General features: G+C 70.7%; 106 protein-coding genes and 1 pseudogene (2 of these 107 cut by a window edge). 60 read left to right on the top strand and 47 right to left on the bottom strand.

The window, feature by feature from the left end; translation table 11 throughout:
• Window positions 1-553 carry the 5' portion of an aldo/keto reductase gene (locus tag RCR19_RS36915; protein ID WP_331269095.1) on the bottom strand. Its footprint begins 530 nt before the window's first position, so only the first 553 of its 1083 coding nucleotides appear in the window; its start codon is at window positions 551-553; its stop codon lies beyond the left edge, outside the window.
• Window positions 554-802: 249 nt separating this feature from the next.
• Between RCR19_RS36915 and RCR19_RS36910 the strand changes: the two genes are divergently transcribed.
• Window positions 803-1327: a hypothetical protein gene (locus RCR19_RS36910; protein ID WP_331269094.1), complete on the top strand. Its 525-nt coding sequence runs from the start codon at window positions 803-805 to the stop codon at window positions 1325-1327.
• 276 nt (window positions 1328-1603) lie between these two features.
• Here RCR19_RS36910 and RCR19_RS36905 read toward each other — a convergent pair whose 3' ends face one another.
• Both RCR19_RS36905 and RCR19_RS36900 read right to left on the bottom strand, forming a co-directional pair.
• Window positions 1604-2014 (bottom strand): hypothetical protein, encoded by a 411-nt coding sequence (locus tag RCR19_RS36905; RefSeq protein WP_331269093.1) that lies wholly within the window; start codon window positions 2012-2014, stop codon window positions 1604-1606.
• Window positions 2015-2257: 243 nt separating this feature from the next.
• Entirely contained in the window at window positions 2258-2770 is a 513-nt protein-coding gene (locus RCR19_RS36900; protein ID WP_331269092.1) for a DUF2231 domain-containing protein, read from the bottom strand.
• A 405-nt stretch (window positions 2771-3175) separates the two neighbouring features.
• Here RCR19_RS36900 and RCR19_RS36895 point away from each other — a divergent pair, with 405 nt between their 5' ends.
• Window positions 3176-5422, top strand: a complete 2247-nt coding sequence (locus RCR19_RS36895) for an FUSC family protein (RefSeq protein WP_331269091.1) — start codon at window positions 3176-3178, stop codon at window positions 5420-5422.
• A gap of 198 nt (window positions 5423-5620) precedes the next feature.
• A complete protein-coding gene (locus RCR19_RS36890) occupies window positions 5621-6058 on the top strand; it encodes a squamosa promoter-binding protein 15 (RefSeq protein WP_331269090.1) in 438 nt (145 codons plus the stop codon).
• Window positions 6059-6191: 133 nt separating this feature from the next.
• Here RCR19_RS36890 and RCR19_RS36885 read toward each other — a convergent pair whose 3' ends face one another.
• Complete coding sequence (locus RCR19_RS36885) at window positions 6192-6776, bottom strand: hypothetical protein (protein WP_331269089.1); 585 nt, start codon at window positions 6774-6776, stop codon at window positions 6192-6194.
• A gap of 206 nt (window positions 6777-6982) precedes the next feature.
• Between RCR19_RS36885 and RCR19_RS36880 the strand changes: the two genes are divergently transcribed.
• Both RCR19_RS36880 and RCR19_RS36875 read left to right on the top strand, forming a co-directional pair.
• Window positions 6983-8185, top strand: a complete 1203-nt coding sequence (locus RCR19_RS36880) for a histidine kinase (RefSeq protein ID WP_331269088.1) — start codon at window positions 6983-6985, stop codon at window positions 8183-8185.
• Complete coding sequence (locus tag RCR19_RS36875) at window positions 8182-8841, top strand: response regulator transcription factor (RefSeq protein ID WP_220295804.1); 660 nt, start codon at window positions 8182-8184, stop codon at window positions 8839-8841. Before RCR19_RS36880 ends, RCR19_RS36875 begins: the two co-directional genes overlap by 4 nt.
• 24 nt (window positions 8842-8865) lie before the next feature.
• On the opposite strand, the gene RCR19_RS36870 is transcribed toward RCR19_RS36875, so the two are convergent.
• Complete coding sequence (locus RCR19_RS36870) at window positions 8866-9378, bottom strand: hypothetical protein (RefSeq protein WP_331269087.1); 513 nt, start codon at window positions 9376-9378, stop codon at window positions 8866-8868.
• A gap of 211 nt (window positions 9379-9589) precedes the next feature.
• Between RCR19_RS36870 and RCR19_RS36865 the strand changes: the two genes are divergently transcribed.
• Both RCR19_RS36865 and mgrA read left to right on the top strand, forming a co-directional pair.
• Complete coding sequence (locus tag RCR19_RS36865) at window positions 9590-10204, top strand: TOPRIM nucleotidyl transferase/hydrolase domain-containing protein (RefSeq protein WP_331269086.1); 615 nt, start codon at window positions 9590-9592, stop codon at window positions 10202-10204.
• A gap of 218 nt (window positions 10205-10422) precedes the next feature.
• Window positions 10423-11466, top strand: a complete 1044-nt coding sequence (gene mgrA, locus RCR19_RS36860) for an L-glyceraldehyde 3-phosphate reductase (protein ID WP_331269085.1) — start codon at window positions 10423-10425, stop codon at window positions 11464-11466.
• 75 nt (window positions 11467-11541) lie between these two features.
• On the opposite strand, the gene RCR19_RS36855 is transcribed toward mgrA, so the two are convergent.
• From RCR19_RS36855 to RCR19_RS36845, 3 genes are all read right to left on the bottom strand, one after another.
• Complete coding sequence (locus tag RCR19_RS36855; RefSeq protein ID WP_331269084.1) at window positions 11542-12375, bottom strand: maleylpyruvate isomerase family mycothiol-dependent enzyme; 834 nt, start codon at window positions 12373-12375, stop codon at window positions 11542-11544.
• Window positions 12376-12549: 174 nt separating this feature from the next.
• Window positions 12550-14319 carry a SpoIIE family protein phosphatase gene (locus RCR19_RS36850; RefSeq protein ID WP_331269083.1) on the bottom strand — a complete coding sequence of 590 codons (1770 nt, stop codon included), beginning with the start codon at window positions 14317-14319 and terminating at the stop codon, window positions 12550-12552.
• A gap of 359 nt (window positions 14320-14678) precedes the next feature.
• Entirely contained in the window at window positions 14679-14936 is a 258-nt protein-coding gene (locus tag RCR19_RS36845; protein ID WP_331269082.1) for a hypothetical protein, read from the bottom strand.
• 338 nt (window positions 14937-15274) lie between these two features.
• Here RCR19_RS36845 and RCR19_RS36840 point away from each other — a divergent pair, with 338 nt between their 5' ends.
• A complete protein-coding gene (locus tag RCR19_RS36840; RefSeq protein ID WP_331269081.1) occupies window positions 15275-16144 on the top strand; it encodes an AraC family transcriptional regulator in 870 nt (289 codons plus the stop codon).
• A gap of 30 nt (window positions 16145-16174) precedes the next feature.
• Here the strand turns inward: RCR19_RS36840 and RCR19_RS36835 are convergent, their stop codons facing one another.
• Genes RCR19_RS36835 through RCR19_RS36815 form a run of 5 tightly spaced genes read right to left on the bottom strand, consistent with a single transcriptional unit; the run spans window position 16175 to window position 22536 of the window.
• Entirely contained in the window at window positions 16175-17365 is a 1191-nt protein-coding gene (locus RCR19_RS36835) for a thiolase family protein (RefSeq protein ID WP_331269080.1), read from the bottom strand.
• A 17-nt stretch (window positions 17366-17382) separates the two neighbouring features.
• Window positions 17383-18012, bottom strand: a complete 630-nt coding sequence (locus RCR19_RS36830) for a CoA transferase subunit B (protein WP_331269079.1) — start codon at window positions 18010-18012, stop codon at window positions 17383-17385.
• 43 nt (window positions 18013-18055) lie between these two features.
• On the bottom strand, window positions 18056-18814 hold the full coding sequence (locus RCR19_RS36825; protein WP_331269078.1) for a CoA transferase subunit A: 759 nt from the start codon (window positions 18812-18814) through the stop codon (window positions 18056-18058).
• A 9-nt stretch (window positions 18815-18823) separates the two neighbouring features.
• Window positions 18824-20587, bottom strand: a complete 1764-nt coding sequence (locus tag RCR19_RS36820; RefSeq protein ID WP_331269077.1) for an FAD-dependent monooxygenase — start codon at window positions 20585-20587, stop codon at window positions 18824-18826.
• Window positions 20588-20604: 17 nt separating this feature from the next.
• Window positions 20605-22536 (bottom strand): maleylacetate reductase and hydroxyquinol 1,2-dioxygenase domain-containing protein, encoded by a 1932-nt coding sequence (locus RCR19_RS36815; protein ID WP_331269076.1) that lies wholly within the window; start codon window positions 22534-22536, stop codon window positions 20605-20607.
• A gap of 920 nt (window positions 22537-23456) precedes the next feature.
• Here RCR19_RS36815 and RCR19_RS36810 point away from each other — a divergent pair.
• Genes RCR19_RS36810 through RCR19_RS36800 form a run of 3 tightly spaced genes read left to right on the top strand, consistent with a single transcriptional unit; the run spans window position 23457 to window position 26340 of the window.
• Window positions 23457-24548: a Dyp-type peroxidase gene (locus RCR19_RS36810; RefSeq protein ID WP_331269075.1), complete on the top strand. Its 1092-nt coding sequence runs from the start codon at window positions 23457-23459 to the stop codon at window positions 24546-24548.
• Window positions 24549-24553: 5 nt separating this feature from the next.
• On the top strand, window positions 24554-25393 hold the full coding sequence (locus RCR19_RS36805) for a family 1 encapsulin nanocompartment shell protein (RefSeq protein WP_331269074.1): 840 nt from the start codon (window positions 24554-24556) through the stop codon (window positions 25391-25393).
• A complete protein-coding gene (locus tag RCR19_RS36800) occupies window positions 25390-26340 on the top strand; it encodes an NAD(P)-binding domain-containing protein (protein ID WP_331269073.1) in 951 nt (316 codons plus the stop codon). Before RCR19_RS36805 ends, RCR19_RS36800 begins: the two co-directional genes overlap by 4 nt.
• 39 nt (window positions 26341-26379) lie before the next feature.
• Here RCR19_RS36800 and RCR19_RS36795 read toward each other — a convergent pair whose 3' ends face one another.
• On the bottom strand, window positions 26380-27093 hold the full coding sequence (locus tag RCR19_RS36795) for a YoaK family protein (protein ID WP_331269072.1): 714 nt from the start codon (window positions 27091-27093) through the stop codon (window positions 26380-26382).
• 211 nt (window positions 27094-27304) lie between these two features.
• On the opposite strand from RCR19_RS36795, the gene RCR19_RS36790 reads away from it, so the two are divergent.
• Window positions 27305-27718 (top strand): ATP-binding protein, encoded by a 414-nt coding sequence (locus RCR19_RS36790; protein ID WP_331269659.1) that lies wholly within the window; start codon window positions 27305-27307, stop codon window positions 27716-27718.
• Window positions 27719-27811: 93 nt separating this feature from the next.
• Here RCR19_RS36790 and RCR19_RS36785 read toward each other — a convergent pair whose 3' ends face one another.
• On the bottom strand, window positions 27812-28747 hold the full coding sequence (locus RCR19_RS36785) for a DJ-1/PfpI family protein (RefSeq protein WP_331269071.1): 936 nt from the start codon (window positions 28745-28747) through the stop codon (window positions 27812-27814).
• The gene (locus RCR19_RS36780; RefSeq protein ID WP_331269070.1) at window positions 28744-29289 is read right to left on the bottom strand and encodes an isochorismatase family protein; all 546 of its coding nucleotides are present in this window, start codon (window positions 29287-29289) and stop codon (window positions 28744-28746) included. The genes RCR19_RS36785 and RCR19_RS36780 overlap by 4 nt, the downstream gene beginning before the upstream one ends.
• 272 nt (window positions 29290-29561) lie before the next feature.
• On the opposite strand from RCR19_RS36780, the gene RCR19_RS36775 reads away from it, so the two are divergent.
• Complete coding sequence (locus RCR19_RS36775; RefSeq protein ID WP_331269069.1) at window positions 29562-30464, top strand: serine hydrolase; 903 nt, start codon at window positions 29562-29564, stop codon at window positions 30462-30464.
• 125 nt (window positions 30465-30589) lie between these two features.
• Here the strand turns inward: RCR19_RS36775 and RCR19_RS36770 are convergent, their stop codons facing one another.
• The 4 genes from RCR19_RS36770 to RCR19_RS36755 form a co-directional block, all read right to left on the bottom strand.
• Window positions 30590-31684 carry an alpha/beta hydrolase gene (locus RCR19_RS36770; protein ID WP_331269068.1) on the bottom strand — a complete coding sequence of 365 codons (1095 nt, stop codon included), beginning with the start codon at window positions 31682-31684 and terminating at the stop codon, window positions 30590-30592.
• An 834-nt stretch (window positions 31685-32518) separates the two neighbouring features.
• Window positions 32519-33163 (bottom strand): hypothetical protein, encoded by a 645-nt coding sequence (locus tag RCR19_RS36765; protein ID WP_331269658.1) that lies wholly within the window; start codon window positions 33161-33163, stop codon window positions 32519-32521.
• Window positions 33164-33287: 124 nt separating this feature from the next.
• Window positions 33288-34439, bottom strand: a complete 1152-nt coding sequence (locus tag RCR19_RS36760) for a glutathione-independent formaldehyde dehydrogenase (protein ID WP_059126332.1) — start codon at window positions 34437-34439, stop codon at window positions 33288-33290.
• Between the two features lie 236 nt (window positions 34440-34675).
• Complete coding sequence (locus tag RCR19_RS36755) at window positions 34676-35116, bottom strand: Lrp/AsnC family transcriptional regulator (protein ID WP_331269067.1); 441 nt, start codon at window positions 35114-35116, stop codon at window positions 34676-34678.
• Between the two features lie 364 nt (window positions 35117-35480).
• Here RCR19_RS36755 and RCR19_RS36750 point away from each other — a divergent pair, with 364 nt between their 5' ends.
• The 6 genes from RCR19_RS36750 (at window position 35481) to sbnA (ending at window position 46741) form a co-directional block, all read left to right on the top strand.
• Window positions 35481-36287: a thioesterase family protein gene (locus RCR19_RS36750; RefSeq protein ID WP_331269066.1), complete on the top strand. Its 807-nt coding sequence runs from the start codon at window positions 35481-35483 to the stop codon at window positions 36285-36287.
• A gap of 1353 nt (window positions 36288-37640) precedes the next feature.
• Window positions 37641-40277 carry a Pls/PosA family non-ribosomal peptide synthetase gene (locus tag RCR19_RS36745; RefSeq protein WP_331269065.1) on the top strand — a complete coding sequence of 879 codons (2637 nt, stop codon included), beginning with the start codon at window positions 37641-37643 and terminating at the stop codon, window positions 40275-40277.
• A gap of 13 nt (window positions 40278-40290) precedes the next feature.
• Complete coding sequence (locus RCR19_RS36740; protein WP_331269064.1) at window positions 40291-43560, top strand: amino acid adenylation domain-containing protein; 3270 nt, start codon at window positions 40291-40293, stop codon at window positions 43558-43560.
• A 43-nt stretch (window positions 43561-43603) separates the two neighbouring features.
• Window positions 43604-44611, top strand: coding sequence for a TauD/TfdA family dioxygenase (locus RCR19_RS36735; protein WP_331269063.1), 1008 nt, complete (start codon window positions 43604-43606; stop codon window positions 44609-44611).
• Entirely contained in the window at window positions 44608-45687 is a 1080-nt protein-coding gene (gene sbnB / locus RCR19_RS36730) for a 2,3-diaminopropionate biosynthesis protein SbnB (protein ID WP_331269062.1), read from the top strand. The genes RCR19_RS36735 and sbnB overlap by 4 nt, the downstream gene beginning before the upstream one ends.
• A 28-nt stretch (window positions 45688-45715) precedes the next feature.
• Window positions 45716-46741: a 2,3-diaminopropionate biosynthesis protein SbnA gene (gene sbnA, locus RCR19_RS36725; protein ID WP_331269061.1), complete on the top strand. Its 1026-nt coding sequence runs from the start codon at window positions 45716-45718 to the stop codon at window positions 46739-46741.
• 76 nt (window positions 46742-46817) lie between these two features.
• On the opposite strand, the gene RCR19_RS36720 is transcribed toward sbnA, so the two are convergent.
• Window positions 46818-47618, bottom strand: a complete 801-nt coding sequence (locus RCR19_RS36720) for a DUF429 domain-containing protein (protein ID WP_331269060.1) — start codon at window positions 47616-47618, stop codon at window positions 46818-46820.
• A gap of 207 nt (window positions 47619-47825) precedes the next feature.
• Here RCR19_RS36720 and RCR19_RS36715 point away from each other — a divergent pair, with 207 nt between their 5' ends.
• Together RCR19_RS36715 and RCR19_RS36710 are read left to right on the top strand one after the other, a co-directional pair.
• Window positions 47826-48662, top strand: coding sequence for a DUF1206 domain-containing protein (locus RCR19_RS36715; protein WP_331269059.1), 837 nt, complete (start codon window positions 47826-47828; stop codon window positions 48660-48662).
• A gap of 295 nt (window positions 48663-48957) precedes the next feature.
• A complete protein-coding gene (locus RCR19_RS36710) occupies window positions 48958-49749 on the top strand; it encodes a LuxR C-terminal-related transcriptional regulator (protein ID WP_331269657.1) in 792 nt (263 codons plus the stop codon).
• Here the strand turns inward: RCR19_RS36710 and RCR19_RS36705 are convergent.
• Together RCR19_RS36705 and RCR19_RS36700 are read right to left on the bottom strand one after the other, a co-directional pair.
• The gene (locus tag RCR19_RS36705; RefSeq protein ID WP_331269058.1) at window positions 49746-50609 is read right to left on the bottom strand and encodes a class I SAM-dependent methyltransferase; all 864 of its coding nucleotides are present in this window, start codon (window positions 50607-50609) and stop codon (window positions 49746-49748) included. The genes RCR19_RS36710 and RCR19_RS36705 overlap by 4 nt on opposite strands.
• A gap of 32 nt (window positions 50610-50641) precedes the next feature.
• Window positions 50642-52708: a SpoIIE family protein phosphatase gene (locus RCR19_RS36700; RefSeq protein ID WP_331269057.1), complete on the bottom strand. Its 2067-nt coding sequence runs from the start codon at window positions 52706-52708 to the stop codon at window positions 50642-50644.
• A gap of 416 nt (window positions 52709-53124) precedes the next feature.
• Between RCR19_RS36700 and RCR19_RS36695 the strand changes: the two genes are divergently transcribed.
• From RCR19_RS36695 to RCR19_RS36675, 5 genes are all read left to right on the top strand, one after another.
• Complete coding sequence (locus tag RCR19_RS36695; protein ID WP_331269056.1) at window positions 53125-54141, top strand: MauE/DoxX family redox-associated membrane protein; 1017 nt, start codon at window positions 53125-53127, stop codon at window positions 54139-54141.
• A gap of 610 nt (window positions 54142-54751) precedes the next feature.
• On the top strand, window positions 54752-55975 hold the full coding sequence (locus tag RCR19_RS36690) for a PP2C family protein-serine/threonine phosphatase (protein ID WP_331269055.1): 1224 nt from the start codon (window positions 54752-54754) through the stop codon (window positions 55973-55975).
• A 241-nt stretch (window positions 55976-56216) separates the two neighbouring features.
• Entirely contained in the window at window positions 56217-56867 is a 651-nt protein-coding gene (locus RCR19_RS36685) for a phosphoribosyltransferase family protein (RefSeq protein WP_331269054.1), read from the top strand.
• Window positions 56868-56950: 83 nt separating this feature from the next.
• The gene (locus RCR19_RS36680; RefSeq protein WP_331269656.1) at window positions 56951-57625 is read left to right on the top strand and encodes an alpha/beta family hydrolase; all 675 of its coding nucleotides are present in this window, start codon (window positions 56951-56953) and stop codon (window positions 57623-57625) included.
• A 559-nt stretch (window positions 57626-58184) separates the two neighbouring features.
• A complete protein-coding gene (locus RCR19_RS36675) occupies window positions 58185-58649 on the top strand; it encodes an SPW repeat protein (protein WP_331269053.1) in 465 nt (154 codons plus the stop codon).
• A gap of 108 nt (window positions 58650-58757) precedes the next feature.
• Here RCR19_RS36675 and RCR19_RS36670 read toward each other — a convergent pair whose 3' ends face one another.
• A complete protein-coding gene (locus RCR19_RS36670) occupies window positions 58758-59822 on the bottom strand; it encodes a galactosyldiacylglycerol synthase (protein ID WP_331269655.1) in 1065 nt (354 codons plus the stop codon).
• 297 nt (window positions 59823-60119) lie between these two features.
• Between RCR19_RS36670 and RCR19_RS36665 the strand changes: the two genes are divergently transcribed.
• The 4 genes from RCR19_RS36665 to RCR19_RS36650 all read left to right on the top strand — a co-directional run bounded on the left by RCR19_RS36665 (window position 60120) and on the right by RCR19_RS36650 (window position 63184).
• Window positions 60120-60956: an SDR family NAD(P)-dependent oxidoreductase gene (locus RCR19_RS36665; RefSeq protein ID WP_331269052.1), complete on the top strand. Its 837-nt coding sequence runs from the start codon at window positions 60120-60122 to the stop codon at window positions 60954-60956.
• A 6-nt stretch (window positions 60957-60962) separates the two neighbouring features.
• Window positions 60963-61889, top strand: coding sequence for a DMT family transporter (locus tag RCR19_RS36660; RefSeq protein WP_331269051.1), 927 nt, complete (start codon window positions 60963-60965; stop codon window positions 61887-61889).
• Between the two features lie 45 nt (window positions 61890-61934).
• Window positions 61935-62681, top strand: a complete 747-nt coding sequence (locus RCR19_RS36655) for a polysaccharide deacetylase family protein (RefSeq protein ID WP_331269050.1) — start codon at window positions 61935-61937, stop codon at window positions 62679-62681.
• A gap of 314 nt (window positions 62682-62995) precedes the next feature.
• Entirely contained in the window at window positions 62996-63184 is a 189-nt protein-coding gene (locus RCR19_RS36650) for a hypothetical protein (protein WP_331269049.1), read from the top strand.
• Between the two features lie 72 nt (window positions 63185-63256).
• Here the strand turns inward: RCR19_RS36650 and RCR19_RS36645 are convergent, their stop codons facing one another.
• Window positions 63257-63838: a TetR/AcrR family transcriptional regulator gene (locus RCR19_RS36645; protein WP_331269048.1), complete on the bottom strand. Its 582-nt coding sequence runs from the start codon at window positions 63836-63838 to the stop codon at window positions 63257-63259.
• 271 nt (window positions 63839-64109) lie between these two features.
• Between RCR19_RS36645 and RCR19_RS36640 the strand changes: the two genes are divergently transcribed.
• The 6 genes from RCR19_RS36640 to zwf all read left to right on the top strand — a co-directional run bounded on the left by RCR19_RS36640 (window position 64110) and on the right by zwf (window position 72581).
• Window positions 64110-64664, top strand: coding sequence for a 2Fe-2S iron-sulfur cluster-binding protein (locus tag RCR19_RS36640; RefSeq protein WP_331269047.1), 555 nt, complete (start codon window positions 64110-64112; stop codon window positions 64662-64664).
• Entirely contained in the window at window positions 64661-65653 is a 993-nt protein-coding gene (locus RCR19_RS36635) for a xanthine dehydrogenase family protein subunit M (protein WP_331269046.1), read from the top strand. The genes RCR19_RS36640 and RCR19_RS36635 overlap by 4 nt, the downstream gene beginning before the upstream one ends.
• A complete protein-coding gene (locus RCR19_RS36630; protein WP_331269045.1) occupies window positions 65650-67788 on the top strand; it encodes a xanthine dehydrogenase family protein molybdopterin-binding subunit in 2139 nt (712 codons plus the stop codon). The genes RCR19_RS36635 and RCR19_RS36630 overlap by 4 nt, the downstream gene beginning before the upstream one ends.
• Window positions 67781-68923, top strand: coding sequence for an XdhC/CoxI family protein (locus RCR19_RS36625; RefSeq protein ID WP_331269044.1), 1143 nt, complete (start codon window positions 67781-67783; stop codon window positions 68921-68923). Before RCR19_RS36630 ends, RCR19_RS36625 begins: the two co-directional genes overlap by 8 nt.
• A gap of 311 nt (window positions 68924-69234) precedes the next feature.
• Window positions 69235-71058 carry a glycoside hydrolase family 15 protein gene (locus tag RCR19_RS36620; RefSeq protein WP_331269043.1) on the top strand — a complete coding sequence of 608 codons (1824 nt, stop codon included), beginning with the start codon at window positions 69235-69237 and terminating at the stop codon, window positions 71056-71058.
• Window positions 71059-71204: 146 nt separating this feature from the next.
• Window positions 71205-72581, top strand: coding sequence for a glucose-6-phosphate dehydrogenase (zwf, locus tag RCR19_RS36615; protein WP_331269042.1), 1377 nt, complete (start codon window positions 71205-71207; stop codon window positions 72579-72581).
• A 91-nt stretch (window positions 72582-72672) separates the two neighbouring features.
• Here zwf and RCR19_RS36610 read toward each other — a convergent pair whose 3' ends face one another.
• Entirely contained in the window at window positions 72673-72981 is a 309-nt protein-coding gene (locus RCR19_RS36610; protein ID WP_331269041.1) for a hypothetical protein, read from the bottom strand.
• Window positions 72982-73250: 269 nt separating this feature from the next.
• On the opposite strand from RCR19_RS36610, the gene RCR19_RS36605 reads away from it, so the two are divergent.
• The 3 genes from RCR19_RS36605 (at window position 73251) to RCR19_RS36595 (ending at window position 77244) form a co-directional block, all read left to right on the top strand.
• The gene (locus RCR19_RS36605; protein ID WP_331269040.1) at window positions 73251-73469 is read left to right on the top strand and encodes a hypothetical protein; all 219 of its coding nucleotides are present in this window, start codon (window positions 73251-73253) and stop codon (window positions 73467-73469) included.
• 39 nt (window positions 73470-73508) lie between these two features.
• A complete protein-coding gene (locus RCR19_RS36600; protein ID WP_331269039.1) occupies window positions 73509-75812 on the top strand; it encodes an FUSC family protein in 2304 nt (767 codons plus the stop codon).
• 562 nt (window positions 75813-76374) lie between these two features.
• Entirely contained in the window at window positions 76375-77244 is an 870-nt protein-coding gene (locus tag RCR19_RS36595; RefSeq protein WP_331269038.1) for a DMT family transporter, read from the top strand.
• 153 nt (window positions 77245-77397) lie between these two features.
• Here RCR19_RS36595 and RCR19_RS36590 read toward each other — a convergent pair whose 3' ends face one another.
• Complete coding sequence (locus RCR19_RS36590) at window positions 77398-79470, bottom strand: SpoIIE family protein phosphatase (protein WP_331269037.1); 2073 nt, start codon at window positions 79468-79470, stop codon at window positions 77398-77400.
• Between the two features lie 395 nt (window positions 79471-79865).
• On the opposite strand from RCR19_RS36590, the gene RCR19_RS36585 reads away from it, so the two are divergent.
• The 3 genes from RCR19_RS36585 (at window position 79866) to RCR19_RS36575 (ending at window position 82679) form a co-directional block, all read left to right on the top strand.
• On the top strand, window positions 79866-80828 hold the full coding sequence (locus RCR19_RS36585) for an NAD-dependent epimerase/dehydratase family protein (RefSeq protein ID WP_331269036.1): 963 nt from the start codon (window positions 79866-79868) through the stop codon (window positions 80826-80828).
• Between the two features lie 110 nt (window positions 80829-80938).
• On the top strand, window positions 80939-81796 hold the full coding sequence (locus RCR19_RS36580; RefSeq protein WP_331269035.1) for a fructosamine kinase family protein: 858 nt from the start codon (window positions 80939-80941) through the stop codon (window positions 81794-81796).
• Between the two features lie 88 nt (window positions 81797-81884).
• Window positions 81885-82679, top strand: a complete 795-nt coding sequence (locus tag RCR19_RS36575) for an N-formylglutamate amidohydrolase (protein ID WP_331269034.1) — start codon at window positions 81885-81887, stop codon at window positions 82677-82679.
• A gap of 53 nt (window positions 82680-82732) precedes the next feature.
• Here the strand turns inward: RCR19_RS36575 and RCR19_RS36570 are convergent, their stop codons facing one another.
• Together RCR19_RS36570 and RCR19_RS36565 are read right to left on the bottom strand one after the other, a co-directional pair.
• Window positions 82733-83218, bottom strand: coding sequence for a DUF2000 domain-containing protein (locus RCR19_RS36570; RefSeq protein WP_331269033.1), 486 nt, complete (start codon window positions 83216-83218; stop codon window positions 82733-82735).
• A 178-nt stretch (window positions 83219-83396) separates the two neighbouring features.
• Window positions 83397-83882: an Lrp/AsnC family transcriptional regulator gene (locus tag RCR19_RS36565; protein WP_059126328.1), complete on the bottom strand. Its 486-nt coding sequence runs from the start codon at window positions 83880-83882 to the stop codon at window positions 83397-83399.
• A gap of 317 nt (window positions 83883-84199) precedes the next feature.
• Between RCR19_RS36565 and RCR19_RS36560 the strand changes: the two genes are divergently transcribed.
• Window positions 84200-84406 (top strand): hypothetical protein, encoded by a 207-nt coding sequence (locus tag RCR19_RS36560; protein WP_059126222.1) that lies wholly within the window; start codon window positions 84200-84202, stop codon window positions 84404-84406.
• 78 nt (window positions 84407-84484) lie between these two features.
• Here RCR19_RS36560 and RCR19_RS36555 read toward each other — a convergent pair whose 3' ends face one another.
• The 3 genes from RCR19_RS36555 to RCR19_RS36545 form a co-directional block, all read right to left on the bottom strand.
• Window positions 84485-84739 (bottom strand): DUF5133 domain-containing protein, encoded by a 255-nt coding sequence (locus RCR19_RS36555; protein ID WP_331269032.1) that lies wholly within the window; start codon window positions 84737-84739, stop codon window positions 84485-84487.
• Between the two features lie 129 nt (window positions 84740-84868).
• Window positions 84869-85309 carry an Lrp/AsnC family transcriptional regulator gene (locus RCR19_RS36550; RefSeq protein ID WP_331269031.1) on the bottom strand — a complete coding sequence of 147 codons (441 nt, stop codon included), beginning with the start codon at window positions 85307-85309 and terminating at the stop codon, window positions 84869-84871.
• Between the two features lie 43 nt (window positions 85310-85352).
• Window positions 85353-86702, bottom strand: a complete 1350-nt coding sequence (locus RCR19_RS36545) for a transaminase (RefSeq protein ID WP_331269030.1) — start codon at window positions 86700-86702, stop codon at window positions 85353-85355.
• A gap of 354 nt (window positions 86703-87056) precedes the next feature.
• Between RCR19_RS36545 and RCR19_RS36540 the strand changes: the two genes are divergently transcribed.
• Window positions 87057-88289, top strand: a complete 1233-nt coding sequence (locus RCR19_RS36540; RefSeq protein ID WP_331269029.1) for a hypothetical protein — start codon at window positions 87057-87059, stop codon at window positions 88287-88289.
• Between the two features lie 481 nt (window positions 88290-88770).
• On the top strand, window positions 88771-89109 hold the full coding sequence (locus tag RCR19_RS36535; protein WP_331269654.1) for an STAS domain-containing protein: 339 nt from the start codon (window positions 88771-88773) through the stop codon (window positions 89107-89109).
• A 250-nt stretch (window positions 89110-89359) separates the two neighbouring features.
• On the opposite strand, the gene RCR19_RS36530 is transcribed toward RCR19_RS36535, so the two are convergent.
• Window positions 89360-89836: a MarR family transcriptional regulator gene (locus tag RCR19_RS36530; protein ID WP_331269028.1), complete on the bottom strand. Its 477-nt coding sequence runs from the start codon at window positions 89834-89836 to the stop codon at window positions 89360-89362.
• Window positions 89837-89990: 154 nt separating this feature from the next.
• On the opposite strand from RCR19_RS36530, the gene RCR19_RS36525 reads away from it, so the two are divergent.
• From RCR19_RS36525 to RCR19_RS36500, 6 genes are all read left to right on the top strand, one after another.
• Complete coding sequence (locus RCR19_RS36525; RefSeq protein WP_331269027.1) at window positions 89991-91154, top strand: PP2C family protein-serine/threonine phosphatase; 1164 nt, start codon at window positions 89991-89993, stop codon at window positions 91152-91154.
• 216 nt (window positions 91155-91370) lie between these two features.
• On the top strand, window positions 91371-92267 hold the full coding sequence (locus RCR19_RS36520) for an STAS domain-containing protein (protein WP_331269026.1): 897 nt from the start codon (window positions 91371-91373) through the stop codon (window positions 92265-92267).
• On the top strand, window positions 92264-92683 hold the full coding sequence (locus RCR19_RS36515; RefSeq protein WP_331269025.1) for an STAS domain-containing protein: 420 nt from the start codon (window positions 92264-92266) through the stop codon (window positions 92681-92683). The genes RCR19_RS36520 and RCR19_RS36515 overlap by 4 nt, the downstream gene beginning before the upstream one ends.
• Entirely contained in the window at window positions 92680-93126 is a 447-nt protein-coding gene (locus RCR19_RS36510) for an anti-sigma regulatory factor (protein WP_331269024.1), read from the top strand. Before RCR19_RS36515 ends, RCR19_RS36510 begins: the two co-directional genes overlap by 4 nt.
• Window positions 93123-94202 (top strand): ATP-binding SpoIIE family protein phosphatase, encoded by a 1080-nt coding sequence (locus tag RCR19_RS36505; RefSeq protein WP_331269023.1) that lies wholly within the window; start codon window positions 93123-93125, stop codon window positions 94200-94202. Before RCR19_RS36510 ends, RCR19_RS36505 begins: the two co-directional genes overlap by 4 nt.
• Window positions 94199-95935: a SpoIIE family protein phosphatase gene (locus tag RCR19_RS36500; protein ID WP_331269022.1), complete on the top strand. Its 1737-nt coding sequence runs from the start codon at window positions 94199-94201 to the stop codon at window positions 95933-95935. The genes RCR19_RS36505 and RCR19_RS36500 overlap by 4 nt, the downstream gene beginning before the upstream one ends.
• A gap of 55 nt (window positions 95936-95990) precedes the next feature.
• On the opposite strand, the gene RCR19_RS36495 is transcribed toward RCR19_RS36500, so the two are convergent.
• The gene (locus RCR19_RS36495; RefSeq protein WP_331269021.1) at window positions 95991-96467 is read right to left on the bottom strand and encodes a MarR family transcriptional regulator; all 477 of its coding nucleotides are present in this window, start codon (window positions 96465-96467) and stop codon (window positions 95991-95993) included.
• A gap of 298 nt (window positions 96468-96765) precedes the next feature.
• Between RCR19_RS36495 and RCR19_RS36490 the strand changes: the two genes are divergently transcribed.
• Window positions 96766-97200: an ATP-binding protein gene (locus tag RCR19_RS36490; protein WP_331269020.1), complete on the top strand. Its 435-nt coding sequence runs from the start codon at window positions 96766-96768 to the stop codon at window positions 97198-97200.
• A gap of 99 nt (window positions 97201-97299) precedes the next feature.
• Here the strand turns inward: RCR19_RS36490 and RCR19_RS36485 are convergent, their stop codons facing one another.
• The 3 genes from RCR19_RS36485 to RCR19_RS36475 form a co-directional block, all read right to left on the bottom strand.
• Window positions 97300-97752, bottom strand: a complete 453-nt coding sequence (locus tag RCR19_RS36485) for an ATP-binding protein (protein ID WP_331269019.1) — start codon at window positions 97750-97752, stop codon at window positions 97300-97302.
• 276 nt (window positions 97753-98028) lie between these two features.
• Window positions 98029-98394, bottom strand: coding sequence for a PRC-barrel domain containing protein (locus RCR19_RS36480; RefSeq protein ID WP_331269018.1), 366 nt, complete (start codon window positions 98392-98394; stop codon window positions 98029-98031).
• Between the two features lie 166 nt (window positions 98395-98560).
• Window positions 98561-99034 (bottom strand): hypothetical protein, encoded by a 474-nt coding sequence (locus RCR19_RS36475; RefSeq protein ID WP_331269017.1) that lies wholly within the window; start codon window positions 99032-99034, stop codon window positions 98561-98563.
• A 356-nt stretch (window positions 99035-99390) separates the two neighbouring features.
• Here RCR19_RS36475 and RCR19_RS36470 point away from each other — a divergent pair, with 356 nt between their 5' ends.
• Window positions 99391-99621, top strand: coding sequence for a DUF397 domain-containing protein (locus tag RCR19_RS36470; RefSeq protein WP_079050168.1), 231 nt, complete (start codon window positions 99391-99393; stop codon window positions 99619-99621).
• A 95-nt stretch (window positions 99622-99716) separates the two neighbouring features.
• Window positions 99717-100637, top strand: coding sequence for a helix-turn-helix transcriptional regulator (locus RCR19_RS36465; protein ID WP_331269016.1), 921 nt, complete (start codon window positions 99717-99719; stop codon window positions 100635-100637).
• A gap of 30 nt (window positions 100638-100667) precedes the next feature.
• Here RCR19_RS36465 and RCR19_RS36460 read toward each other — a convergent pair whose 3' ends face one another.
• On the bottom strand, window positions 100668-101486 hold the full coding sequence (locus RCR19_RS36460; RefSeq protein WP_331269015.1) for an SAM-dependent methyltransferase: 819 nt from the start codon (window positions 101484-101486) through the stop codon (window positions 100668-100670).
• Between the two features lie 200 nt (window positions 101487-101686).
• Window positions 101687-102490 carry a helix-turn-helix transcriptional regulator gene (locus tag RCR19_RS36455; RefSeq protein ID WP_331269014.1) on the bottom strand — a complete coding sequence of 268 codons (804 nt, stop codon included), beginning with the start codon at window positions 102488-102490 and terminating at the stop codon, window positions 101687-101689.
• A gap of 119 nt (window positions 102491-102609) precedes the next feature.
• Between RCR19_RS36455 and RCR19_RS36450 the strand changes: the two genes are divergently transcribed.
• From RCR19_RS36450 to RCR19_RS36440, 3 genes and pseudogenes are all read left to right on the top strand, one after another.
• Window positions 102610-103032 carry a hypothetical protein gene (locus RCR19_RS36450; protein ID WP_331269013.1) on the top strand — a complete coding sequence of 141 codons (423 nt, stop codon included), beginning with the start codon at window positions 102610-102612 and terminating at the stop codon, window positions 103030-103032.
• Between the two features lie 8 nt (window positions 103033-103040).
• Window positions 103041-104045 (top strand): annotated as a pseudogene (locus RCR19_RS36445) (NAD(P)-dependent alcohol dehydrogenase); the annotation flags it as partial.
• Between the two features lie 183 nt (window positions 104046-104228).
• Window positions 104229-104693 carry a peroxiredoxin gene (locus RCR19_RS36440; RefSeq protein WP_331269653.1) on the top strand — a complete coding sequence of 155 codons (465 nt, stop codon included), beginning with the start codon at window positions 104229-104231 and terminating at the stop codon, window positions 104691-104693.
• A 221-nt stretch (window positions 104694-104914) separates the two neighbouring features.
• Here the strand turns inward: RCR19_RS36440 and RCR19_RS36435 are convergent, their stop codons facing one another.
• From RCR19_RS36435 to RCR19_RS36410, 6 genes are all read right to left on the bottom strand, one after another.
• A complete protein-coding gene (locus RCR19_RS36435; protein ID WP_220295739.1) occupies window positions 104915-105427 on the bottom strand; it encodes a YceI family protein in 513 nt (170 codons plus the stop codon).
• 216 nt (window positions 105428-105643) lie between these two features.
• Entirely contained in the window at window positions 105644-106294 is a 651-nt protein-coding gene (locus RCR19_RS36430; RefSeq protein ID WP_331269012.1) for a DUF4360 domain-containing protein, read from the bottom strand.
• A 322-nt stretch (window positions 106295-106616) separates the two neighbouring features.
• The gene (locus RCR19_RS36425; protein WP_331269011.1) at window positions 106617-107291 is read right to left on the bottom strand and encodes a hypothetical protein; all 675 of its coding nucleotides are present in this window, start codon (window positions 107289-107291) and stop codon (window positions 106617-106619) included.
• 143 nt (window positions 107292-107434) lie between these two features.
• Complete coding sequence (locus RCR19_RS36420; protein ID WP_331269010.1) at window positions 107435-109321, bottom strand: hypothetical protein; 1887 nt, start codon at window positions 109319-109321, stop codon at window positions 107435-107437.
• Between the two features lie 76 nt (window positions 109322-109397).
• Window positions 109398-109616 carry a hypothetical protein gene (locus RCR19_RS36415; RefSeq protein ID WP_059126201.1) on the bottom strand — a complete coding sequence of 73 codons (219 nt, stop codon included), beginning with the start codon at window positions 109614-109616 and terminating at the stop codon, window positions 109398-109400.
• Window positions 109617-109821: 205 nt separating this feature from the next.
• Window positions 109822-110034 (bottom strand): hypothetical protein, encoded by a 213-nt coding sequence (locus RCR19_RS36410; protein ID WP_331269652.1) that lies wholly within the window; start codon window positions 110032-110034, stop codon window positions 109822-109824.
• Between the two features lie 234 nt (window positions 110035-110268).
• On the opposite strand from RCR19_RS36410, the gene RCR19_RS36405 reads away from it, so the two are divergent.
• Complete coding sequence (locus RCR19_RS36405; protein ID WP_331269009.1) at window positions 110269-110661, top strand: helix-turn-helix transcriptional regulator; 393 nt, start codon at window positions 110269-110271, stop codon at window positions 110659-110661.
• Between the two features lie 151 nt (window positions 110662-110812).
• On the top strand, window positions 110813-111073 hold the full coding sequence (locus RCR19_RS36400; protein WP_331269008.1) for a hypothetical protein: 261 nt from the start codon (window positions 110813-110815) through the stop codon (window positions 111071-111073).
• 268 nt (window positions 111074-111341) lie between these two features.
• On the opposite strand, the gene RCR19_RS36395 is transcribed toward RCR19_RS36400, so the two are convergent.
• Window positions 111342-111872: a hypothetical protein gene (locus RCR19_RS36395; RefSeq protein WP_331269007.1), complete on the bottom strand. Its 531-nt coding sequence runs from the start codon at window positions 111870-111872 to the stop codon at window positions 111342-111344.
• Window positions 111873-112116: 244 nt separating this feature from the next.
• On the opposite strand from RCR19_RS36395, the gene RCR19_RS36390 reads away from it, so the two are divergent.
• Window positions 112117-112617 (top strand): hypothetical protein, encoded by a 501-nt coding sequence (locus RCR19_RS36390; protein WP_331269006.1) that lies wholly within the window; start codon window positions 112117-112119, stop codon window positions 112615-112617.
• A 126-nt stretch (window positions 112618-112743) separates the two neighbouring features.
• Here RCR19_RS36390 and RCR19_RS36385 read toward each other — a convergent pair whose 3' ends face one another.
• On the bottom strand, window positions 112744-113573 hold the 3' portion of the coding sequence (locus RCR19_RS36385) for a LysR family transcriptional regulator (RefSeq protein WP_331269005.1). The gene runs 103 nt beyond the window's last position; the window shows 830 of its 933 coding nt (coding positions 104-933); its start codon lies off the right edge, out of view — the gene reads right to left on this strand; the stop codon is at window positions 112744-112746.

Raw genomic sequence — 113573 nt, 5'->3', positions numbered from 1 at the left:
CGACCAGCGGGGTCCAGCCCTTCAGCAGCGAGGTGGTGTGGGCCTGAGCCGTCACCCACGCAGGCGTGTTGGAGAAGCCGACGTAACGGATCTTGCCCGCCCGCACCAGATCGTCGAGGGTCCGCATGGTCTCCTCGATCGGGGTGTGCCGGTCCCACTGGTGCAACCAGTACAGGTCGAGGTAGTCCGTCCGCAGCCGGCGCAGGGTCTCGTCGAGCTGCGCGATGATCGACGATCGGCCCGCGCCGCCCCCGTTGGGATCTCCGGGGAAGAGATTGGCGAAGAACTTCGACGCCAGCACCACATGCTCACGCCGCCCGGGGCGCGCGGCGAAGAAGTCACCGAGGATCTTCTCGGAGTGGCCGTTGGTGTACAGGTTGGCTGTGTCGACGAAGTTCCCGCCGAGGTCCAGGTACGTGGCGAGGATCTTCTCCGACTCCTCGACGCTGCACCCGGCGCCGCCGGGGTCCTCGCCGAAGGTCATCGCACCGAGGGCGAACGGGCTGACCCGCAGCCCCGACCGGCCGAACGTGACGTAGTGATCGAGCGGCATGAACAACTCCCGTGCGTGCGCGCGTGGTTACGGCCCACGAAGCGGGCCCCTGAACGATCCCTCCCGGAGTCCCGGAAGCGATCACTGTCATGAAATCGCGCACCGACGGGTCCGTAGTAGACCGATTCGCCCGAAGTCTTGCCTGATTCTGCCTCTGGCGGACGCGCGTAGAACTCGGGCACCATCTGCGTGCACCACCTGCACAGCCGCCCCACAGGAGACACGGCCCACTCGCAGGAAGGTCCTCATATGAAGTTCCGCTCCGCCCTCACGGCCCTCGCGCTCACCGTCGCCTCCGGGCTCGCCGTCCTCGGCGGCGCCGGGGACGCGCTCGCCGCCCAGGACAGCGCCCAGGCCGCCGCCGTCACCAAGATCTCCCACGCCACCGCCACCTCGATGTTCCGCGAGGTCGGCATCACCTGGTCGTCCTCCGGCAACTGCTCCGACCGCAACAACGCGACCTGTACCTCCTTCACCCAGCTCAACCTCGCCACCGCTCAGGGCGCCCAGACCCTCAAGCGTGCCTCCGGATGCGCACTCAACATCACCGGCGGCACCGAGACCGGCCACGCCAGCGGCACCTACTCGCACTGGAACGGCTACAAGCTCGACTACGGCAAGAACACCTGTGTCACCAACTACATCAAGGGCAACTTCGCCTACATCGGCCTGCGCGGTGACGGGGCGCCCCAGTACCAGTCGGGCTCCGGCAACATCTACGCCGACGAGGGCAACCACTGGGACGTCCTGTACTACAACTGCGGAGGCTGCTGACCGGCTGGGGTTCCGGCGACGATCTGATGCCGGTGCACGAAGCGTGCGGGTTCCGGAGGCAGTCCGCCCAAAGGCAACCGCATCGCACGGCTCGCCGCAGCGTGTGCCGGTGATGGACCGGCGTGAAGGCGAGCGATTCCGTCCGATCCTCGCGACCCGTCTCTCCGGTGGTGCCGCCCACCGGAGAGACGGCACGACGTGCAAGGGGACACATACGACGAAGGACGACCTGGGCGGGGCATTCGCAGGGGTGTCCGATGTACGAGCGGCCCGGCGTCAGGTTCTGCGGCGCAGACTCCGCATGAAGAGCGGAATCGACAACAGGAGCAGGGCTCCTTCAACGGCGAGGCTGACCAGCCCGAGAGGCTCCGTCCAGTTGCCGACGTCATCGCTGTAGTCGGGCAGTCCGGGGCCTCTGGAGAGGACGTAGCCCAGCAGCGGACCGACGGCGACCATGGCGGCCAGCAACCATCCAAGTCTGACGAGGCCGACGATGAGCAACACGGCGGCGACCACGGCCGCGATCTCCAGGACGTGATAGGCGACGCCGATGTAGTGCGGGTCCCTCGTCGCCGTGATGCCGCCTTGGTCGACCACATGGATGGCGGCCACCGCGAGGCACAGCAGAACTCCCGCCCACCTGGCCACCCAAGTGGATCCCGGCACGGTCGCGGCGTGGTGTGACATGAGGGAGACCTTCTCCTTACCAGGATCGCATGCCTGCCGCGCCACGATCCCGTCTGCCCGGACGGCCTCCGAACGCGCGGCGCGCCCCGTATGTCCGCGCCTCCAGCCTCGACGGACGGCTGCTCACCGTCGCCTCCGACGGTGCAGACGGTGATAACGAAGAGGTACCGCCGTAGGCGTGTACACCTGCGGACCGCGGTGTCCCGGCTCCGGGCCACAACGGGAACCCGGTCAGGGCCCGATTCAGGAGGCGCTCTTCGACCCCGTCGACGCCTGCGAGTAGGCGTCATGCCAGGCGGCCTTCGCTCCGGAATCGCCGATCCGGTAGACGTCCACAACCGCCCCCAGCGCAACGGCCAGCGAAAGCACCCCCACGACGATCCGCACAGGCAGCGCGGCCCGACCTGCGGCGCCGCCCTGGCGAGGCTCCGCCGCAGCGCGTCCGGCCGTCCACCACACCACCACGGCCAGCACGAACACGCCCAAGGCCCACGGCAGCAGCCCGTCACCCAACTCCGTGTGCCGGCGCACCAGGGCATTGTTGTCGACGTGCCGTTCCAGCCACTCGCCTGCTTGCGTGGTCAGCGGCACGCTGATCAACGCGGCAAGGGCCAGCACGGGCAGCAGCGAACCCAGCCGCCGGGCGGCACGTGGCCACAGCGCTGCCGTCACCAAGGCCAGTGCGGTGAGAGGGATCAGCACGACGACCACGTGGACCAGCAGGACGTGGGCGGGCAGACCGTTGATCAGAGACATCCAAGGACTCCTGTCGAGGTGCAGGGCCCGAGCCTGGCACAGGCACTTCTCAGTTGCCTCTGAACGGATCAAGGCATCAAAAGTGCAGCTCACACGATGTGACGGAAGCGCACAGACCAAGCCGGGTTCACCACACCGCAGGGACGAGGCATCGCTTTGTCCCCGCGAGGCAACGCAAAGACGGCGGGCCCTCCGACCCGATCCTCCAGCCAGTACCGGTTCGCGGAAGTCGGCCGCCAGTACACCCTGGACCACCCGTGGACACGCCACGCTCGGCCACGCATCGGGGAGGCCGCGACCGCCGTCGTTGCACGAACCCAAAGGGCGTCCGAAGCCGGACCGATTGCCACCTCGTGCGATGCTGGACGGGAGATCACGACGGGACGCGGGAGAGAGCACAACGGAGTGAGGGTGTCAGGTCGGTCGGTGCGGGCGGAGTTGTGGGATCGCATCGCGGCATCGGACCCAGGTCTGCTGCGCCTGACGGCCGGACTCAGAACGGTGTGCGCGATCGCCCTCACGCTGGCCGTCCTCGCGGTGCTGGGTACGGACGTGTCCCATCTCGTGGCAGGCGCGATCGCGGCGATGGTCGCGACCTTCGCCATCCGGGAGAAGGAGCGGCCGGAACAGGCCGTCACCCTCGCCCTGGGCCTGCCGGTCGCGCTGGCCTCCGTCTCGCTCGGTGCGCTCCTGAGGTCGCATGTGGTGGCGGGCGACATCTTCTTCGTCGCCCTCATCTTCAGTGCCGTCTATGGACGGCGCTTCGGCGATCGAGGTACGGCGCTGGGCCTGATCGGCTTCCAGGTCTACTTCCTCTCCCTGTTCGTGGGCGCGACGGTCTCCGCACTCCCGGGGCTGTGCGGCACGATCCTCCTCGCCTTCGGCAGCAGCGCCCTGGTGCGGTTCGCACTCGTGCCGGAGACACCGGCGGGCATCCTGGACCGGCTGCGCCGTGCCTTCCGGGCCCGCTTCGCCCAACTGCTCTCGGCCCAGGTGGCATTGCTCGACGCCGGCCCCGACGACCGGGAGAAGGCCCTGGAGGAGGCTCGCGACAGGACCGCGGCCCTGCACGAGACCGCGATGATGATCCAGGGGTGGCTGGAGCAGGGGACCTCCGACGAAGCGGTGGCCCGGCTGGTGCAGCGACGCATCGCCGACGCCGAGATCACCGCCGAACGGCTGGGGCTTCTGCTGCTCACCGCGCGCAGTACCGAGCGCGCCGACACGCTGACCCTGCACCTGCCCGGCGCGCCCCTGCCCTCGGGCGGCCCGCTCGCCGAGCACGACGGGACGACCGCCACGCTGCGCCGCGACCTCGAGGCACTGCGCCTGCTGCTCCTGCAGCCGATCTCCGAGGCCAGAGGTACCGGGCTGGCGCAGGTGCGCAACCGGCTCCTCGGCTACCGGGAGGAGGACAACCTGCCGCCCGGGCCGACCGCGGTCCAGGACGTCTTCCGTGGGATCGGCGAGGCCTCGCGCGCGGTGCTCGGACTGCGGATGGCCCTCGAAGGTCCTCAGGACGAGACGGACGACACCCCTGCGACCACCCGCTCGCGGGAGGAACTGCACGCGGAGGACGCCGCCATCAGCGGCAGCGAGGAGGCACAGGAAGAGGAGGCGGAACGCACCGGCCTGAAGCGCCCCACCACGCGCGCGGCCGTACAGGTCGCCGTCGGGTCGTCGCTCGCGATCGTCGGCGGTGAGTTCATCTCCAGCCAGCGCTGGTACTGGGCGGTGCTGACCTGCTGGATCGTGTTCATCAACACCGCGTCCACCGGCGAGATCCTCGTCAAGGGGTACCGCCGGCTCCTGGGGACGGTCTTCGGCGTGGTGGCCGGTATCGTCCTCGCGGGGCTGGTCGGGCATCACACATGGACGGCGTTCGCGCTGGTGCTCGTGTTCATCTTCGCGATGTTCTACACGGCCCCGCTGTCGTTCACGCTGATGTCCTTCTTCGTCACCGCGATGCTGGGCCTGCTCTACACCCTGCTGCACACGTACAGCACCACCGTGCTCGTCATGCGCATCGAGGAGACGGCGCTGGGCGCGGCCTGCGGAATCGTCGCGGCGGCGCTGGTCCTGCCGGTGCACACCGACCGCCGTACGGACGAACTCCTCGCCACCGTCCTGACACGACTCGACGACGTCACGGACGCCGCGGTCGACCAGCTCAGCGGCGGCCCGGCGGTCGACCTCCTCGACAAGGCACGCGACCTGGACCAGGCACTGGCGGACCTGCGTGCCTCGACACAGCCGCTGACCCATCCGATCACGCCTCTGCGGGCGCGCCGGGACACCGCCCGCTACATCGTCGCGATGCTGGAGACCTGCGCGTACCACGCCCGCTCCCTGGCGGCGACCGCCGAGCTGCTGCCCGAGCACCCCTCGATCGCGGCGGATCCCCGGCTGCGCGTCGCAGGTCGGCGCATCGTGGCCAACATCGCGGCGATCGCCGCACACGTCGAGGACGAGCACAGCACCGTACGCATCGAGACCGGCCCCAGCATCACGTCCATGCTGAAACCGGGGACCCTGGGCGCCCCGCGCTACGACCGCGTCACCGACCGGGTGCTGCGGCACCTGCAGCGCCTGGACGAGGCGGTGGCAGGTCTGGCACGTCCGCTCAAGGTCCCGGTGGACAAGCCGGACTGACGTCCGAGCGACCGCCCTCCGCCGGAGCGGGGGACGGCCGCGGCGGGATCGCTCACCGACATCGCCCGTCGCCCGCTTCTTGATGCCGGGCTCGGCCGGCACGGCACCGAGCCGGTCCGAGCCCGGCCGGTGTCGGGGCTCGGGATGTACGCTGCCGATCACCGGCCGGGGTGGGGCCGGGGGGATGGGGGAATCCACATGAGCTGGGTGGCCAACGTCATGATTTCGGCTGACGCCTCCGACGCGGAGAACGTCGAAGCGCTGAGTCACTGGCTGCGTGAGGAGGCGCCCCGACGTGAACAGCCAGGTGTTTCCGGCGTCGGTTTTCTCACCCACACCACCGACGGGGAATCCCGTTGGGGCGGTTGGAAGTGGCCCGAGTGCAGCGTGTGGGCAGGTGCCCTGAACCACGCCGATCTGGACGCCCTCCGACAGCGTGTCGCCGAGTGCCCGTGGCAGGAGCCCAACGCCGTGCAACTGTTCGTCATGGACCAGGAGGAGTCGTTCTTCCGCCTGTGGATGATCCGGGACGGCGAACTGAAGCAGTTCGCACCTCTGGAGCCCTCTGAGGAGGACGCCGGTTTCTATCGGAGCTGGCGCGATTGGTCGGCCGACGGGTCAGGAGCCGACACCTGACGGAGCCCGACCTGGACGAGCGAGTCCGATATCGGGTCCGGCTCGCGAGTTCGCTGGTCAGGTCCGTCAGGTGGTCGTGCTTCTGGTGCAGACGCCGTGCCCCCAGAACGGGCGCTGACTTCCACGGCGGAGGTCAGCGCTTTTCGCGTCGGGTGCGGACGCTCAGGGCGATGACGGAGACAAGGAACCAGAAGGCACCGAAGGCCGAGTATCCGGCGACCGTGGACAGACTGCTCGTCGCCGAGGCGGACGTGGCGGCGACGGTCGCACCGGCGAGTACGGACTGTCCACCGCTGATGACCATGGGCCACTGGGCGCCGACGGTGCGCCGGCGTCGAATCGCCACGACGAGCTGGATGGCTCCGGAGAGCAGGGCCCAGAGGCCGAACACGAGCAGGGCCGTCCCGATGGTGGAGAAGACGGCGATGACCATTCCGGCGGTGGCGGCGACGCCGAGACCCATGTTGACGGTACTGACGCGGTTCGTGGAGCCGGCGCCGGCCAGGCGACGCTCGAGGAGCGTGGCGACGGCGTCCCACAGGGGGTAGACGATGAGCAGCACGGCCGCGATCACCGAGGGACTGTCCGTCGATACGAGCGAGGCGGAGGTCGTGAGGACGAGCGCCACCCAGATCAGGGAGAAGGCGACCCGGATCAGATAGAGCGATCGCAGCCCGGAGGGCGTCGTCGTGGCCGCGGTCGACGTTGTCGAAGTCATGGTGGTCTGAGTCATCGGGTGTCCCGTTGTGATCGTGACGGTGTGAGACGGTCGCCTCGATGACGAGTCTCAGCGGCTTCGGGAGGAGCCGCGTACTTCGAACGAAGTAGTTCTGCCGTCCACCTCGATGGAATGACTTCCGCCGCCTCCGTCGACCGAGGCGGCTCCGCCGTCTACATCGTTCGAAGTACACGGTCGCCGCACACGTGAACGAGAATCGGTTCATGGTCGAGGCGCAGAACAGTCAGGACGGGCTCGCGGCACCGCTGTGGGTCCGCCGCCCCGAGGTGCTGCACCGAGTCGCCTATGCGGCGGCCGCGCTGGTGTTCACCGGTCAGATCGTGGCAGCCGTACTCAGAGGCTCGGACTGGCCGACGGCCCTCTCCGTGCTCCTCGCCGGCGGCGGTGTCACCCTCTCGTGGTGGAAGCCGTGGGCAGGACTGGTCGTGACGAGCGCGGCGTCCTTCGCCGTCACAGCGGTGGGCCACGACCCCCTGTCGGTGTGGATGATGGCGGTACTCGTGCTGTTCTCGGTCACCCTCAGGGGAAAGCAGCCCCTGGCCGGAACCGGCATCGTGGCGGCGTTCTTCCTGGGGGCGTTCATGACGCTCGGAGGATTCCGCGGCGGCGCGGTCGTGGGAGCCGCCGCCCTCTTCTCAGCCGTGGCGGGAGGCGCGACGGGGACCGCGCTCCGCATCCATCGAGAGCACTGGTGGACCCTCGAGGAACGAGCCGAGAGCGCAATCGCCACCCGCGAGATCGAAGCCACCCGACGAGTGACCGAAGAAAGACTCCGCATCGCCCGAGACCTCCACGACGTCATCGGCCACCAGGTCGCGATGCTGAGCCTGCACCTCGGTGCGGCGGAGATAGGGCTGCCCGAAGACGCCGAGTCCGCCCGGCAGGCCCTCGTCTCGGCCAGATCCAGCGCCCGCACCGTCGTCGTCGAGACGCAACGCATCCTCGCGCTCCTGCGCCTCGGGGACGACGCGTACGACGACGAGGCACTGCGGCCGACCCCGGCGCTCAGCGGTCTGGAAGGACTCATCGCCTCTTTCGAGAGCATCGGCCTCGACATCCGGCCCTCCATCGCCATCCCCGACGGTTTCGTGGAACCCAGCGTCGGCGTGACGGTCTACCGGGTCGTTCAGGAGGCACTCACCAATGCCTACCGGCATGGAGAGGGGACGGCAACGGTGGATGTGGGCGAGAGCGACGGCAGGATCTGCGTCACGGTGGAGAACCGCGTCGGTCGCACCCCCGGCGGCTCCGGGTCGGGCAGCGGACTCGGACTCGTGGGGATGCGCGAACGCGTCGAGTCCTCCAGCGGGCGGCTGACGATCGACAATCACGACGGGCGATTCCGGGTGCACGCGGAGTTCAGCCCCCTGGGAGCCGTCGTCCGATGACGCGCATTCTGATCGTCGACGACCAGGACGACATCAGGGCCGGGATCCGGGCCATGCTTCGGCTCGACCCGGGTCTTGTTGTCGCGGGTGATCTCTCCGATGGACTCCAGGTCGTCCCCTTCCTCCGGGACCACCCCGTCGACCTGGTGCTGATGGACATCCGGATGCCTGGCATCGACGGTGTCGAAGCCACCCGCCGGATCCGCGAAGAGCATCCGCCCGAAAAGACGCGGGTGATCGTGCTGACCACGTTCGACCAGGACGACATCGTCCTCGCAGCCCTGCGCGCGGGCGCCAACGGTTTTCTGAGCAAGACCGTGAGCCCCGCTGAACTCGTCGCCGGAATCGCCGAGGTCGTCGGCGGTGGCGGTGCTCTGTCGGCCGCCGCGACGGCCGCACTGATCGGTCACATGACCCACAGTCCGCCCCCGGTGATCGACCGGGAACTGCTGCGCCGCTTCGACGCTCTCACCCCCAGGGAGCGGGACGTGGTCGTTCTTGTCGCAAGCGGTCTCGGCAACGACGAGATCGCGGCCCGGCTGTCCGTGTCGCCGTTCACCGTGAAGACACATGCGGTGCGGGCCATGACCAAGGTGGGTGCACGTGATCGAGCGCAACTCGTCTCGTTCACCTTCCGGGCCGGCCTTTATCCCTGAGCCCGCCGAGCAGAGGTCATCGGTCTAGGCACCCCGAAGCCCGAGATCGGTACCGCTGCGGAGGTCAGGGAACCCCTGGGCGATCAGGGCCGCGGGCTCGAGGCACGCATGCCGAGCAGCCGCATCGGTCGGGGCGTCGGCACAGCCCAGCCGCTCGTATCCGGCCACGGCGGTGCGAAGCTTCTTCGCGACGGAACGCAGAGTCGCGAAACCCTCGCGCCGGTCGATCTGCTCCAGGGCGAACGACGCATCCGCCCCCGTGGCTTGTGCCGCGGCACCGCAGCGGGCCGTGAACATCGCGGGTGACGACGTTGAGCAGGGTGATCCCGTGCCCGAGCCGAACCGTGTCTCATCGGCGGAGAGACGGTCCTCGACGACCGTCCTGACGTGTTCCGCGACTGCCGCCCGGGACGACTCGGTGGCCGCCGCCCGGCCCGCGGACGCGACGGGTGACGCCGCCCGGTGCGCACCGGTCCCGGCGGGGGTGTCGCTGCAACCCGCCAGCAGCGCCACAGCCGTCATTCCGGTGCCTGCCATCCACATCAGCCGCCGCTTCACCTGGTTCCGCCCCCAACCGCGCTCGTGTCGGGCGTGATCGTAGCCCGGACCTGTCCGGGTCCGGTCGGTGGGCCGGAGTGATCGGCACCCCGGCGACAGCGGGGCCGGTCGGTCCTTCTCTCTCACCGGCGATCGACGCGCGTGCGGAAATTCCCGGCCGTAGAGGCCGGATATGACGGAGACTCCTCTCATGGCTGACATGGGGGCGTTCCGGGAAGCGATCACGGCGTGGGCGGCCGGTGGTCCCGGCGACCGGGCACGCGATCTGGCCGCCCGGCTGCCCGTCCGGACGGCCGTGCTGCTCGAAGGGCCGAGCGATGTCGCTGCGGTCGACGCGCTGGCCGCGAGCCGCGGCCGGAACCTCGCCGCCGAAGGAGTCTGCGTCGTATCGATGGGCGGTGCCATGAACGTCGGGCGCTATGCCCGTCTGCTCGGGCCACCCGGTCTCGGCCTCCGCCTCACAGGACTGTGCGACGCGGCGGAGCGGTCCTACTACGCCCGCGGCTTGCAGCGGGCCGACGCGGCAGAGGAGTTCTTCGTCTGTGCCGCGGATCTGGAGGACGAGCTCATCCGCGCGCTGGGCGTGGCCCGGGTGAAGGAACTCGTCCGGGAGGAGGGCGACTTGCGTGCGCTGCAGACCTTCCTGCACCAGCCCGCGCAGAAGGACCGCAGCTCACAACAGCAGTTGCGGCGCTTCCTCGGCACGAAGAAGGGACGCAAGATCCGCTACGGCCATGTGCTCGTCGCGGCGCTCGACTCCGACCGCATACCGGCCCCGCTCGACGGCCTGCTCACCAGTCTCTGATCGGTCACTCTCCGCCCGGGAGCCGGGACCGTCCCGTCGGGGACGGCCCCCGTACGGTTGACCGGGCAGGGTCGGCTTCCACCATGCCCATCATTCAGAAGCGACACCGCTGAATCCGATGAAAAGGAGCTATTGGACTTCAGGATCACGCCCGGGCAGTGTGGGAACCTCCCCCTTTTTCGGGGCACCCTGTCCCTGCACCACCCGGAGATCACCCGATGAACCACGTCGCGGACCCCGAGCGCTACAACGGCACCATGCGCTACCGGCGCACCGGGCGCTCAGGACTCGACCTTCCCCTCCTGTCCCTGGGTTACTGGCACAACTTCGGAGACGACCGGCCGTTCGAGTCCCAGCGAGAGATCGCTCTGCGGGCCTTCGACCTCGGTATCACCCACCACGACCTGGCCAACAACTACGGTCCGCCGTACGGCTCCGCCGAGATCAACTTCGGGCGCCTGATGAAGCAGGACCTCGCGCCGTACCGGGACGAGATGGTGATCTCCACCAAGGCCGGCTGGGACATGTGGCCGGGCCCCTACGGTCAGGGCGGGGGCTCCCGCAAGTACGTCCTCGCCTCGCTGGACCAGTCCCTGAGCCGTATGGGCCTGGACTACGTGGACATCTTCTACTCCCACCGGCTCGACGCCACCACGCCGCTCGAGGAAACGATGGGCGCGCTGGACACCGCCGTCCGCCAGGGCAAGGCCCTCTATGTCGGTATCTCCTCCTATGACGCCGAGCGCACCCGTGAGGCGGTCGCCATCCTGCGCGACCTCGGCACCCCACTGCTGATCCACCAGCCGTCGTACAACATGTTCAACCGCTGGATCGAGACCGAGGGCCTGCTGGACACGGCGGAGCAGGAGGGCTTCGGCGTCATCGGTTTCACCGCGCTCGCGCAGGGGCTGCTGACCGGCCGCTACCTCGACGGGATCCCGACCGACTCGCGGGCCGCGCAGGACAAGTCCTTCGACACCTCCTGGCTGTCCGAGGACGTACTGCACCGGCTGCGGGCCCTGAACGACATCGCCGCCCGCCGCGGCCAGTCGCTGGCGCAGATGGCTCTCGCGTGGGCCCTGCGGGACGAACGCGTCACGTCCCTCGTCATCGGCGCCTCCCGAGTCGAGCAGCTGGAGCAGAACGTCGCCGCGCTGGAGAACCTCCACTTCGGCGCCGAGGAACTGGCCGAGATCGACAAGTACGCCACGGACGCGGGCGTCGACCTGTGGCAGAGCGCCCGCCTCGGCAGCCTCTCCTGATCGTCGGCCCGGACAGGCACCCCCGCGCTCACCCGCGGGGGCGGGGCGTGCCGGGGTCCGGGCGTCGGATGCGGGTCAGGGCGCGACGAACAGGGTCGGGAAGCGGGGCGCCAGCCACGGCTTGCGCCCCCAGGCAAGTACCCGGCCGCGACTCATGGCCAGCCACGGGTTGCACCGCCCCAAGGCGATGAGCAGGAACGTGACGGGCTCGGTGAGCAGTGTGCAGTCCGAGCGGGCCGGCCGCTGCGGTGTCACGTCGACGGTGCCACCGCTGAAGGTGACGCCGAATTCGGTCCCGCCCCACAGGCGGAGCGTGTACCGGGCGGTCAGGCCGGCGACGGCCGAGGCGTCGGCGACACGTGGCATGGCCGCGAGCAGGAACGGCAGGCACAGCTCGACCCGGGCCTGATCGATCATGTGCGGCCGGCCCACCGCCCGGGCGAGGTCGTAGCCGTGGCCGAGCATGTGCGTCAGCAGGTAGGAGGCCAGTACGGAGCGGTCCATGGGGCCGAGCGGTGTGACGAGTGCCCCGTCCGCGGACCCGTCCGGCCCGGCCTGCGCCGCCGCGTCGAGGAACGCCTCCGCCTGCTGCACGATCATCGCCGCCAGGGGCCTCGCGCCACGCTCCCCGAACGCCGCGAGCGCTCGCGCGTTGGCCTCGGCCAGACTCTGGGGCGTGCCGTCCCCATAGGGGCGTTCGCGCCCTGCGGCGAGATCGGCCATCAGCTCGTTGGCCTGCGCCAGATGGGCGGCGGCCTCTCCCACGGTCCACTGCGAGTTCGGCACGGGTCCGTTCGTGTCGGCCACCTCGGTCAGCAGGGTCGCGATGTCTGCGGCGGTTTCGCGTATCGCCCGCCCCAAGCCCGCGGGCAGACTGCCCTCGGTGTCCACTCGCGTCCCCGCATCCATGGCGTTGCACTCCCTCGTCGTACCGGCCGCGCTCGTCGTGCGCGTAGCTGCGCCACCCAATCAGCCACGGCAGCCTGCGGCAAGAGCCGGAGCAGCGCTGCTCAAGACCCTTACGAAGTGGTCCGTTGCGTGTGCGTGCCGGCAGTGACGATCCACCGCTTGCTGCGGTGGGCGTCAGGGATGCGCGGGGGTGTCCCGGCGCCGCCGCTCCCCGGTGTCCGCAAGGCGGGGAAGAGGCCGGGTGCGGGCAAGGAGCAGGGTGGCGTCGTCGGACGGTGGGTCGCTGCGCACGGTGGCGACGGCTTTCGCCGACAGTTCGTGGAGCGCCGCCGGAGGATGGGCCAGGGCGGCGGCGAGACGGTGTATGCCGGACTCGATGTCCTCGGACCGGGACTCCACCAGTCCATCGGTGTAGAGGGCGATCAGGGTGCCGTCCGGGATCTTCATGCGGGCCGACTCGTACAGTCCCACCCCCAGCCCGATGGGGACGCCTGCGGGGACCTCGGGGACCGTCGCCCGTCCGGCGGGGTCGACGACGACGGGTGGGGGGTGGCCCGCGCGCGTCACGTCGAGGAGCCGTTCGATCGGGTCGTAGACGACGTACAGACACGTCGCGGCCAGACTGGGAACGGCGAGATCCGCGTGGTCCGCCTTCTCCTGCGCCAGACGGACCACCGTGCGGTCGAGCCGGCTCAGCAGCACCGCAGGCGGCAGATCCATGTCGGCCAGTGTGTGCAGTGCGATCCTGAGCCTGCCCATCGCGGCCGCCGCCGCGATGCCGTGCCCGACGACATCGCCCACGACGAGTGCCACCCGGTCCCGGGGCAGCGGAATCACGTCGTACCAGTCGCCTCCCACCCCGTGTTCCATGTCGGCGGGCAGATAGCAGTAGTCCACATCGAGGGCCGGCCCGCCGGACACATGAGAAGGGAGTAGATCGCGCTGCAGCGCCAGGGCCGCCGCCCGCTCGCGGGTGTAGCGATTGGCGTTGTCGAGGCTCAGGGCGGCGCGGTCCACGAGCTCCTCGGCGAGGAGCAGGTCGTCCCTCTCGAACGGGTCCGGGTTGTCGGTCCGTACGAAGACCGCGATACCGAGCACACGGCCGCGCGCCTGGATCGCCACCATCATCACGGAGTGCATACCTGTCTCATGGATGACGCGCGAGCGCTGGGGATCGCTCACCAGCCAGGAGTGCAGGGACGGGTTCAGCACCGGCTCCAGATAGGACTCCCCGCTGGTGAGGACCTGTGTGAACGGTGAGGCCGAGGGGACGTAGACCGGCTGCCCGAGCTCCCACAACGACTCCGGGATCCCCTCGTGGATCGAGGCCACCCCCGCCCGCCGGAAGACGGGGATGCGTCCCGCATCCATCCCGAGCCGCGCCAGGGGCTCCTCACCCAGCGGTACGGCCTCCGCGAGGTCCACGGTGGTGTAGTCGGCCAGGCGCGGGACGACGAAGTCGGCCAGTTCCTGCCCTGTGCGCATGACGTCCAGCGTGGTGCCGATCCGGGTGCCGGCCTCATTGAGCAGCATGAGCCGCTTGCTCACGAGCCGCCGGTAGGCGGCGGCACGGCCGTCGCTGGCCGCGGCCAGCCATCTGGTCGCGCCGTCCCGCGTGGAGAGCCTGGAGATCCGCAACTGCACGTCCAGGTGATGACCGCCCCTGTGGCGCAGCCGCACGGTGCCCGACCAGCCTCCCGGTGCGGCGGCTCCCCGCAGGACGGCCGTGACGAACGGGCCGGCGTCGGCCGCGGCGAGCAGGTCGGCCAAGGGCCGTCCCAGCACCTCGCGGGCGGTGTAGCCCAGCAGGGTGTGGGCGGCCTGCGTCCAGCCGGCGACCGTGCCGTCCGCATCGATGACCGCCGTCACCGCGCCGTCCGATTCCACGCCCTCACCGCTCGCAAGGGGATCGCGGTCGGCAGCGGCTTCGTCAGCGCTGCCCATGGCCTTCCCCCGGTGACGGGCAGGACCGTCGCCCCGCCGGCGCCCGAAGCGGGGAAGCGGCGGGCCGGAGGCGGCCGCGGACACACGGCGGCACGAGGACAACCGGGCCACGGGCCCCGATGAAGTGGCTCAGCGTGTCGTTGTGGGCCATGCAGTCATTTTCTCTCCGTACCGCGGTCGGTGGGTGACTACCGGACCCTCCCTCGCCGGGTGATCGGCCCACGCACGGACCGGGCCCGTACGGTCCGCCCGGGTGCCGTGCCGCCCGGCGTCCGGCGTCCGGCGTCCGGCGTCCGGCGTCCGGCGGGTGCAACGACCGCGGTAGCCCCCGGCGCGATGTCGCCGGGGGCCGCCCCGTCTCATCCGGCCGCGGGTCCGCGCAGCTCCGGCGGCTCGTTGTCCAGGGCGAGATCGGTGTCGGCGTCGAATCCGACCGCGGAGTGCCCGACCGTGGGGTGGGCTATGTCGGTGCCGAGATCGAAGGCGGCGTCGTCCACCGCGTGCGCCAGCTCCTCGTCCTCCCTCCGCCGGACGGCGTCGCGGTGGTGTTCACTCATCCGCTCGACAAGGCCGCGGATCCCGTCGTGGGCTTCCTCGTGGGCATCAGCTTCACTCATGGCGGTCATCGTCGGTGCAGGCAACGGTCCGGGACAACCGATCTTCGGGGAACAAACCGCCAACTCCCCGTCCAGGCAGGAGCGGGTGCCGTCACGCACCGTCTCGCGTGCGGTGCGGTCGTGCCGCCGGCAGCGGGCCGTAGGTGTCGGCCGCCGCGTCCGTCAGGGCGTGCCGCCGTTCCGGCCCCGGGAGCGGGCCCTGTGGACCGCCCTCGCCCATGGCCCGGACCGCGTTCCCGCAGCGGAGCGCTCCTGCACCCTGCCCTTCCGTTTCCCCGCGCGTTCACAAAGCACGTCGTTTATTGTTCAATCAGTGGGGGCCAGTAGGAGGTCGCACCATGACAGAGCTCGGACTGAGCGACACGGTGGGGATTCTGGGGCAGCCCGGCGTGCGCACGCGACGCAGCAGCGCCGGGCTCGGATGGGAGCGGCTGTATCTCTCGACCCAGGAGGAGCAGCCCTACCACGCCGAATTCGATCCGGCACCCACGCATCTGCTGATCCTTCATCTCAGCGGGCCGGTCACCGTGCGGCGGGGGCACGGCACGGGAACACGTACGCGGAAGATCCCCGCCGGAGGGCTGTTCCTGCAGCCGGCCGGCCGGACCCTGTCCGTCGAGCTCGGCGGACGGCTCGACACGGTCCACGCCTACCTCACGGACGAGGCGCTGCGCGAAGCCAATGAGGGACGGGCCGTCGAGCTGTCGGAGGAACTCGGGACCTCGGATCCGCTCGCCGAGCAGCTCGTCCTCGCGCTGGAGGGCACTGCGCGACGCTGGGAGCCGTCGGCGCGGACCTACACCGACCAGCTGACGGAGATGCTCGCCGCCCAGCTCGTACGACGGCACGGCACCCGCCCCGTCGAACCGCGGCCGCTGCGGTCCGGGCTGTCCGGCAAGCAGCTCGCCACCGTGCGCGAGCTGATGGAGGAGCGCCTCGCCGAACCGCTGCCGATCGCCGATCTCGCCGCCGCGGTCTCCTTGAGCAGCAGCCAGTTCACCCGGCAGTTCCGGGCGAGCACGGGGACCTCACCGCACCAGTACCTGCTGTCACTGCGGCTGGAGCAGGCGTGCCGGCTGCTGCGCGCCGGAACCATGGCCATCGGAGAGGTGGCCGTCGAATCCGGTTTCTCCCACCAGGAGCATCTGACACGGGTGATGCGCGCACGGCTCGGCACCACTCCGGCGGCTCTGCGCCGCTCGGGCTGAGACCGCGGCGCCCGGTCACGCACCCGCACCTCAGCGTTCCAGCACCAGTGCCAGCGCCTGTCCCACTCCGATGCACAGCGCGGCCAGCCCCCTGCCGCTGCCCGCCGCGGCGAGCTGGTGGGCGACCGCCCCGGTGATCCGGGCACCCGAGGCGCCCAGCGGATGACCGATGGCGATGGCCCCGCCGCGCGGATTGACGACCGAGGGGTCGATTTCCGGCAGCGCGGCCAGGCAGCCCAGCACCTGGGCGGCATAGGCCTCGTTGAGCTCGATCGTACGGAGGTCGTCGGGTGCCACCTCCGCCTTGGCCAGCACCTTGCGGATGGCGTCCACCGGCCCGAGTCCGAAGTACCGCGGGTCGATGCCCGTGACCGCGGCCGCCCGTACCCGTGCGAGGGGCTCCCTGCCGATCGCGGCTAGTCCGTCCTCGTCGGCGAGCAGGAGGGCCGCCGCCCCGTCGTTCAGCGGGGAGGCGTTGCCCGCGGTGATGGTCCCGTCCGCGAGGAACGCCGGCTTCAGTGCGGCGAGGGCCTGCAGGGAGGTGGTGTCGCGGATGTTCTCGTCGCGCGGCAGCGTGACGCCTCGGGGAGGAACCACCTCGCCGTCGTACAGCCCCTCGCTCCAGGCGCGTGCGGCGTTGCGATGGCTGGCGAGCGCGAACGCGTCCTGGGCCTCACGGGTGATGCCGTGCTTGGCACCGACGAGTTCCGCGCTCTCGCCGAGCGGGATCGTCCACTCCTGGGGCATCTCCGGGTTGACCAGCCGCCAGCCGAGGGTCGTGGAGTGCAGCCGCTGGTCCTTCGCGGGAAAGGCCCGCTCCGGCTTGGGCAGCACCCAGGGGGCGCGGCTCATGGACTCGACGCCACCCGCGACGGCGACGGAGGCGTCACCGAGAGCGATGGCGCGGGCCGCCTGGATGACGGCCTCCATCCCCGAACCGCAGAGCCGGTTGACCGCTGCCCCCGGCACGGTGACGGGGAGTCCCGCAAGCAGGACGGCCATCCGGGCCACATCGCGGTTCTCCTCTCCGGCTCCGTTGGCGTTTCCGAACAGCACGTCGTCGATGCGGGCCGGGTCCAGATCCGGGCTGCGGTCCAGAAGGGCCCGCAGCACGCCTGCCGCCAGGTCGTCCGGGCGGACGCCGGACAGGGCGCCGCCGTAGCGGCCGAACGGGGTCCGGACGGCGTCGACGATGTACACATCTCGCGGTCGCTCGATCATCGGGGGCTCCTTGCGGGTCAGCAGTTGAGGACGACGGGGGTGAGGGCGACCACCTGGGAGACCGTCACGCCGGGCGCGGTCTCGACCAGTTCCAGGCCCCACGGGGTGACGTCCAGAACGCACAGGTCGGTGATGATCCGGTCCACGCAGGCGCGTCCCGTCAGCGGCAGCGTGCACTCTTCGACGATCTTGGGGGTGCCGTCCTTGGCGGTGTGCTCCATCAGCACCACCACCCGGCGGGCGCCGTGGACGAGGTCCATGGCACCGCCCATGCCTTTGATCATCTTTCCGGGAACCGCCCAGTTGGCCAGATCCCCGCGCGCCGACACCTGCAGCGCACCCAGGACGGCGGTGTCGATGTGCCCGCCGCGGATCATGCCGAAGGAGAGCGAGGAGTCGAAGAAGGACGCCCCCGGCCGTACGGTGACGGTCTCCTTGCCCGCGTTGATGAGGTCGGCGTCGACCTCGTCGGGCGCCGGGTACGACCCGACGCCGAGCAGTCCGTTCTCGGAGTGCAGGACGACGTCGACGTCCGGTGGCAGATGGTCGGCCACCAGCGTGGGCAGCCCGATGCCGAGGTTGACGTAGTCTCCGTCGCGCAGCTCGCGCGCGGCCCGCGCCGCCATCTCGTGCCTGTTCCAGCTCACTGTGTGCACACCGCCTCGTACGAGCGCCGGGAGAGAAGCCGCTTCATCGCTCGCGCACCGTCCTCTTCTCGATCCCCTTGTCGGCGGCCTGTTCGGGGGTGAGCGCCACGACGCGCTGCACGAACACGCCCGGCACGTGCACCTCGTCGGGGTCGAGCACACCGGGCTCGACCAGCTCCTCCACCTCGGCCACCGTGATGCGGCCGGCCATCGCCGCGAGCGGGTTGAAGTTCCGGGCCGCGCGATGGAAGACCAGGTTGCCGTGCCGGTCCCCGCGGGCGGCCCTGACCAGGGCGTAGTCCGTGGTGATGGCGCGTTCCAGGACGTACTCGGTGTCGTCGAAGACCCGCACTTCCTTGGGCGGTGAGGCGAGGGCGACCGATCCGTCGGGGGCGTAGCGCCACGGCAGACCGCCCTCCTGGACCTGTGTGCCGACGCCTGCCGGGGTGAAGAAGGCCGGAATGCCGCAGCCTCCGGCGCGCAGCCGTTCCGCGAGGGTGCCCTGCGGAATCAGCTCCACCTCCAGTTCGCCTCCGAGGTACTGGCGCGCGAATTCCTTGTTGTCACCCACGTACGAGCCGGTGACCCGGGCGATCCGGCCCGCGGCCAGCAGGACGCCGAGGCCGCGGCCGTCCACTCCGCAGTTGTTCGACACCACCCGCAGATCGCTCACTCCGCTCGTGTACAGGGCGCCGATGAGGACCTCCGGCACGCCGCTCAGCCCGAAGCCTCCGACGGCGAAGGACCGGCCGTCCGCCACGTCCGCCAAGGCCTCCTCGGCCGTTGCCACTTGCTTGTCCATGACTGCTCCCTACCGCCCGAGCACCTGACGGAGGGCGCCCAGCAGTTCCGCCCGGGCCGATGCCGCGTTCCCGGGGGCACCGGTGCACCGCCATGCGACATGGCCGTCCGGTCGTACCAGCAGCACACCGTCCTCGGCGATCTCCGAGACACGACTCCATTCGCCGTACGCGTCACGGGAGTCGGGGTCTCCGATGCGCACGGACCGCAGTGGTACGCCGAGTTCGTCCCGGCAGGCGTCCGCAGCCGACTCCCACACCCCGCCCGAGAGCCCGGTGAGGACGGTGAAGACGCCCTTGCCGACGACATCGAGCGTGGAGATCCGTCCGCCTCCGGCGTCGACCAGCCAGGCGTGCGGGACCTTGGCGCCGGGCCTGGTCGTCGGACGGGCGACCAACTCCGGGTCCGCCGAGCGGCCTTCGTCCGGACCGTCGCCCGGGACGACCGCACCGGAGACATAGCGCTGGTTCATCTCGACGCCGTGCGCGTTGAATTCGTAGTTCTTCAGCTGGACCGCGTCCTCGAGGAGGCGTCGCTTCTTCGCACCGTCGGCGGTCGAGGCCCGCAGCGCCGCGAGGCCCTCGGCGATCGTCTCCTCGTCGCTTCCCGCTCCGACGCCGAGCACGTCGAAGACGGGTCCGAACTGGTCGCGGCTGAGGTTGGCCCGCTCCACGATCTGCCGTCCGACGGGGGCGCGTTCGGCGGTGTAGCTGTCGAGCAGCGCGGGCCCCGCCTCACCGCGGATCACCATGGCCAGCTTCCACGCGAGGTTGTAGGAGTCCTGGATCGAGGTGTTGGAGCCGAGACCGTTGGACGGCGGGTGCCGGTGCACGGCGTCACCCGCGCAGAACACCCGCCCCGTTCCGTAGGAGGCGGCGTAGCTGTGGTTGACGGTCCACAACGAGGTCGAGGTGATCTCCACCGGCAGATCGGGGTCACCGATGAGGTCGCGCACGATGCGCCGTGCCTCTTCCTCGTCCACCGCGGGCGGCGGCTGCTCGATGTCGTAGCCCCAGACCAGCAGCCACTCGTTCCACGGACGGACCATACGGACCAGGCCCATGCCGATGCCGCCCGTCTCCGCTCCCGGGCGCAGCACCCAGTAGAGGACGCTCGGACGGTGCGCGCAGTACCGCGTGAGATCGGCCTTGAAGACGATGTTCATGCTGCCGGCCTTGCCCATCCGCCCGTCGAAGGGCAGGCCGAGCTGCTCCGCCACCGTGCTGCGTCCTCCGTCCGCGCCGATGAGATAACGGGCGCGCACGGTGAACTCGTCGCCGCGGATCCGGTCGCGCAGCAGCGCGGTGACACCGTCCTCGTCCTGGGTGAAACTCAGGAACTCGGTGTCGAAGCGGATCTTCGCTCCGCGCTCGGCCGCCTTGCTCACCAGGATCGGCTCCAGGTAGGTCTGCGGCAGGTCGATCATCTCGCAGGGGCTCTTGGACGCGTACTCGGTCAGTGTGGCCGGGCCCGTGCCCCAGCTGCGGATCCGGCCGATCTCCTCACCGGCGAGGGCGGTGCACAGGACGGTGTCGCCCATGAGGTGGGACGGACTGCCGACCGCGCGGGCCTCGGGCTCGACGCCGAGATCGCGCAGCACCTCCATGGTGCGCTGGTTCGTGATGTGCGCTCGCGGGGTGTTGGCCAGCCAGCCGTACTTCGTCACCAGCAGGGTGCGTACGCCGTACGTGGCGAGAAGCAGAGCGGCCGAACCTCCGGCCGGGCCGCTGCCGACGACCAGGACGTCGGTGTCGTAGGTGTCTGTGCGGGTCATGTGTGGGCGCTCCTTGGTCAGCCGGCCGACGGGGCGATGCGGAAGGTGTACTCGAGGCGGCGCCATTCCCCGTCGACGGGGCGGCCGTCGGGGGTGGGGCCGGTGTGCGGCGTGAAGTCGACGACGAGCGCGTCCTTGACGCCGAACACGGTGTCGCTGTCGAGGTAGGCGCCGCCCGCCACGAACAGCTGGGTGACGAGCCGCCGGTGACCCGGGGCGTCGATCATGAAATGGAGGTGGGGCGCCCTGAAGGGGTGGCGGCCGACCGCGGCCAGCATCTGCCCGACCGGTCCGTCGTCGGGGATCGGGTAGGCGGCCGGCAGAAGCGACCAGAAGGTCATCCGGCCCTCGGCGTCGGTGCGCAGCCGGGCGCGCAGCACCGGCCCGTCCAGATCGGGGAGCTGGACGTCGTAGAAGCCGTCCTCATTGGACTGCCAGACGTCCACGACGGCGTCCTTGAGCGGCTCGCCGGCCGTGTCCAGCACCCGTACGTCCACCCACAACGGCGTACCTGGCAGGCCACCTGAGATGTCGCTGCCGTGCTCGGTCTCGGGCGGGCCTTCGACGTAGAAGGGCCCGAGCACCGCGGACGGGGTGGTGGTGGGCGTACGGGAGTTGGTGAGCAGATCCACGGCGCTGGAGATCCCGAGCGTGTCCGACAGCAGCACGAACTCCTGGCGGGTCGGGCCGGAGATCTGCCCGGTGCGGGTGAGGAAGTCGATCGCGTACTGCCACTCGGCGTCGGTGAGGTCGTTGTCCGTCACGAAGGCGTGCAGACGCCGGACGAGGTCGGCGAGGAGGCCGCGAACGCGTGGATCCGGGGCCTGTGCGAAGGAGCCCACGACCTGCTCGGTGAGGCGGGCCACCTGGGCCGTGACGGTGTCGGTCGCCGTGCTCGGTCGGCGCCCGGACCAGGCGTCGGACAGCAGCGCGGCCACGCCCTCGGCGGTCACCTCGCGCGGGTTCGGGTAGGGGGTCGCGGCGGCCAGCTCGGCCGCCTTCGCCAAGTCCGATTCCGGCATGCCCAGATCACGCAGTGAGGTGGGACCGCCCAGGGAGGCGATCAGGTCATGGACTCCGGAGGGCGCGTCCGCCGTGCCGAGGGCCTCGGCGATACGGCGCATGGCGTCGGGTGCGGCGGCCGCGTTGTAGGCCATGGCGTGCGGGAGGACGACGGTGTGTGTCTCGGCGTGCGGCAGGTCGAAGCTGCCACCGAGGGTGTGGCACAGCTTGTGGTGCAGGCCCATGCCGACGGTGGCGAGACAGGTGCCGGCGAGCCAGGCCGCGTGCAGCAGATCGGCGCGCGCCCCGGGGTCGGTGGGGTCGTCGGCCAGCCGGGGCAACGCCCGGGCGATACGGGAGATCGCCTCGAGGGCCTGCCGGTCGGTGACCGGGTTGGCGTCGGCCGAGTACAGCGCCTCCACGGCGTGCGCCATGGCGTTCACGCCGCTGGTCACGGACATGCCGACCGGGAGGGTGGAGGTGAAGGCGATGTCGTAGACGACGGTCTCGGGCAGGATCGCCGCGGAGGACTGTGTGACCTTGCGCCCGTCGCGGGTCTCGCCGAGCACGGGGGTCACCTCGGACCCGGCGTACGTGGTCGGCAGGATCACCTGCGGCAGATCCGTGCGCAGGGCAAGCGCCTTCGACAGGCCCGTCGTCGAGCCGCCGCCGACGGCCACCAGACAGTCGGCGGCCGCCTCCCGCAGCACGGCGAGCGCCTGCTCGGTCACTTCCACGGGTGTGTGCATCACCGCGCCGTCGAAGTCCGCCACGACCAGATCACCGAGTGCTTCACGGACCCGGGCGGAGGCCCCCGTCGGGGACGAGCCGGACAGCAGCAGCACCCGGCTACCGCCGAGCCGCTCCACTTCCTCCCGAAGCCGGCCGACGGTACCGGTACCGAAGACCACCCGTGAGGGACGGGATGTATAGACGAACGTCCGCATTGAGTTCCGCCTCCGCATGTCGGTGTTCACGCACCGTGTGCTTGGCCATCGAGTCTGCGAGTTACGCTCATGTGAACGCCTGCACGATCCGACCGTTGTCGCTGCACAAAACGCGCGGCGCGGCCCGGGACGGGGAGAGAGTGCGCCTGTCGTACGGAAGTCGCGTGCCGGGCGGCTCGGGGTGCCGCGGGCTTCCCGGTCGACGGGATTGACAGGTCCGGCACACATTTCGGCGCAGTACGAACATCTGATGGTCCGTCTGGTGGTATTGCCGCCACAACACGGCATGGCCCTCGGGGATCACGCTCGAGGTGCGCGTATCTCTTGACCGGACAGCCCCTCCTCCGACCTTGCGGGAGATCTCCGATGAGACGTCTGCTCATGGCCGTGACCGTTGTCGGTGCGGCCGGCGTGCTGACCGTCGCCCTTCCGGCGAGGGCCAAGGCCGCTGCCGCCCCGTACCCCTACGCACATGCCTGCACAAAGCCAACTGCGCATGCGGCGAACATGGCTGACGGTACGTCAAGTCAACTGACCACCATTGCCGCAGGGCGAACGGCACCGGCGGCGGCCTGACACCGGTGCTCGCCCCGGCCGGTCCGCCCGCACAGCCTCCGCCCGCGGCCGGGGCCCGCGCGGCGAACGCGCTCGCGACGGCGGACGGCGCCACGTGCGAGACACGGGGCTGCGGGTCTCGGGCGGGCGGCCCCGGTGCCTGCAGCGACGACGCCCCCATCGACCCGGTCGCATCGATGACCGGTGGCAGACCCGTTGGGGCAGCCCTAGAGTGAAAAGACGTTTCCCGTCACCGCCGCACCGGTCGGCATCGTGAACGGCCGATGTGCGGCCCGCAGGGGCGAGGCGGCGGCTCGTGGACGTGTCCGGATGCCCCGCTCGTGACCTGGGAAGGGGTGTGGCCCGTGGCCGAAAGCTCCCCCGAGCCTGTGCCCCAGTCGGTGCTGTCCCCGTTGACGACTGCCGCGATCTTCCTGGTGATGACCATCGATCGAGGTGGCGAGGAGCCCACCCGCGGGCTGCTGTCCGATCTGAACGGACTGCAGCGGGCCGTAGGCTTCCGCGCCTCCTCCAGCGGAATGCTGAGCTGTGTCACGGGCATCGGCTCCGAAGCCTGGGACCGCCTCTTCGCCGGGCCGCGCCCCGCGGAGTTGCACCCCTTTCGCGAGTTGGCCGGACCGGTGCACCGCGCCGTATCGACACCCGGTGACCTCTTGTTCCACATCCGGGCGGCCCGGCTGGACCTGTGCTTCGCGCTGGCCTCCGAGATCATGGAGCGACTGCGCGGTGCCGTGACGGTCCGGGACGAGGTTCATGGGTTCAAGTACTTCGATGTGCGGGACCTGCTCGGCTTCGTCGACGGCACGGAGAACCCGGTGGGGCCGGTGGCGAGCGCGGCCGTGCTGATCGGCGACGAGGACCCGCCCTTCACCGGCGGAAGCTACGTCATCGTGCAGAAGTACCTTCACGATCTCCAGGCGTGGAACGCCCTTCCGGTGGAGGCGCAGGAGATGGTGATCGGACGCCGGAAGCTGTCCGACGTCGAACTGGACGACGAGACCAAGCCGGCCGACTCCCATGTCGCGCTCACCACGGTCGTCGATCCCGACGGCACCGAGCGCAAGATCCTGCGCGACAACATGCCGTTCGGCACCGTCGGCGAGGGCGAGTTCGGCACGTACTTCATCGGCTACGCCCGTACCCCCGACGTCACCGAGACGATGCTGGAGCGCATGTTCCTGGGCGCTCCGCCGGCGACGCACGACCGCATCCTGGACTTCTCCACCCCCGTCACCGGCTCCCTCTTCCACGTGCCCACCAGTGACTTCCTCGACGACCTTCCCGACCCGCCCGGCGCGGACGAGTCCGGGTCCGAGAGCGAGACCGAATCCGACACCGGCGCCGACTCCCCCTGCGTCCACACCGACACCGTGCTCCTCGGGCAGACACGAGCACCGGACGGCTCCCTGGGGATCGGCGACCTGAAGGGCAGGTGACGCCGATGAACAACCTTCACCGCGAACTGGCGCCCATCTCCGCCGTCGCCTGGGCGGACCTGGAGGAGGAGGCCCGGCGTACGTTCGAGCGGCATGTCGCGGCCCGCCGCATCGTCGATGTGCCCGAGCCCGGCGGACTCGACCTGTCCGGCGTCGGCACGGGTCATCTGCAGACCATCGACCCGCCGGCCACGGGGATCACCGCCCGCACCCGTCTCGTCCAGCCCCTGGTGGAGCTGCGTGTCCCCTTCGTCGTCGACCGCGGGCAGGTCGACGACGTCGCGCGGGGAGCCAAGGACGCCGACTGGCAGCCGGTCAAGGACGCCGCCAGGCAACTCGCCCACGCCGAGGACCGAGCGGTGTTCGAGGGCTATGCCGCGGCCGGCGTCACCGGTCTGCGGGAGAGTTCGTCGAACCAGCCCCTGACACTGCCCTACGAGGTGCGCGAGTACCCGAACGCGGTCAGCCAGGCCGTGACCGCTCTGCGTCTGGCGGGCGTGGGCGGACCGTACACGCTGGCGCTCAGCGCGGAGGCGTACACCGCGGTCAGCGAGACCTCCGACTACGGCTACCCGGTCATCAGGCACATGGCCCGCCTCCTGGACGGCGACATCGTCTGGGCACCCGCCATCGACGGCGCCTTTCTGCTGTCCACGCGGGGTGGCGACTTCGAACTCCACATCGGCCAGGACGTGTCCATCGGCTATCTGTCGCACGACGACGACAGCGTGCGGCTGTACTTCCAGGAGACGCTCACCTTCATGGTGTACACCAGCGAGGCGGTGGTGGCCCTCGAGGCACCCGCACCGGGGCCCGACGCCGTCGGAGGGCAGGTGCCCGCATGAAAGTCGGAGTCGTCGGGGTGGGCGCGGTAGGAGCGGCCACGGCACTGTCCCTGGTCGAACGGGGCGGAACCTGCCGCGAGATCGTGCTGATCGACCGCAACACGCCCCGGGCCGACGGTGTGGCGGCCGACATGCGCTACGCGACGCCGCTGTCCCCCACGGTCGACATACGCTCCGGACGCTACGAGGACCTGGCCCATGCCGCGGTCGTCGTGATCACGGCGGGGACGAACGAGAAGGCCGGCGGTGCCACCGACCGGTCCGACCCGGAGGGACGGCTGCGGCTGCTGGACTCCAATGCGAGGGTGTACGCCGACATCGTCCCGCGGGTGGTCGCGGTCGTACCGCAGGCGGTGCTCATGGTGGTCACCGACCCACCGGACCCACTGGCCGACCTCACCCGTGAACTCGCCGGTCACAATCGGGTGTTCTCGACCGGCACATTGATCGACAGCCTGCGCTTCCGCGTCCAGCTCGCCGACCGGCTGCACGTCCGGCCGCGTGATGTGCAGGCACTGGTCGTGGGTGAACACGGCACCTCGGAGGTGCTCCTGTGGTCGTCCGCCACGGTCGGCGGCATCCCCGTGACCCGGCTGCTCACCGAGGACGACGCATCCGTCGAGCATGTGCGCGGAGAGGTCGAGAACGACATCCGGTACGCCAACATCGCCATCATCGAAGGCACGGGCGCCAGCCAGTACGGCATCGGGGCCGTGTCCGCCCGGCTCGTCGAGTCGGTTCTGCGCGACGAACGGGCGGTGCTGCCGGTCGCCGCCCACTGTCCCCGCTACGGGGTCACCCTGTCCCTGTCCAGCGTGCTGGGCGCGGGCGGTGTCCAGCAGATGCACGAGCCCGCCATGACTCCCGAAGAGCATCAGGCCCTGACGCAGAGCGCCGAGGTGCTGCGTGATGCCTCGCGGCGGGCCATGGCCGTCGGCGGCGCCTGAGCCGCCCCGGCGCACATCGCCCTGGTCACCCCTCACCCCTCACTCCGGGGCGACCGTGCCGCGGCGGACCTTGACGAGGGGCCCGCACGCGAGGACGACGGCCACCGTGACCAGCACGGCGGGGAGCGCTCCCGCCCACGCGGGGGCCACCCGTCGCAACGCCATGGCACCTGCCGCCCCCACGATCAGACCGCCGAGCCGGGCGGGCACCCACCCGTCCGCCCGCCGCGAACGACCCACACCCCGCACGATGTAGGTAGCCAGTGTTCCGGTCAGATAGGTGGTCGGGGCCGCCGCGCGTCCGGCCGCCACCATGGCGGCGGCCTGCGCCCCCATCGCCAGCGCGGCGCCGAACTGCAGCACGTCACGGAGCATCGCGTCCGGGGCACCGTCGACGGCCGCCCAGGCGCCTGCGCCGACCCCGAGCAGAGCCGCCTCCGCGACCAGGCAGGACAGCACACGCGACGGCCAGTGCGTGGCCACGCCCTCACGGCCGCGGGTGACCCATGCGACCGCCGCGGCACCCACACCGAAGCCCGCCAGTGCCAGTAGCGCGGCGTTCACCCCTGTGGCGCGGCCCTGGCCGATCGCCATCCCGAGCAGCGCGAGATTGCTGGTCATCACACCGGCGAAGACATGGTCCAGCGCGGTGAACGAGATCGTCTCCACTGCCCCGGACGCGGCCACGAGCAGGACCACGGCGATCCGCATCACCCGGTCCGTGCTGCCAGTCGGTACCGCGTGGGTTTCCATCCCGGCTCCTCCCGACGGCGGTCACCAACAGTAACGAGGGGCCTCGGGGCTTCCGGCGAACCGCGCCGGATGAACCGGCCGTGAGTCCCCCGCAACACCGCCCGGACGGGGAGCGTCGCCGACGGGCGTTCGTGCCGCGTCAACACGCTCTGCGCGGGTACCCGCGAGGTGGATGGCTCCGGCAGGGAGGGACACGGTGAGCGCATCGTCGATGAGGGCAGTGGGATGGGCACGCTCCCTGCCCCTGAACAGTGAGGTGAAGGTGGCCCGTGACTGGGCCCGCGAACATCTCGAGGCACTGGGCTGGACCGAGCGTGCGCCGCAGACGGTGGACGCCGTTCTGCTGACCGTCTCGGAACTGGTGACCAATGCCCACGTCCACGCGCACAGTTCCGCGCAACTGGTGCTGACCTGGGACACGCGCTGTCTGCATGTGGTGGTCCACGACGCCTCCACCGATCTGCCGGCGCGGCGGCCTCCGAGCACCGAGCGCCTCGGCGGGCGCGGGATGCTGCTCGTCGAGGCGCTGGCCGACGAGTGGTACGCCCGGCCCTGCCCCGACGGCAAGATCGTCCACGCGTGCTTCAGACCGCCTGCCGCGGCCACGGGCGCCGACGACTCCTGACGCGCCGTGCCCGGGCGCCGGGCCCGGGACGAGAACCCACCCGCACGGACGGCGTCGAGCCGGACGCCACGACGCCAGGGCCTGTCGCTCGGATCAGGTCGGCCGGGGGTCGCCTCCAGCTGCCGGGCGGCCGCGCAGCCTGCGCAGCATACGGGCGTCCTCGAATCCCACTTCGCGGGCCGCGCTCTCCATCGTGGCGCCGTGACCCAGGAGGTGCTCGGCCCGTTCCAGTCTCAGGGTCTGCTGGTACCGCAGCGGTGTCAGCCCCTGAGTGGCACTGCCGAAGCGTCGGGTGAGGGTGCGGGCGCTGACACCCGCGAAGGACGCGAGAGCCGCCAACGGCAGCGGTACGGCGAAGCGCTCGTCGATCAGGTCCTGCACGCGGTGCACGGCGTCGTCCAGATGAGCGCGGTGCCGCAGCATGGCGCTCGACTGGGGTTCATGGCCGTTGCGCCGGGTGTGCACGACCATCTCCCGGGCCACGCGGGCGGCGAGAGCCGGACCGTGCCGCGCGGCGACCAGGTGCAGGGCGAGGTCGATGCCGCTCGCGATGCCCGCCGAGGTGACCACCCGGTCGTCCGTGGTGAACAGGACGTCCCGGACCACGATCGCCCCGGGATGGCGTGACGCCAGTTCGTCCTGCACGTCGTGATGGGTGGTGCAGCGGCGTCCGTCCAGCAGTCCCGCCCGGCCGAGCGCCTCGGCACCGGCGCACACGCTGGCCACCGTGCCGCCGGCCGCATGGTGGGCACGCAGCCGCCGCAGCATCTCGTCCCCGATCGGCGGGCTGTCGCGCAGTGCGGGCCCGCTCCAGCCCGGCACCACGAGGAGGTCGTCGGCCCGAAGTTCGGGCCACTCGGTCTCCGCGAGAAGCGGCAGCCCCTGAGCACTGGGGACCCGCGCGTCCTCCGCCAGGTACGTCAGCTCGTACGGCCGCCCGAACTGCCCGACCGTGCTGAACACCTGGGCGGGTCCGGCCAGGTCGAGCAGGTGCACGCCCGGCACCAGGACGAAGACGACCCGGGTCACGCTCCGGCCGCCTCCGCCTCCAGCTCGGCCACCGTGGCGATACGGGCGAATCGGTCACGCAGCACGGCCTCGGTGCGCTCGATGATCGCGGCGGCACTCAGGTCGCCGATCGGGTGGGTGGCGGTGGCGTCGGTGACGAACACCATGCGGTAGCCGAGGTCGCTGCCGATCCGGGTGGTGGTCTCCACGCACTGCTCGGTGCGGATACCGCACACCCGCAGCTCCCGGACGCCCGCCTCGGTGAGGAGCTGCTGAAGGTTGGTGGTGGTGAACGCGTTGTGGGACGTCTTGTGGAGCACCGGCTCGCCCGGCAGCGGCCGTTCCAGCTCCTCCAGCAGGCGGACATGGCCCGACTCCGGGTCGAAGACCCCTGCGGAGCCCGGTTCGGTGTGCAGCACCCAGACGATCAGGTCACCGGCCGCCCGGGCCGACGCGACCAGCCGGCCGACCTGCTCGGCGATCTTCGGATCCGAGATCCGGCCCCACAGCGGATGGGCACGGAACGACTCCTGGACATCGATGACGATCAGTGCGCGATTCATGGCATCGATTGTGACCGGGCGGAACGCACCGGGCGCAGGCCCGATCCGGGCCGGCGGTGGAACGATCCGGTCACGTGTGGCCGCCGCGGGCGCGTCCGGCGAGGTGGGAGCGGTGCGGCTGTGACGCGGCCCACGGCCACGGTGTGTGGTTCTGCCCACATTGCGGCCGAATCGGCGGCGGTAGTGACGGCGGTCACCTCACGGCACGGGGGTTTTGTCTACGTTCGCAGTTCGGTGTCCCTCCCCCACGAACTGCAGAGGCCACTTCCACCATGCGCTACCGACTGCTCCCCCAGCGGCATCCGGAGACCGCGGCGAAGCGCCGGGGCAAGCGTGCCGTCGCCTGCGCCGGTGTGCTCCTGGCGTCGGTGACGGCGCTCGTCTCCGCCGGCACGTTCGACCCGTCACCGGCGACCGCGGCGGCTCCGGCGACACGACCGGACGGCCCCTCCGAGGTCCCCGCGTCGGTTCAGCCCAACAGCAGGCCGCAGGTCACGGCCGCGGTGCTGAGCATGGACGGTCGGGACCGCAGGACGGCCGTCTACGGCGATGACACCCCGTACGACACCGCGAGCATCATCAAGGTCGACATCCTCGCGACGCTGCTGCTCCAGGCGCAGGACGCCGGAAGGACGCTCGACGCCCACGAGCGGGCTCTCGCCGAGGCGATGATCAAGCACAGCGACAACGACTCGGCCAACGCCCTGTGGCGGGAGATCGGCCTGGCCCCCGGTCTGGAGGCGGCCAACAAGCGACTGGGACTGACCTCGACCGAGGGCGGTGCCGGATTCCTGTGGGGGCTCACGCAGACGACGGCGAGTGACCAGATACGTCTGCTGGGCGCGGTGTTCGGCACCGGCTCGGTGTCGAACACCGGTACCGGCCCGCTGAACGAGGCGTCCCGCGCGTACATCACGTCGCTCATGGCCCACATCGAGAGCGACCAGTCGTGGGGCGTCTCGTCGGCGGCGGGTTCCGGTTGGGCGCTGAAGAACGGCTGGCTGCAGCGCAGCGCGACCGGCCTGTGGGACATCAACAGCATCGGGCAGGTGACCGTGAACGGGCACCGCTACCTGGTCGCGATCCTCTCCGCCGGCAATGCCTCGATGAACGACGGCATCTCGCTGGTGGAGCGCACCGCGCGGACCGCCGTCGCCTCGGCGGCCGGTCGCTGACACACGTCGTGGCCCGGATGCGGGTCCGGCTCTCACCCACGAGCCCGCACCCGGGCGGTCGGGGGACTGCACTCGGCGGCGCATGGCCCGGCCCCCTGCCGGACAGGACCGGGCCGCCCGGCACCTCAGGTGTGCAGGGCCCGGCGCAGAGCCGCGTTGGCGTGCGCGACCGCGGACTTGGCCGCCTCACTGTCGGCGAGGCCGTTGAGCATCACGAAGTCGTGGATCATCCGCGGGTAGTGGAGGTAGGTCAGGGGCACTCCGGCGGCGCGCAACTTCTCGGCGTATGCGCGGCCCTCGTCGCTCAGCACATCGCTGTCCGTGACGACCAGTGCCTTCGGCAGGCCGCGCAGCTCGGCCTCGCCGGCGCGCAGCGGGGAAGCGGTGATCCGGGAGCGGACCGAGGTGTCGGGGGCGTACTGGTCCCAGAACCACTTCATGCCCGCGGCGGTGAGCCAGCAGCCGGTGGCGAAGCGCCTGTAGGACTCGGTGGTGAACGACGCGTCGGTGACCGGGTAGAACATCACCTGCTGGGCGATCTTGGGACCGCCGCGTTCCTTGGCCATCAGGGTCACGGCGGCCGTCATGTTGCCACCGACGCTGTCGCCCGCCACGGCCAGCCGCGAGCCGTCGACGTTGATCTCGGCGCCGTGCTCGGCGACCCACCGGGTGGCGGCGTAGGCCTGCTCGTTGGCGACGGGGTACTTGGCCTCGGGCGACCGGGTGTAGTTGACGAACACCACCGCGGCCCGGGCGCCGTTGGCTATCTGGCGTACGAGCCGGTCGTGGGTGGAGGCGTCCCCGAGGACCCAGCCGCCGCCGTGGAAGTACATCACCACGGGCAGCTCGCCGGTCACGCCGTGCGGCCGGACGATGCGGATGGACACCGAACCGGTGGGGCCGCCGGGAATCGTGCGTGTGGTGATGTCGGCGGGCAGCTTGGTCACCGGGTACGCGGCCTGGAGATCCAGGAGCGACTGACGGGCGGCGGCGGGGGTGAGTTCCTGGATCGGGGGGCCGTCCGCCGCGGCGAGTTTGTCGAGGAACCCCTGAGCGGTGGGTTCGAGGGCCACCCGGGGATCGCCGCAGGTCGACTTGGAGGCGGCAGCAGCCGGAGTGGCGAGGGCCGGGGCGGTGGCGGTCAGGGCGGCGATGGCGATCAGCGCCGTGAATCCGGCCAGGGGCTTGCGCAGCGAACGGGAGCGTCGGGTGGCGCTCATGAACGTCCTCCTTCTGGGGGGAACTTCCTCCAGAAGCGTTGCTGCGCTCCCCCCGACGGGCCCGCCGGGCTGAGCCGAAGGAGTGGCGCCCTTCGCCCGCCCGGGTGATCGGCGCACCGGTCCGGTTTCGCCTGTGCCGACTTCCGCGAACGGCACGGGCGGCACCCGCCGACCGTCGGCCGCCCCCGTACTCGCAGGCCGTCTTCCCCCGTCCGGCGGCCGCCACGACATGGCGAGCCTCCGCCCCGGCTCGGGGTCTCGGGGCGGAGACCCGTAACTCCTAATGTTCGGCCCGGACCGCGGAATCGCACCTCAGGCGCGACAACGCGCCGCCCGACGGTGTATCGAAGGTTTCCGCGCCGACGCCTCCGTCGATCCGCATGTCCCGAGCCGTCGTCCGGGAGTTCCTCCAAGGAGGCGGGGGACGAGCTCACGGCGGGAAACAGCGTCTGGGCTGGAGTTGTGCGCGGACTGCGCCGCGGCCTACCCCGCAGTGGAGCGGTACGGGTCGTGTTCCCGCCCCCTCCTCCGCGCTCCCGGGCTCTGCCGGGTTCACTGGACTGCGCCCTCGCACGGTGGGCAGAGACACCCGTTTCGGGGTCAACCGCGGGGTGTACCGGCGTCGTCCTTTCGTGGAGGACAGACGACGGGCGGCGGCGCGATCCCCGTGCCCCGGCCACCGGCCTCCCGGCTCTCGTCCGGCTCGGCGCGCGCTGTCGCACGGGACGCGGACCAGGCGCCCGTCCCGGCAGCACCGGCGGCGGAGCCCGTCCGCGGACCAGGGCTTCAGAGACCTCGTACCCGCGCGGATCCTGTGGCGATCGACGGGCCGCCTCAGCTCGTCCGGCTCGATCCCCCGCCGTCGGGTCGGACCTCCGCGCCGCTCCCGCGCTCGAGGGACACCGTGACCGTGACGCGCACTACGCACGGCTTCCAGGGGGTGGAGCTGAACCCGAAGCGCACCGGGGGCAGGACCGATGTGAGGACACCGAGGTCGCGACCCTCGTACACGGCCACGGCACTCAGCACGGGCCGCAAGTCCCGTGCCCCGTACCACTCGTACCGCCCTCGGCCCGCTGCGCCGCGGGTGCTCACCCTCAGCAGGGCGCGGGCGGGGAGAGCGACCGCCGCGGCCCAGGCGGGGCGCGCGGCGAGGGAGCCCGGTACGGCCCTCAGCAGGAGTCCGGCGAGGCCCCTCCGACCGGAGACGAAGTGCAGCCGGAGCGTGGACGCACCGACCGTCCAGGCCCTCCCCACGACCTCCACCCCGACCGGTACCACCCGCACCTCGTCGAAGGCGTAGGTGCCGGCGATGAAGTCGGCCGTCTCCCGGGTGGGGGCGAGCAGTATGCGGTGCCCGTCGGGCCGCTCGATCATCACGTCGCTGAACGGCCCGAACGGCGAACGAGCCCAGTGCCCGACCACCGCCCGTACGCCTGAGGACGTACCGATCCCGGTGATCCAGCCGTCGAACCGCAGCCGGGCACGTCCGGCGCCGGTACGGGAGCCGACGCCGGACCCGGCGGTGGACCGGCCGTGAAGTCGCGTGGACACGGCTGCGCGCAGCAGCGGCCCCGGGCCTCGTCCGCCCGGGGCGCTTTTCCTATGCCGCCAGCGCGTGACCGGGATGCAGGACCACCTTGGTGTAGCCCTCGACCCGCTTGTCGAACTTCTCGTACGCCAACGGTGCCTGGTCCAGCGGCAGTTCGTGGGAGACCACAAAGCTGGGCTTGGCCCGGCCGGCGATGATCAGATCACGGAGCTGCCGGTTGTACCGCTTGACGTTGCACTGACCCGTGCCCATCTTCTGGCCCTTCTCGAACATCTTGCCGATGGAGACCAGAAGCTGGCCGTGCTTGGCGTGCTCGTCGGGGGCGCCGGGATCGGAGGGCACATACAGACCCGGTACCCCGAGCCTGCCGGTCGGCCGTACCGTCTCGACGAGCGCGTTGAGGACGACGGCGGGTTCCTCGTGGCTCGCGTCGTGCGCCTGGGCCTGGTACCCGACCGCGTCCACGCCCTTGTCGGTCCCCTCACCGTGTGTCTGCTCCTTGATCTGCTCGGCCGCGTCGCCCTTGGTGAAGTCGATGGGGATGGCTCCGATCTCCTTCGCCTTGGCGAGCCGCTCGGGCACGCGGTCGACGCAGAACACCTTGGACGCGCCGCGCAGAAGCGCCGAGTACGCGGCCATCAGGCCCACCGGGCCGGCACCATAGACGGCCACACTCTCGCCTGGGGACACCTGGGCGAGTTCACAGCCGTGGTAGCCGGTAGGGAAGATGTCGGCGAGCAGTACGAAATCGGTCTCGAACTGCTCCCCCGGCGGGAGCTTGAGGCAGTTGAAGTCGGCGAACGGCACCCTCAGCAGCTCGGCCTGGCCGCCCTCGTACGGACCCATCGCCACATACCCGTAGGCTCCGCCCGCGAAGCCGGGATTGACCGTCAGGCAGAAGCCCGTCTCACCCGCCAGGCAGTTCTTGCAGAATCCACAGGCCACATTGAAGGGCATCACCACACGGTCCCCCTTGGCGAGGGACGTGACACCCGAACCGATCTCCTCGACGATGCCGAGGTTCTCGTGGCCGAAGACGATGCCCGGCTCGGCTGCCGTGCGGCCCTCGTACATGTGCAGATCAGACCCGCAGATGGCGGTCGACGTGACCCGTACGAGGACGTCGTTCGGGTGCTGCATCTGTGGATCGTCTACGTCCCTCACAGCCACACTGAAGGGCTTCTCATAGACGACGGCTTTCACCTGGGTCACCTCCGCGTCGAGCGCTGGATGACGGCGGCGACGGTGGGCCACTGACCCCGGAGCACATACGCGAAGAACGGGATACCTGCGACCGTGGCCCCGAGTGCTCTCGCTTCACCGCCGAGTACCTCCAGGTAACGCCCGTACGGCTCAGGGTGCAACCGGCTGCGCGGGCCGCTGCGGCCTGCCTCGCGTCGGTCGCGCCCGCCGCGACCGTGGAGTCGGCGCACGTCGGATCAGTGGGCACCCTTCACGATCTTCATGGTGAAGTGCGAGGTGACGTTCTTGACACGCGGGATCGTCATGACACGCCCGGTGAGGAACGCCTCGTAGGCGAGCAGGTCCGCGACGCCCACGCGAACGAAATAGTCGGGACTGCCGAACAGTCTGCGCAGTTCGAGGACCTCCTCGGCGCCCGCCAGGGTCTGCTCGAACCGCTCCACGGTCTCCGCGTCCTGTGCTTCGAGAGTGAGGTCGACGAGAACCTCGAAGGCGCGGCTCACGGCGGACGGGTCGATGACGGCTCGGTAGCCGCGGATGACCCCGTCCGCCTCCAGCCGCTGGACGCGCCGCAGGCAGGGACCGGTGGTGAGCCCCACCCGCTGCGCCAGCTCGACGTTGGTCAGACGTCCGTCCCGCTCCAGCTCGGCGATGATTGCCCTGTCAATGGCATCCATGCCAAGAAGATTGCACGACGCAGCGCCGGAGGGGCAATATTCGCCACCAAATGGCGTGCTTTCCACGAGACGATGACTGAGTGCGAGCCGACGTTCCGACCCCGGCGGCGGTGCCCGGGCCCGACGCTCCGGCCACCGGGTGCCGGCCGACGCAGCGGGCGCGCGGCTCCTCTTCGGCAGGCCGTGGAATCCTCCCCGTCCCCCCGGTGGCGCGCTCCCCACCTCGTCCCCGCCCGGGCGGAACCGCTGCCGGTGGCCCTGACGGCCGCCGGCACGCGGATCGCCCCGGTCGCGCCGACGAGCCGGGACCGCCGTCCACGCGTCCTGCGCGACACCCCCTGATCACCTCGAGGAGATGCGTCCATTGACCAGCGGCACACACCGACCCGACAGCTACTACGTGCGCACCGACGAGCATCGCTACAAGCCCACCCCGCACGCCGGAGGCGCATGGGACGCCGACGAGCAGCACTTCAGCCCGCTGGGCGGCCTGATCGCCCACGCCATCGACCACCACCTGGCCGGCCGCCCGCGGCCCGGTCTGACGCCGGCCCGGATCAGTTACGACATCCTCGGACGGCTCGCCCTGGACGAATGCGAGATCCGCGTCGAGACCGTCCGGCCCGGCCGCACCATCGAACTCCTCGAGGCCGTGGTGCTCATCGCGGGCCGCCCGGTGGTCCGGGCCCGCGCGTGGCTTCTCGCCACCGTCGACACCAGGGCCGTCAGCGGCGGCTTCGAGGGCACGCTCACTCCGCCCGATGCCCTCGCCACCTGGCCGATGACATCGGTGTGGCCCGGGGGCTACATCGCCTCCCTGGACGTCCGCCCGGTCGCGCCACCGCAGCCGGGCCGCACGACCGCCTGGGTCTCCACGTGCCTGGACCTCGTCGCCGGCGAATCCAGCAGCCCGCTCGCGTCCTACCTCGCCCTGGTCGACACCGCCAACGGCATCGCCGCACGACAACCGCCGACGGAGTGGATGTTCCCGAACATCGATCTGACCGTCCACCTGCACCGCCAACCCGAGGGCGGCTGGACGGGTCTGGACACCACCGTCACCTTCGGCCCGACCGGACAGGGTCTCACCAGCACTGTTCTGCACGACATCAGGGGGCCGGTCGGGCATGCCCAGCAGATCCTCACGGTCCGTCCGCTGCCCGGCACCTGACCGACCGCGTCCGGCGGTGCCCCGACGAGGCCCCGGCCCGCCGCCGCCTGCACGGCGCGTCGACGATCGACGGCGCCCGGCCGAGCCCGGCGCGCCGGGCTCGAGGAGCACTCCGCGCCGTCGCACGACAGTCGGGTCGAGGCCCGCGGGCGTCGGCGGCTCTCGGCCCGGCGCCCGGCCGTCCGGCCGCGTTCGAAGCTCCAGGCGTCGACCCCGACCAATGCGCCCGACGGTCCGCACTTCGGCGGGCGGCTCGCGCCGGCCGCCCATGCCCGTGCCCGCCCAGGCCGTCCGGCTTTCGGCCCGGCAGTGGACGGCCGGCCCTGCCGAGCGGCTCCCGCCCTCGGATCATACGCACCCCCACCGCCCGGCAAGCCCGAGAAATCGGGGCACTTACCGAGCCCGCATGCCCGGTAACAGCGCGAGTAACGGCATGCCGTGCTGCGTCACGAAGTGGTGGGTAAAATGGTCCGTGGACCGCGCGGTAAGTGGACCCGGGTATGGACCGGTGAAGCTTTCGAGGGCGGGAGATGACCGCGGGGTCGTCTCCGGCGAGCCGGCTCAAGCCCTCGGCCCGGACAGCGTCGCCAACGGGACAGGCGACCTCCGAATGCACCGCCGGACGGCAGACGAAAAACAACTGAGTCCCGGAGCACCGATTCTGTGGGCAGGTGAGCCGCCAGGAAACAGAGTCTCCCCAACCGCTTTCAGTGCCGACAACCAACTCCAGATCGCAGTCGGCCGACATTCGCATCGGTTCGTCGTGGCGCCCGTCGAGAGGGACGGTCGCAGTCCGCACGGGGTCGCCGATTTTCACACGGCGATCCATCCCCACCGACAGGGCGTGCGTGACCGGCTCACCGGACAGCACCGGTGAGCGCACAGGTCGACGGACCCGCCTTCGTCAGATACGCCGAACCGCTTGCCTGGTGTTCCAGCCACGAAAAGTGACTCCTTGTCGAGTCGGCTGAACATCGACCAGGTCGCGTCCATCGATGCGAGTCGGGCGAGTCCCGCTTTCGGGAACGATCGGGCATCGTGCCGGGGACTAGGCGCTCAGCCTCGGAGCTGACCGCGTGGAGCGTTGCTCCGCTTGAGTGAACCGCGCCCTTCCAGTGAAGTAAAGAGCCGAAAAATTCCAGGTTGTTGAGCGGCGTCGTCATGTCATCCCAAGCGAGTCCGAGTGGCAATCTGACAGTGGCCGACTAACACTGAAGCCCGTGGTTTCGGGATCGGACGAGAGCGCGGCCTTACAGCTTAAGCAATTCCCGGATCGTTCAGGTCATTTCCGAACGGAAGGGCGCCCGACCGGCCACTGGCCATTGGTTGTCGAAAATACTTCGAGGAGCTCGAATGGTGGAGAAGTCTGCCGAGGTCTTGACAACCGGGTCCGGTGATTCCGTGATCGCCAGGTCCGGGAGCGGCGGCCCGGCGACGACGGACACCGAGACAAAACTCGCCGAAGTACTGGCTGATGTCGCGTGTGTCGAAGAGGTGTCGGCCGACAGCAACTTCTTCGACGACCTCGGTGCCAACTCCTTGGTGATGGCGCAGTTCTGCGCGCGGGTCAGGAAGCGCCCGGATCTGCCGTCCGCCACCATCAAGGACATCTATCGGCATCCCACGATCCGAAGCCTGGCGGCTGCCCTCACCCAGAACCAGACCACGAGCACGCCCACCCACGTCAACGGCACGCGGCCTGCATCGCCGCCGGAACACGTCACCGCACCGCAGGTGACCCGGGCGAGCAGGCTGGACTACGTGATGTGCGGGACACTCCAGTTGCTGGTGTTCCTGGCATATTCGTTCGTCACCGGAGTCGTCGCGACGACGGGCTACGAGTGGGTCTCCACCGGGTCGGACCTCCTCGACGTCTATCTGCGGTCCATGGCGTTCGGCAGCCTCGGCTTCGTCATCATGTGCGCGTTCCCGATCGTGGCCAAGTGGACCCTCGTCGGCCGCTGGACGCCCCGTGAGTTCCCGGTCTGGAGCCCGGCCTACCTCCGCTTCTGGATCGTCAAGGTGCTGCTCCACGCCAACCCGATGATCTTGTTCGTCGGCAATCCGCTCTACGTGCTGTATCTGCGCGCACTCGGCGCACGGATCGGCAAAGGAGTAACGATCCTCTCCCGTCAGGTGCCGGTCTGCACCGACCTGCTCACCATCGGCGCGGGAACGATCGTCCGCAAGGACTCCCACTTCCTCTGCTACCGGGCACACGCCGGACGCATCCAGACCGGCACGGTCACCATCGGCCGCGACGCGTTCATCGGCGAGAAGACCGTGCTGGACATCGACACGTCGATGGGCGACGGCACCCAGCTCGGCCACACCTCCGCCCTCTACCGTGGTCAGACGATCCCGCAGGGCGAGAGTCACCACGGCTCTCCGGCACAACGCACGGACGTCGACCATGTGCGGGTCGCGCCGGCCCGATGCGGGACCCTCCGCCGGGCATGCTTCGGCCTGAGCACGCTGCTGCAGTTGTTCCTCGTCTACATCCCGCTGGCCGTCGGCGGTGTGTACATGCTGTTCATCGAGGTCCCGGCTCTGGGTGACCGGCTCGATCCGGACACGTCCCACGTCTCGGTGTCGCACTTCCTGATCGACGCGCTGGCGCTGTCCGCCGTGCTGTTCTTCGGCTTCGTCGTCGTGGGTCTCGCCGCTCTCTACACCGTTCCGCGCCTGCTGAATCTGGCCATCAAGCCGGACAAGCCCTATCCGCTCTACGGCTTCCAGTACGCGGCGCACCGGATGATCTCCCAGATGACGAACATCCGGTTCTACGCCTGGCTCTTCGGTGACAGTTCGTTCATCGTCCACTATCTGCGCGGCCTCGGATACAACCTGTCGCGCGTCGAGCAGACCGGGTCGAACTTCGGGACGGAAGTGAAGCACGAGTCCCCGTACCTGGTCTCCGTGGGCCGGGGGACGATGGTGGCCGACGGGCTGTCCATCGTCAACGCCGAATACTCGAGCACGTCCTTCCAGGTGTCCAGGGCGTCGATCGGACCGCACAACTTCCTCGGCAACAACATCGTGTATCCGGCGGGCGGCAGGACGGGCGAGAACTGTCTGCTGGCCACGAAGGTGATGATCCCCCTCGACGGTCCCGTCCGCGAAGGGGTCGGGCTGCTCGGTTCGCCGTGCTTCGAGATCCCGCGCTCCGTGGAGCGCGACACCCGCTTCGACCATCTGAGGAGCGGAAACGAGCTGCGCCGGCACCTCGGCATGAAGAACCGTTACAACCTGTGCACCATCGCCCTCCACCTGATCCTGCGCTGGCTGCACACCTTCGTGCTCACGGCCCTGGGACTCGTCTCCGTCGTCCTTTACGGAGCCGTGGGGCAGGTGGTGATCGCCTGCTATCTGGCACTCACCCTCGGCTTCTCCACCCTCTACTACGTTCTGGTGGAGCGCTGGTTGCTGTTGTTCCGCAGGCTGCGCCCTCAGCTGTGCTCGATCTACGACCCCTACTTCTGGTGGCACGAGCGGCTGTGGAAGGTGCCGTCCGAATTCCTCAACCTGTTCAACGGCACCCCCTTCAAGAACGTCATCTGGCGCCTGCTCGGAGTCCGCATCGGCAGCAGGGTCTTCGACGACGGCTGCTATCTGACGGAGCGGTCGCTCGCCGCCATCGGAGACGGCTGCACGCTCAACGCCGGCAGCAAGATCCAGTGCCACTCGCAGGAGGACGGCACCTTCAAGTCCGACTACAGCACGCTCGGTGATCACTGCACTCTCGGCGTCGGTGCTCATGTGCACTACGGCGTCACGTTGGGTGACGGAGCCGTGCTGACAACCGACTCCTTCCTCATGAAGGGCGAGGAGGTACCCGCGAACGCACTGTGGGGCGGTAACCCCGCGGTCGAGATGACCGGGGCCCACGAGGAGCCCCTCGTGGGCGTCGAATCGGGGACCTCGACATCCACGCCGGCGGCAGCAGCAGTGACGGCCTCGACCGACGGCCAGACGTCGACGGCGAGCTGAGGAAGGTCATCCGATGGGAGCGCACGTGCAGACGGACCGGGAGTTCTGGAGCGGTGTCCTGACCGCAGGCGGTGCCACCGCCGTTCCGCGATGGGTGCGGGAGCCGGTGGCCGGTGTGGCCGAGTACGAGACGACCGTGCCGGACGACCTCTCGGACAAGGTGCGCGGGCTGGCGAAGGCACTGGGCGTGCCGGCCGGCGCGGTACTGCTGGCCGCCCATGCCAAGGTCCTCGCGGTGCTGTCGGGCGAGTCGGAGGTGGTGACCGGCTACGTCGCCGGAACGCAGCGCGGACCGCTGCCGTGCCGGCTGACGACGGCGCCCGGATCATGGCGCCTGCTGGTGTCGAGGGCTCATCGTGCGGAGTCCGAGCTGCTGGCGCACCGGGAGTTCCCGGTGGACGATCTGCGGCGCGAGCTGCGGGTGACCGGGCCGTCGTACGAGGTCGTCTTCGACCCCGCGGGGACCGAGGGCGGACTGGTCGACGACGCGGCACTGGGCGTGGGCTGGCGCGAGGAGAACGGGCGACTCGTGGTGCGGCTGCGGTATCGCACCCAGGTACTGGACACCGAGTCCGCGGCCCGGATCTGCGGCTACCACGTGAGCACACTGCGCCTGATGACGGCGGACGCGGACGCCGAGCACGCCCGGCAGAGCCTGCTGTCTCCCGAGGAGTTGCGGTACCAGCTCGAAGGACTCGCGGGACCGCGCCGGGAACTGCCGGACGCGCGTGCACACGAACTCTTCGAGCAGCGGGTGCGCAAGCATCCGGACGTCGTCGCAGCCGTGCACGGCGATCGCACCTGGACCTACACGGAGCTCAACTGCCGGGCCAACCGCCTTGCCCGGGCCCTGCTGGCCCGCGGACTTGACCGCGAAGACGTGGTGGGGGTGGTCACCGAGCGCAACCTCGACTGGCTGGCCTCCGTGCTGGCGGTGTTCAAGGCCGGCGGCGTCTACCTGCCGATCGAGCCCCACTTCCCCGCCGTACGGATCGCGGCGACGCTGTCACGGTCCGGGTGCCGGCTGGTGCTCACCGAGCCCGGCAGCACGGACACCCTGGACCAGGCCCTGACCACGGTGCCGGGTGTCGAGAAGCTGCTGATCGAAGACGCCTGCGCGCAGCAGCACGCCGACAGCGACGTCGAGGTCGAGGTCGGCGCCGATCAGCTCGCGTACATCTACTTCACCTCCGGTTCCACGGGCGAGCCGAAGGGAGCGATGTGCGAGCACGCAGGCATGCTCAACCATCTCTTCGCCAAGATCGACGATCTGCGTATCGACGAGGGTCAGTCGGTCGCCCAGACCGCACCGCAGTGTTTCGACATCTCACTGTGGCAACTGCTCGCCGGGCTGCTGGTCGGCGGTCGCACACTGCTGGTCGAGCAGGAGGCGATCCTGGACGTGGAGCGGTTCGTCGACACCCTCGTCCGCGGCCGGGTCGCCGTGGCACAGGTCGTGCCCTCCTATCTCGAGGTGGTGGCCGCGTACCTGGAGCAGCACCCCCGCGACCTGCCGGACCTGAGGTATGTGTCGGTGACGGGTGAGGCGCTGAAACCGGAACTGGTACAGCGCTGGTTCACGATCAAGCCCAGGATCAAGCTGGTCAATGCCTACGGCCTGACGGAGACCTCGGACGACACCAACCACGAGATCATGGACCGGATGCCGGAGGGCGACCGGGTGCTGCTGGGGCGCGCCGTCAACAACGTGCGCGTCCACGTCGTCGACGAACACCTGTCCCCGGTTCCGCTGGGCGCCCCCGGAGTGATCGCGTTCTCCGGTGTGTGCGTGGGCCGGGGATACGTCAACGATCCCGAGCGGACCCGCGCCGCCTATCTGGAGGATCCGTACCGGCCGGGCGAGCGGCTCTATCTGGGCGGCGACTGGGGGCGCTGGCACCCCGAAGGCAAGCTGGAGTTCCTCGGCCGCCGCGACAACCAGGTCAAGATCCGCGGCTTCCGTATCGAGATCGGCGAGATCGAGAACACCCTGTTGCGGGTTCCCGGGGTGCGTGACGGCGCGGTGGTCGTCGCCGAACGGGCCGACGGCAGCAAGCACCTCATCGCCTACTACACAGGCCGGGACCAGCAGGTGGAGGTGCTCCGCCAGGCCCTCGGCGCCGCGCTGCCCGTCTATATGGTCCCCTCCGCCTTCCACTGGCAGGACACCCTGCCGCTCACCGCCAACGGCAAGATCGACCGCAAGGCCCTGACCGCGCTGGCCGAACAGGACGCTCCGGCCCCCGACGGCGACACCGCCGGTGACGCGGACCGCCTTCCGCGCACACCCGGCGAGCGCCGGCTCGCGGCCGCCTGGGCGGAGCTGCTGAGTGTCCCCGAACACCACATCGGCCGGCAGGACCACTTCTTCGACTCCGGCGGCACCTCATTGACCGCGGTGAAGCTCACCATCGCCCTGAACCGTGCCGTGTCCCTCAAGGACATCACCCGCCACCCGGTGCTGGCCGAGCTCGCCGCACTCCTCGACGGCGCACCCCAGCAGCGCACGGGGCTGCTTCAGCCGCTGTCGCAGTCCGACGGTGTCCCGGACTGCGCTCTGGTGTGCTTCCCCTACGCGGGCGGCAACGCGGTCAACTACCGGCCGATGGCCGGCGCGCTCGCCGCCGGCGGACCCGCGGTGTACGCCGTCGACCTGCCCGGTCACGATCCGGCCGACCGGGACGAGCAGTTCGCGCCGTTGGCACAGGTGGCGGAGCAGGTCGTCGCCGAGATCACCGGGCGCGGGCTGACCAGGGTCATGCTGTGGGGCCACTCCTCGGGAGCCGCGACGGCCGTGGAGACGGCGAGGCGGCTGGAGCGGCGAGGAGTCACGGTCCAGCGGGTGTTCCTCGCGGCTCAGCTCCCGGGCACCGCCGGTGACCGGCGCGCGGCCGTCGACAAGCTGACCGGACTGACCAACGCCGAGATCGCCGCGAAACTCACCGCGGACAGCGGCTACACCGAACTCGGTGAACTGAGCGCGTCGCACGCCGAGCATGTCGGTGCCGCCTACCGCCACGACTGTGCCGCCGCACACCACTACTTCGCCGACGCCCTCGAGGCACCGCCGACGTGGAAGCTGTCCGCGCCGATCACCGTGGTCATCGCCGCGGACGACCCCAACACGACCGGCTTCCGAGACCGATACCGCGACTGGCAGCTGCTTGCCGAGCACGTGGATCTGCACGAGCTCGCCGACGGCGGCCACTACTTCCTGCGCACCCGTCCGGTCCAGGCGGCACGGGCCGTCCTGGGTGCGGCCGAACTGCTCGCCTCCCCCTGATCCTTCCCCCAGCCATCACAGAGACGATCGAAAGGAAAAGCAAATGTCCTCCTCCTCTTCCCTGGCCTCGCTGCTCGAGGTGGAGCTGGATCCGGACAGACCTCCGATCCTGCGTGTTCAGGCGCCCGGAGACCCGACCGCCTGGGCGGCCGAGCACCGCGACGCCCTGCGCGCATGCGTCAACGAGCACGGTGTCGTGCTTGTGCGCGGCCTGGGACTGCGGGAGATGGAGCAGGTCAGTGCCGTCTTCACGGCGACGGCCGGTGAGCTGATGACGGAGAAGGAAGCTTTCGCCCCGCGCGAGAGGTACAGCCAGGGGGTCTACTCCTCCGCCACCTGGCCGGCCAACCAGCCGATGTGTATGCACCATGAACTGAGTTACACCCTGGAGATTCCGGGCCTGATGCTGTTCGCCTGCCTGTCCGCGCCCGGCGAGGGCGGGGCGACCGCGGTGGCCGACGCCGAACGCGTCCTCCAAGCCCTGCCCGGCGCGCTGACCGATCGGTTCGAGCGTGAGGGCTGGCTGCTCACCCGCTCCTACAACGACGAGATCGGGGCCTCCCTGGAGGAGTCGTTCGGCACCGAGAACCCCGCGGCCATCGAGCAGTACTGCCGCGACCACGCCATCGAGTTCGACTGGCAGCCCGACGGATCACTGCGCACCCGCCAGCGCCGCAGCGCCGTGGTGCGGCACCCGGTCACCGGCCGGCGCTGCTGGTTCAACCAGATCGCCTTCCTCAACGAGTGGACGCTCGCCCCTGAGGTGCGCGAGTACCTGGTGGACATCTACGGCGAGGACGGGCTGCCCTTCAACACCCGCTTCGGAGACGGCAGCCCCATCGGCGAGGACGTCGTCCAACTGCTCAACGCCACCTACGAGGACCACACCCGCCGCGAACCCTGGCAGGCCGGAGATCTGATGCTCGTCGACAACGTACGTACCGCGCACAGCAGAGAAGCCTTCAGCGGAGAACGCCAGGTGCTGGTCGCCATGGCAGAGCCCCAGCGTCTGGCGGACGGCTTCCCGACCCCGGAGGCAAGCCAGCGATGACCCCCACAACCTCCTCCGCCACCCGGCCCACCGCTCGCGACCGGGCCACGGCACCGACGTTCGCCGTGATCCCCGGCGACCAGGTGCAGCAGGCGCTCCGCGGGCGCGAGAAGCAGATCGTGGAACTGGTCGAGGCCACCTACCGGCTGCACGGTGCAGGGGACTCGGTCAACCCGCCGTCGTACTTCCTGCGCTTCGCGGACCGTCCCACGGCCAGAATCATCGCCCTGCCCGCCTCCATCGGCGGGTCGGTGAACGTGGACGGCCTGAAGTGGATCTCCAGTTTCCCGACCAACGTGGAAGCCGGACTCCCCCGGGCCTCCGCGGTCCTCATCCTCAACGACCACGACACCGGCTACCCGTTCGCCTGCCTGGAGAGCTCGATCATCAGCGCCACCAGGACCGCGGCATCCGCCGCCCTGGCCGCCGACTGGCTCAGCCGTGGCAGGACCCGCCCCGCACGTGTCGGTTTCTTCGGCACGGGGCTCATCGCCCGCTACATCCACACCTTCCTGGCCGGCACCGGCTGGAGCTTCGACAGCGTCGGCGTGTACGACGTGTCGGCCGACAGCGCCGACGGCTTCTGCGGCTATCTGCAGGAGGCCGGCGCCGCGGGACAGACGGCACAGGTGACGGTGCACGACAACGCCGAGGACCTGATCCGTTCCAGCGATCTGGTCGTCTTCGCCACCATCGCCGGAAAACCCCATGTCACCGACCCTGCCTGGTTCGCACACAACCCTCTGGTCCTGCACGTCTCACTGCGCGACCTCGCTCCCGAGATCCTGCTCGACTCCGCCAACTTCGTCGACGACGTCGAGCACTGCCTCAAGGCCGACACCTCCCCGCACCTGGCGGAGCAGCTCACAGGCAGCCGGGACTTCCTGGACGGGACCCTCGACGACGTCATGACCGGACGAGTGACCCCGCCGACAGACCGGCCTGTGATCTTCTCCCCTTTCGGACTGGGCGTCCTCGACCTCGCAGTCGGCAACTACGTCTACGACGAAGTCGCCCTGGCCGGACACCTCCACCTCATCGACCACTTCTTCCACGAGCTGCGCCGATACGGCTGAACGTCGGCTCTGGCACCAGGAGGCCACCGTGCCCGTCATCTCCACTCCCTACGCCTTCAACGAAAGCCAGCTGTATGTCGACCTCAAGTCGATCTTCGGGCGTTCTCTCTATCTGAAGTGCGAGGGCTTCAACTTCGCCGGCTCGATCAAGCTGAAGGCCGCGATCGAGATGGTGGAGAGCGCCGAACGGGACGGGCTCCTGAAGCCGGACTCGGTGCTGGTGGAGTCCTCGTCCGGAAACCTGGGCGTGGCCCTGAGCACGATCGCCGCGAGCAAGGGCTACCGGTTCCTGTGCGTGACGGACTCGCGCTGCAACCTCTCGACCAGACTCCTGATGGAGGCCCTGGGCAGCGAGGTGCACATCATCGCGGATCTGGACGCCAACGGCGGCTTCCTCGGCGCGCGCATCGAGTACGTCCGGGCACTGTGCGCCTCCGACGACCGGTACGTGTGGCTCAGCCAGTACACGAACCCGGGCAACTGGCGGGCGCACTACCGCAAGACGGCGCCGGAGATCGCCCATGAGTTCCCCGGGCTGGAAGTGCTGTTCATCGGCGCCGGCACCACCGGGACGCTGATGGGCTGCGCTCGCTACTTCCGTGACTGGCACCACCCGGTGCGGATCGTCGCGGTGGACAGCGTCGGCTCGGTGAGCTTCGGCGGCGAGCCGGGCCGCCGGATGATCCCCGGCCTGGGCATGAGCATGCGCCCCCCGCTGCTCGACGAGTCCTATGTGGACGAGGTCGTCAAGGTCGAGGAGGCGGACACCATCCGTGCCTGCCACCGCCTCGCCAGGCACGGGTTCCTGTTCGGCGGTTCCACCGGAACCGTGGTCAGCGGCGCGATGCAGTGGCTGGCCCAGAACGAGCCGCGCGACCTCACCGCGGTCGCCATCGCGCCGGACCTCGGCGAGCGGTACCTCGACACGATCTACCAGATCAACTGGCTTCAGGACCTGTACGGCGACGACATACTCGACTTCGACGAGGTGAGCGCCGGCAGCCGGAGAGTCGAGCCCAGACGCCGGACGTCGGGTCGGCGGCCGAAGCCCTAGAGCACCTCGTCACGGGACGCCGGCCCCCACCCGCCCGTAGCCGCCGGAGGGGCGCCGGCCGGTCCACGGAGGTCCGTCAGTCCGGGATGCCCGCGAGGGCACGGAGGTCCGTGCCCGGTAGATGGATCCACCCTTCCTGCCGGGCGGCCTCGCGCTCCTCGGCCGAGCCCGGCCACACCGTGTCCCCGATCTGGACCGCACGGGCGACCAACGCGCAGACCACGGCGTCGAGACGGTCGTGGCTGTCGACGCACCTCTCACGCACCGCCTCGGACAGGGACATCTCCAAACCCGCCTCGATCGCGCCGACGACGTGCTCGCGCAGGGCACGCGCCTCCGGTGTGGCGCTCTTGTAGCTACGGGTGAGGTGGATCCCCCATCGCCGCAGCGCGGCCGCCGGGTAGACCTCGGCGACCGGCCCCGAGCCGTCTCGGGGCACGGCGACACCTGCCGCGGCCAGTTCGTCCAGGAGATACGCGGCCCGCAGGGCAACGACCCCCAGAAGGTCGGTGGACACCGACAGCGGAGGCCGCATCGAGGTCGCCTTCCAGGTGAGGTCGTCGGTGAGCCGGAAGCGCAGTGCGTCCAACCCCGGTCGCCCGTCCGCCCGTTGAGGGAACCTCATGGGAGGCGGCAGTCGTTCGCACCGATGGTGTGCGAGGACCGTCGCCACGAAGTCGGACGGCCAGCCCAGCGGGCAGTCCAGCCCGGTCTTGTCGGACCGCCGGACGAGCGCCGACAACTCCCCTTCTCCGTCCGGTACCTCGAACTCGGCGGTGACGGCACGTCCCGGGCCCCAGACCATCCGGCACACCGCGGTACGCCGGGCGCTCGCGGCGAGGTCGATGCCCAATGTCACCGTCTGTCGTCGCTCCATGCCCAGATCATCGCGCATCGCAGTGCCGGGAGGGACAAGACGACCACCACAGCGAGGCGCGCGGGCCGTGCCCGTCGATGGACGGCGCCGAAGGAACGAACACGAGCCGGTCGCCCGGCCGGACACGGGCGGTGCCCCCTCGGTGGCCTGGCCACCCTGCCGGGTGTGCCCCCGGATTGCCGGGGCACACGGATCCGGGAGGTCGAGATGGACTTGAGGGCCATGGCCCGTACCGGACGGCTCGAGGGGCGGCGCGCGGCGAGGGGTTCGGTCACACGGGGCGCAGCACGGGCGGGGCTCTCCGCTCGCGGAGTCATCTATCTGCTGATAGGAGTGCTGGCTCTGCGGATCGGGTTCGGGGACGGCGGTCACCAGGCCGACCGCCAGGGTGCCCTGGCCGAGATCTCGCGCGAGCCGTTCGGTTCCGTGCTGCTGTGGGCTCTGGGCATCGGACTCGTCGGCATGGCGGTGTGGCGGCTGTCCGAGGCCGCGTTCGGATCGGTCGGTCCGGACGGCCGAAAGGCGACGAAACGACTGACGGCACTCGCCCGTTGCGTGTTCTACGCGTTTGTGGCCGCCTCCGTGATGTCCTTCGCGGCGGGCTCCGGTGACGGGGGCGGATCGAGTGACGAGCAGTCCCGGGACGTCACCGCACGTGTTCTGGGAATGCCCGCCGGCCAGTGGATCGTGGGCGTCGCGGCTGCCGGGATCGTCGTGGCCGGTGTCTGGATCGGTGTTCGGGCCGTACGGCGCGACTACCACGACCATCTCCGGCTCGGCGCGATGAGCCCGAAGGTCCGGCGTCTGGTGGACGTGACCGGTGTGGGAGGGGGCGCCGCGCGCGGAGTGGTGTTCGCCGCTGCAGGAGCCTTCGCTCTGCGGGCGGCCGTCGAATACCGGCCCGACCGGGCCAAGGGGCTGGACGACACACTGCGTTGGTTCGCCGGGACCCCGTTCGGACCGTGGCTGCTCGTCCTGGTCGCGGGCGGCGTCGTGCTCTTCGGCCTGTTCTCCTTCGCCCTGGCACGCTGGCGCAGGGTCTGAGAGCACCGAGGTCCGGGGCGAGAAAACCGTGCGGGCCGCCGCTCCCCTGTACCGGCGGCCCGCACGGAACCTGCCGGGCCGGAGACACCGCCCGTCGTTCGTGGTCTGCTCGCACGCCTACGCACCGCGGACGGTGAACCCCGCAGGTCGGTGGAGCGACGTACGTCCGTCGACGTCACTGTTGCCCGGTTGAAGTCTGCGCCGACGTCGTGCTCGGCTGGTATGGGTAGAACTGCGTACACGGACGGGCGGAGAGGGACACGTGAGAACCGGTCAGGAGCGTGCCTACGAACGTATGTTGTCGGTGGCCGTGGCGGCACTCCAGGAACGGGAACCTGAGCGTCTGTGGCCCCTGATGGCATCCGTCCTGCCGGGTGTGTGCGGCGGCGAGGCGCTGATCTACAAACTGGACGAGTGGAACGAGAGCAGCGGCACGCTGGGCCTGTCCCCTGGCGTCGCCCCGGCGTTCGATCTGCTCGACGAGGATTCCCTGGGGCTGCTGCGGGCCGGCTACCCCTTCGCGCACCACTACACGCGGGGACACGGTCATGCACCGGTCACGGCACGGCAGGCGGCGGGTCCCGACTGGTCCACGAGTCCCACGGCACGTCTGATCCACGAGACGATCGACGCGGATCATGTACTCGCCGTTCCGCTGCCCGGCACGACGGCCCCGATCACGGGCTGTCTCATCTACCGTTCCGGCACGGACTTCGACGATGACGGCATCCGCTTCGGACAGCGCCTGCAGCCTCTCCTGGCCGCGGTCGAGCAGCACCGGCAACTCCTCGCACGCTGGGGGCACGTCGTCGCGGCGGGCGATGCCCCGGCCTCCCCGCGCGAACTGGCCGCCGACTGCGATCTGACGCCGCGCGAGACGACCGTCCTGCTTCTGCTCGGCGATGCCCTGACCGCCGCGGCCATGGGCCGACGGCTCGGCATATCGGATCGCACGGTCCACAAGCACATCGAGAAGATCTATCGCAAACTGGGCACCCGAGACCGGCTCGGTACGGTGCTCCGTGCCCAGCAGTTGGGCCTTCTCCCCCGGTCCACGCCTCCCGTCGCGAAAACCGGCAGGGCTTAACGGCCGCTCCCCGGCGCGCCGGGGGGATCCCGCCACCAGACGAAGACCTCGGTGCTCGGGACACGTTCGGAGAACACCCCCGATGGCGACGCCCGCTCCAGCAGCCGCCGCAGGTCCCCCTCGAAGTCGCCGCGACGCGCGCCGAACAGGTGCGGAGCGGAGAACGACATCGAGTGGGCCCAGGCGACGACATCGTCGTGCGTACGTTCCAGCGGCTGTCCCCCGGGCACGACATGGCGCCGGGGACCGGCGAAACCCGCCCGGGTGAGCACCGCCGCCTCGTTCCCCGGCGTCCCCTTGGGCAGCCGCCCCCGGCCGGCACGCCGTACCGGACCGAGGTAGTGCTTGATCAGCTCCTCGATCGCGGTGTAGGGCACCGCGGGATGCGGAAGACCGTCGACGTCACGGGACTCCGTCTTCTCGTCCGAGACATGCACCAGCGCACCACCGGGCCGAAGGAGGCCCCGGACGGTGCCCGCCACCAGTCCGCGGTCCATCCAGTGGAACGACTGGCCGAAGGTCGCGACGGTGAAGGTGCCCAGGTCCGAGGACATTTCCTCGGCCCGGCACCGGACCCATCGTGTCTTCCCGGTCAAGCCCGACTCGGCCGCCCCGCGACGGGCTTCCTCGATCATCCCGCGGTCCGGGTCCACTCCGACGACCTCGGCGAACAGATGCGCGAGGGTCAGCGCGATCGTGCCCGGCCCGCACCCCACATCGACCAGGCGCCCCTGCCCGTCCGGTTCCAGGACGTCGTCCAGCATGTCCGCGAGGCCGGGCGCGTACGGAAGTCGGCCGCGCCGGTAGTAGGCCGCCGTGCCGGCGAACAGCGTCTCGTCCCACTCCCAGTCCGTGACCACGTCCCCCGCCTCTCGCGCTCTCTCGCCCCGGCTCACTGCGCACGTGCCACGAGGAGGGCCACGTCGTCGTGGTCGTCGGGATGCCGCAAACCGTACAGCAGGAGGTCGCAGGTCTCCTCGAGAGGACGGCCGGTTTCCCCGAGAAGACCCAGGAGGAGGTCGAGACGGTCGTCGATGGGGTGGTGGCGGGTCTCGACGAGCCCGTCCGTGTACAGGACGAGCAGATCGCCGGGGTCCAGGTCGACGGTCGTGGTCTCGAAGGCGACGCCCCCGACGCCGAGTGGGGCTCCGGTGGGCAGGTCGAGCAGCACGGGAGCGCGGCCGGGGCGGGCCAGCGCGGGCGGCATGTGTCCCGCGTTGGCGATACGGCACCGCCTCTCGTGCGGGTCGTAGACGGCGTAGATGCACGTGACGATGTAGTGCTCGAGACCGCACGTGATCCTGTCGAGGTGCTGGAGCACGGCGTCGGGTACGAGGTCGAGATCCGCGTAGGCGCAGGTGGCGGTGCGCAGGCGCCCCATGGTGGCCGCGGCGTCGATGCCGTTGCCCATGACGTCGCCGACGACGAGCGCGGTCTTGTCCCCGTTCAGGCTGATGACGTCGTACCAGTCTCCGCCGACTTCGCTGGTGGCCTGGGCCGGCTGGTACCGGGTGGCGAGCTGCAGTCCCGTCCGGTGCGGCGGGTGGTCGGGCAGCAGGCTGCGCTGGAGCGTGAGCGCGGTGTTGCGCACGCTCTGGTACCAGCGGGCGTTGTCGATGGCCACGGCGGCGCGGCCGGCGAGCTCGCCCGCCAGGACGACGTCGTCCTGGTCGAACGGCGTCGGGTTGTCGGTGCGTTTGAGATCCAGGGCTCCGAGCACCTCGCCGTGGGCGATCAGGGGTACGGCGAGATAGGAGTGGACACCGGCGCGGGCCAGCAGTGAGGTGGCCTCCGGGTCGCGGCCGATGCGCTTGAGGTCGTCGGGGGCCACATGGCGCACCAGCACCGGTCTGCCGGTGTGGACGCACAGCGTGACCAGGCGATCGCCATCGTAGGTGGCGAGGTCGCCCGGAGGGTCGGCGGCCCGCAGTGCCACGCTGGGCTGGGCCGCCTTGAGTGCCAGGGCCCGGAACAGCTCAGGACCGTTGTCGGGTGCGCTGGTCCGGCGGCAGGCGAGCACGGAGTCGAGAACGTCCACGGCCACCACGTCGGCGAGTTCCGGCGTCGCGATGTCGGCCAGCTCCCGGGCTGTGTGCTCCACCTCGAGGGTGGTTCCGACCCGCACGGAGGCTTCGGCGATGAGCGCCAGGCGGCGGCGCGCCCGGTCGGCCTCGGTGGCCGCACGGTGCCGTTCGGTGACGTCCACGACCGAGGTGGCGGCACCGAGGACCCGCCCGCCGGGGTCCTCCAGACGATAGAAGGACAGGGACCACGCATGGTCCTGGTCGGGGTCGGCGGACGTGCGGCCCACGGCGTACTGGTCGAGCACGGGGCTGCCGGTGGCCAGCACCTGGCGCAGGGCCGACTCGATCGTGTCGATGTCGGGGAGGGTCAGCATCTCCCTCAGATGACGGCCGATGTGTTCATGGGCGGGGATGCCGTCGATGCGCTCCAGGGCGGGGTTGACCAGGAGGAAGCACAGGTCGGGGTCCATGAGCGCCAGGCCGATCGGTGACTGGTTGATCAGCCGCTCGCACAGGGCGAGGTCGGTCTCGACGCGCTGAACGGTGGTGTGGTCGGCCGCGATCCCCAGGGCGTAGACCTCGCCATCGCCGTCGAGCAACCGCATGTTGCGGAACTCCATCAGGCGCGTGTGGCCGTCCTTGTGCCGGATGGGGTAGGCGCCGGCCCAGCTGCGGCCGGTCTCCAGCACCTCGATGAAGAGACTGAGGACCGACTGCAGATGCTCCGGCTGGATCAGCAGGCGCGCCGCGTAGGTGCCGAGCGCCTCTTCCGCTGTGTAGCCGAAGAGTTCCTCGGCCTGCGGACTCCAGAAGACGATGCGCCCACTGGAGTCCAGCACCACCGCGCCGACACTGAGCATGTCGAGCAGCCCGCTCTGGCGGGGCGTGCCCGGGCCCGTCCGGTTTCCATCGCCCTGGAAGGATTCGTCTGTCATCCCAGGTCTCCTCCACGTGCCGGGGCGCGGCCTGCTGCCCTTTTCCGCACAGCTTCATGCCGGGCCTGGCGGCGGGTACTTCCATGCTGCCTCCGGCCGAGTACCCTGCCCAGCCCGGGAAGTGCCGTTCGGGCACCGACGGTCGTGCCCGGTGACGCAGCGGATCCGGCGGCCGGTTCGGGAGAACGCCAGGGGCGTCCAGGCCGCACCGGAGACCCGACGGGAGCGCGTCTCGCGCCGGCGATGGCCCGGGGCAACCATTGTGCGGATACCCGCGGGCGTCCGGGTGTTGTTGCGGTCCTTCAGGGCTGCTCCAGGCCGGAAGCCGGTAGGAGTCAGTCGCGGGCGCAGCGCGTCGGGCGGTCGCCCGCTCTCTCCGTCCCCGCGCCATGAAGCCTAATGCGAGGTGTTGTGGGATGGGCGAGATGGTCCTGCCGGTGGCGATCGTGCCGGCCATGGTCTTCGGCGTCGCGGCGGCCGTCAAGTCGACCGACCTGGAGGGGCTGCGCCGCGCCTTGGTCGGCTTCGGTGTACCGCCCCGGACGGCGGTCCCGCTCGGTCGGTCCCTCGTGACGTGCGAGTTCGCCGTCGCCCTGGCGCTCGTCGTGCCCCCGTGGGCGCGCGTCGGCGGACTGGGGGCGCTGCTTCTGCTGACCCTGTTCAGTGGTGTGATCGCGCTGAACCTGATGCTCGGACGGACCCCCGTCTGCGACTGTTTCGGAGGGCTCAAGGCCACTCCGGTCGGCTGGTCGACCGTCGCCCGCAACGCGCTCATCGCCGTTCTTGCGGCGTTCGTCGCCGCCGACGGACATCCGCACTGGCTCTTCGCTGGGCTGGCGGTCGTGATGTCGGCGCTGTGGGCCGGGCTGTGGGCCAGGGAGGCCGGGGAGGTGCGTGCGGGCCTGTTCGCACCCCCGTTCTCGCTGCGGGACGAGTCGGGGCGGACCCGGAGCCTGGATGACCTGCTGGCGCCGGGCCGCCCGCTCCTCCTCGTCTTCAGCGATCTCCCCTCAGGTCCTCACGCCGCGCTGCTTCCCCAGGTGGCCCGGTGGCAGCGGACGCACGAGGACGATGTGACGATCGCCGTCTTGAGCGGCGGCCCGGAACCCGTGCCCCTCGCCACGGCCGGCGGTGACGGACCACGACGGATGCTGGTGGACCCCGACCGCCGGGTGCACACCGACTACGGGGTCACGGCCACCCCGGCCGCGGTCCTGATCGACGCCGAGGGGATCGTCGCGGCCGCGCCGGCGGTCGGCGCGGCGGAGATCCGCAACCTCGTAGCCAGGGCGCTCCGGCTGCAGGGCAGGCCGACGGCCGCCGGGAGGGTGTTGCTGTTCGCGTCGGCGGCACTGGTCCCCGCGTTCACCACGGTCTACAGGGCGGACTCCGACATCGCCCCGCCCGGACGGCCGCCGGTCCGGCACGGTTAGCCACTGCCGTTCGGATCAGCGGGTCCGCGTCGTGGGGCCGGCGTGCGGTGGCGGTCCGGCGCGGGGCCCTGGGCATCCGTCCCGGCTCCCTGACCAGCCGTATTTCCCGCGACCCGGGCGCGGTCCGCCCTTTACGAGCGCCCGATACGACCCGCCGGAACGGCGGGGGCGGACGTGCGCGAGGACATCGAGGATCAGGCAGCGGCCGCACTTCGGCCCACCCGGACACCTCCCCTGCGGAGTGCGCTCGGGACCGGCGCCGACGATTGGCTTGCGCTGGACGTCCGGGTGCGTGAGGAGTCGTGGAACGGCTCGGTCACCCAGGCCCCGCGCGTGTGTCAGGACATGCAGACGAACACCCCCCAGGGTGATCCTTGTGCCGTAGTATCACCGAGAAGATCCTGAAATGCCCTTGTCGGAGCAATGATCAGGTGACTGTCGACCCGTGGACGTCCGGTTGTCCTGATCGAGCCCTGCCAGGAGTTCTTGTGCACAGGCCGAGTGAACGGATCCGCCAGGACCGCGGTCCGGCGCCGGGCCACCCTGCCGTGGGCCCAGCGGGTCCGCCGAGAGCTCGGACGGCGTCGGCGCACCCTCGGCGGAGCCGGTCGTGAGGCGGCGCGAACGGAGGACTGCCGGAGGCCGTGGCACGGAGCAGTGGAGCGACACGGACCTGTCGGTGCCCGCGCCGCCGTTATGGATGCGCTGGCTGCCGGCCATCTATGTCGTCGCCGTCCTGGCACTCGAACCGATCACTCCCGTGCAGTGGCCGGTGAGCTTCCTCCTCATCGCCCTCCCCGTGGTCGCCGCCTTCGCGTACGGCCCCGCCACCGTCGCCGTCGTCACGGTTTTCGCAGTGCTGCTCGAGGGCGTACTGGCCGGGACTCCGTGCTGCGCCGGCCGCTCGGTCGGCTATCTGTGGGACCGCCACTATGTGGCCACCTACATCTCCACCGCGCTGGTCGGGCTCCTCGGCACGATCCTGGCCGCCCACCGGACGCACCGCGAGCGCACGCTCGCCACCGTGCGGTCCGTGGCGGAGACCGCGCAGCGCGTGCTGCTGCGCCCCGTGCCCCACCGCCTCGGACGGGTCTGCGTGGAGACCCTCTATCTGTCCGCCGCGGCCGAGGCACGTATCGGCGGCGACCTCTATGAGGCGGTGCCCACCGCACACGGAGTCCGTCTGCTCATCGGGGACGTTCGCGGCAAGGGCCTGATCGCGGTGGAGACGGCCGCGACCATGCTCGGCGCCTTCCGCGAGGCCGCCCACGACGCACCCGACCTGGTCGGGGTGGCGCACCGGGTCGAGACCAGCATGAGCCGCAGGGCCACGGAGCTGTCGGGCACCGAGACGGCCGAGCGCTTCGTCACCGCCGTGTTCGCCGAGATCGCCGAGGACGAGAAGATCGTCCGCATCGTCAACTGCGGCCACCCGCCGCCCCTGCTCATCGGCCCGGACGGGGTCACCGAGCTGGAACCCACCGATCCGTCACCGCCCATCAATCTCGGAGTGCTGATCGGGGACCACTACCACGCGGAGGTGCAGCCCTTCCGCCCCGGGGAACAGCTGTTGCTGTACACCGACGGAGTGACCGAGACACGCGACCGCGACGGGAACTTCTACCCTCTGATCGAGCGCATCCGCGCCTGGGGGAACCTTCCGCCCCGCGATCTCCTCGACCACCTCCACCAGGACCTTCTGGCCTTCAGCGGCGCAGAGCTCCGGGACGACACCGCCGCCCTGGCCGCCTACCGCCTCCCCGACCCGCTCCCGGACCAGGACGAGGACGAGGAGCAGGACGAGCGGATGCGGCGGCGAAGCGAACGCCGGTGATCCGGCCGGCGCCGGAACCGTTCGTGGCGCCCGCCCGGTAATCGACCCGGTGGATCAGGCGTCCGACGGGCCGCCCTGGGTACCCGGGCGCAGCACGTACTTCCGCACGACTTTCACGCATTCCGGTTCGGCCGAAGCCTCGAGGCGCGCCGCCGCGTCACCGCGACGCGAGGACGCATTCCTTCCTCCGCGCACCTCGGCCCTCCGGCCCGCACCGGGCTCCGAGGAAGGGGGCAGCGTCGTGCGTTTCCACAACCGCCGACAGGCCGGCCGGGAGCTGGCCGAACGGCTTCTTGAACAGATGGGCGCTGACGACCTCGCCCAGGCCGTCGTGCTCGCCCTCCCACGTGGCGGCGTCCCGATCGCGGTGGAGGTGGCCCGGGCCCTGAGGGTTCCCCTGGACGTACTGGTCGTGCGCACCATCGGCGTGCCCGGCGCACCGGAAGTCGGTATCGGGGCGATCGCCGACGACGATCCCCCGCTGTTCGACTCGGTCGGACTGGCGGCCATGCATCTGGACGAGCACAAGCTCGGCTCGGAGATCGCCGGGGAACGGGCCGCGCTGTACCGGAACGAAGGCTTCTACCGGGCGGGGCGACCCGCTCCCCATGTCGCCGGGCGCACCGTCGTGCTCGTGGACGACGGAAGCTCCGTCGGGATCACCGCCCGCGCCGCTCTGCGCCACCTGCGCCGTCAGGGACCGGCGTACCTCGTCCTTGCCGTGCCCGTCTGCAGCCGCGACACCGCCCGCGCCCTGCGTGGCGAAGTCGACGCCCTGGTCTGTCTCGACCAGCCGGCCCACCGCATGCCGATGGACGAGCATTACGCCGAATTCGAACAAATAACCGACCAAGAGATACAGGAGGCCCTGCGGCAGCTCCATCCGGCCTGACGCGACGCCACGCGCGTGCGCCGGTCCGCGGGGGGTATCCGACATAGTGGGATATAGATCAGCCGTGGGGAGGTAAGAACATGATGATCTCCGAGTTGGTGATGGTCCCGACCGAGGAAGCGGTGCTCACGGGTGATCTCGTCGTACCCGGCAACGTGCCCGCGGTGATCCTGTTCGCACACGGCAGTGGCAGTTCCCGGTTGAGCGTGCGCAACAGGGCGGCCGCGGCCGAACTGCACAAGGCAGGTCTCGGCACACTGCTGCTGGACCTGCTGAGCGAGCGGGAGGAACGCGAGGACGCCGCCACCGCCCGGCACCGTTTCGACATTCCCATGCTCAGCCGGCGTCTGGTCGCCGCTCTCGAATGGCTGGCACAGGAGCCCAACACCAGGAATCTTCCGGCCGGCCTGTTCGGAGCCAGCACCGGAGCCGCCGCGGCGCTCATGGCCGCGGCCGAGCAGCCCGAGCGCGTCTACGCGGTCGTGTCCCGGGGCGGGCGGCCCGACCTGGCGGGTGACGCCCTTGAACGCGTGACCGCACCGGTCCTTCTGGTCGTGGGCGGCGCCGACGAGGCGGTCCTCGGCCTCAACCGGGAGGCCGCCGAGCGGCTGTCGGCCCCGCACGAGATCCATGTCGTACCGGGCGCCACCCACCTCTTCCCGGAACCGGGCGCCCTGGAGGAAGTCGCCGAGGTCGCCGGCCAGTGGTTCCTGGACCACCTGGAGAAGGCGCGCGGCCACGGAGGCCGACCGGGCTGAGACCGCGGGTTCCGGAGGCGGGTCGGGCACCGGGGCTCGGCCCGTCGTTCCGGAAGGCCGATTCCCCCACCGATCGCGCCGGATCACCTCCGCACCCCGGACGGCCGACACCCTGCCAGCGCAGCCGGTCACGGCCTTCCCATCCGTTCGACAAGCCCGGGACCAGCGGCGGCACGGCACGGTTCATCACACCAAGGCCCCTCGTCGGAGGGGCCTTTCGCGGTCCGGCGCCCGTGCACCGGAACCCGACCCGCTCACCCGCGTCGGCCAACCGCTCCGCGTCATGGGCGAACTGATCCCCCCTCACGGCGGGACCGCGGTCGACGTCGGCGTCACCCCGCTCCGGCTCGGCTGTCCGCGCCTCCGCCTCCGGACCCACCGGCAGCGTCACGTCCGGCGCGCAAACCCCGCGCCCTGCACCGGAACCGCCGAAGAATAGCTCCGGCACGGCAGACCGGCGACCTCAGGCAACAACGGCCGACTCGATGAATAAATCACCCAAATAGGGGAATTCGTTGCCTAAGGGAAATATTCTCCTCATGGAGAGGAGCCGACTGCGATGTCGTACGCGCGGCAGCCCAGTGGAATGGGCACGCATCCCGAACTCGCGGAGATGCGGGAACGGCTCGAACGCACAGCCTCGAGCGGCTCGGCGATCGCCATCGAAGGACTCATCCTCATGGCCGGTGCCTATGCCGCGATCTCACCCTGGGTCGTGCACTTCTCGAATTCGGAGCGCAATCTCACCATCAACAACCTGATCATCGGCATAGCGATCGCCATGATCGGGCTGGGGCTCACGCTGGCACCCGAACGGATGTTCCGACTGGCGTGGGTGATCGTACCTCTCGGCGTGTGGCTTCTGATCTCCCCCTGGGTGGTCACTGCGGCACACGGCGCGGGGACCGGCATCATCTGGAACAACTGCGTAGTGGGTGCGGTCACGGCCCTGCTGGGTCTCGCCGCAATGGGTCTGACCGTCGGTATGAACCGTCGTCGTCATCACACCCCCAACACCACGTAGCGGCGAACAGCGTGCCGCACCCGGGTGACCCACGTGGGTCCACGGGTACGGCACGCATTCGCCGGTCACCGGGCAGGTGGTGAACGGCGCCACACCGGTGCCGGAGGCTCACCCCACGGCCACGCCCAGGAACTCCTCCAGCCGCGTCAGGACGTCGCCCCGGAAGAGCGAACGGGCTTGTGCCACGTGGCGCTCACGCACCGGACCTCCGGGCGCGAGCCGGCCGAGCGAGGCGAGCAGACCGGTCTCGTCGACGGCGAGGTCCGAGACACCGAGCGCGGCCATCCGGTGCACCCCTTCCGCGCCATGGCCGGGCAACGGCCGGTAGCCCACCACGGGAAGTCCCGCAGCGAGGGCTTGCACGGCCGTCTGGCCGGCCGCGTTGTCGACCAGTGCGTCGGACGCGTGCATCAAACCGGTCATGTCGGCGATCCAGCCCAGCGCCAGAACGCCCGGAACCGCCGCCAGGCCGGCCCGGAGCCGTTCGTTCCGGCCGCACAGGACAACCGGGAGAAAGCCGTGTCCGGCCAGCAGCCGGGCGGTCGCGGAAAGGCGCGTGCCGGTCCCCCAGGCGCCCGCGGAGAGCAGTACCGGCGGGCGTCCGGGCGCGTACCGGTCGAAGCGCTGGGTCCAGAGCGCCGTCGTGCGCCCCTGCATGAAGAATTCCGGCGCCACCATCGGTCCGATGGCCTCGGCGGGCGTGTGGATGTCCTGGCGCACCTCGGCGGCGGCCTCGTCCGTGAGGCAGAGGTACCGGTCGTTGCCGGGATGGAGCCACTGCCGGTGCACGGCGAAGTCGATCAGGAAGACCACGCTCGGCACCCGAAGCCGCCCTTGGGACCGGAGGTGGCCTGTCAGCTGGGCGCCGAGATGGAAGACGGGCACCACCACGTCCGCCCGGGTGCGTGCCGCCAGTTCCGCCAGCCGGGTTCCGGCGAGGCGGGCCAACGGGACGCCGCTGGGGCGGCACCCGGCCCCGCGGCGCAGCAACAGCCGGTACACGGCCCCGTACGCCCAGGGGAAGTGCCGTACGGACGACCGGTAGCCCACCCGTAGACCGGCGCCCAGGCCGTACGGCAGCAGGCCGAGGACATCCACGATGTGCGCCTCGTGACCACGGTCCCGCGCGCGACGGGCCAGTTCCCGGGCGACCGTGTCGTGCCCCGCCCCCATGCTCGCGCTGACGATCAGGACGCGCCGCGACTCGTGTCCCGACCGCGCGCCGGGGTGCACGGCTTCAGCCATGACCGGCGGCCGCTCGCGTCGCCTGTCGTCGCGACGCAGGGGAAAATGCACACATTGGTAGCCAATGTCCCCTGCCACGCTGTCGCAAACCATCCACCCGCTCCAGCGTTCCGGAGCATTCCAGGCGTGATCACCGCAGTACGTCCGCTTCCTCCCTCGAACCCGGGAGCAGCCACCTTCCGCCCGTCACTTCGGTGTTCGTCGTCGCAGCTGAGGTCAGCCGCCATGTCACATGCTCCGTCCCGTGTCCGATCCGGCCCCGCACTGCCCGCGGGAAATACGCCCCCCTGCAAGCCCCGAGGCGTTCCGGCGCTTCAGCAGGGCACCGCGCTCGTGACCGGCGCCTCCTCCGGCATCGGTGCCGCCGTCGTCCATCGGCTGGCCGCCGAGGGCGGCTGGCGTCTGGTGCTGAACGGGCGCGATCCGGCCCGGCTCACCCGTGTGGCCGCAGAGGCGTCGGCCACTGCTTTTCCCACCGATCACACCCAGCCGGGCGCACATCGGAAACTGGCCGAATTCGCCCTCGACCGCCTCGGCCGGGTCGATGTGCTGGTGGCCTGCGCCGGCATCGGCTGGGCGGGCGACTTCCGCACCATGCCGACCTCCGCGATCGACGAGCTGATCGACGTCGACCTGCTCGCCACGATGCATCTGATACGGCATCTGGTCCCCCATATGGTCGAGGCGGGCTCCGGGCGCGTGGTCATCATCGGTTCCTTCGCCGGAACCGTCGGGGTGCGCAGCGAGGCCGTCTACTCCGCGGCCAAGGCGGCACTCGGCACGTTCGCCGACGCCCTGCGGTACGAACTGAGGGGCACGGGTGTGGGGGTGAGCCATGTGGTGCCAGGTGTGGTGGACACCCCGTTCTTCGAACGCCGCGGTGTGCCCTACCTGCGGTCCCGGCCCAAGCCGGTACCGCCCGAGCGCGTGGCGGACGCCGTCTGGCGCGCCGTCTCCCGGGGCCGGGACGAGATCTTCGTACCCGGCTGGCTGAGCCTTCCCGCCCGGGTCCGCGGTGTGGCTCCCTCGGTCTACCGACGGCTGGCCGCACGGTTCGGATGAGTCCGGGTGAGCTATCTGACCGTGCTGCTCGCCCTGCTGGCGGCGCTCTCCAACGCCTCGGCCTCCGTCCTGCAGCGCAGGGCGGCGACGGAGGAGCCCGAGGGCGGCGCAGGGGTGCGCCAGGCGGTGCGGTGGCTGGCGCGGGTGCTGCGCCGACCGCACTGGCTCGCGGGTGCCGGCCTGCTCGCCCTCTCCACCGTTCTGCAGGCGTTCGCGCTGGCCGTGGGCAGCCTGTCCGTAGTCCAGCCCCTGCTGGCCACCGAACTGCTGTTCACACTGGCCGTCGGCAGTCTGGTCTTCCGGCGCCGCCCGAACGGTCGCACATGGCTGGCGTTCGCGGCCCTCGCGATCGGTCTGGCCGTCTTCCTGGGCGCCGCACAGCCCTCGGCCGGCCGGTCCACGGCCCCCGCGGAGCGCTGGCTGATGGCGGGAGGGGCGGTCCTGGGCCTCGCCGCACTGCTCGTCGTCGCGGCCCGGCCCGTCAAGGGCGCGCCCCGCGCGGCGCTGCTCGGGCTGTCGTCCGCCGTGTCCTTCGCCGCCACCGCGGCTCTCCTCAAGGAGGTCATGGGACGGCTCGCCCAGGATCCGGGCACCGTTCTGGCCCAGTGGCCGCCGTATGCCACCGTCGGCATCGGGACGGTGGCCTTCCTCCTGCTGCAGAGCGCGCTGCGCGCCGGCACCCTGACGGCGTCCCAGCCCGCTCTCACACTGGGGGACGCGCTGACGAGCGTGGCACTGGGATGGGCGCTGTTCGACGAGCAGATCGCCCTCGGGGTGAGCGTCCTTCCCGAGGTGATCGGCATCGCTCTCATCGGGGCCGGAAGCATCGGGCTGGCGAGCGCTCCGTCGGTCAGCGGCGCGTGGGACACCCCTGCCGGTGGCCACAACGGAACCGATCCCGGTACCCAGAAGCCGACCCCGCAGAGGTCGTGACGCGACGGTCCGAGGTGCACGGCGCCCGGGAGGAGGATTCGGCAGATGCCCGTTCAGCCAGTCCACGTCACCGCGGGGCGAGCGGCGATCGCACTGGTGCCGCTCGCCGCGATGACGGCCGCGCACATCGGCCCGGCCGTCACCTGGCTGCCCGGGCTGCGGCGCCGCCTCCTCCCCCGGCTCGCCGGCACGGGCCGTGCCGACCATGTCGCCCTCACCTTCGACGACGGCCCCGATCCGGCGTCCACTCCGCACTTCCTCGACGCACTGGACGGACTCGGCGTGCGGGCCACGTTCTTCGTACTGGGCGAGAGCGTCGTCCGTCACCCGCCGCTGACCCGCGAAATCGTCGAACGGGGGCACGAACTCGCCGTTCACGGTTGGGCCCACGATCGGCCCTGGCTGCCCTCACCCGTACGTGACGCCGCGGAACTGGCCCGTACGGTGCGGGCGGTGACCGACATCGCGGGCAGCCGCCCCCGTTGGTACCGGCCGCCGTACGGGATCCTCACCTCCGGCCGTTGGGCCGCCGCCCGCAGATGCGGACTGACGACGGTGCTGTGGTCCGCCTGGGGCAGGGACTGGACCGCCGACGCGACGGCCGCGTCCGTGCGCACGACGATCGAGTCCGAACTGCGTGGAGGGGGCACGCTTCTGCTGCACGACTCGGATCGCACCTCGGCGGCCGGGTGCTGGCACGCCGCGCTCGGAGCGCTCCCCGAAGTCGTCGCCGCCTGCAGGGGCGCGGGCCTGTCGGTGGGCCCGCTCGCCGAGCACGGCATGGGCGCCTGACGGCGCATCGGGACCCGCCGTCGGGGCCGAGGGCATCGAGAATAGAGGCCGGGTGCGACCCCGCTCATGGACGCCCGGGTCGGGCCGAGCAACGAGCCTCCCCCTTGTCCTTACGGGACTCCGCGGAGCACCTGCGCCGGACGGCGTCGGTACCGCTCCCGGCCGATGCCTGCGGCGGCTCGAACACCCACGGGCCCCCGGACGCCGAATCCGTATGGCGCCGGGCCCGGCCGATGCGCCATATTCACCCGGTGGGCCGCTGCCCATCACCCGGTCGGACCACGGCAGGACACGAGGGCCGGGAGAGGGGGACCGTGAGCAGGAGACGCTACGTCGCCAGGGGCGTGCCCGGTGGTTACCGGATCTGGGACAACAGGGGGCGTCAATGGTGGGGCGACCTCTACGAGCTGTGCCCCGACGATCTCCTCACCGAGCTCAACGGGCGGGCGGACCGGTCACGGATCACCGCATTGATGAAGCACTACAGGGCGCACAGGCGATAGCGGCGAGGATGCCCACCCCCAGACGCGTGCCCCTGTGGTGGTCGTACCGCCACGCCGGAGGGTCCGACGCGCTCACCGTCCGGGTGCCCCCACCCGCAGGCCGTCCATGACGAAGTCCAGCAGCCGGGCGACCCGCGGCTGCCAGTCCCCGCGGGGATCGATCTGCCAGAGCCCGGCGATGGCGAGCAGGAGGTCGTCCGAGCTCACTCCCGGGCGGATGGTGCCCGCCTCCTCGTTGGCACGAAGGAGGACTTCGGCCGCATCCGTCACCGGGGCGTAGCCGGGCTTCGCCGGCTGGTCGGGACCGCTGGTGGCCTGCCGGATCGCGTCCGCCAGACCGGCCTTGGCCATGGCGAACCGGGCGAAGCGGTCCATCCACTCGCGCAGGGCCCGGTCCGGTTCGCGGGTCTCCAGCAGCTCGGCGGCGCTGTCGACGAGCTGCTGCATCTCGAAGCGGTAGATCTCGAGCACGAGTGCCTCACGGCTGGGGAAGTTGCGGTAGAACGTGCCCTGGCCGACCCCCGCCTTCTTGGCGATCACACTCAGTGGGACGTCCGCGGAACGTGTCAGTTCGGCCAGCGCCACTTCGAGGATCCGCCGCCGGTTGCGTTCCGCATCCGAGCGCAGAGGGGACGTGCCCTTCTTCCGCTCCACTCGTCCTCCTCGCGGGGTCCTGGCCGGAACCCCACCTTGCTAACCGGACAGCTGTCCGGTACGTTTCCGCGTATCGGACAGCTGTCCGCTTACGACCACCATAGCGGCCGAGGCGGTTTCCCGGTGGCCCCCGCCGCCGTCGCCTGCGCGGATGCCTCGTGTGCTTGCCGTCAACCCGCTCAGTACAGCGCCATCCCTTTGTCTCCTACTCGTTTGCATACCGGTCCGTTCCCCTCGGGCGTTCTTCCGGATCCGCGAAAGAAGGCTGATCATGGCCCCATCGACGTCCAGCGCCATCACCCTGAACATCAACGGCGAGAAGTTCACGCTGACCGTCGACCACCGCACCACACTGCTCGACGCCCTGCGTGAACGCCTCGATCTGACCGGCACCAAGAAGGGCTGCGACCAGGGCCAGTGCGGTGCCTGCACCGTCCTGCTGGACGGGAGGCGGGCCGTGTCCTGTCTGCAACTCGCGGTGGCGGCGGAGGGACGGGAGATCACCACCATCGAAGGCGTGGCCGAGGGCGAGCGGCTGCACCCGGTGCAGCAGGCGTTCCTCGACCTCGACGGCTTCCAATGCGGCTACTGCACACCGGGACAGATCTGTTCGGCCGTCGCGGTGATCCAGGAGCACGCGGCGGGCTGGCCGAGCGCCGTCACGGACGACGTCCGGCCCGAGGCGGGACCACCACCGCTGACCGACGACGAGATCCGGGAACGGATGAGCGGCAATCTGTGCCGCTGCGGCGCCTATGTGTCGATCGTCCAGGCGGTCGCCCGGGCGGCGGCGTCCGAAGAGCAGCCCAAGGGGGCGGCGGCATGAGGGAGTTCGGTTACCGGAGGGTGTCCGACGTGGCCACGGCGGTCGCTGTGCTCGACGCCGAGCCCCACGCACGGTTCCTCGGCGGCGGCACCAACCTCGTCGATCTGATGAAGACCGGGGTCGAGCGGCCCGCCCTGCTCATCGACGTCCGCGAACTCCCCCTCGACCGCATCGAGTCGACGGAGGACGGCGGACTGCGCATCGGTGCGACCGTCACCAACAGCGACCTGGCCGCCCATCCCGAAGTCCGCCGACGCTACCCGGCGTTGACGCAGGCGGTGCTGGCCGGCGCCTCGGGGCAGCTGCGCAACATGGCCACGGTCGGCGGCAACCTCCTCCAGCGCACCCGCTGCGGCTACTTCGCCGATGTGACCGAGCCCTGCAACAAGCGTGTCCCGGGCAGCGGTTGTCCCGCCGTCGAGGGTGAGCACCACAACCACGCGATCCTGGGCGCCTCCGGCCACTGTGTGGCCGTCCACCCCTCCGACATGGGCGTGGCACTGACGGCCTTCGACGCCGCCGTCAGCTACGAAAGCGCCGACGGGCCCGGCGAGTTGCCGCTGGCGCAGTTCTATCTGCCTGTGGGCGACACTCCGCACCTGGAGACGGCCCTGCCGCCCGGAGCACTGATCACCGGCGTCACCCTGCCGGCCGCCCCGGTCGCCGCCCGCTCGCGCTACCGCAAGGTACGCGAACGCGCCTCGTACGCCTTCGCCATCGGCTCGATCGCCGCCGCACTCGACGTCCGGGACGGAGTCGTACGGGACGCGCGCCTGGCCTTCGGGGCGGTCGCGTCCCGGCCGTGGCGGGCCCGGGCGGCCGAAGAGGTGCTGGTCGGGGCCCCCGCCGACGCCACGACCTTCGCCGCGGCCGCGGACGCCGAACTGGCGGCGGCGAAGCCGCTGCCCCGCAACGGATACAAGGTGACCCTGATGCACAACCTCGTGGTGTCCGAGCTGACCGCACTCGCCGAAGGGGTGGCCCGATGACCACCGCCACGACCAGGACCACGACGGCACAACGGGCCGTCGGCACCGCCCACACGCGCGTGGAGGGCCGCGACAAGGTCACCGGAGCGGCCCGCTACGCGGGTGACATTCCCTTCGCCGAACTCGCCCACGGCTGGCTGGTGCTCTCCTCGGTCGCCCGTGGCCGTGTCCGCTCCCTGGAGACCGCGCCCGTGCTCGGGATGCCGGGCGTTCTCGCGGTCCTGCACCACGAGAACGCGCCCCGCGTCGACAGCGACCACATCGGCCTGCTCGGTGTCCCCCCGGAGCCGACCTCCGTCGTCTTCCAGCACGACCGGGTGCCGCACATGGGCTGGCCCGTGGCGCTGGTCGTCGCCGAGACCTCCGAACAGGCCAGGGAGGCGGCCGAGGCGCTTGTCGTGCACTACGAGTCGGAGCCGCACGACGTGGCGTTCTCCGGCGGCCACCCGGACGTCTACGCCCTGGACGGCCATATGCCCGCGGTGACGGAGAAGGGTGATCTCGAGGCAGAACTCGCCGCGTCCGCCGTCGTCGTGGACGAGGAGTACACCACCCCTGAGGAACACCACAGCCCGATGGAGCCCCATGCGGCGGCCGCCCGGTGGGACGGCGGCCGGCTCGAGGTCGTCGACTCCAATCAGGGCAGCACATGGGTCGCGGACGGACTCGCCAAGCTGTTCTCGCTCGACCCGGAGTCGGTGCGGGTGCGGTCCGAGCATGTCGGTGGCGGCTTCGGCAGCAAGGGCGTCCGCGCCCACCAGGTGGCCGCCGTCATGGCCGCGACCGTGCTCCAGCGCCCGGTGCGCGTCGTACTGACCCGCCGCCAGATGTTCGCCCTCGCCGGCTACCGAAGCCCCACGGCACAGCGGATCAGGCTCGGTGCGGACGCCGACGGCCGGCTGCGCGCCCTGGACCACCGTTCGGTGAACCTCACCTCCACGGTCCACGAGTTCGTCGAGCCGAGCGCCGGCGTCGCCCGGGTGATGTACGACGCCGACGCCCACCACACGGCCAACCGGGTGGTCCGGCTCGATGTGCCGACCCCGACGTGGATGCGTGCGCCGGGCGAGGCACCGGGGTCCTTCGCGCTGGAGGCGGCGCTCGACGAACTCGCCGAGAAGTGCGGGATCGACCCGATCGAACTGCGCGCGCGCAACGAGCCCGAACGGGGTCCCGTGTCCGGCCGGCCGTTCAGCAGCCGCAATCTCCTCGCCTGCTTCCGTGAGGGTGCCCGCCGGTTCGGCTGGGCGGACCGGGATCCACGTCCCGGTCTGCGCCGCGAGGGGCGCTGGCTGCTGGGCACCGGCACCGCGGCCGCCTCGTTCCCGGCAGGGGCCGGACCGTCCACCGCGGTCGTGACGGCCGAGGCGGACGGGACCTTCACGGTGCGGATCGCCGCGGCGGACCTCGGCACCGGGGCACGGACGGCGCTCACCCTCGTGGCCGCCGACGCACTGGAGGTGACGACGGACCGCGTCCGGGTGCGGATCGGGGACAGCGACTTCGGACCGGCGATGATCGCCGGAGGCTCGATGGGCACCCGCTCCTGGGCGTGGGCCATCACGGCCGCGGCCGGCGAACTGCGGGAAAGGCTGGCTCTGGGCACCGCGGTCCCCCCGGAGGGGGTCACCGTGCGCTCGGACACCACCGCCGCCATCGGCGCCCTCGCCCAGAAGGAACGGCACTCCTTCGGAGCCCAGTTCGCGGAGGTCGCCGTGGACGTCGCCACAGGCGAGGTGCGCGTACGCCGTATGCTCGGCGTCTTCGCGGCGGGCCGCATCGTCAACCCCCTCACGGCACGGAGCCAGTTCGTCGGCGGAATGATCTGGGGCGTCTCCATGGCCCTGCACGAGGAGGCGGTCAGGGACCTGGCGTCGGGCGGCCACGTCGGCGCCGACCTCGCGGGCTACCACGTCGCCACGCACGCCGACGTCCAGCGGATCGAGGCGGACTGGATCGACGACCCGGACCCGGACGATCCGGTCGGGATAAAGGGCATCGGTGAGATCGGCATCGTGGGCGCGGCGGCCGCGATCGCGAACGCGGTGTGGCACGCGACCGGCGTCCGGCACCGCAGTCTGCCCATCCGGCCCGACCGCGTCCTGCCGGCCGGAACGGGAGCACTGCGTGCTTGACATCGCCGAGGCGTTGCACGACTGGATCGAGGAGGGCCGCGACTTCGCCGTCGCCACCGTCGTGTCCGTGGGCGGCAGCGCACCGCGGGGCCCCGGGGCCGCCCTCGCCGTCGACAGCGAGGGAACGGTCATCGGCTCGGTCTCCGGCGGCTGCGTGGAAGGCGCGGTGTACGACCTGTGCGTCCAGGCGCTGCGGGACGGCGAGACCGTCCTGGAGCGATTCGGCTACAGCGACGAGGACGCCTTCGCGGTGGGGCTGACCTGCGGCGGGGTCATCGACGTCGTGGTCACGCCGGTCGGCTCCCGGGCGCCGGTCCGGGCGGTGCTCCGCTCGGCGCTCTCGGCGGCCGCCCGCGACGAGCCCGCCGCTCTCGCACGGGTCGTCCGAGGCCCGGCCGATCTGCTCGGCAGGGCCCTGCTGGTCCCGCCCCACGGTGCGTACGAGGGCGGTCTCGGTGGCCACGCGGACCTCGACCGCACGGCGGCCGCCGAGGCCCGGGCCATGCTGGACGCCGGCCGCACCGGCCTGGTCCAGGTCTCCCAGGACGGATCGCACTGCCCCGGAGGCGTCACGCTGCTCGTGGAGTCCAATGTCCCGGCGCCTCGCATGATCGTGTTCGGGGCGGTCGACTTCGCCGCGGCGCTGGTGCGGGCGGGCAAGTTCCTGGGGTACCACGTGACGGTGTGCGACGCCCGCCCCGTCTTCGCCACACGCGTCCGTTTTCCCGAGGCCGACGAGATCGTGGTCGACTGGCCGCATCGCTATCTGCGGCGGACCGCGACCGACGCACGCACGGTCCTGTGCGTACTCACCCACGACGCCAAGTTCGACATCCCGTTGCTGAAGGCGGCGCTGTGTCTGCCGGTCGCCTTCGTCGGCGCGATGGGCTCCCGCCGCACCCACGAGGAACGCAACCGGCGGCTTCGTGAAGCGGGTGTCGGCGAGCGGGAGTTGGCCCGGCTCAGATCGCCCATCGGCCTCGACCTGGGCGCCCGTACGCCCGAGGAGACAGCCGTGTCGATCGCGGCGGAGATCGTCGCGGCCCTGCGGGGAGGAACGGGCGTCCCGCTGACGGACTCGACGGCACCGATTCACCGCGCCGCGGAGGAGCGCGGCGGGTCCGCGGCCGCCTGAAGCGGAACGGGCCGCAGGGGGCCGCGGCGAAGGCCCGAACCCCGGAAACGGTCGTGTGCCCGCCGGTCTCACCCTGCGGTCGAGGTTCAGCTCCCGTCCCTCGACGCACGATCGAGTGACGCCGGCGGGCCCGCAGAGGTCGTACAACGTCGTCCCCCCGCGCGTCGATGTGCCGCCCGCCGTGTCCCGGCCTCCCTACGCGCCTCGGCCGTACGGGGGATCCGTCGCCCGACAGCCGAGGCGTACGCGTCCGGGCTCACCCGGCTCGACTAGTTTTCCGGGGAGCCGACCGGACAGCTCGGAGTGTGGTGATGGACCGCTATCCGCCGATCGCCGACCATGGAATGGTGGGCGACCTGCAGACGGTCGCGCTGGTGTCCGCCAAAGGCGTGCTCGACTGGTTCGCCGCTCCCCGCTTCGACTCACCCAGCATCTTCGCCGCGCTGCTGGATCACGACCGCGGCGGTCACTTCCGGCTGGCGCCGCAGACCGAGGGCGTGACCTACCGCCAGCTCTACTACCCGGACACGGCCGTTCTCGTCACCCGGTTCATGTCCTCCGACGGTGTCGGCGAGTTGATGGACTGGATGCCCCCGAACACCTCACGCCGTCCCACCGACCGCCACACTCTGATGCGCGTGATCCGCGCCGTGCGGGGCACGGTCCGCTTCACCCTCGACTGCCGGCCGCGCTTCGACTACGGTCGCGCCACGCACGACCTGCGTCTCGACACGGCGCACGTCGTCGCCCGCACCCCCGGCATCGCGCTGCACCTGCAGGCGACCTTCCCGCTCGAGGGCACGGGCGACGACGTGCGCGGCACGGTGACGCTCGAAGCCGGGCAGGCCGCCGGAGCGGTCCTGACCGTGTGTGCGGCGGACGGCGACGCACCGCCGGTACCGACCGAAGGACAGCTCACCGACGAGCTGTGGTCCGCCGTCAACTTCTGGCAGGACTGGGTGAGCACCGCGAACTACACCGGCCGGTGGCCCAATATGGTGCGCCGCTCGGCGATCACGCTCAAGCTGCTCACCTACGCCCCCACCGGTGCACCGGTCGCCGCAGCCACCATGGGCCTGCCCGAGCAGGAGGGCGGGGAGCGCAACTGGGACTACCGCTTCACCTGGGTCCGCGACGCGTCCCTGTCCGTACGCGCCCTCCTCGACCTCGGTTTCGCCGAGGAGGCGGTGGCCTTCACCCACTGGCTCAGCGACCGGCTGCGCGAGCGCATCGACCTGCCGGGCGAACGGCTGCAGATCATGTACCGGGTGGACGGCGATCCGCAGTTGGGCGAGGAGGTTCTCCGGCACCTCGAGGGTTACCGCGGCTCGTATCCGGTCCGGGCCGGCAACGCCGCCATGGACCAGCTCCAGCTCGACATCTACGGCGAGGCCCTCTACGCCCTGTCCGAAGCGCGCGAGCTCGGCCTCGTCCAGGCCGGCTACCACGCCTGGCAGGGAACGGCCGATGTGCTCGACTGGCTCGCGGACCAGTGGGACCGGCCCGACGAGGGCATCTGGGAGACCCGCGGCGGCCGCAAGGACTTCACCTTCAGCAGAGTGATGAGTTGGGTGGCCTTCGACCGCGGTATCAAACTCGCCGAGCACTTCAGCCGGCCCGCCGACATCGAGCGCTGGCGCCACACCCGCGACGCGATCCTGAAGCAGATCATGGTCCGGGGCTGGAACAGCTCCCAGCGGGCCCTGGTGCAGCACTACGACAGCGACGTACTGGACGCCTCGCTGCTGCTCGTCCCCCGCGTCGGCCTGCTGGCCGCGAAGGACCCGGCATGGCTGTCCACCCTGGACGCGATCGACCGCAGACTCGTCTCGGACAGCCTCGTCTACCGCTACGACCCGGCCGCCTCACCCGACGGCCTGCGCGGCTCCGAGGGGACGTTCAGCCTCTGCACCTTTCTCTACGTGGACGCGCTCGCCCGCGCGGGGCGCCTGCGGCAGGCCCGCTACGCCTTCGAGAAGATGCTCACGTACGCCAACCATGTCGGCCTGTTCGCCGAGGAGATCGGTCCCTCCGGCGAGCAACTGGGCAGTTTCCCCCAGGCCTTCACCCATCTGTCGCTCATCATGGCCGCCTGCACACTCGACAACGCCCTCGACGCGAAGCGGAGCGGCTGAATGACCGTCGTCCCGAGCATCCGGCACCCCGCCGCGGCCCGGTTCCGGGTGGTCCACCGGGACGGGCTCCGCGGCGTCCCCGTCCGGCTTCGACCGCAGGTGCCACGAAGGTACGTCCGCAAGGCTTCGTCTCAGGAGGGTCAGCGATGACAGCACGGCAGACGGACGGGCTGGTGATCTTCGGCGCCACGGGTGACCTGGCCAAACTCGAGACGTTCCCGGCGCTCGTGGGCCTCGTCGAACGCGGCGTCCTCGACGTCCCCGTGGTGGGCGTGGCGAAGGCCGGCTGGAGCGTCGACCAGTTCCGCTCCTACGCGGAGGCCTCACTCGCCCTCAACCACATCGATCCCGGGTCGCCGGCGGCCGTCAAGCTGCTCGGGCTGCTGCGCTACGTCGACGGCGACCTCGACGACGACGCCACGTACGCGGCGGTGTCCGAGGCCATGGGCAGTGGCGAGCGCGCCCTTTTCTATCTGGAGGTACCGCCCGCCCTCTTCGGCCGGATCGCCCGGGGCATCGCGACGGCGGGACGGGCGAAGGGCGCCCGCATCATGGTCGAGAAACCCTTCGGCCACGACCTGGGCAGCGCGCGCACACTCAACGCGACCCTGCAGGAGTACTTCCCCGAGGACGCGATCTACCGTGTCGACCACTGGCTCGGCCTCGACCCGGTGGAGAACGTCCTCTTCGCTCGCTTCGCCAACTCGGTGTGGGAACCCCTGCTCAACCGTACGCACGTGGAGAGCATCCAGATCACCATGGCCGAGGCCTTCGACGTCTCCGACCGGGGCCGCTTCTACGACCGCACCGGCGCCATCCGGGACGTGATGCAGAACCACATGGTGCAGGTGCTGGCCACCGTCATGGCCGACCCGCCCTCCGGGCCGGGACTGCAGTCCTGGCAGGACGCCAAGGCCCAGGTCGTCTCCTCACTGCGGCCGCTCACCCCGGAGACCGTCATCCGCGGGCAGTACGAGGGGTATCTGGACGTGGACGGCGTGAACCCGGGCTCGAGCGTCGAGACCTTCGCCGCGGTCCGGCTCGCCGCCGACTCCTGGCGCTGGGCGGACGTCCCGATCCTCATCCGCGCGGGGAAGTGCCTGCCCGTGACCGCGACCGACGTCTGCATCCGTTTCCGCCGCCCTCCGCACGACGTCTTCGGGCTGCGTCCCGCGCCCGCCACCAACATGCTCCGCTTCCGCGTCTGGCCCGAGACCCAGGTGTCCCTCTCCCTCGCCGGTAAGAAGCCGGGCGAGGGCTGGGAGGCCCAGCAGGAGGAGCTGGCGTTCAGCCGGCTCCCCTGCTCGGACATGCGGCCGTACGACCGGCTCATCGGCGCCGCACTGTCCGGCGACCGCTGGCTGTTCGCCCGGCAGGACACCGTGGAGGCCGCATGGCGCCTCGTCGACCCCGTCCTCGGTGACGTCGTGCCGGTGCACCCCTACCCCCGTAACACTTGGGGCCCCCGGGAGACCGACGCCCTCCTCCCGGTCGGCCACAGCTGGCTCGCCCCGGCCGGCTGAACGGCGCCGCGAACCCGCAGCGCCGTTTCCCCGGCCGGCTCCCCCCGCTTCGAAGTGAGTTCGGCGGCGGGGGCGGGTGTCCGGGGGGCGGCTACCCCTGGGCGGACTCCGACGCGTCGGCACCACCGTCCTGAGACGCGTCCTGTGCCTTGTCCTTCGCCGCCTGGAGCGCCTTCAGGTAGTCCTCGGGGGACAGCGCCTTGCACTCCGGCGTGCCGCTGTCCGCGGTGTCGTTCTTCTTGGCGACGAGGGCGTTCGTGCAGGCGGCTATCTGCTCCGCGCTGGCGGCTCGGTCGGCGGTGGAGGACGGATCGGCGGACCCGTCACTGCCGGAGCTCGCTTGGGAGCAACCCGTCAACACGAGCGCGGCGACGGCCAATGCGGCGGCGGTGTAGCGCATGTTCTTCCTCAGGTTTCGGGCAGGTGGAACTCACGCGGCACGAAGCCCATCGGAGCCTTGGGCATATGCCTGAGTGACCTCTTGGTCACGCGTGGTGGAGCTGCCGGACTTTTGCATTCCAGGCGCGCCGCGTCAACCGCTCCTTCACAATTACCAGGCGACATTTCGATATCACTGTGTGTGCGGGCCCCCGGCATCGCTGAGTGGCTCGGTCGCACACCCGGGTGGCCGCGGATGCGGGCCCGCCTCCGACGAGTGAATCTGGGGGTATGGCCGAGCGTCGCGTGATCGTTTCCCCGCCCTCCGAGACAGGCGGCCGGCGTATCCGGGCCGACGGCGAGATCCTCGGGATGGCGTACAGCCTGCACGAGCTGGCGGTGCTCCTTCAGCGTGCCGGGCTCGAGGGCTGGGACGAGGTCGATGTCGCCGAGTCCCCCGTGATCGAGTGGCATGGCGGTGGGCCCGAGGTGTGGCCCAGGAACTTCTGAGAGCGGCGTGGGCGCGTGCGCAGACCTGGCCGCCTCCGGATGATCGGACGGGCCCCGGCATGGCTGCGTGCGCACGATCCGGAGCTGGCGGCGACCCGGAGGGCCGCGCGGACCGCGCTGGTGATGCCCGCCCTGTTCGCGTTGTGCGGTCAGGGGTTCGGCTCACCGACGATGGCGACCTTCGCGGCGTTCGCCTCGTTCGCGATGCTGCTCCTGGTGGAGTTCACGGGACCGATGGTGCAGCGACTGCGGGCCCATCTGGGCCTCGCGGTGGTCTGGGGGGTGCTGATCTGCGTCGGCACCCTCGTGGCCCGCGAGACGTGGCTCGCGGTGACCGCCACGGTCGTAGTGGCGTTCTTGATCCTCTTCTCGGGTGTGGTCAGCTCCGTCCTCGCGGGTGCGTCGACGGCGCTGCTGCTGGCCTTCGTCCTCCCGGTCACCACGCCCACGTCGCTGTCTCAGCTGCCCGAGCGACTCGCCGGAGCGGGATGCGCGGCCGTCGCCGCGCTGTTCGCGATCTCCCTGCTGTGGCCGCGTCCGGCGGCCGATCCGCTCAGCGCACCCGCCTCGCGTGTGTGCCGCGCGGTGGCGGCCCAACTGCACGCCGACGCGGCCCGGCTGGCCCGTGGCCCGCATGCGCCGAGCGGCGGTGACTGCCATGCCGCCGCCGACGAGGCCGCCGCCGCGGCCGACGACCTGCGGCGCGCCTTCGACGGCACCCTCTACCGGCCCACCGGGCTGTCCGTCGGTTCGCGCGCCCTGGTCCGCCTGGTCGACGAACTCACCTGGCTGTGCAGCATCGTGGCCGACAGCGTGACCCCGCGCGAGGACCCGCCGCCCTGCGACCGAGCGGCCCACTCGGTACGCCGGGCCGCCGCCGAGACCCTGGACCGGGCGGCCGACCTGCTCGACGCGCCGGGCGACCCGCCGGACGCCCTGCGCGCCGCCCTGGAGGATCTGCGCTCGGCCATGAACGACATGGAGCGCAGCGCGACCACCCGGCTGCCCACACACCAACCGCCGCCCGGTACGGAGTCGGCGGTCAGCGCCTTCCTCGGCACCCTGGATCTGTCGTTCCGCGCCCAGGAACTGGGGTTCGCGACGCTCCAGATCGCCGAGAACGTCGCGCTGTCCGCGGCCGCCGAACGGCGCAGCTGGCCGGAGCGCCTGCTCGGACACGAACCCGGCAGCCTGAGCGCACCGCTGGCAGCGGCGAGCGAACGGGCCGCGGCGCATCTGCAACGGCACTCGGTCTGGCTGCACAACAGTCTCCGGGGTGCGCTCGGCCTGGGCGCGGCGGTCGCCCTCGCGGACCTGGCGGGTGTCGAGCACTCGTTCTGGGTGCTTCTCGGGACCCTGTCGGTACTGCGCTCCAACGCCCTCAACACGGGGCAGAAGGCGTTGCGCGCCCTGGGCGGAACGATCGCGGGTTCGGTGATCGGAGCCGGGCTGCTCCACGTCTTCGGCCATCACGGCACGTCTCTGTGGTTCCTGCTGCCCCTGGCCGTCCTGGTCGCGGGCATCGCGCCCTCCGCCATCTCGTTCGCCGCCGGTCAGGCGGCCTTCACGATCACCCTCGTCATCCTGTTCAACGTCGGCCACGACCCCAACTGGCACATCGCCCTGCTGAGGCTTCAGGACATCGCCATCGGATGCGCCGTGAGCGTGGTGGTGGGCCTGCTCTTCTGGCCGCGCGGTGCCGCAGCCGCGGTCGACCGTGCCCTCGCCAGGGCGTACACGGACAGCGCCCGCTATCTCGCCGGAGCGGTCAAGTACGCCGTCGGCCGCTGCGGTCCCGGTCCGGTTCCGGCCGGCGCGCCCCTGGACGAGGGCCGTCAGGCGGCCGCCGCCGCCCGCAGACTCGACGACGCCTTCCGCAGCTACCTCGCCGAACGCGGCGCCAAACCGGTGCCCCTGGCCGAGATGACCACCCTGGTCACCGGCATCGTCGGCCTGCGGCTGGCCGCGGACGCCGTACTGGGCCTGTGGCGGCGCGACGGCGAACCGGACAGCGAGACGGACCGGGCCGACGCCCGCCTGGTCCTGACGGCCATCGCGGGCCGCGTGTCCGGCTGGTACCGGGCCCTCGCCACGGGCCTCACGCGACACACCCCCGTGCCCGATCCGCTGCCGCACAGTCCGTCGGCCGAGGCGCGCCTGGTCGACTCGCTGCGTCAGGACCTCACCGACGACCGTGGGCAGGCCACCGCCACCGCGGTCCGCATCATCTGGACCGCCGACCATCTTGATGCCGCCCGCCGCCTCCAGCCGAGCCTGGCGGCCGCGGCGCGGCCGAGCGGACCGCACGGCGCGACGGGCCTCGCACCGTCCCCTGCGGACTGACGGCGGAGCAGGCGCCGGGCCACCGTCCCGCTCCTGCACGCCGATACGGACGGTCGCCTGAGGAAGCCGGGCCGCACCCCGAACACGATCGCCACGCCCACGAGTTGGGCTTCGAAGATCTCCCCCGCCCGGTCGACGGGACGGTGCCGAGGGGTCCCCTCACATGGCTCCGTCGCGGCCGGCGATGTACTCGCGTGCGCACGGTGTGGCACAGCAGTCGCACCCACACCAGGCAGCCCACGGGCGGCGGGTTCCGAGCCCATGGGAACGGCCCCGGCGATCCTGGGTCGATCGTCGTCGCCACGGTGGACCTCGCCGCCGCGGGAGTCGGCCGCTGCGGGAATTCCCTTTTGCTCACGGTGAATTCGGGGTCGTACCGATGCGTCGGAGCGCCCGGGCCAGGGCCTCGTTGCCGGACTCGACGCCCACCCCGGCAGGGAGCGCGGCGCGTGCTGCCGCGGCTCCGGATGCGTGCCGTCCCGCGGCCCGCGAGTACCCGCGACCCGGCGCCGCGCGGCCGGCCTGCGGCGCACCGGTGCCCGGCACAGGGCATGCTGGACAGATGATCGTGCTCGCCGCGTTGTTCGCCGTGCTGGGGGCCGCCAGCAACGCGGTGGGGACCGCGTTCCAGCGCAAGGCGGCGTCGACGGTCGCCCGCGGCGGCGGTCTGCGGCTCCTGATCGCCCTCGCCCACCGTCCGGCCTGGATGATCGGAGTCGCCGGGGTCGCGGGTGCGGCACTGTTCCAGGCGCTCGCCCTGGTGAACGGCCCGATGGCCCTGGTCCAGCCGCTCTTCGTCCTCGAGCTGCCCTTCGCCCTGCTGATCGGCGCCTCGCTCATGCGTCGCCGACTGCCGCCCCCGGTCTGGTGGGCCATCACCGGCGTGGTGACCGGCCTCGCGCTCGTCCTGGGTGCCGCCGCCCCTTCCGGTGTGGAGGACCAGGCACCCATGGTCCGCTGGATCCCGGCGGTGGCGCTCTGCGTGGGGCTCATGGCCGCGGCGGTCGCCCTCGCCCGCCCGGGACGCCCGCCGCTGTTCCGGGCCGCCGTACTGGCCACGGCCTCGGCCATCGGCAACGCGCTCACCGCGGCGTTGCTGAAGTCCGCCACCGGCACGTTCTCCGACCGGGGCCTCGCCGCCTTCCTGACGTCCTGGCAGACGTACGGGTTCGCACTGACCGGCGTCTGCGCCGTCCTGCTGCTGGAGAACGCCCTTCAGGCGGGCTGGCTCGCCGCTTCGCAGCCGGCGCTCACCATCGGTGACGCCACGGTGAGCCTGCTGCTCGGTATCACCCTCTTCGGGGAGCGGATCCGGACGGGCTGGTGGGTGCTCCCGGAGGCGATCGGCGTCGGCTGCATCCTGTGGGGGGTGCTCCTGCTGAGCCGGGTGGTGCCCACCGTGCACGCGGCCGCGGACAGCGGCGGTCGATGACGCCGCTGCGGTCCCGACCCTGCGGCGACCCGGCGACCGCCGACGCACGGCCCGGCAAGCGGGAGCCCCGCGAGGAGCTTCCCCTATGGCATCCCGCACCTGCCGTGCCCCGAGGCGGACCGAGCACCCGGCGCGACCGGCCCGGCGTGTTCGTCAGGATCTGCCTCGGGTGATCAGCAGGGCGACGTCGTCCTCGCCGCCCGGCGGGCGGAGGGCGTCCAGGACGTAGTCGCACGCCTCCTCCGGACTGCGGCCGTGGGTCGCCGTGAGGGCGTCGAGAAGGGTGTCCAGGCGGGCGTCGATGGGGTCGCGCCGGGTCTCGACCAGACCGTCCGTGTAGAGGGCGAGCTGGTCGCCGGGGCGGAAGGGGACCGTGACGGTCTCGAAGGGGACCCCGCCGACCCCCAGCGGGGCGCCGGTGGGCAGGTCCAGCAGCTCCGCCGCCCGGCCGGGCCGCATGAGGGCCGGCGGCAGATGGCCGGCGAGACAGATCTGGCACTCGCCCCTGTGGGGGTCGTAGACGCAGTAGATGCATGTGGCGATGGTCTGCTCGACGCCCTCGGTCAGATGGTCGAGGTGCCGGAGCACCTCGGCGGGGGCGAGGTCGAGCTCGGCGAAGGCCCGGCTGGCACTGCGCAGCTGGCCCATGGTGGCCGCGGCCTTGATCCCGCTGCCCATGACGTCGCCGACCACCAGGGCCGACTTCTCCCCCTGGAGGGGTATCGCGTCGAACCAGTCGCCGCCGATCTCACCGACGGCTCCGGCGGGCTGGTAGCGGCAGGCGACCACCAGGCCGGGCAGGTACGAGGGAGGATCGGGGAGCAGGCTGCGCTGCAGGGTGAGGGCCGTCTGACGCTGGGCCTGGTACCAGCGGGCGTTGTCGATGGACACCGCGGCGCGGGCGGCCAGTTCTCCGGCGAGGAACACATCGTCCTCGGTGAAGGGCCCGCCGACGTCGGTGCGTTTGAGGTCGAGGGCGCCGAGGACCTCGCCGCGGGCCACCAGCGGTACGGCGAGATAGGAGTGCACCCCGGCGGCCGCGAGGAAGGGGGTGGCCTCCTCGGGATGCACGGCGCCCGGCGGATCCCGGTGGTTGGTGTGGGCGACCACGACCGGTTTGCGGGTCTGGATGCTCCTGGTGATCAGTCGGTCGGCGTCGTGCGCGGCGGCTTCCTCGAGCGGGCCGGCCGCATGCTCGGTCCCCGCCGGGTGGGCCGCGCTGACCGCCAGTGAGCGGAACCGGCCCGAGGCCGCGCCCGGCGCGCTCCGGCCGTCCAGGACCCGGTCGAGCACGACCACCGCGGCCACGTCGGCCAGGTCCGGTACGACGACGTCGGCGAGCTCGCGCGCCGTCTGTTCCAGGCCCAGGGTGGTGCCGACCGAGGCGGACGCCTTGGCGATCAGTGCCAGGCGCTGGCGGGCCGCCGCGACCTCGGCGGCGGCCCGATGTCGCTCGGTGATGTCGATGACGGAGTCGGCCATGCCGAGCATGCGCCCGCCGGAGTCCTCCAGCCGGTGATACGAGACGGACCAGGCGTGATCGTGATCCGGGTCGGCGTGGGTCCGGCCGACGACATAGCGGTCCACGACCGGCTCGCCGGTCTCCATGACCTGCCGCATGACGCGCTCGATGGCGACGCCGTCGAGGAAGGTGAGGACGTCCCTGACCCGGCGCCCGAGGTGCTCGGCGGCCGTCAGACCGTGGATGCGTTCGAGTGCCGGGTTCACGCTGAGGTAGCGCAGGTCGGGGTCCAGGATGGCGAGCCCGATCGGGGACTGCGACACCAGACGCGCGGACAGGGCGACGTCCCGCTCGACCTGGATGACGGTGGCGTGGTCGGTGGCGAGGCCGAGGGCATAGGACTCGCCGACGTCGTTCAGCAACCGCATGTTGCGGAACTCCACCAGGCGGGTGCTGCCGTCCTTGTGCCGGATCGGGAAGGCTCCGGCCCAGCCGATGCCGGACTCCATGACCGCGCCGAAGAGCCGGATGACCTCGTCCCAGTGCTCCTCGTGCACCATCAACCGGGCTGCGAACTCACCGAGTGCCTCGGCCGGCGTGTACCCGAACAGTTCCTCGGCCTGCGGGCTCCAGAAGACCACCCGGCCCTCCGCGTCCAGCACCACCGCCGCGACGTTCAGCAGATCGAGCAGGCCACTGGGCGGCACCGCCGGGCCGGCCGCAGCCGGGCCCTGGTCTGCCCCCAAGAACTCCGCCCTGCCCATGCCCGATCTTCCTCTCACAGCCGATACCACGCCTCTGCTCCTGCCGCGTGGTGGGCGCTGTGCCTCATTCCATAGTGTCCCCGGCGCGAGGCAAGCCAGCGAAAACCGCCCGAACCCCGGTTCGCCCCCGTGGTCACGGACACGGGACCTCCCGTCGACTGACCGTGTCCGGAGGCCGGCGTCGGCCCTCGTGGCCCGACAAGGCACCGGCCGTCCGGCGGCACGGTCCCGACCTGGGTACTCGCTCTGCGTGAATCACCCGTCTGCCGTAGACCACCGAGCTTCCCGCGTCCGGCGGACGGACGCTGATCGGGGTACTCGGCGCCCTCGCGTCGTCAGCCGTCCGGTGCCGAGCGCGCTCGATACGCAGTCGCCGACACAGGAAGAGGATGTGAATGGCCAACGCCTTGTCACGGCAGTGGGAACACGCCGTCGTCACCGGCGGCGCCGGATTCATCGGCTCGCACCTGTGCGCCACCCTGCTGGATGCGGGCACCGCGGTCACCTGCGTGGACGACTTCAGCACCGGCCGGCGCGAGAGCGTGTCCGACTTGCTGGACCGGCCCGGATTCACGCTGATACAGGCCGACGTCGCAAAGGGGTTCACCGTCGGCCGGCCTCCCGATCTGCTGCTGCATCTCGCCTCACCGGCCTCCCCCGCCGACTATTTGCGGCTCCCCCTGCACACGATGGACACCGGCAGCGTCGGTACCCGTAACGCCCTGGACCTCGCCCATCGCTCGGGCGCCCGCTTCATCCTCGCCTCGACCTGCGAGGTCTACGGGCACCCGCAGGAGAACCCCCGGGACGAGCGGTACTGGGGCCATGTGAACCCCGTCGGTCCGCGAGGCGTGTACGACGAGGCCAAGCGTTTCGGAGAGGCCCTCACCACCGCGCACGCGGATGCGAAGGGCACCGACACCGGCATAGTGCGGCTCTTCGACACCTACGGTCCGCGGATGCGCGGCCAGGACGGACGGGCCGTGCCCACCTTCATCCGGCAGGCGCTGAGCGGCCAGCCGCTCACGGTGACCGGTGACGGCCGGCAGACCCGGTCGCTGTGCTACGTCGACGACACCGTGCGCGGCATCCTCGCGGCGGCCGCACACGGCATGCGGGGCCCGGTCGACATCGGCAATCCCGCCGAGGTCACCGTGCTTCGCCTGGCCCGTCTCGTCAGCGAACTCACCGGCTCCACCTCGGAGATCCGCTTCGCCGCGCGGCCGACGGGCGACCCGGCCGCGCTGTGCCCTGACATCACGCAGGCCCGCGGCAAACTCGGCTGGGAGCCCGAGGTGGACACCGAGGACGGATTGCGCCGCACGATCGAGTGGTTCCGCACCGTCCTCGCCCGCTGAACCCGGTGGGGCCTCCGTGTGCCTCGACCGAGCGGCCGGGACCGCCCCCGTCGTACGGTGTGGTCCGGCCTCCTCCCGGAGGTCCCGAGCGAGGCGACGAGGTGCCGACCATGTCCGAAGGCCCGGGGGCCGCGGCGGCCCGGCTCACCGGACGCCCGGTGACGGATGAGCGCCCGCTGTCCGGGGCGCTCACCGAGGTGACCCTCGACCACGGTCATGTGGTGATGGTGAAGCGCGGCTCGGATCCCGGCGCGATGCGGGCCGAGTCGGCGGGTCTGCGCTGGCTGGCGGACGCCGGCACGGTGCGGGTCCCGGTCGTGCACGGCCACGACACGGGATGGCTGGTCACCGACCGTGTCCCGGCCGGCCGCCCGAGCGCCGGGGCGGCGGCCCGCTTCGGCCGTGACCTGGCCGCCCTGCACGCGGCCGGTGCACCGGCCTTCGGCGCCCCGCCCCCGGACGGCCCCGAGCACGCGTACATCGGTCTGGCCCCGATGCGCAACGTCGCGGGCGGTGACTGGCCGCTCTGGTACGCCGAGCACCGGGTGCTCCCCTGTCTGCGCAGTGCGGTGGACGGGGGCACGCTGCGCCGCGCCGAGGCCGCCGTGGTGGAGCAGGTCTGCGAGCGGCTGCCGCAACTGGCCGGCCCCGCGGAGCCGCCCGCGCGGCTGCACGGCGACCTGTGGAACGGCAACGTCCTGTGGGGCGTCGACGGACATGCCTGGGTCATCGACCCGGCCGCGCACGGCGGGCACCGGGAGACCGATCTGGCCATGCTCCAGCTTTTCGGCTGCCCGCATCTGGACCGCGTGCTGGACGGCTACCGGGAGACGGCGCCGCTCGCCGAGGGCTGGCGGGATCGCGTCGGGCTGCACCAGCTCTTCCCGCTCCTGGTGCACACGGTGCTGTTCGGCCGCGGCTACGCCGAGCAGGCGCTGGCCGCGGCACGTGCGGCCCTGACCGGGTGACCGCGGAGCACGGGCGCGGAAGGCCGCGTTGCGGACCGCGGACGGGCCGGAGGTACCGTCACCGGGTCGTCGACCGTAAGGAGCCTGCGTGTCCCGAGCCGCCGCGCCGTTCGCCCTGCTGCCCGGTGCCGAGGAGTCCCCCGTGATTCTTCATGTGCCGCACTCCGCCCGCGAGATACCGGCGGACGTGCGGGCCGGCATCCTCCTCGACGACACGGAACTCGCCCGCGAGCTGGACCACATCACCGACGCTCACACCGACGTCCTGGCCGGTCTCGCCGCACAGACCGCGGCGGTCGCTCCCTGGCGATTCGTCAACCGGCTGTCGCGGCTGGTGGTCGACCCCGAGCGGTTCCCGGACGAGCGGGAGGAGATGCTCGCCGTGGGGATGGGGGCGGTGTACACCCGCACGACGCACCGCCGGGCGCTGCGCCCCGCCGACCTCGACCCGCAACCTCTGATCGACCGTTACTTCCGTCCTTACGCACGGTCGATGACCGAGGCCGTCGCCGGCCGGCTGGCGGCCACCGGGCGGGCCGTCGTGCTCGACGTCCACTCCTACCCCACCGAGCGGCTGCCCTACGAGATGCACGGCGAGGGCCCTCGCCCGCCGGTGTGTCTGGGCACCGACGCCTTCCACACTCCGCAGGAACTGCTCGACCGGGCGCGTGAGGCGTTCGCGGAGTCGGGCGGGACGGAGGTCGACAGCCCCTTCTCCGGGACCTACGTTCCACTCGAGCACTACGGTGCGGACTCACGGGTCGCCGCACTGATGGTGGAGATCCGGCGCGACACCTACATGACGGAGCCCGGCGGGGCCGCCGGGCCCGGGCTCACCCGACTCGCCTCGGCGCTGGCGGCGGTGGTCGACGCCGTGTCCTGAGGCAGGGGCGGCCGGTTCGGGCGCTCACGGAGCGGACACCGTGCACCCGACGCTCATGGCAGAAGGGGGAGCTTCCCGACAAGCTTGCCGACCCGGTTGCGTGGACCCACGATGCTCACCGCGCAGTAGGCGACGTCCTCGGCCGCGGTCTTGCCCAGGGCGGCGCGGTAGTCCGCGTAGACCAGCGTCTCCTGGGCAAGGGCCGGCATGTCGGCGACGAACGTGTCCGCGTAGGACGCCGCCTTGGCACGGATGGCGCGGAGGGCTGCCGCGTCGGCGGCCAGGATCGAGCAGCCGCTCCAGGGCAGCCCCGGGTGGACGGTGCCCTCGGCGTCGGCCGCGTCCTCACCGAGCAGTCCCGCCACCGACGACTGCGTGGCAGCCGCAGCGCAGACGGCGGCGTTCACGGCGCGTCCCGGCGGAAGGTCGCGGTCGACGACCACGACCCACTTCAGGCGCGCCGCGCGGGTCGAAACGGTCGGGTCGATCTCCTCGGACGCGAAGCCGATGGGGGCGGTGGATTCCAATTCGTCGGTCATTGTCTGCTCTCCTGTGCATTTCTGCGGTCTGGAACGGAGAGCGTAGGCGTCTATGCGGGCGCGGGACATCGTGGCCGAACTTCGCTCGGAAGAGGGGTACGCGGGAGGCGCGGCTCCGTACGTCGTGCGGCGATCCCGGGCCCACGGCACCACATGTGCGGCCTCGCCCCTTTGTGCGTCAGCGGCCCTTGCGCCGGTCGCGCGGCCGTTCCGCGGCGGGTTCGATGCGGCGCGAGCGGACATGTTCGTACGCCAGCGTGGTCTGCACGTCGGCGACCTCGCGGCGCTCGGTCAGCCGGTCGATGACAAAGGCGTAGACGCCGTTGACGTCCGGGACGGCGATGTGGATGAGGAAATCGTGGGAACCGGACGTGACGAACAGCCCGATGGTCTCCGGCAGTCGGGCGGCCCACTCGCGGAAGCCCTCGATGACCGGGCGGGCCGGCGGCCGGATCCGGACCGCGATCAGGGCCTGTACCGGACGGCCCAGCGCCTCCAGCTCCACGGCAGCGTGGTAGCCCGTGATGACCCCCCGCTCACGCAGCAGCCGCACCCGCTCGAGCGAGGTGGACGGTGACACACCGGTCTTGGCGGCGAGGTCCCGGTTCGTCTGCCGTGCGTCGTCCTGCAGCTCGCGCAGCAGGGCGCGGTCCAGTGCGTCCATGTCCATGCGTCCACCGTACGCCGCATGAAGTGCGGTGTACGGTCCGTCGCTCCGCACCTTGTACATGGCTCGCCACCCCGCCCGGGAGGTGCACGACGTCTCGGCCGGGCAGGTATCCGTCGCCATGCACCCTCTCGCACACCGAACGTCAACTCACGTTGTGTGAAGGCTCGATCACGGTCGGCTTCATGTCCGGCGAGGCCTGGCCTCTCGGGATGCGCGCGGCGTCATCTCGATGAAAAGTGAGGGAAAGGTGGTGTCCGCCCGCGACGGTCGGCGGGTGCCACCACTGCGGATCGACTCGCATAGGAGACAAGATGTCGACGTCACAGCCTGATGCGTCTCGTCGTCCGTCCGATGATCACGCCACTCCGGACTATCTGCTGCACGTTGCCCCCACGGAGACTTCACCGGACGACCTGGTCCTCGCCTCGGGCAGGGACATCACCCCCAGCGCTCTGGCGTGGGCCGAGCGCAAACTCGCCTCCGAAGGGCACGCCGCGCTCGACAAGCTGCTGCCCTGACGCCTCCGCTCCGGACTCACCGCCCCGCGACCCCCGCCGTGGCGCGGTGATCCCGGTTCGGTGGCGGTCGTCACCCGGTCACGCCGGCACCGGCAGCCCGCTCTCACCGTCCGACTCCTGGGCTCCGACGACCCCGGCCTCCGCGACGAGCAGCGCGTCCGCCGCCGAGATCGCGTCGAACACACTCCGGGTCCCCATCATGATGCACAGCGTGTAGCTGACATCCTCGAGCTCCCGCACCCTTTCGGGCGTCTCCCGTTCGGCGAGAGCGATCTGCAGGGAGGCGTACCGGGTCAGCAGCTCTCTGACGACCTTCGAATCCGGAACGAGCACGACCAGGCCCTCTCTCTCGATTGTCGAGCCGAGTGCCCCGTCACGGACTGTTCATGCACAACTACGTTCCCGGAGGGGCACTTTGACATGCTATCGCCGCTCGCAGCTCGGAACGTCGCACAACTCCCCCTAACCCACATTCCACAGGAACCGGTGGGTATGAATGCCGAAGTACGGGAAGGACTGGATCCGTACGACGCCTTCGGTCTCCCGCACCACGTCGTTGACGAAATCGAGCAGTTCACGGGGCCCCGCGCAGACGACCTCCACGAACAGGTCGAACCCTCCCGACGTAAGCACCGAGTAGACGACCTCCTGGTGGGCGGCCAACTCCTCAGCGACTGCACGGGGGTCCGCGTCGACCCCGACTCCGAGCAGGGCCATCGCCTGGCCGCCCATCCGCATGGGATCGGTGACCCCGACCACCTGGACGGCCTTGGAGTCGAGGAGCCGCTGCAGACGCTGACGGGCCGCGGAGGCGGAGAGGCCGACCCGGGGACCGAGGTCGGAGTAGGCGATGCGGCCGTCGGTCTGCAGCTCACGAAGAATGGCCCGGTCGATCTCGTCCACGCTCTTCCTTTCCTGTGGTGGCTGCCCCGCCGGGCGAGCCGCGTCAGCCGAACAGCTCGGACAGGGCTGCGCCGAACACCTCGGTGTGGGTGTCGACATCCTTGTCGGTGGTCGCCGGGCACATCAACGCCATGTTGTGGAACGGCGTGAGCAGCAGTCCCCGGTTGGCCAGATACAGATGGAGGTAGTCCTCCAGGTCGGTTTCGGAGGCGGCCGCGGACTCCGTACCGGTGCGCGGGGCCGGGTACGCGAAGCGGTATTCGCTGCGGGCGCCGAGCCGCGAGACCGACCAGGGCAGGTTCCATCGTTCGATCCCGGCCCGCACACCGGCCTCGAATCGCCTCGAGAGCTCGTCCATAGCGGCGAACGCCTGGTCGGTGAGGACGTGTTCGAGGGTCGCCCGGGTCGCGGCGACCGACAGCGCGTTGCCGGCCAGGGTGCCCCCGACACCTCCCATGTCGACGAGGTCCAGGTCCGCACGGCCGAGCAGCTGCTCCGCCAGCTCCGCGGACAGCCCGTACGCACCCGCCGGAACGCCGCCGCCGATCGCCTTGCCGATGGTGAGCATGTCCGGCTCCAGACCCCACGCCGCGGTGCAGCCTCCGGGACCGGCGGAGAACGTGTGGGTCTCGTCGTTGATCAGCAGGGTGCCGTACCGCCGGGTCAACTCGCGGACGCCTTCGAGGTATCCAGGCTCCGGCAGGACGATCCCGATGTTGGTGAGTGCGGGTTCCATGAGGACGGCCGCCACATCACCGTGGGCGAGCTCCCGTTCCAGCCCGGCGAGATCGTTGAACTCGGCCACCCGGCTGGTCAGGGTGACGTCACAGGGCGCGCCCACATTGCCGGGCCGAGCGGCCCCACGCCCGTCGGGGCCGACCACGATCAGCGACTCGTCGACGCTGCCGTGGTAGCTGTAGCTGTTCACGAGGATCTTCGGGCGGCCGGTGACCGCCCGGGCGAGCCGTATCGCCCACCGGTTGGCGTCGGTCGCCGTCAGGGAGAAACTCCAGCGCGTCAATCCGAAACGCCGGGTCAGTTCCGCGCCGACCCACTCGGCGTCCTCCGTGGGCAGCATCGCGGTGGCACCACCCAGCTCGGTGAAGCGCCGCTGCACCGCCGCGGCGACCGCGTCGGGCGAGTGACCGGCCATCGCGCCGGTGTCACCGAGGCAGAAGTCGATGTAGTCGTGACCGTCGATGTCCGTGACGCGAGCACCGCGGGCTGCGGCCAGATAGCGCGGAAACGCTCCCGCGGTCTTGTTCATCCACGTCATCGGCACCCGGCCGAAGAGATGGTCGGCGCGTTCGTAGGCGGCCTTCGAACGCGGGTTCAGTTCCTGGGCTTCGGCACTCTCGCGGGCGAGGAGCCGGCGCAGTCGGGCGCGGTCCATGGTGTACCCCAGACTTCCGGCGACACGTGATGGCGTGGACCGTACGGCGGAATTCCGTACTGAGACAAGACCCCGCAATAGAATCGGTTGATCGAACAATGGAATCACGCGTAACGGGGTCCCTGAGCAACCAAGGAGGGCCACTTCGGCAGTCACGGAGTCCACCTGACCGGACACTGTCCGTTGGAGTCGATTCCTGGCGACGGAAGGCGTGTCTCGTCGATGTGGCGTACATCAATGCATGGCCGGGCACTACGGTGGAACAAGCGATCATGACCGATCTCGCCTCCGGGCCCGCGCTGTGCGCGGACCATACTGGGAGGCGTCCCCCGTCCTCACCCCGCAGAGTGGTCCATGGCAAAGTCCCCCACCGTCCCCGACACGGCCCCCGACACCGTGTGGCTTGCACGCGGGCGGTATCCCGGCCCGGGCGCCGAGGAGACCGTCCGCCGTCGGCTGCGGGAACTCCGGAGCAGCGAGGGCGTCCAGGACCATCTCGAGTTCGACGGCTCGGACGACGACGCGGCCCATCGTTCCTTCGAGGCCCGCTGGCTGGTCGACGACGACATCGTGGTGCGGGCCCGGCTGAACATCGAGCCGGCGCCCGACCTCGGGGACGACGAGCGGACCTGGGTGCTCGTGGCCGAGGCGGACCGGCCCTGGGACCCGGGTTGGCCCTCGCCGGCCACGGTCTTCTGGCCGGAGGACGCCGACGCCCCCTGGGACCACGACGTCGTCCCGGGTCTTCGCTTCCGGGGGATCAACCGCCTCCCGGCGGACGACCGTGCGCTTCGGCGTCTGCTCAAGGACTGCGCACGCCGCTCGTGGAGCATCCATGTGGTGGTCCACGAGGCGATGACCCCGGACGAGCGGGGGCTGCGCCCGCTGGCGTCCCTGCTGCCGACGGCCTTGCGCCATCGCGTCGTTGAGCACCGGGCCGCACCCGAGCAGTTCCAGGTGGTGAACTGGGCGCTCTACGACCTGGGGGTGCGGGTGCCGCGCGGGGGCGCCGTGGTGCTCCCCCGGGGTCCGGCCACGGCCGGCGCGGACGACCGGAACTTCAGCGTCCGTTCGGTGTTCCTCGACGGCTCGCTGCCCATGGAACTCATCGAGACGGTATGCCGTGCCGCCCGGTCGCCGTCGCCGCTGCCCGACGGGGCGCAGGAGGCGCTGACCCGACTGCGCGAGCAATGGCACCTGACGACCCTGGAGGAGGAACTGGCGATGGCGCGCCAACAGGCCGCCGCCTACGCCGAGGCCCTCGACGCCATGACGAAGTCGCGGGATCTGTACCGGGAGGCGGCCGACCTCGCCCATGAGGCTTTGGCGGCCTACCAGGAGTCCTTCGGCTCCCTTCCGGCGCCACGGCAGGAGCCGCGCAAGCGGGAAGGTTTCTCCTTGCGTTCCCTGGCCAAACCCCTGGACCGAGTGCGCGAGGGCGCCAGACTGCTCCGTCCCGGCGCCGAGGACCGCGCGCCGGGCACCGGCACTTCGGACGGCGAGTCGGCGTCGGCCGGGCCGGACGGGGAGCCCACCGCGCTTCCGCCGTCTGCGCCGGATCCCTCGCAGGCCCACGACCGGCGGTAGCCGGAGCGAACGCGCCCGCCCTCCGGCGACCGCCGGAGGGCACGTCCCCGTGTCCGGCCGGACGGAAAAGAGCCGGCCCCGCCGCATGCCGGGGGGGGATGGCAAGGGCGGGGCCGGACGGCTCGGGGGCACCAAGGGGGGTGGGCGCCCACGAGCGGTCTGCGATCTGGTGCCCGGCCACGGACGAAGTATGCGTCCGCCGCGTGCCCGATTTTCATCCGCCGGGATCAGTACGCGCGGCACCGTGCGCCACATCTGCCGCAGGTCCGCCACAGGCAGGTGTGGTGGGCGGTCCGAGGGGTACCTGGTGCCGGAATCGCCGCCGGGCACCGTCCCGGCGGCGAGATGTTGATCACTGCCGGAGCGTGGCCGGCGCTGCATCCGGTGCTCGCTCCGGGGTAGGCGGAGCCCCGCACGCTCGTCGTAACCATGGGAGGACATTGTGTCGGCTGAGCAGACCCCCCTGTCCATCGATGTGACGATGCCCCGCGAGGATGTCGCGCTGGTCGTCGTGAAGGGTTTCCTGGATGTGGACACGGCGACGGAGTTGCACCATCACCTCGCCAACCAGGTGCACCACGGTCGACGGCATCTGCTGCTCGATCTGTCGGCGGTGCCGTTCATGGACTCGTCCGGCATCAACATCATTCTCCGCGCCTACAAGGAGACCAGGCAGGTCGAAGGCTCCGTGGGACTGATAGCGCCGGCCCCGGCGGTGCGGCGCATCCTCGATCTCACGGGCGTCAGCCTCACGGTGCCCTCCTTCGCGAGCGTCGACGAGGCCCTCACGGGGACGAACGACACGCTGAGCAGGCCGTAGCCCGGGGGCTCCTACGCAGGACACCGCCCGCACAGCCCCCTCGCCGCCCGCGTGGGCGTTCGCGCACGCGGGCGGCTTACACGGCGGCAACACTTGCCGTTTGACAACTGTAGTCACCAGGCAACAAAGTGTGGGTCGTCGAACGTATGGAGGGAACTGGGATGTTGCGGTGGGCGGAGCCTTCTGCCTGCGCCGACAGACCGCGGCGCGCTCTCGGCGTCCCCGCGGGGAGGAGCTGTCCTCCCCCGGATCACGCCGTGCGGGCGTCGGCTCCGTCGACCTCGTGCAGCTGGGCCGCCGCAGTGGTGACGAATGCCTCGAGGCCCTGCAGGAGCGCCGTGCGCTTGGCAGCCGGCATCTGGGCCAGCACGGACTCCAGCGCGTGCTCACGACGCGACCGCAGCTCGGCGAGAAACGATCCGCCCCGACGGCTGAGGTACAGGCGCAGCTCGCGCCGGCTGGTCGAACTGGCCACGCGCTCGATGTACCCGACGGCCTGCAGCCGGTCGCACAGCCTGCTCGTCGACGGAGGGGTCGAGCCGAGGGCGTCGGCGAGCGTACGCAGGTTGATGCCCTCGTTGTGCTCGAGGATGAAGAGCACCCGCAGCTGGGAGGCGGAGACCGGGGCCGTCGATGCGCGTCCCCACAGGACTTCCAGCAGCTCCGCCGCCTCCGAGGTCACACGGGCCACCTCACTGGGCTCCGGACGTGGGCTGGAGGAAGTCACCTACTCACTCTCCCAGACTTCTCGGATGGTGTCGGCCTGCCGAGGCCACAGCTCAGGCACAACGATAGATAGGGACACCGGCGCCCGGGCGCGCACCCCCCTGCGGGACGCGGACCCGGGGTCGTACTAGAGGAAGAATGGCGTATCCGACATCGTGAACAGATTCGTCGCAGCTGAGAGAGCGCTTCGGAACGCGTCGCCACACCGTCTGGTGGACGCGCTCCGGGAAGTGCTGCGCAGCGCGTACGCGGCCGAGTCGGTCGAACTTCTGATGGCCGACTACGGGCTCTCCGTACTCCAGGCCGTCGCGGCGCAGCCCTGCACCTCGGATCCCGTCCCCGTGCACGGCAGCACGGCGGGGCGGGCCTTCGGCGCCCAGGACCCGGTCACGGAGGAGATCGGCGACCGGGTCAGGATCCACCTGCCGGTGACCGTGCGCGGAGACCGGCTCGGTGTGCTGGTGGTCGTACTCCCGTCGGACGGTGCCGCCGAGGCCCTGCCCGAGCTCATCGACATCGCCGAGGTCCTGGGGCACGAGGTGATCGTCGCCGCGCGCGACACGGACGTCTATCTCCGGGCCAGCCGACGCGACCGCCTGACGCTCGCGGCCGAGATGCAGTGGCAACTGCTCCCGGGCCGGTCGTGCTCGCGGCCCGAGTACGCGCTGGGCGCGCAACTGGAGCCCGCGTACGCGATCTTCGGAGACAACTTCGACTGGTCCGCGGGGTCCGACGGTCTGATGGTGTACATCACCAACGGCATGGGTGAGGGTATCGAGGCCTCGCTGCTGACCAACCTGGGCATCAACGCACTGCGCAACGCGCGGCGCGCCGGCATCCCCATCGAGGACCAGGCGGCCCTCGCCGACCAGGCCGTCTACGCCCAGTACCGGGGCGCCTGCTACCTGTCGGTGCTCCTGCTGGACGTGGAACTGTCCACAGGGCGGGTGAAGGTGGTCGACGCCGGTTCCCCGCAGATGCTGCGCATGCGCGGCAGGAACGTCGAACGTGTCGATTTCGAGGCCCAGTTGCCGCTCGGCATGTTCGAGGAGACCGACTACGTCGCCCAGGAGTTCCAGGTCGAACCGGGCGACCGGCTCGTCTTCGTCAGTGACGGCGTCTACCGGACCATCGCTCCCGGAGGCGAGGAGTACGGCGAGCGGGCACTGGCCAAGGCCATCGCGTCGACGAGGCTTCTGCCCGCCGCTGCCGTACCGCGCGCCATTCTCAGAGAGCTCTCGGTCCACCGCGGTGGACCGGACCCGGAGGACGACGCACTGGTGGTATGTCTCGACTGGTTCGGCGGGCAGACCCCATAGGGTCTTCAAGGACGCCGGCGCTCGCGCCGCGCCGAACGGAAGCCATGTGTCCGCACGGCAGTCGGCGAGGTCCCTCTTTCGTTGGACGATCTTCTGGACAGCCACGGGTGTCATGTGCGATCCCGCATGATTACAGTTGTCGCGCGACAATGAACCGCGCTCTCCGAAGAGGCTCCCTCGCAGCCGGGGCGCAGACGTACGAAGGAGACCAAGGACGTGACGGACCAGTCGACAGCGAACCGGGGAACGTCGACACGGATCATCAGCGACTTCCTGCAACGCCGTCGCGAACAGATCGCTCAGCGCTGGGCGGACGAGGCGCTGTTCCGGACGGTGTTCACGGTCTCCCGCGACGAGGCGGCGGAAGCCGCCGGATCCCTGGTGGAGGCGCTCGCCTCGGTCGCCCTGTCCGGCCGGATCGAGGACCTGCGGGCTCCGGGCTTCACCGGCGTGCGTGAACAGCTCACGCGCATGGCGGGCTCACGGGCCCGAGGGGGCGCCGCCCCCTCCCAGATCGCCGACGAGGTCGCGGCGCTGCGCCCCTCGATCACGGATCTGCTGATCACCGACCTGGCCGGCTCGGACGGGGAGGCGTCGGGTCCGCATGTGATCACGCTCACCGTCCTGATGGGCACACTGCGGCTGTTCGTCATGGAGACGGCCCTCAGCGCCGGTGAGGAGATCATCGATCGGCAGCGAGTCCAACTGCTCGAAGTCGCCACGCCCGTCATCAAGCTGTGGAGCGGCATCGTCGCGGTCCCGCTGATCGGCACCCTGGACAGCGCCCGCAGCCAGGTCGTCATGGAGAGCCTGCTGGAGGCGATCGTCGACCAGCAGGCAAAGTTCGCGATCCTGGACATCACCGGCGTGCCGACCGTCGACTCCCTGGTGGCCCAGCATCTGATGAAGACGGTGGCGGCCGCACGCCTGATGGGGGCGGAGTGCATCGTCTCCGGCATCCGTCCGGCGATCGCGCAGACCATCGTCCACCTGGGGATCGACCTCGGCTCGGTCATCACCCGTGCGAGCCTTGCCGATGCTCTCGCCTACGCCCTGCACCAGGAGGGCGCCGTGATCGTCGACCGCGCGACGGGCGCGGGGGGCCCACGATGAGCTGGGGTCTCGAGGGCCCCGTCAGCACCCACGTCCCCGTCCTGAGGATCGGTGACGTCCTGCTGGTCACCCTCCAGGGCGAACTGCACGACAAGGCCGCGGAGCAGCTCCAGCAGGACATCGGCGAGGCCGTCGCGGGCAGTTCGGCCGGCACCGTCGTCATCGACGTCTCCGGCGTCGAGATAGTCGACTCCTTCCTCGGCCGCGTCTTCGCCGAGATCGCCGCGAACGCCAAGCTGCTCGCCGCCGCGACCGTCGTGGCCGGCATGCGCCCCGCGGTCGCCATCACCCTGGTCGAACTCGGACTCACCCTGCCCGGTCTGCGGACCGCGCTCGACGTCCAAGAGGCGCTGCGGATGCTGGCGCCGCCATCCAGTCCCCTGTCCCCCGGTCAAGGTCGCCAGGAGAACGCGTGACGGAGACATCGGGCCGCGTCGCCGCCTGCCTGCCCATCCGCTCGGACACGGATCTGGCATGGGTGCGGCAGCATGTGCGGCAGGCGGCTGCCGAGGTCGGGTTCGGTCTGGTGGAGCAGACCAAACTGATCACCGCGGCCAGCGAGCTCGCGCGCAACACGCTCGTCCACGGAGGGGGCGGGCAGGTGGAGTCCGTCTTCCTCGACCGCGGCCACGCCCGCGGCCTGCGACTGACCTTCACCGACGAGGGTCCGGGCATCCCCGATGTCGAGCGGGCCCTCACCGACGGCTACACCTCGGGCGGCGGACTGGGCCTGGGGCTGGGCGGAGCACGGCGGCTGGTCCACGAGTTCTCGATCGACACGAGTCCGGGCCATGGCACTTCGGTCACCGTGGTCTGCTGGGTCGGTGTACCGCCGCGCCCTCGTGAGGAGGCACGATGACCCGCGTCCGGGACGTACCCGTACACGACCCGACCCGGGTCCGGGACGTCAGGGTGGCGGCGAACGACGCCTGTGGCCTGGCGGGGTTCCCGGCGGACCGCGCGGCCGCGGCGGAGCTCGTCGCCACCGAACTCGCCACCAACCTGCTCAAGCACGCGGGCGGCGGCCAGATCCTCATCGAGACGGTGGACGCGGAGCCGGCATCGGACGCGTCCGCCCCGCAGCCGGCGCTCCAGATCGTCGCCATCGACCACGGGCCGGGAATCCCGGACCTCCCGGCCGCGCTAGGCGACGGCTTCTCGACCACGGCATCCCTGGGCGCGGGTCTCGGCACGTGCCGACGTCTGGCGGACGTCTTCGACGTCCACAGCACACCAGGTCACGGCACCGTCGCCCTCGCGCGGATACAGGCCTCGGCCAGGGCCCGTTCCTCCCGTACGGAGCAGCCGTACCGGCGCGACGCCGTCCCGGTACGGGCCGGAGGAGTCAACATCCCCTTCGTGGCCGGAGATTCGGGCGACGGCTGGGCCTGCGTGCGCTCGGGCGAGCGCATCACGGTGCTCCTCGCCGACGGACTGGGACACGGCCCCGCCGCGGCAGACGCCTCCGACGCCGCCGTCCGGCAACTGCGCCAGGCCGCCCATCTGACGCCCCCGGAACTGCTCGGGGTGCTGCACGGCGCGCTGCGCAACACCCGGGGCGCCGCCGTGGCCGTCGCCCAACTCGACCTCGCCGCGGGACGTCTGGCGTTCTCCGGCGTCGGCAACGTGGGGGCCCGGTTCCGCTCCGACGGCAACTGGCAGCACCTGCTGTCCCATCCCGGCATAGTCGGGGCCCACCGCCCGGCGCACCTCCCCCACCAGCGGCTGCCCTGGTCCACCGACTGCCTCCTCGTACTGCACAGCGACGGTCTGCCCAGCCGTTGGTCCCTCAAGGCGGGCGTGCCGTCCTCGGCCCTGGACCCGGCGGTGACGGCGGCCCTGATCGTGCGCGACGCCAGCAGTTCCGCCCGGCCCGTCCGCGACGACACCACGGTGGCCGTGCTGTCGCCCACACCGTCGGATCGTGAACCATGACCCACACCTGGCAGATCACCACCGTCGTCGACGCGGCCCGGGCCCGGGTCGCCATCGCCAGGCTCACGGCCGAGCACGGCGTCTCCGTCGTCGACCGCTCCCGTCTGGTCACCTCGCTCACCGCGCAACTGCGCCAGTGCCTGACCAAGGGCGGCACCTGGCGGCTGATGCTACGCGCCACACCGCTTTCCGGCGGCGACGAGCGGCGGCAGCTGCGGCTCAGCCTCCGTCCCGGCCCCGACGACACCGGGGCACCCACCTGGCGTGCCTCCGTCCCGGCGGACGGCAAAGCCGGCGGTCCCGGTGCCGAGCCGGCGCGCACGAGCCCGGCGGCCCTGGCCGAGGCGCTCTTCAGCGCGGACGACGACGCCGCCCGGGTCCTGGACGCCCTGTCGGAGCAGGAGGCGGTGGTCGCCTTCCACCGCGAGGAGCTGCATCAGACCAACCAGGGTGTCCTGGCCCTGCACGCCGAGCTGGACGCCGCCGGCGAGGCGCAGCGCGAGCTGTTCGCCGCCGAGCGGGCCGCCCGCACCGAGGCGGAGGAGGCACGCCGCCGGCTCACGTTCCTCGCCGATGCCAGTGCGGCGCTGACGGCGTCCCTCAACCACGGGGAGATCGTGCGCCTGCTTCCGGAGCTGCTGACGCCGGCCTATGCGCGCGGCGTCGATGTGTGGCTGCTGGCGGACGAGGAGGCGGAGCGGGGGCACGCCCCCCGTCCGGCAGCCGCCGTGGTGGCCGCGCGGACCGGCAGACCGCAGTACGCGGCCGCCCATCCCGGAGGGCTGCCAGGCGTGAACGACCGGCCCCCCTCGGCCCTCCACCCCACCGTGCCCCTCCTGTGCGTGCCCCTGTCGGCGCGCCGGACGACTCTGGGCGTGCTGATCCTCACCCCTCCGGGCGACCGGTGGGACCCGGACGACGCCGTGATGCTGATCGAGCTCGCCCGCAGGGCGGGAATCGCGATCGACAACGCGCAGCGCTTCGAACACAACCGCGACATCGCCGAGACGCTCCAACGGGCCCTGCTCACCGATCTGCCCAGCGGCCCCGGGCTCCGGCTCGCCGCCCGGTACCTCCCGGCGACCCACGGTCTCAATATCGGCGGTGACTGGTACGACGCCTTCCGCCAGCCCGACGGAAGCCTGATCACCGTCGTGGGCGACGTCACCGGGCACGGACTGCGTGCAGCGGTGATGATGAGCCAGCTGCGCACGGCCCTGCGCGCGTACGCCGTCGACGGAGGCAGCCCGGGCCGCCTCCTCACCCGGCTGCACCTCTTCCTGCACCATCTGCAGCCGGATCTGTACGCCACCGCGGTCATCGCCCGCTTCCGACCGGGCGAACGTGTGCTGACCTGGGCCGCCGCGGGGCATCCACCGCCGGTGCTGCGCACGCCCGACGGCAGGGTGCACACGCTCGACGCAAAGCCGGGCGCCATGCTGGGCATTCCGCTGCGGCAGGACATCGAGGACCACACCGCCGCGCTGCCTCCCGGCTCGACCCTCGCCCTCTACACGGACGGCCTGGTCGAGCGGCGGACGCAGGGCATCGACCCGGGCATCGAGCGGCTCACCGTCGCGATGGCCGATCTCGCGGAATCGGATCTGGACAGCGATCTGGAGGGCGCCGCCGACCGGGTGCTCGATCCCATGCTGCGGGACTCGGAGCGTGACGACGACGTGTGTCTGCTTCTGTGCCATGTCGACAGCGGCCAGGAGGCGTCACGGGCGTGAGGACGCACCGGCGGGGGACCGCCGGGGCCTTGCGACCACCTCGCCGGAGGTCCTGCTACGTCCCATGGTCCGGCCGGTTCGGCCCTGGTTCATGGGCTTCGCGGAAGGCGTGCAGTCCTTGTTCCAGCGAGGCGCGCTGCGCGGGTGTCATGGCGGCGAACACCGCCGCCAGGCTCGCCGACCTGCGCTCGGCCACCTCGGTGAGCAGCTTGCGTCCCTGAGTGGTGACCCTGAGCTGCAGCTCCCGCCGGTTGTGGGGATGCGCCACCCGCTCCAGCAGTCCCGCCACCTCCAGCCGGTCGCACAGTCTGCTGGCCGCGGGCAGTGCGATGCCGAGCGTCTCCGCGAGCGCCGTGAGATTGAGTTCCGAGCGGTACCGGACCGCCGTGAGCGCCTTCAACTGATGTCTGGAAAGACGCGGTGTGACCGCGTCCGATGCCGCGATCCACAGCGACACCAGACTTTCCACCGCGTCCCCGACCTGGCGGGCCAGCGCCTTGGGGCAGCTGCCCGCCTCCTCTGCCTCGGTCACCTCACGGTCAACTCCCACCGCGCTTCCCACACCTGCCGCGCCCTCCGCCTCGAACCGACACGGTCGATCCGTTCGGCGCCCCTACCCGCGACTCCTGGGAGTACACGACCGAATACGGCCCCTTCACGGGATCGATGCAGGACGCGCTTATCTCCGGCACATAGGGACATATGCGTCGTTTTTTCTGTGATCCAGGAGGCGTAGTCATCGTCATTCTGGCAACCGTGATAGAGGGGGCCGGGCGTCAGCGCGACGTACGAGGACAACCGGCCGGTGCGCCGGCCGGGGGAAGGACGGCATGGCAACCGAGCCGCGTTGGGACAACAAGACCTGGCCGTTCGAGTCGGTGGAGAGCCTCAAGGCCGGCTTCAAGGGCGAACTGCACGATGTGACGGACTCACGACTGGCGGCCGAGGAGTTCCTGCGCCGATTGGCGCGGGCATCGCCTCCGACGAGCCCCGAGCACTGGAACGACATACTCCTGGTGGTCGACGAGCTCGCCGCCAACGCCGTCCAGTACGCTCCGGGCCCCTTCGGACTGTGGATGCGGCCGACATTCGACGGAGTGCATGTGACACTGCACGACACCAGCACGACCCCTCCCTCACCACGGCCCTTCCGCCCCGGCCGCGCCGGCGGTATCGGCTGGCATCTGGTGAACACGCTGTGCGACCAGGTGAGTGTCGTCGTCCATCCGGACGGCAAGGACGTGCACGTCTTCCTTCCCTGGTAGCGGCGGGCAGACCCGCCCCGGGTGCCCGGCCGGCCGCTCATCGGGCGACCCGTCGGGGCTCCGGGGCGTCATGATTCGCAGAGCCCCGGACACGCGCCGTCACCCGAGCGGCACCAGCACGGTCACGATCTTGCCCCCGTCCGGACACCGCTCGATGGCGATGTCCCGTGCCAGCGTGATGATCAACGGCCATCCGTATCCCCCGACCGTGTCCCCTGCCGGAAGGGCGCCCGGGCCGAAAGCCGTCGAGGGGATCTCGGCGCTGCGATCGTGCACATGCAGCCGGACCCCTTCGCGCGTGGGTGTCGCCGCGAAGGCCACGAGACCACCGCCGTGCCGGATGGCATTGGACACCAGCTCCGAGGTGACCAGCAGCAGATCGGTGACGGCCTGATCGTTCGGCTGCGCCGCCGAAGCTCGCTCGCGGCCTCGCAGGACCGCCAGCACGTGGTCGCGGGCCGTCGCCGCGCTGGTGACGCCCGAGGCGGCCAGGATCGGTGTACGCAGCCGCGCGCAGACCTCAACGCCCGCGCCGTCCGGGCGAGTGTCCATGTTGGCCCCGCCGGATTTCCCTGCCGCACCGACGGCGGCCGGAGGTGCACCGCCCGGGGGCGGTTCCGCCGGTGTCATCGCTCGCCCTCGGGCAGCGGGCCTCGTCCGCCGGGCGGCCGGTTGCCGGGCGCCCGGCGGACGAGGGTGGATGTGACATGGTTTCGTTCGTTCATCGGTCACCGTCTACCCGGCCGCGCACGAGCCATGGGTGTGTCACAGCGGACCCGGCGCGACGTGCCCGATGATGCGGTGCCGGGTGACCCCGCGCCCGCGCCGTCACTCCGCACGTCGCGGTGGCAGACCACGGTAGTAGTCGTCGACCTTGGCCAGATATTCGGGATCGAGGGTCTCGCGATCCGTGCGGAACAGAGGTGCGTCCTTCACCTCGTCCTTCGAGCACGCCAGCGTGATCTGCTGTGCGTCGATGTCGATGCCACTGACGACGCCCGCGGGAATGAGCACGCTCTTGCCGAACACCCACACCCCGGTGTCGACGATCAGATGCCGCATGCCCGGCCCGTCGGCCTGCCGGTCGACATGCCCCACGGTTCCGTCCGTGGCGTCGACGGTGAAGCCGGCCAGATCCTGTCCCTCGACGTGGCCGCTGCCCGGTTCGTACATCCACGGCCTCTCGATGGTCACGATGCTCCCTTCCACGGTGGGTGTGGAGCAGCGGATACCCGTGTCTCCGGGGGCCATTCCGGGCAGGCGGGCACCTTCGTCGTTCCCTCACTGGAGACCGGGGCGCCCACCGCGCGACGGCCTCCCGGTGGGCGTCCGGCGACCCGCGGACGCAGGTTTTCGATCGTCAGGCCGCCAGTGTCGAGGCGAGTTCGGTCGCGGCCTCGACGAGCTCGACGTCCGGCTCGGCGAGCAGCTGACGCAGCCCGCCCAGGTCGGCATGGACGGCGCGACGAGCCTGCCGCTCCCAACTCACGTAATCATGGGGGTAATTGCGCAACTTGGGATAGGCGGTAGCCGTGCTCTCCCACTGCCGTGCATCCGCGATGTTCTTGAGCAGGTGGATGATCTGAACCCGACACGTCACCTGGGGAAGCCGGGCAAGTTCCCACAGGAACGGGACGGTGGCGGCCGTCGCCTGGTCGACGACGAAACCATATTGGCAGATTCGTTCCCTCAGGTCGCCGAGGGCCGCCCGGGCAGTGGGTTCGTCACCCCAGGCGAGACTGTGGAGCAGGACAGGGATGGCTTCCGCCGACCCGCTGGAGTCCTTGATGGCCTCCCACGGCACGTGCCCCAAGTCCTTGAGTGGTGTGGTCATTTCCGCTCCCCGCAGACAGTGTGGGGCCAGGCCCCGGGGGTCGTCCTCTCCGTCGCGACGGCGCGCTCGGCGTCATGACCCGGCAGGCCGCGCTCCCTGCCCGGGGCACAGCCTCGCCCGCCAGGGCGGCTCGGAACCCGGTGTGCAGGCAAGGACACGGTGGTCTCCCTGATGCGACGTCAGCGCACGGCGCCAGTCCAGCGATTGACGCCCCGCTATTGTCCACGCAGTCAGCAGCATCATGCAATTGCATGGGAAATTGCACGATGGGTAGGAGAACCACGGGGGCCCCGTCGGGTGCGTTCCGTCCCACGTGGGCCGGCGCCCCGTGTCGGAACGTGAGCAAGGAGACAGTGGTGCCTTCAGTGCCAAACGGAGTGCGGGCGAGCGCCTTGGGCGCCCGCTGGATCAAGAGCCGGCACAGCAACGCCGAGGGCAACTGCGTCGAGGTGGCGGCTCTGGCCGACGGGGCGGTCGCGCTGCGCAACTCGCGTGACCCGGACGGGCCTGCACTCGTCTACACGCCCGCCGAGGTGGCGGCCTTCCTGGCCGGCGCGAAGGAGGGCGAGTTCGACCATCTGGTGTGAGGTTCCTGGCGGCACAATGCTGTCGGCACACGCGACATGGACCGGTCGAGTGCGATACTGATGGTCTGTTGTCTGCCGACCGACTGGGAGTCAGGATGTCCGTCGAGTCCCGCCGCGTCTCTCGACTGGAACCGTATCTCAACCGGACGGAGCCCGCTCCGACTCTCCTGAAGATGCTGGTCGGGGTGCAGTTGGCCGGTATGCGTGAGGGTCTCGGCCTCTCCCAGGAGCAGGCCGCGCGAGCGCTCGGTTTCAGCCCCGCCAAGCTGTCGCGCATCGAGGCGGGCAAGGGCCGCAAGCCGCCGACGGAGAACGACGTCCGCTCGCTGCTGCAGTTGTACAAGGCCGACGACCACGAGGCCGCGGTCCTCGTCAAGCTGTTGCAGCGTGCCGGTGAGCCCGGCTGGTGGCAGCGCTACGACAAACGGCTGATGCCCGAATGGTTCGATCGCCTGGTCGGACTGCAGGAGGCGGCCGCAGCCATCCGCACCTTCGAGATCCAGTACGTTCCCGGTCTGCTGCAGACCGCGGCCTACACCCGGGCCGTGGTGGAGCGGGGACTGCCGTCCGCTTCGGCGACGGAGGTGGAACGACGCGTGGAGTTGCGGATGCGGCGGCGGCAGTTGCTGGCCCGTCCGGACGCCCCACAACTGTGGGCGATCGTCGACGAGTCGGTCCTGATGCGAGTGCTGGGCAGCCGCGAGGTGATGCGCGAACAGCTGGAACATCTCGTCGAGATGGCCCAGTATCCGCATGTGACCCTGCAGTTCGTGCCGTTGGACGTCACGAACGCCTCGGCGCCCGCGATACCGGTCACCTATCTGCGCTTCGGCGGTCTCGATCTGCCCGACATCGTCTATCTCGAGCACATCCGAAGCGCCAACTTCCTCGAGGACCGCGACGAGACGGAGGAGTACCGCATGGCACTCGACCGGCTCGCCGACGAAGCCCTCAACCCCCGCGAATCGGTGGCCCTGCTGCAGAGGACGCTCGAGGAGCGCTACTCCCGCAACTGACCACAGGGCCGCCGATCGCGGGGCCCTGGGTCAGCGGATCCGGCCGACGCCGCCGAACTCGATCCATTCCTGGGTGAGTTGGCGGGGTGCGACCTCCGTGTCCGGCCGCCAGGTGGACACCTCCACCAGTCCGGGCTCAAGGATGTCCATCCCCTCGAACCAGGAGGCGACGTCCTTCTCCTGGCGCACACGCCCCCAGTGTCCCTGGGTGGCCTGGGCCATGAAGTCGGTGACGAACTCACGGACCTTCGGGTCCTCGCTGACGAGCTGACACATCACCATGAAGCTGTCGGGCACGAGCTGTTCGACGACACGACTGACCAGGGCGGGCGGCCCCTCGGTGTCGCTGTCCGGGATGCAGTGCATCACCGAGTTGAAGAGCACGGCAACCGGACGTGAGAAGTCGATCAGGCGGCGGGTCTCCTCATGAGAGAAGATTGCCTCCGTGTCCCGGATGTCCGCCTGGATGACGGCGGTGCGGTCGTCCTGTTCCAGCAGCGCCCGTCCGTGCACCAGAACCATCGGGTCGTTGTCCACGTACACCACATGACTCGTGGGGTCGACACGCTGGGCGACCTGGTGGACGTTGTCCTGCGTGGGCAGCCCGGATCCGTGGTCCAGGAACTGCCTGATGCCGTAGTCCTCCGCCAGGGTGCGCACCATGCGCTGAAGGAACCTGCGGTTGTTCAGCGCGAGCGCCCGGGTGCTGGGGACGACCTTGTCGAGTTCCTCGCAGGCTGCCCGGTCGGCCGCGTAGTTGTCCTTTCCGCCCAGGTAGTGGTCGTACATTCGGGCGGCTGTCGGCACCGTGGCGTCGATCGACGTGGACAATTGCCTGCCAGGCTGCATCGTTCCCCCAGAGACGGGCCGCGCCGTCGGAACCGGCTCGGCGGGCACTCCATCCTAGAGACCCGACGTTTCCCGATGCCAGTCCCCGAACGAAGGATGCGGAATCCAAGCCACCTGATCGGTAATCAACTGCCGGTAGATCAAGCATGGTTGGCGATACGGGCGTCGAGTGTGCCCGCGGGGGCGCCGGACGGGGGCGGTCATGGCTCGACGAGTTCGGCCAGCATGGCGCCGGTCCCTTCGTCAGCGGGCAGAAATGCCTCGAGGCGGAGTTCGGCGATGGTGACGTCGACGGCGGTGCCGAAGTGGGTGAGGGTGGTGACCAGCGTCAACTCCCGTGTGTCAGCCGGATCGTGGGCCCGCAGGCGCAGTGGTACGGCGAGGCCGAGGTGGTCCGGCGACTCGCGCGGACGCGGTGGTGCCAGGGCGCGGAGTTCGGAGACCAGGTCCTGCAGCCGGACGTCCGGGTTCCGCGCACTCTCCGCCTGAAGACGTTCGATGATGTGCCACGCCCACTCGTCGAGGTTCGCGATACGCGGCGCCAGGCCCTGAGGATGCAGCAGCACCCGGGGAACGCTCATCGGCGCGAGGAGCAGATGCGGGGCCGCACCCGCGATGAGCTTGTGGAAGGCGGCGTTGGCCGACACCAGGTCGCCGAACCGGTCGACGACCACCGCCGGGTACGGAAGGTGCCCTTGCAGAATGCGTTCGAGGGCGGTGCGAATCGGCTCGAGCCTTGGGTCGTCCAGGCGCGTCTGCGGGTAGGCGGGTGCGAACCCCGCCGCGAGGAGCAGTTCGTTGCGCTCACGGATCGGCACCTCCAGGGATTCCGCCAGCCGGATGATCATTGATCGGCCGGGGGCCGACCGTCCGCTCTCGATGAAACTGACGTGCCGCTGCGTGGTGCCCGCGCGCACCGCCAGTTCGAGCTGGCTGACGCGCCGCCGGGTGCGCCACTCGCGCAGCGCGCCGGCGAGCGGACCCTGTGTCGATTCGCTGATCACCGCTCCTGTGTATCCCCCCGGCCGCCGGTCCGCGATTCCCTGCGGGGAATTGCCGTGCGGCGGCCGACGCAGGACGGTCGTTGCCGCACACCCGACCGTGAACGGCCGAAGGGAACGTCATGACCCACACCGACATCCACCACCTCACCGACCGCTACGTCGCCGTATGGAACGAGCCCGACGCGGAACGCCGCCGCGCCGAGGTCCACGAGCTGTGGTCCGCCGATGCGGTCCATGTGGTCCGGCCCCCCGAGGAGATCCTGCGCACCGCCGAGGGGCTGGGCTTCGATCGTCTCGTTCTACAGGCACGCGGGCACCGGGCACTGGAGTTCCGGGTGTCCCGCGCCTACGAGGAGTTCGTCGCACCGGGCGCCTTCGTCTTCCGGTCGCGCGGCAACGCCGACCGGCTCCGGGACATGGTCAAGTTCGGCTGGGAGATGGTGCCCCGCGAGGGTGGAGCGGCGGCGAGCGCGGGACTGGAGATCCTCGTGCTCGGCCCCGACGGCCGCATCGTGAGCGACTACCAGTTCATCGAAGGGTGAACGGGGCGATGTCCGTACTTCCTACGGCGGTGCGCAGCTACCACGCACGCAGCGGCGGCGGCATCGAGGGCCTTTCGCTGCGTGAGCACGCACCACGCACTCCGGGGAGGGGGGAGGTAGCGGTGGCCGTCCGAGCCGCCTCCCTCGGCTTCCGCGAACTGCTGGTGCTGCGGGGGCAGTACGTACTGCCCGTCAAACCGGACGTCGTCCCGGTCTCGGACGGTGCCGGGGAGGTCGTCGCCGTGGGACCGGATGTCGAACGGGTGCGCCCGGGCGACCGCGTCGCTGCGGCGCTGTTCCCGCGGTGGCTGGACGGCCCGCTGCAACCGCACTGTCTGCCGCAGTTGGGTGGCTCACTCGACGGAATGCTGACCGAGCTGGCCGTCCTTCCCGAGGAGGCCCTGGTATCCGTCCCCGACCACCTTTCCTACGCCGAGGCGGCAACGCTTCCCTGTGCCGCCGTCACGGCATGGAACGCCCTGACCGGCGACGGCCGCGGAGTCCGGCGCGGACAGACCGTGCTGACCACCGGCTCCGGGGGCGTCTCCCTGTTCACGGTGCAGTTCGCCGAACTCCTCGGTGCGAAGGTCATCGCCACCACCGGCCGCGCGGACAAGGAGCAGCGCCTTCGCGATCTGGGAGCCGACGAGGTCGTCAACTACCACGACAAACCGAACTGGCACACCGCCGTACGTGAACTCACCGGCGGGCGGGGAGTGGACCGCGTGGTCGACACCGCGGGAACGCTGGAGCAGTCGCTGAAATCGCTCGCCATGGACGGGCATGTCGCCTTCGTCGGGTCCATGTCCGGCGGCCTGCGACCGATCGAGCCCCGTCTGCTGTTCGGCGTCGCCGCGACGGTCCGGGCCGTGGCCGTCGGCAGTCGCGCCCAGTTCACGCGCATGAACGAAGCCATCTCCGCGCATCGGCTCCGGCCGGTCGTCGACCGGGTGTTCCCGTTCGACGAAGCCGTGGCGGCCTACCGCTACTACGAGTCGGCCACGCCGTTCGGAAAGGTCGTCATCGGCATCGGACAGCCGGCGGGCGTGGGTGACGGACCGTCCCGCACGACCGGTCGCCCGGGGTGGAGTCCGGGACCGCACACCCGCGGAACACCGCCGTACCATCCAGTAATATCAGGCCCGGCGCACCCGGTCCTGTGGGCGCGTAACATCCCGGGGAACGCGGAGGTCGGCATGGCGGACGTCGAAGTGGGCACCGTGATCGAGGACTTCGACCTGCCGGACGAGACGGGTGCGCAGCGGCGGCTCTCGGAACTCCTCGTCGACGGACCGGTCGTGCTGTTCTTCTACCCCGCCGCCCTCAGCCGCGGCTGCACGGCGGAGGCGTGCCACTTCAGGGACCTGGCAGCCGAGTTCGCGGCGGTCGGCGCCCGGCCGGTCGGTATCAGCGGCGATTCCGTGGAACGGCAGCAGGAGTTCGCCGGACGCCACACGCTCGGGTTCCCGCTGCTGTCCGACGTGGACGGGACCGTCCGGGAGCGGTTCGGAGTCCGGCGCGGTTTCTCCATGACCCCCACCAAGCGCGTCACCTTCGTCGTCGACCAGGACCGCAAGGTCCTTGAGGTGGTGCGCAGCGAACTGCGCATGAGCGCGCACGCCGACCGGGCGCTGGCCGCCCTGCGCACCCGCACGGACTGACGGCCGACGGTACGGGACGTCGATTCGCCGCCTTCCGGGGCCCCGGGCCGACGTCTCCTCGTTCCTGCAAGGGCAGCCGGCCGCATCGGGCTCGTCGTCCTCCCAGGACTCCTCGTTCCAGGGATCAGGCAAGCGACGGAGGGCGACGGCCATGCGGGAGTCGGAGGCCGGAGCCCCGCCGCGGGGTCACGACGACGGCAGCGGGGACTCCGTCCCCGTCGTCACGCCGTGCGCGTGAGACGCAGGGTGGCGACGACCGTCGTCAGGCCGCGCAGCATGCCCAACTGGTTCCAGCCCATGCCGAACTCCGCACGGTCCACGGTGAACTCGGCCTCGAGCGTGACCGCTTCCGCGTCCGCCTGCGTGACGCGTGCCGTGAAGGACTGCGGCCGGCTGATCCCGCGCACGGTCAGCTCTCCGGTGATCTGAGCCGTGTCGTCCGACCGCGCCTCGGCACGCTGCACCGCGAAGGTGATCTCGGGGTGGTGGTCGACATCGAAGAAGTCCGCGGAGCGCAGGTGCTTGTCACGCTTGGTGTGCTTTGTGTCGAGCGATGCGGCGTCCAGGGTGATGGTGCCCTGGGCGGTGCCGTCCGGCTTGACCTCTCCCTGACCGCTCAGGGCGTTGAAGGAACCCTTGACCGTGACCAGCCCCCACATGGTCTTGTGCTGCACGGCGACGGTGGAGGCGGTGTGGTCGAGCTGCCACAGTCCGGTTTCGACGGCGACGGTCATGAGAGTTCTCCAGCGGAAGAGGGGCGGGACAGTGCGGTGATCGAGTCATCCAATTTTGGATGACCCCCACGCTAACCTCTCCTCCAAATTTGAACAACCTGTTTGGTCCAAAAATGGACGAGACCGATCCCGTACGCCTCGGCACCCGGCCGCCTCCCGCCGTACCGTCACCGGCTCCGGCGGGAAGGAGCCGGTGACGGCCCGCCGGACGGCAGGTCAGGACTCGGGGCACTCCTTCCAGGCCAGGTGGTAGACGGTGCTGATGTCACCGTCCGTGGAGTCCATCGTCATGAAGCTCGTGCTGCCGGGCGTCGAAGTGCCGGCGCTGACGCGCAGTTCGGTGTTGATGTTGAAGTTCCGCTGCACACCGCAGGGCGCCCAGACCAGCTGCGCCCAGTCCGTGACGTCCGTCGCCTGCCAGTTGTCGTCGTACGGACCGCGGAACGGGTGGGTGATGGCCGCCGTGTTCGGCGACCCCTGGAAGTAGTACGAGGCCTTCTCCGTGCTGGACGCACCACGCTGAAGCGAGGCGAATCCGCGGTAGTCCGCACTGGCGATGGCGTACGTGAAGCCCTGCGGCACATGGACGATGAGGTTGAGCTGGCAGTTCTTGCGGAACGCCGTGGGGTCTGCACTGCCCCCCACCTGGGCGAGGTAGTCGCTGTAGGTCACCGTGAAGGCGGTGTTGTCGGGCGAGACGGCGACCGCGGCCGTCCCCTGGGGACAGCCGGAGCCGTTCACCGTGGCGACCTTGATGGCGATCTTGTCGGGGGGCGGATCGACGATCCCGGACGACGGGTCGTGCACGGGCAGTGCGGTGGCGAAGAGCGCCGCTATCGCACCGCTCAGGAGCATTCCACCAGCCATGGTTCTCCCATCCGTTGCAACGGTGTCCCGGCGGTGTGCACCGCCGGGTATCGGGGGGTGCGGCCCCGCGCGTGAGCACGGGGCCGTCGCGGACCAGTGCGTTGGATCTGATACCGCGTTGCGTCATGTACATGTCATGCAGGCATGCATGTCCCCACCTGTGAAGGAGCTGTGAAGGCCGGGGCCATCGCATCGTATGTACTCCGGGCGCCTGCCGGTACGGCGATCTCCGGCCAATCGGCGCGGTGCAGACCCCGCCGGGCGCACACAAGGCGGCCCGCCGCCCCGGACTTCACGGGACGGCGGGCCTTGGCGGGCCCGGTCAGTGGGCGGGCCAGCCGTCGAGGTGGCGATGGAGGGTGACCCTGGGTCGCTCGTGGCCCTTGGGCGCCTTCGCGACCGCTTCGCTGAGCACCTTGTCGACCTCGGCGGCCAGCGCGTCCGCCCGCGTCTTGATGTCGGCGGCCGGAAGCGTGGAGCGGGTCAGTACGTCCAGCCGCCGGTGGATGTCGTTGAGGCGCCGCCGTGCCTCGCCGTCCAGGGCGAAGGGGCGCGGCGTGGAGACGACGAACTGGTAGGCGCCCGCAAGGGTCTGGCAGCCGTCGCAGTACTTGTTGACCGCGTCACCGCGGTTCACGGCCGTCAGATGGGTGCGCTCCCCCGCCATCGTGACGATCTGGAAGGACAGCGCGACCGAGCGGCAGCGGTCGTCGACCGAACAGCCCACCCCGACGGCGTTCGCCTGGTTGCGCACGGTCGCGGCGCTGACCGTACCGAGCTGGCGCACGGTGAAGGAGTCCTTGGTCTGCGTGTGATGCCGGAAGTCGGCGCGGGTGAAGGTCTGGTCGACGGCGACCGCGGCGTGCCGCGGGGCCGCCGTCGCGGCCTGTGCGGGCACGGCCGTCGCGAGACCGGCCGCACCGGCCGCGAACAGCCCGACGCGCACTGCGCGTTGGGAGAGGGCGGACGGTGGACGGGGTTTGCGGTGCTGGTTCACGTGGGACTCCCGTTTGAGTGATGCCGTAGGACGGAGTTCCGCAGGACAGGGGACGCACTGCGCTCTCGGACCGGCGGAGGCGGCTCGGCCCCGGTGCTGGGCCCGGGGCCGGTCCGCTCAGCCCCGGGACGGGCCCGGGGTGATCAGGAAGGGCTGGGTGTGGGCGAGTCGACCGGCGGCTCGCTGGAACTCTCCGGCGCGGTCGGGCTCTCGGACGGCACAGGAGCGGAGGGCGAGCCCGATCCGGGGCCTTCCGACCCGGAGACCGGGGGCTGGCCGCTCGTCTCGGGGCTGCCGCTGGGCTGCCCGACCGTGCCCTCGGGGGGCGACTTCGAGGCGCTGGGCTGCGCACTCGCGGAATCCGACGGGCTCGCCGAGGCCGAAGGACCGTCCGAGGCCTCCGGGGAGGCGGTGCCGGCCGAAGCACTCGGGACGCCGGCCGACGGCGCGGCATCGTCCGGATCCGGGGTCGTGGCCCGCCGGGCCGGCGGCGCCGAGGACGACACACCCGGCTGCAGTATCGGAGCGATCGGCGGCTTCTTCGGCAATGGCTCCGGGGTCATGCCCGACACCCAGGCGTAGCTGAGACCGCCGAGTCCGACCAGGAGCAACGCGCACAGGGCCACGCGCAACCGGGGCCGGCCGTCCGTCGACTTCACGGCACCCCGCCACAGGCGTCCGCCGAGCTTCACCGACAGATAGACCACGCCCGCCATCGGGCACAGCAGCATGATGCAGCCGACCACGCCCATCAGGCCCGCCGCGATCTCCCCCTCGGCGAAGGCACCGCCCGTGCCGACGATCTGCTCGGTCAGCGACCGGATCATCGTGGTGGTGATACGCGGCAGGTTCCAGAGCGCGTACCCCAGTTCGCCGATGATGAGCGGCACCATCGTCAGGACCCAGGTGGCGACGATGACCCGGGACGACTTCTTGAGCGCGGCGACCTCGGCCCGGGCCTTGCTGCCCCTGACTCCCGGGATCAGGCTCAGCAGGATCGGCTTGATCTTGCCGTAGAGATCGGGGACACCGGCGAGATCGCCGAGGATGTAGTAGCCGTCGAGGCGCACGGCCGGCATCAGCTGTTCGAGGATCTCGAAGTGGTTCAGATAGACGGCGGCCAGGAAGAACGGCTGGCCGGTGAGGGCGTAGGCACCCGCCAGCGCCAGCATGAAGACGACGTTGAAGTAGATGCCGCCGAGATCGGTGCGCAGTCGCCCGCCCCGGCCGATGCGGTAGACGTCGGTGACGTCCGTGTACATCGAGGGCCAGATGAGGAACAGTCCGCAGCCGATGCTGCCCGGCCGGGCACCGCCGTAGCGGCACGCGGAGGCGTGGCCGAACTCGTGGAAGACGAGCGAGGCCACCGTCAGCACGAACACCACGAGGAGCAGCACCGGTTGATCGAGTACCTCGAGCACTGGTGTGATCGCGCCGAAGTACGCGAACAGCCACACGTCCAGGACGGCGACACCGGCGAGCACGGCCACCACCACGAGAGGGCGGTGCAACCAGGCAAGCGCACGGGCGATCTTCGCCACCCGGCGGTCGTTGAAGATGACTCGATGGCCCTTGAGCGCGAGGAGCAGGTCCGACCTGGGTGCCGAGATCTGGTCGTCCCGCAGTCCCTCGGGGACCGTCACGCCGAGCGGGTCCAGCTTGTTCTCGATCAGATAGCGGATGTTCTCCGCGCTCACCTCGCGCCCGAACCGGGCGCTGACCCGGTGGGCGATCGTCTCGATGTCGCGGCTTCCGTCGATCGACGACGCCACCAGGTGCAGCAGTCGGGACAACTGCACAACCTGCCCGTCCCCCCGACGGGCGATGTACCTGGGCTCGGTGAACCCGGACCCCTGGTATTCACCGTGCAGTCGAAGCCCGGCGCTCAACCGCGGCACGATCGGCTTCTCCATACCGATGACGGTCAGCTCGCCGGTGGCGACCTGCTCGTACGTCACCGGCATCCCCCCGGGACCCGGCACCGGGCCGGTGTCGTAGAGAGCCGCGGTGTTCTCCCCCAGCAGCGTCATATGCGCTTTCCTCCCCGTAGGGCGGACCGCACCAGCCCCCTGTGCGGCCCGCCCAACTTGCCCTCGTCGTACGGGGTTACTGGCTGATGTTGATCGACTGCGAGGCCGCGGACTGGGCGACCGACCACGAGGAGTGGTCGTTGAGCGCGGCCGACTCGTTGTGGGCGGAGACGTTGGCGACGTGCTTGCTGACGTTGACCGTCTTGCCGAAGCTGAACTTCAGCCGGCCCAGGGCCTCGCGGCCCGGCAGCAGCTCCGCGGACTCGGCGTCCAGCTCGTGTGCGTTCATGCTCATGGCGTGTCCTTTCCTCAAGACCTTCGTTAGGCAGCGTGTGGGAGCCGGGCGGAATCGGACCGCCGCCCGGCGAGGTTGGTGATATCCCGTCGGATACCGGTGCCCGGTGGTGGTACCGCCGCGGCGGGCGGAGGTGTGGTGATGCTTCGCCGCGGCGGTACCGGGTGCCGCACGGTTCCGGGGCGACGGACCGTGCGACACCGGATCACTGGTGGATGTTGATGGCCTGGGCGGCGCCCGAGTCCGCCACCGACCACGCGGAGTGGTCGTTCAGGGCGGCCGACTCGTTGTGGGCGGAGACATTGGCGATGTGCTTGCTGACGTTCACGGTCTTGCCGAAGCTGAACTTCAGGCGACCGAGGGCCTCACGGCCCGGCAGCAGCTCCGCGGACTCGGCGTCGAGCTCACGAGGATCCATCATGATCGATTCCCCCTCGGGGTTCGAGGTGTGTTCCCGTCGGACACGATCAGGTCCCCCCGGATCGCGTCCAACTCTGTCGGACGGGCTGTCCAACGAGATTGGACACTAGGGGCTGGAAAGCGGGTGACGCAAGCGGTTCAGGAGAACACCTTCCGTAACTCACCCAACTCGCCCCTAGAATGATCCGACGCGGAAAAGTTCCGCCCGGCGGCGAGCAGGAAGTGACCATCGGTGGCCAACGCACTGCAGCAGATCATCCGTGACCGGCTGGACAGCGAGCGCTGGTCGTACGGCGACGTCGCCCGCCGCGGAGGCATCCCGCGCTCCACGGTCCACCATCTGGCGACCGCCGATCACATGGCGCGTATGCCTCAGCCGGCCACGCTCGAAGGACTCGCGCAGGGACTGGGAATTCCACTGCAGACCATCCGCCAGGCCGCGGCGGAGGCGTGCGGCATTCATCTCTACGCCCCCGCGGCCGAGTCGGCGCCCACGCCCCAGGCTCCCGGCGACCCCGAGGTGGACGTCCTCATCGCGAGCGTCCAGCGACTTTCGTCCGAGGACCGTCGCCATGTCGCGGCGCTGGTCGAGTCTCTGCTCAACCGCCCTTCGGGCGACTCCTGACCCCCGGCGGCGGTACGAAGGGCGCACCCCCGCCCCACGGGCCACTTGCAGTAGAAGAAGTCACTTCCGCCCAAACACGCATGATCCGGCGCTAGTCTCTCCTCCTGCCTGGGCGCGTGAGCCGCACACCCCAGGGCCTCTGGGGGACACCTTGCTCTTCGTACACGGCGGCCCCACCACCGCCATCGTCAAGGGACCGACGGGAGAATCCGTGGTCCTGCTCTCCGGTGAGCTTCCGGCCGATCTGACCGACACCTCCATCGGAGAACTGCTCGACCTCGCGGCCGCCGTGCTCAGCGAGGATGAACTCGCGCTCTTCGACCAGTGTCTCGCCATGCTCCGGCGCGGTGAGGGTCCCACCCCGCAGCGGATCGAGATCAACGGTGCCGTGCTCACCGTCTACCGCGAGTGACGGACATCCACGGCGAGACCGGACGCCGGGACCACACTCGTACAGAGATCCAGACGTCGAACGGATGGCTTCAAGCCATCGAGCAGGGCACCATCACGCCATGGCACCCATCGCACATCCGTACAGCCGCCCCACCTTTCGAGCGACTTCATGAGCCCAGCCCGTATCCCCGGCCTGATCGTGCCGCTGATCCTCCTGTTCGCCCTCGCCGCAGGCGCGGTGTGGTACTGGCGGCATCGTGGCGACTAGCCGCGCACCGGCCGACGACTCAGTTCTGGCCCCGTTCGGCCTGCTCACGCAAAAACGCGGTGATCTGGCCGGCCAGGCTCTCCGACACGCTGTCGTTCCGTGCGGGAACACCGGGCTCGCCGTCCGACGCGGTCATGTCTCCGGACCACAGATACCGGTCGGCCCAGTCGTCGTCCGCCTTCAACTGCACCTGGATGTCGACGAGATTCAGCAGCGGTTCCGGGGCGGCCGCGTACAGGACGGCGGTCGCCCGGCGCAGCGGATACAGATCGAAGCCCTCGATGAATTGCGAGTTGCGCCAGTCGAGGAACGCGCTCTCGCCGTCGGGGCCGATCCGGATGTCGAGTTGGCCGTCCTCGAGGTGGATTCCGGCAGGTTCCCCCATGCGGTTCTCCACGGTCACCCGGAAGCGGAAATAGGCCAGGCCTTCGGCGGCCTCGTCACGCCCGCGCGGCGGCTCGGCCCTCTCCAGACCGGAGACGCGGACACGCAGACCGGCATGCTCGTCTGCGCATTCCTGCCAGTCGCCGATCACATTGGGCTCGCGCACAGTCCACCTCTCCACTTCCGCGCCTAGCTTCCTATCCGCGCACGCAACAAAGTGTCAAATGCACGGAACACCACGTGGCCAGCGGATATGCCACGCTTGATCACCGATCAAGCCGTGCGCAGCATGGATCCACCGTCCGGCCGCAGCACCACGATCCCGCACGTGTCACACATCACGTCCATCACACGCCCGGAGCCGGTGCCCGGGCCGCATGCCACAGTGACGGCTGGCACACTGCACGTTCATGACCACGATCACGCCCGCCCGTGCTCTGCTGCTGCTCGTCAGCGGACTAGTGTGCCTGACCACCGCGAGCGGGGCGCTGATCGGCGCGCTCTTCGGCGGTGCGGGGTTGGCTCTCCTCACCGCGGCCGGTGCCGGCGCGGCGGGCGCGCTCGGCGCCCTTTTCCTGCGCCGACGTGCGTGGACGCACTTCGAGGCGGCCCGGCGTGAGGCCGGGATGCGCGGCTATGCCGACGGGATCGCCCATGGGGTGCTCCTGCACATCGCCGCGTACGAGGCCGCCGTCTTCCCGCGCAGCGGGCCCACGGGGGTCACTCCCGAGGAGCGTGCCGCGCGGCGCACGGTCGCCTATCGGATGGCGGCGCTGGACGAGGTGTCACAGCGGGTCCGAGAGGCCGCCGCGGACGCCCTCGCCGTGCTCGACGCCGCCGATCGCACCGCTGCCCAGGACGCCCTCGCCCAACTCGCCGCGGTCGTCAGACAGGAGTACGCCCGCCCCTGACAGCCCGGTACGGCGCCGCGGCCCCGTTGTGCCCGTCCGTGGCCCCGCCGCGCGTCCGCGCGCGGCGCTGAGTCCACGGTTCCGGAATCGACTCCTCCCCGTGCGGCGGCCGCGCGTCTCCCCTCACTACTGCGAGCCGGCCGAAGCCATGGACCCGCCGACCGACGCGGCCGCGAGTTCACGCACCTGGGCGAGAGCCGCGGCGACGGCCGGTCGGACCGTTCCCCCGGCGCGTACGCAGGTGAGGAACTTGCGGTGCGGGTCACCGGCGCAGCGGACGCGGGTGAGCTCGAGGTGCGGCGGCAGCCGGGCCAGGCGTGGTATCAGGGCGACCCCGAGTCCATGGGCGACGAGATGGGCTGCGACGTTCCAGTCGAGCGCGTGATGGACGACGTCCGGCGTGAATCCGGCCGCAGCGCAGGCGGAGACCACATGCGGCCGGCACGGGCTGTCCGCAACCGGGGCGATCCAGGGCTCCAGAGCCGCCTCCGCGAGATCGACGCACTCGCGGCCCGCCAGCTCGTGACCGTCCGGCACGACGAGGTCGAACGGGTCGTCCATCAGCGGCTCCTGCTCGAAGCGGACGTCACCGCGGGGCGGATTGTGCGGCGTCACCTCCACGACGGCGAGGTCCGTCTCCCCCTCGAAGAGCAGATCGAAGGCCTCCGGGAGCCCCGCTTCCCGGATCTGCACGGACAGGCGGGGATGGTTGTCGCGCATGCGGGCCGCCATCGGGGCGAGGAGCTCCGAGACGGCCACCGGGAATCCGCTCACCCGCAGCACTCCGGCAAGTTCCCCGTCGTCGGCGCGCAGGTCGTGTTCGGCCTGCTCCCATCGCGTCCGTATGGCGTCGGCGTGTGCCAGCAGTCCACGGGCGGCGGGTGTGAGCCGTACGCCCCGACCCTGCGGTTCCAGCAACTCGACACCGAGCTCGCGGGAGAGCTGCCGGATCTGCT

It is taken from the genome of Streptomyces sp. WAC07094, assembly GCF_036320405.1.
GTDB lineage: Bacteria > Actinomycetota > Actinomycetes > Streptomycetales > Streptomycetaceae > Streptomyces > Streptomyces lannensis.
This window is presented reverse-complemented; position numbering and strand designations above follow the sequence as displayed.

Excerpts from the sequence above, each read along its gene's own strand:
- RCR19_RS36390 (WP_331269006.1), top strand. The coding sequence starts at position 112,117 with ATGACCACGATCACGCCCGCCCGTGCTCTGCTGCTGCTCGTCAGCGGA.
- RCR19_RS36420 (WP_331269010.1), bottom strand. The coding sequence starts at position 109,321 with ATGACGCTGCTGGGGGAGAACACCGCGGCTCTCTACGACACCGGCCCG.
- RCR19_RS36805 (WP_331269074.1), top strand. The coding sequence starts at position 24,554 with ATGAACAACCTTCACCGCGAACTGGCGCCCATCTCCGCCGTCGCCTGG.
- RCR19_RS36630 (WP_331269045.1), top strand. The coding sequence starts at position 65,650 with ATGACCACCGCCACGACCAGGACCACGACGGCACAACGGGCCGTCGGC.
- RCR19_RS36870 (WP_331269087.1), bottom strand. The coding sequence starts at position 9,378 with ATGGCAGGCACCGGAATGACGGCTGTGGCGCTGCTGGCGGGTTGCAGC.
- RCR19_RS36655 (WP_331269050.1), top strand. The coding sequence starts at position 61,935 with ATGCCCGTTCAGCCAGTCCACGTCACCGCGGGGCGAGCGGCGATCGCA.
- RCR19_RS36865 (WP_331269086.1), top strand. The coding sequence starts at position 9,590 with ATGGCTGACATGGGGGCGTTCCGGGAAGCGATCACGGCGTGGGCGGCC.
- RCR19_RS36535 (WP_331269654.1), top strand. The coding sequence starts at position 88,771 with ATGCCCCGCGAGGATGTCGCGCTGGTCGTCGTGAAGGGTTTCCTGGAT.
- RCR19_RS36710 (WP_331269657.1), top strand. The coding sequence starts at position 48,958 with ATGTTGTCGGTGGCCGTGGCGGCACTCCAGGAACGGGAACCTGAGCGT.
- RCR19_RS36450 (WP_331269013.1), top strand. The coding sequence starts at position 102,610 with ATGACCCACACCGACATCCACCACCTCACCGACCGCTACGTCGCCGTA.
- RCR19_RS36855 (WP_331269084.1), bottom strand. The coding sequence starts at position 12,375 with ATGGATGCGGGGACGCGAGTGGACACCGAGGGCAGTCTGCCCGCGGGC.
- RCR19_RS36430 (WP_331269012.1), bottom strand. The coding sequence starts at position 106,294 with ATGGCTGGTGGAATGCTCCTGAGCGGTGCGATAGCGGCGCTCTTCGCC.
- RCR19_RS36635 (WP_331269046.1), top strand. The coding sequence starts at position 64,661 with ATGAGGGAGTTCGGTTACCGGAGGGTGTCCGACGTGGCCACGGCGGTC.
- RCR19_RS36850 (WP_331269083.1), bottom strand. The coding sequence starts at position 14,319 with ATGGGCAGCGCTGACGAAGCCGCTGCCGACCGCGATCCCCTTGCGAGC.
- RCR19_RS36670 (WP_331269655.1), bottom strand. The coding sequence starts at position 59,822 with ATGGGGGCGGGGCACGACACGGTCGCCCGGGAACTGGCCCGTCGCGCG.
- sbnB (WP_331269062.1), top strand. The coding sequence starts at position 44,608 with ATGACCCCCACAACCTCCTCCGCCACCCGGCCCACCGCTCGCGACCGG.
- RCR19_RS36640 (WP_331269047.1), top strand. The coding sequence starts at position 64,110 with ATGGCCCCATCGACGTCCAGCGCCATCACCCTGAACATCAACGGCGAG.
- RCR19_RS36570 (WP_331269033.1), bottom strand. The coding sequence starts at position 83,218 with ATGACCGACGAATTGGAATCCACCGCCCCCATCGGCTTCGCGTCCGAG.
- RCR19_RS36735 (WP_331269063.1), top strand. The coding sequence starts at position 43,604 with ATGTCCTCCTCCTCTTCCCTGGCCTCGCTGCTCGAGGTGGAGCTGGAT.
- RCR19_RS36885 (WP_331269089.1), bottom strand. The coding sequence starts at position 6,776 with ATGACTTCGACAACGTCGACCGCGGCCACGACGACGCCCTCCGGGCTG.
- RCR19_RS36675 (WP_331269053.1), top strand. The coding sequence starts at position 58,185 with ATGTCGTACGCGCGGCAGCCCAGTGGAATGGGCACGCATCCCGAACTC.
- RCR19_RS36585 (WP_331269036.1), top strand. The coding sequence starts at position 79,866 with ATGGCCAACGCCTTGTCACGGCAGTGGGAACACGCCGTCGTCACCGGC.
- RCR19_RS36910 (WP_331269094.1), top strand. The coding sequence starts at position 803 with ATGAAGTTCCGCTCCGCCCTCACGGCCCTCGCGCTCACCGTCGCCTCC.
- RCR19_RS36435 (WP_220295739.1), bottom strand. The coding sequence starts at position 105,427 with ATGACCGTCGCCGTCGAAACCGGACTGTGGCAGCTCGACCACACCGCC.
- RCR19_RS36505 (WP_331269023.1), top strand. The coding sequence starts at position 93,123 with ATGACCCGCGTCCGGGACGTACCCGTACACGACCCGACCCGGGTCCGG.
- RCR19_RS36610 (WP_331269041.1), bottom strand. The coding sequence starts at position 72,981 with ATGCGCTACACCGCCGCCGCATTGGCCGTCGCCGCGCTCGTGTTGACG.
- RCR19_RS36515 (WP_331269025.1), top strand. The coding sequence starts at position 92,264 with ATGAGCTGGGGTCTCGAGGGCCCCGTCAGCACCCACGTCCCCGTCCTG.
- RCR19_RS36905 (WP_331269093.1), bottom strand. The coding sequence starts at position 2,014 with ATGTCACACCACGCCGCGACCGTGCCGGGATCCACTTGGGTGGCCAGG.
- RCR19_RS36580 (WP_331269035.1), top strand. The coding sequence starts at position 80,939 with ATGTCCGAAGGCCCGGGGGCCGCGGCGGCCCGGCTCACCGGACGCCCG.
- RCR19_RS36680 (WP_331269656.1), top strand. The coding sequence starts at position 56,951 with ATGATCTCCGAGTTGGTGATGGTCCCGACCGAGGAAGCGGTGCTCACG.
- RCR19_RS36590 (WP_331269037.1), bottom strand. The coding sequence starts at position 79,470 with ATGGGCAGGGCGGAGTTCTTGGGGGCAGACCAGGGCCCGGCTGCGGCC.
- RCR19_RS36620 (WP_331269043.1), top strand. The coding sequence starts at position 69,235 with ATGGACCGCTATCCGCCGATCGCCGACCATGGAATGGTGGGCGACCTG.
- RCR19_RS36900 (WP_331269092.1), bottom strand. The coding sequence starts at position 2,770 with ATGTCTCTGATCAACGGTCTGCCCGCCCACGTCCTGCTGGTCCACGTG.
- RCR19_RS36460 (WP_331269015.1), bottom strand. The coding sequence starts at position 101,486 with ATGCAGCCTGGCAGGCAATTGTCCACGTCGATCGACGCCACGGTGCCG.
- RCR19_RS36820 (WP_331269077.1), bottom strand. The coding sequence starts at position 20,587 with ATGACCCGCACAGACACCTACGACACCGACGTCCTGGTCGTCGGCAGC.
- RCR19_RS36800 (WP_331269073.1), top strand. The coding sequence starts at position 25,390 with ATGAAAGTCGGAGTCGTCGGGGTGGGCGCGGTAGGAGCGGCCACGGCA.
- RCR19_RS36695 (WP_331269056.1), top strand. The coding sequence starts at position 53,125 with ATGGGCGAGATGGTCCTGCCGGTGGCGATCGTGCCGGCCATGGTCTTC.
- RCR19_RS36755 (WP_331269067.1), bottom strand. The coding sequence starts at position 35,116 with ATGGATGCCATTGACAGGGCAATCATCGCCGAGCTGGAGCGGGACGGA.
- RCR19_RS36410 (WP_331269652.1), bottom strand. The coding sequence starts at position 110,034 with ATGGATCCTCGTGAGCTCGACGCCGAGTCCGCGGAGCTGCTGCCGGGC.
- RCR19_RS36605 (WP_331269040.1), top strand. The coding sequence starts at position 73,251 with ATGGCCGAGCGTCGCGTGATCGTTTCCCCGCCCTCCGAGACAGGCGGC.
- RCR19_RS36565 (WP_059126328.1), bottom strand. The coding sequence starts at position 83,882 with ATGGACGCACTGGACCGCGCCCTGCTGCGCGAGCTGCAGGACGACGCA.
- RCR19_RS36545 (WP_331269030.1), bottom strand. The coding sequence starts at position 86,702 with ATGGACCGCGCCCGACTGCGCCGGCTCCTCGCCCGCGAGAGTGCCGAA.
- RCR19_RS36440 (WP_331269653.1), top strand. The coding sequence starts at position 104,229 with ATGGCGGACGTCGAAGTGGGCACCGTGATCGAGGACTTCGACCTGCCG.
- RCR19_RS36720 (WP_331269060.1), bottom strand. The coding sequence starts at position 47,618 with ATGGAGCGACGACAGACGGTGACATTGGGCATCGACCTCGCCGCGAGC.
- RCR19_RS36835 (WP_331269080.1), bottom strand. The coding sequence starts at position 17,365 with ATGATCGAGCGACCGCGAGATGTGTACATCGTCGACGCCGTCCGGACC.
- zwf (WP_331269042.1), top strand. The coding sequence starts at position 71,205 with ATGACAGCACGGCAGACGGACGGGCTGGTGATCTTCGGCGCCACGGGT.
- RCR19_RS36700 (WP_331269057.1), bottom strand. The coding sequence starts at position 52,708 with ATGACAGACGAATCCTTCCAGGGCGATGGAAACCGGACGGGCCCGGGC.
- RCR19_RS36500 (WP_331269022.1), top strand. The coding sequence starts at position 94,199 with ATGACCCACACCTGGCAGATCACCACCGTCGTCGACGCGGCCCGGGCC.
- RCR19_RS36795 (WP_331269072.1), bottom strand. The coding sequence starts at position 27,093 with ATGGAAACCCACGCGGTACCGACTGGCAGCACGGACCGGGTGATGCGG.
- RCR19_RS36740 (WP_331269064.1), top strand. The coding sequence starts at position 40,291 with ATGGGAGCGCACGTGCAGACGGACCGGGAGTTCTGGAGCGGTGTCCTG.
- RCR19_RS36600 (WP_331269039.1), top strand. The coding sequence starts at position 73,509 with ATGATCGGACGGGCCCCGGCATGGCTGCGTGCGCACGATCCGGAGCTG.
- RCR19_RS36745 (WP_331269065.1), top strand. The coding sequence starts at position 37,641 with ATGGTGGAGAAGTCTGCCGAGGTCTTGACAACCGGGTCCGGTGATTCC.
- RCR19_RS36840 (WP_331269081.1), top strand. The coding sequence starts at position 15,275 with ATGACAGAGCTCGGACTGAGCGACACGGTGGGGATTCTGGGGCAGCCC.
- RCR19_RS36890 (WP_331269090.1), top strand. The coding sequence starts at position 5,621 with ATGAGCTGGGTGGCCAACGTCATGATTTCGGCTGACGCCTCCGACGCG.
- RCR19_RS36790 (WP_331269659.1), top strand. The coding sequence starts at position 27,305 with ATGAGGGCAGTGGGATGGGCACGCTCCCTGCCCCTGAACAGTGAGGTG.
- RCR19_RS36540 (WP_331269029.1), top strand. The coding sequence starts at position 87,057 with ATGGCAAAGTCCCCCACCGTCCCCGACACGGCCCCCGACACCGTGTGG.
- RCR19_RS36465 (WP_331269016.1), top strand. The coding sequence starts at position 99,717 with ATGTCCGTCGAGTCCCGCCGCGTCTCTCGACTGGAACCGTATCTCAAC.
- RCR19_RS36490 (WP_331269020.1), top strand. The coding sequence starts at position 96,766 with ATGGCAACCGAGCCGCGTTGGGACAACAAGACCTGGCCGTTCGAGTCG.
- RCR19_RS36815 (WP_331269076.1), bottom strand. The coding sequence starts at position 22,536 with ATGCGGACGTTCGTCTATACATCCCGTCCCTCACGGGTGGTCTTCGGT.
- RCR19_RS36770 (WP_331269068.1), bottom strand. The coding sequence starts at position 31,684 with ATGAGCGCCACCCGACGCTCCCGTTCGCTGCGCAAGCCCCTGGCCGGA.
- RCR19_RS36415 (WP_059126201.1), bottom strand. The coding sequence starts at position 109,616 with ATGAGCATGAACGCACACGAGCTGGACGCCGAGTCCGCGGAGCTGCTG.
- RCR19_RS36780 (WP_331269070.1), bottom strand. The coding sequence starts at position 29,289 with ATGAATCGCGCACTGATCGTCATCGATGTCCAGGAGTCGTTCCGTGCC.
- RCR19_RS36595 (WP_331269038.1), top strand. The coding sequence starts at position 76,375 with ATGATCGTGCTCGCCGCGTTGTTCGCCGTGCTGGGGGCCGCCAGCAAC.
- RCR19_RS36775 (WP_331269069.1), top strand. The coding sequence starts at position 29,562 with ATGCGCTACCGACTGCTCCCCCAGCGGCATCCGGAGACCGCGGCGAAG.
- RCR19_RS36845 (WP_331269082.1), bottom strand. The coding sequence starts at position 14,936 with ATGAGTGAAGCTGATGCCCACGAGGAAGCCCACGACGGGATCCGCGGC.
- RCR19_RS36665 (WP_331269052.1), top strand. The coding sequence starts at position 60,120 with ATGTCACATGCTCCGTCCCGTGTCCGATCCGGCCCCGCACTGCCCGCG.
- RCR19_RS36715 (WP_331269059.1), top strand. The coding sequence starts at position 47,826 with ATGGACTTGAGGGCCATGGCCCGTACCGGACGGCTCGAGGGGCGGCGC.
- mgrA (WP_331269085.1), top strand. The coding sequence starts at position 10,423 with ATGAACCACGTCGCGGACCCCGAGCGCTACAACGGCACCATGCGCTAC.
- RCR19_RS36825 (WP_331269078.1), bottom strand. The coding sequence starts at position 18,814 with ATGGACAAGCAAGTGGCAACGGCCGAGGAGGCCTTGGCGGACGTGGCG.
- RCR19_RS36560 (WP_059126222.1), top strand. The coding sequence starts at position 84,200 with ATGTCGACGTCACAGCCTGATGCGTCTCGTCGTCCGTCCGATGATCAC.
- RCR19_RS36485 (WP_331269019.1), bottom strand. The coding sequence starts at position 97,752 with ATGGACACTCGCCCGGACGGCGCGGGCGTTGAGGTCTGCGCGCGGCTG.
- RCR19_RS36475 (WP_331269017.1), bottom strand. The coding sequence starts at position 99,034 with ATGACCACACCACTCAAGGACTTGGGGCACGTGCCGTGGGAGGCCATC.
- RCR19_RS36875 (WP_220295804.1), top strand. The coding sequence starts at position 8,182 with ATGACGCGCATTCTGATCGTCGACGACCAGGACGACATCAGGGCCGGG.